The 115,343-nt window shown below is 42.9% G+C and carries 109 protein-coding genes, 1 tRNA gene, 1 pseudogene and 1 riboswitch (1 of these 112 running past the window's edge); of the genes and pseudogenes, 93 read left to right on the top strand and 18 right to left on the bottom strand.

Annotation, left to right across the window (positions count from 1 at the left end):
• From O3642_RS03840 to O3642_RS03820, 5 genes and pseudogenes are all read left to right on the top strand, one after another.
• On the top strand, nt 1–592 hold the 3' portion of the coding sequence (locus tag O3642_RS03840) for a phosphatase PAP2 family protein (RefSeq protein ID WP_003013200.1). It extends 59 nt beyond the left edge of the window; 592 of the gene's 651 nt are visible here — the last part of the coding sequence; its start codon lies beyond the left edge, outside the window; its stop codon occupies nt 590–592.
• A 57-nt stretch (nt 593–649) separates the two neighbouring features.
• Entirely contained in the window at nt 650–1,609 is a 960-nt protein-coding gene (locus tag O3642_RS03835) for a TIGR01212 family radical SAM protein (RefSeq protein WP_141561991.1), read from the top strand.
• A complete protein-coding gene (locus O3642_RS03830) occupies nt 1,593–2,150 on the top strand; it encodes a class I SAM-dependent methyltransferase (protein WP_371605440.1) in 558 nt (185 codons plus the stop codon). The genes O3642_RS03835 and O3642_RS03830 overlap by 17 nt, the downstream gene beginning before the upstream one ends.
• Nucleotides 2,143–2,397, top strand: a complete 255-nt coding sequence (locus tag O3642_RS03825) for a hypothetical protein (protein ID WP_023918874.1) — start codon at nt 2,143–2,145, stop codon at nt 2,395–2,397. The genes O3642_RS03830 and O3642_RS03825 overlap by 8 nt, the downstream gene beginning before the upstream one ends.
• A gap of 12 nt (nt 2,398–2,409) precedes the next feature.
• Nucleotides 2,410–4,464: pseudogene (locus O3642_RS03820) on the top strand (cation:proton antiporter).
• Nucleotides 4,465–4,803: 339 nt separating this feature from the next.
• On the opposite strand, the gene O3642_RS03815 reads toward O3642_RS03820, so the two are convergent.
• On the bottom strand, nt 4,804–5,595 hold the full coding sequence (locus tag O3642_RS03815; protein WP_371605439.1) for an ABC transporter ATP-binding protein: 792 nt from the start codon (nt 5,593–5,595) through the stop codon (nt 4,804–4,806).
• A 74-nt stretch (nt 5,596–5,669) separates the two neighbouring features.
• Between O3642_RS03815 and O3642_RS03810 the strand changes: the two genes are divergently transcribed.
• From O3642_RS03810 to O3642_RS03765, 10 genes are all read left to right on the top strand, one after another.
• The gene (locus O3642_RS03810) at nt 5,670–6,797 is read left to right on the top strand and encodes an AI-2E family transporter (protein ID WP_061454999.1); all 1,128 of its coding nucleotides are present in this window, start codon (nt 5,670–5,672) and stop codon (nt 6,795–6,797) included.
• 126 nt (nt 6,798–6,923) lie between these two features.
• Nucleotides 6,924–8,405, top strand: a complete 1,482-nt coding sequence (locus tag O3642_RS03805; RefSeq protein WP_003005647.1) for a M protein trans-acting positive regulator PRD domain-containing protein — start codon at nt 6,924–6,926, stop codon at nt 8,403–8,405.
• Between the two features lie 115 nt (nt 8,406–8,520).
• Nucleotides 8,521–9,870, top strand: a complete 1,350-nt coding sequence (locus O3642_RS03800) for a hemolysin family protein (RefSeq protein WP_003005271.1) — start codon at nt 8,521–8,523, stop codon at nt 9,868–9,870.
• 405 nt (nt 9,871–10,275) lie between these two features.
• Entirely contained in the window at nt 10,276–11,253 is a 978-nt protein-coding gene (locus tag O3642_RS03795) for an ABC transporter substrate-binding protein (protein ID WP_003005177.1), read from the top strand.
• A gap of 10 nt (nt 11,254–11,263) precedes the next feature.
• Complete coding sequence (locus tag O3642_RS03790; RefSeq protein ID WP_003005682.1) at nt 11,264–12,157, top strand: ABC transporter permease; 894 nt, start codon at nt 11,264–11,266, stop codon at nt 12,155–12,157.
• 9 nt (nt 12,158–12,166) lie between these two features.
• A complete protein-coding gene (locus O3642_RS03785) occupies nt 12,167–12,970 on the top strand; it encodes an ABC transporter ATP-binding protein (RefSeq protein WP_003005034.1) in 804 nt (267 codons plus the stop codon).
• A 743-nt stretch (nt 12,971–13,713) separates the two neighbouring features.
• Nucleotides 13,714–14,508 (top strand): pyruvate formate-lyase-activating protein, encoded by a 795-nt coding sequence (gene pflA / locus O3642_RS03780; protein WP_003005017.1) that lies wholly within the window; start codon nt 13,714–13,716, stop codon nt 14,506–14,508.
• 124 nt (nt 14,509–14,632) lie between these two features.
• Entirely contained in the window at nt 14,633–15,568 is a 936-nt protein-coding gene (locus tag O3642_RS03775) for a manganese-dependent inorganic pyrophosphatase (protein WP_371605438.1), read from the top strand.
• 62 nt (nt 15,569–15,630) lie between these two features.
• Nucleotides 15,631–16,143 (top strand): YiiX/YebB-like N1pC/P60 family cysteine hydrolase, encoded by a 513-nt coding sequence (locus O3642_RS03770; protein ID WP_371605437.1) that lies wholly within the window; start codon nt 15,631–15,633, stop codon nt 16,141–16,143.
• Nucleotides 16,127–16,777, top strand: a complete 651-nt coding sequence (locus O3642_RS03765) for a DUF1803 domain-containing protein (RefSeq protein ID WP_371605436.1) — start codon at nt 16,127–16,129, stop codon at nt 16,775–16,777. The genes O3642_RS03770 and O3642_RS03765 overlap by 17 nt, the downstream gene beginning before the upstream one ends.
• 34 nt (nt 16,778–16,811) lie before the next feature.
• On the opposite strand, the gene O3642_RS03760 is transcribed toward O3642_RS03765, so the two are convergent.
• The gene (locus tag O3642_RS03760; RefSeq protein WP_371605435.1) at nt 16,812–18,257 is read right to left on the bottom strand and encodes a UDP-N-acetylmuramoyl-L-alanyl-D-glutamate--L-lysine ligase; all 1,446 of its coding nucleotides are present in this window, start codon (nt 18,255–18,257) and stop codon (nt 16,812–16,814) included.
• Nucleotides 18,258–18,344: 87 nt separating this feature from the next.
• Here O3642_RS03760 and O3642_RS03755 point away from each other — a divergent pair, with 87 nt between their 5' ends.
• The 13 genes from O3642_RS03755 to O3642_RS03695 all read left to right on the top strand — a co-directional run bounded on the left by O3642_RS03755 (nt 18,345) and on the right by O3642_RS03695 (nt 33,185).
• Nucleotides 18,345–19,973, top strand: a complete 1,629-nt coding sequence (locus O3642_RS03755; RefSeq protein ID WP_371605434.1) for an oligosaccharide flippase family protein — start codon at nt 18,345–18,347, stop codon at nt 19,971–19,973.
• Nucleotides 19,974–20,264: 291 nt separating this feature from the next.
• Nucleotides 20,265–21,362 (top strand): cystathionine gamma-synthase, encoded by a 1,098-nt coding sequence (locus O3642_RS03750; RefSeq protein WP_101770953.1) that lies wholly within the window; start codon nt 20,265–20,267, stop codon nt 21,360–21,362.
• A 1-nt stretch (nt 21,363) separates the two neighbouring features.
• Complete coding sequence (locus tag O3642_RS03745) at nt 21,364–22,527, top strand: MalY/PatB family protein (protein ID WP_270299314.1); 1,164 nt, start codon at nt 21,364–21,366, stop codon at nt 22,525–22,527.
• Between the two features lie 35 nt (nt 22,528–22,562).
• A riboswitch (M-box (ykoK) riboswitch) is annotated at nt 22,563–22,720 on the top strand.
• Between the two features lie 207 nt (nt 22,721–22,927).
• Nucleotides 22,928–25,588, top strand: a complete 2,661-nt coding sequence (gene mgtA, locus O3642_RS03740; RefSeq protein WP_371605433.1) for a magnesium-translocating P-type ATPase — start codon at nt 22,928–22,930, stop codon at nt 25,586–25,588.
• 220 nt (nt 25,589–25,808) lie between these two features.
• The gene (upp, locus tag O3642_RS03735) at nt 25,809–26,438 is read left to right on the top strand and encodes a uracil phosphoribosyltransferase (RefSeq protein ID WP_003005574.1); all 630 of its coding nucleotides are present in this window, start codon (nt 25,809–25,811) and stop codon (nt 26,436–26,438) included.
• Nucleotides 26,439–26,565: 127 nt separating this feature from the next.
• Entirely contained in the window at nt 26,566–27,156 is a 591-nt protein-coding gene (gene clpP, locus O3642_RS03730; protein WP_151378659.1) for an ATP-dependent Clp protease proteolytic subunit ClpP, read from the top strand.
• Nucleotides 27,157–27,433: 277 nt separating this feature from the next.
• Nucleotides 27,434–27,712, top strand: a complete 279-nt coding sequence (locus O3642_RS03725) for a DUF2129 domain-containing protein (protein WP_151378658.1) — start codon at nt 27,434–27,436, stop codon at nt 27,710–27,712.
• A gap of 108 nt (nt 27,713–27,820) precedes the next feature.
• Nucleotides 27,821–28,978, top strand: coding sequence for an ABC transporter substrate-binding protein (locus O3642_RS03720; protein WP_371605432.1), 1,158 nt, complete (start codon nt 27,821–27,823; stop codon nt 28,976–28,978).
• 81 nt (nt 28,979–29,059) lie between these two features.
• On the top strand, nt 29,060–29,929 hold the full coding sequence (locus O3642_RS03715) for a branched-chain amino acid ABC transporter permease (RefSeq protein ID WP_021153669.1): 870 nt from the start codon (nt 29,060–29,062) through the stop codon (nt 29,927–29,929).
• Nucleotides 29,930–29,932: 3 nt separating this feature from the next.
• Complete coding sequence (locus O3642_RS03710; protein WP_003008278.1) at nt 29,933–30,880, top strand: branched-chain amino acid ABC transporter permease; 948 nt, start codon at nt 29,933–29,935, stop codon at nt 30,878–30,880.
• On the top strand, nt 30,880–31,644 hold the full coding sequence (locus tag O3642_RS03705) for an ABC transporter ATP-binding protein (protein WP_003005595.1): 765 nt from the start codon (nt 30,880–30,882) through the stop codon (nt 31,642–31,644). The genes O3642_RS03710 and O3642_RS03705 overlap by 1 nt, the downstream gene beginning before the upstream one ends.
• The gene (locus O3642_RS03700) at nt 31,644–32,354 is read left to right on the top strand and encodes an ABC transporter ATP-binding protein (RefSeq protein WP_371605431.1); all 711 of its coding nucleotides are present in this window, start codon (nt 31,644–31,646) and stop codon (nt 32,352–32,354) included. The genes O3642_RS03705 and O3642_RS03700 overlap by 1 nt, the downstream gene beginning before the upstream one ends.
• A 174-nt stretch (nt 32,355–32,528) precedes the next feature.
• Nucleotides 32,529–33,185 (top strand): CBS domain-containing protein, encoded by a 657-nt coding sequence (locus O3642_RS03695; protein ID WP_371605430.1) that lies wholly within the window; start codon nt 32,529–32,531, stop codon nt 33,183–33,185.
• A gap of 42 nt (nt 33,186–33,227) precedes the next feature.
• Here the strand turns inward: O3642_RS03695 and O3642_RS03690 are convergent, their stop codons facing one another.
• The gene (locus O3642_RS03690; protein ID WP_371605429.1) at nt 33,228–34,115 is read right to left on the bottom strand and encodes a YitT family protein; all 888 of its coding nucleotides are present in this window, start codon (nt 34,113–34,115) and stop codon (nt 33,228–33,230) included.
• Between the two features lie 149 nt (nt 34,116–34,264).
• Here O3642_RS03690 and tmk point away from each other — a divergent pair, with 149 nt between their 5' ends.
• The 8 genes from tmk to O3642_RS03650 all read left to right on the top strand — a co-directional run bounded on the left by tmk (nt 34,265) and on the right by O3642_RS03650 (nt 40,042).
• Nucleotides 34,265–34,903, top strand: a complete 639-nt coding sequence (tmk, locus tag O3642_RS03685) for a dTMP kinase (protein ID WP_371605428.1) — start codon at nt 34,265–34,267, stop codon at nt 34,901–34,903.
• Nucleotides 34,900–35,793, top strand: coding sequence for a DNA polymerase III subunit delta' (locus O3642_RS03680; protein WP_371605427.1), 894 nt, complete (start codon nt 34,900–34,902; stop codon nt 35,791–35,793). The genes tmk and O3642_RS03680 overlap by 4 nt, the downstream gene beginning before the upstream one ends.
• Nucleotides 35,794–35,802: 9 nt before the next feature.
• Nucleotides 35,803–36,123, top strand: coding sequence for a DNA replication initiation control protein YabA (gene yabA / locus O3642_RS03675; RefSeq protein WP_049497826.1), 321 nt, complete (start codon nt 35,803–35,805; stop codon nt 36,121–36,123).
• A 2-nt stretch (nt 36,124–36,125) separates the two neighbouring features.
• Complete coding sequence (rsmI, locus tag O3642_RS03670) at nt 36,126–36,983, top strand: 16S rRNA (cytidine(1402)-2'-O)-methyltransferase (RefSeq protein ID WP_371605426.1); 858 nt, start codon at nt 36,126–36,128, stop codon at nt 36,981–36,983.
• 17 nt (nt 36,984–37,000) lie between these two features.
• Nucleotides 37,001–37,582 (top strand): N-acetyltransferase family protein, encoded by a 582-nt coding sequence (locus O3642_RS03665; RefSeq protein ID WP_371605425.1) that lies wholly within the window; start codon nt 37,001–37,003, stop codon nt 37,580–37,582.
• Nucleotides 37,566–38,057 (top strand): methylated-DNA--[protein]-cysteine S-methyltransferase, encoded by a 492-nt coding sequence (locus tag O3642_RS03660; RefSeq protein ID WP_371605424.1) that lies wholly within the window; start codon nt 37,566–37,568, stop codon nt 38,055–38,057. The genes O3642_RS03665 and O3642_RS03660 overlap by 17 nt, the downstream gene beginning before the upstream one ends.
• A gap of 5 nt (nt 38,058–38,062) precedes the next feature.
• The gene (locus O3642_RS03655) at nt 38,063–38,416 is read left to right on the top strand and encodes an arsenate reductase family protein (protein WP_371605475.1); all 354 of its coding nucleotides are present in this window, start codon (nt 38,063–38,065) and stop codon (nt 38,414–38,416) included.
• Nucleotides 38,417–38,500: 84 nt separating this feature from the next.
• Complete coding sequence (locus O3642_RS03650) at nt 38,501–40,042, top strand: ABC-F family ATP-binding cassette domain-containing protein (RefSeq protein ID WP_003005197.1); 1,542 nt, start codon at nt 38,501–38,503, stop codon at nt 40,040–40,042.
• A 310-nt stretch (nt 40,043–40,352) separates the two neighbouring features.
• Here the strand turns inward: O3642_RS03650 and O3642_RS03645 are convergent, their stop codons facing one another.
• Nucleotides 40,353–41,198 (bottom strand): peptidylprolyl isomerase, encoded by an 846-nt coding sequence (locus O3642_RS03645; protein ID WP_371605423.1) that lies wholly within the window; start codon nt 41,196–41,198, stop codon nt 40,353–40,355.
• Between the two features lie 174 nt (nt 41,199–41,372).
• Between O3642_RS03645 and O3642_RS03640 the strand changes: the two genes are divergently transcribed.
• From O3642_RS03640 to O3642_RS03620, 5 genes are all read left to right on the top strand, one after another.
• The gene (locus O3642_RS03640) at nt 41,373–42,293 is read left to right on the top strand and encodes a multidrug resistance efflux transporter family protein (protein WP_371605422.1); all 921 of its coding nucleotides are present in this window, start codon (nt 41,373–41,375) and stop codon (nt 42,291–42,293) included.
• Between the two features lie 233 nt (nt 42,294–42,526).
• Nucleotides 42,527–43,072, top strand: a complete 546-nt coding sequence (locus tag O3642_RS03635; protein WP_371605421.1) for a hypothetical protein — start codon at nt 42,527–42,529, stop codon at nt 43,070–43,072.
• A 795-nt stretch (nt 43,073–43,867) separates the two neighbouring features.
• Nucleotides 43,868–46,225 carry a DNA translocase FtsK gene (locus O3642_RS03630; RefSeq protein WP_371605420.1) on the top strand — a complete coding sequence of 786 codons (2,358 nt, stop codon included), beginning with the start codon at nt 43,868–43,870 and terminating at the stop codon, nt 46,223–46,225.
• 67 nt (nt 46,226–46,292) lie between these two features.
• Nucleotides 46,293–46,679: a VOC family protein gene (locus O3642_RS03625; protein WP_371605419.1), complete on the top strand. Its 387-nt coding sequence runs from the start codon at nt 46,293–46,295 to the stop codon at nt 46,677–46,679.
• Between the two features lie 8 nt (nt 46,680–46,687).
• The gene (locus tag O3642_RS03620) at nt 46,688–49,003 is read left to right on the top strand and encodes an HAD-IC family P-type ATPase (protein ID WP_371605418.1); all 2,316 of its coding nucleotides are present in this window, start codon (nt 46,688–46,690) and stop codon (nt 49,001–49,003) included.
• Nucleotides 49,004–49,046: 43 nt separating this feature from the next.
• Here the strand turns inward: O3642_RS03620 and O3642_RS03615 are convergent, their stop codons facing one another.
• Entirely contained in the window at nt 49,047–49,391 is a 345-nt protein-coding gene (locus tag O3642_RS03615; protein ID WP_049474322.1) for a DUF3397 family protein, read from the bottom strand.
• Nucleotides 49,392–49,551: 160 nt separating this feature from the next.
• On the opposite strand from O3642_RS03615, the gene rplK reads away from it, so the two are divergent.
• From rplK to O3642_RS03580, 7 genes are all read left to right on the top strand, one after another.
• Nucleotides 49,552–49,977 (top strand): 50S ribosomal protein L11, encoded by a 426-nt coding sequence (gene rplK, locus O3642_RS03610; RefSeq protein ID WP_003005369.1) that lies wholly within the window; start codon nt 49,552–49,554, stop codon nt 49,975–49,977.
• A 97-nt stretch (nt 49,978–50,074) separates the two neighbouring features.
• The gene (rplA, locus tag O3642_RS03605) at nt 50,075–50,764 is read left to right on the top strand and encodes a 50S ribosomal protein L1 (RefSeq protein WP_003005355.1); all 690 of its coding nucleotides are present in this window, start codon (nt 50,075–50,077) and stop codon (nt 50,762–50,764) included.
• A 163-nt stretch (nt 50,765–50,927) separates the two neighbouring features.
• Nucleotides 50,928–51,659 (top strand): UMP kinase, encoded by a 732-nt coding sequence (gene pyrH / locus O3642_RS03600; RefSeq protein WP_003005706.1) that lies wholly within the window; start codon nt 50,928–50,930, stop codon nt 51,657–51,659.
• Between the two features lie 19 nt (nt 51,660–51,678).
• Nucleotides 51,679–52,236, top strand: a complete 558-nt coding sequence (frr, locus tag O3642_RS03595; protein WP_003005165.1) for a ribosome recycling factor — start codon at nt 51,679–51,681, stop codon at nt 52,234–52,236.
• Between the two features lie 99 nt (nt 52,237–52,335).
• Nucleotides 52,336–53,190, top strand: a complete 855-nt coding sequence (gene cvfB, locus O3642_RS03590) for an RNA-binding virulence regulatory protein CvfB (protein WP_049490840.1) — start codon at nt 52,336–52,338, stop codon at nt 53,188–53,190.
• A 10-nt stretch (nt 53,191–53,200) separates the two neighbouring features.
• Nucleotides 53,201–53,416: a YozE family protein gene (locus O3642_RS03585; protein ID WP_003005127.1), complete on the top strand. Its 216-nt coding sequence runs from the start codon at nt 53,201–53,203 to the stop codon at nt 53,414–53,416.
• Between the two features lie 79 nt (nt 53,417–53,495).
• Entirely contained in the window at nt 53,496–54,488 is a 993-nt protein-coding gene (locus tag O3642_RS03580; RefSeq protein ID WP_371605417.1) for a PhoH family protein, read from the top strand.
• 47 nt (nt 54,489–54,535) lie between these two features.
• Here the strand turns inward: O3642_RS03580 and ald are convergent, their stop codons facing one another.
• The gene (gene ald / locus O3642_RS03575; protein ID WP_371605415.1) at nt 54,536–55,648 is read right to left on the bottom strand and encodes an alanine dehydrogenase; all 1,113 of its coding nucleotides are present in this window, start codon (nt 55,646–55,648) and stop codon (nt 54,536–54,538) included.
• A gap of 200 nt (nt 55,649–55,848) precedes the next feature.
• Here ald and O3642_RS03570 point away from each other — a divergent pair, with 200 nt between their 5' ends.
• The 15 genes from O3642_RS03570 to tehB all read left to right on the top strand — a co-directional run bounded on the left by O3642_RS03570 (nt 55,849) and on the right by tehB (nt 69,273).
• Entirely contained in the window at nt 55,849–56,418 is a 570-nt protein-coding gene (locus tag O3642_RS03570) for a GNAT family N-acetyltransferase (RefSeq protein ID WP_371605414.1), read from the top strand.
• Between the two features lie 50 nt (nt 56,419–56,468).
• Nucleotides 56,469–56,541: transfer RNA gene (locus O3642_RS03565), tRNA-Thr, on the top strand.
• Between the two features lie 393 nt (nt 56,542–56,934).
• Nucleotides 56,935–58,659, top strand: a complete 1,725-nt coding sequence (gene tetA(46) / locus O3642_RS03560; protein WP_371605413.1) for a tetracycline efflux ABC transporter Tet(46) subunit A — start codon at nt 56,935–56,937, stop codon at nt 58,657–58,659.
• Nucleotide 58,660: 1 nt separating this feature from the next.
• Nucleotides 58,661–60,397: a tetracycline efflux ABC transporter Tet(46) subunit B gene (gene tetB(46) / locus O3642_RS03555; protein ID WP_371605412.1), complete on the top strand. Its 1,737-nt coding sequence runs from the start codon at nt 58,661–58,663 to the stop codon at nt 60,395–60,397.
• Nucleotides 60,398–60,493: 96 nt separating this feature from the next.
• Nucleotides 60,494–60,991, top strand: a complete 498-nt coding sequence (gene ybeY, locus O3642_RS03550; protein WP_371605411.1) for an rRNA maturation RNase YbeY — start codon at nt 60,494–60,496, stop codon at nt 60,989–60,991.
• The gene (locus tag O3642_RS03545; RefSeq protein ID WP_003008202.1) at nt 60,972–61,370 is read left to right on the top strand and encodes a diacylglycerol kinase family protein; all 399 of its coding nucleotides are present in this window, start codon (nt 60,972–60,974) and stop codon (nt 61,368–61,370) included. Before ybeY ends, O3642_RS03545 begins: the two co-directional genes overlap by 20 nt.
• Nucleotides 61,371–61,399: 29 nt before the next feature.
• Nucleotides 61,400–62,299 (top strand): GTPase Era, encoded by a 900-nt coding sequence (gene era, locus O3642_RS03540; RefSeq protein WP_003004993.1) that lies wholly within the window; start codon nt 61,400–61,402, stop codon nt 62,297–62,299.
• A gap of 46 nt (nt 62,300–62,345) precedes the next feature.
• On the top strand, nt 62,346–63,170 hold the full coding sequence (gene mutM, locus O3642_RS03535) for a DNA-formamidopyrimidine glycosylase (RefSeq protein WP_270299363.1): 825 nt from the start codon (nt 62,346–62,348) through the stop codon (nt 63,168–63,170).
• Entirely contained in the window at nt 63,171–63,767 is a 597-nt protein-coding gene (gene coaE / locus O3642_RS03530; RefSeq protein WP_155126769.1) for a dephospho-CoA kinase, read from the top strand.
• A gap of 16 nt (nt 63,768–63,783) precedes the next feature.
• Nucleotides 63,784–64,983, top strand: a complete 1,200-nt coding sequence (locus tag O3642_RS03525; RefSeq protein ID WP_303660010.1) for a multidrug efflux MFS transporter — start codon at nt 63,784–63,786, stop codon at nt 64,981–64,983.
• Complete coding sequence (gene rpmG / locus O3642_RS03520) at nt 64,973–65,122, top strand: 50S ribosomal protein L33 (protein ID WP_003013480.1); 150 nt, start codon at nt 64,973–64,975, stop codon at nt 65,120–65,122. Before O3642_RS03525 ends, rpmG begins: the two co-directional genes overlap by 11 nt.
• 41 nt (nt 65,123–65,163) lie before the next feature.
• Entirely contained in the window at nt 65,164–65,397 is a 234-nt protein-coding gene (gene secG, locus O3642_RS03515; RefSeq protein WP_003005710.1) for a preprotein translocase subunit SecG, read from the top strand.
• A gap of 96 nt (nt 65,398–65,493) precedes the next feature.
• On the top strand, nt 65,494–67,854 hold the full coding sequence (gene rnr / locus O3642_RS03510) for a ribonuclease R (protein ID WP_371605410.1): 2,361 nt from the start codon (nt 65,494–65,496) through the stop codon (nt 67,852–67,854).
• Entirely contained in the window at nt 67,817–68,284 is a 468-nt protein-coding gene (smpB, locus tag O3642_RS03505) for an SsrA-binding protein SmpB (RefSeq protein ID WP_003005443.1), read from the top strand. The genes rnr and smpB overlap by 38 nt, the downstream gene beginning before the upstream one ends.
• Before the next feature lie 128 nt (nt 68,285–68,412).
• Nucleotides 68,413–69,273, top strand: a complete 861-nt coding sequence (gene tehB / locus O3642_RS03500; protein ID WP_371605409.1) for an SAM-dependent methyltransferase TehB — start codon at nt 68,413–68,415, stop codon at nt 69,271–69,273.
• A gap of 418 nt (nt 69,274–69,691) precedes the next feature.
• Here tehB and O3642_RS03495 read toward each other — a convergent pair whose 3' ends face one another.
• On the bottom strand, nt 69,692–70,234 hold the full coding sequence (locus O3642_RS03495; RefSeq protein WP_371605408.1) for a TetR/AcrR family transcriptional regulator: 543 nt from the start codon (nt 70,232–70,234) through the stop codon (nt 69,692–69,694).
• Nucleotides 70,235–70,576: 342 nt separating this feature from the next.
• Nucleotides 70,577–71,923 carry an Nramp family divalent metal transporter gene (locus tag O3642_RS03490; protein WP_003005441.1) on the bottom strand — a complete coding sequence of 449 codons (1,347 nt, stop codon included), beginning with the start codon at nt 71,921–71,923 and terminating at the stop codon, nt 70,577–70,579.
• 167 nt (nt 71,924–72,090) lie between these two features.
• Between O3642_RS03490 and O3642_RS03485 the strand changes: the two genes are divergently transcribed.
• The 4 genes from O3642_RS03485 (at nt 72,091) to O3642_RS03470 (ending at nt 77,372) form a co-directional block, all read left to right on the top strand.
• Nucleotides 72,091–72,792, top strand: coding sequence for an ABC transporter ATP-binding protein (locus O3642_RS03485; RefSeq protein WP_371605407.1), 702 nt, complete (start codon nt 72,091–72,093; stop codon nt 72,790–72,792).
• 13 nt (nt 72,793–72,805) lie between these two features.
• Nucleotides 72,806–75,529 (top strand): FtsX-like permease family protein, encoded by a 2,724-nt coding sequence (locus O3642_RS03480; protein ID WP_371605406.1) that lies wholly within the window; start codon nt 72,806–72,808, stop codon nt 75,527–75,529.
• Between the two features lie 445 nt (nt 75,530–75,974).
• Nucleotides 75,975–76,817 carry a metallophosphoesterase gene (locus O3642_RS03475; protein ID WP_155172273.1) on the top strand — a complete coding sequence of 281 codons (843 nt, stop codon included), beginning with the start codon at nt 75,975–75,977 and terminating at the stop codon, nt 76,815–76,817.
• 111 nt (nt 76,818–76,928) lie between these two features.
• Nucleotides 76,929–77,372, top strand: coding sequence for an Rrf2 family transcriptional regulator (locus O3642_RS03470; RefSeq protein WP_371605405.1), 444 nt, complete (start codon nt 76,929–76,931; stop codon nt 77,370–77,372).
• A 126-nt stretch (nt 77,373–77,498) separates the two neighbouring features.
• On the opposite strand, the gene O3642_RS03465 is transcribed toward O3642_RS03470, so the two are convergent.
• Nucleotides 77,499–77,837, bottom strand: a complete 339-nt coding sequence (locus O3642_RS03465) for a hypothetical protein (protein ID WP_155172268.1) — start codon at nt 77,835–77,837, stop codon at nt 77,499–77,501.
• A 21-nt stretch (nt 77,838–77,858) separates the two neighbouring features.
• On the bottom strand, nt 77,859–78,941 hold the full coding sequence (locus O3642_RS03460) for a Xaa-Pro peptidase family protein (protein ID WP_155172265.1): 1,083 nt from the start codon (nt 78,939–78,941) through the stop codon (nt 77,859–77,861).
• A 160-nt stretch (nt 78,942–79,101) separates the two neighbouring features.
• On the opposite strand from O3642_RS03460, the gene ccpA reads away from it, so the two are divergent.
• From ccpA to thrS, 4 genes are all read left to right on the top strand, one after another.
• Nucleotides 79,102–80,106, top strand: coding sequence for a catabolite control protein A (ccpA, locus tag O3642_RS03455; protein WP_003005429.1), 1,005 nt, complete (start codon nt 79,102–79,104; stop codon nt 80,104–80,106).
• Nucleotides 80,107–80,247: 141 nt separating this feature from the next.
• Entirely contained in the window at nt 80,248–81,246 is a 999-nt protein-coding gene (locus O3642_RS03450; protein ID WP_155126792.1) for a glycosyltransferase family 4 protein, read from the top strand.
• Between the two features lies 1 nt (nt 81,247).
• Nucleotides 81,248–82,570, top strand: a complete 1,323-nt coding sequence (locus tag O3642_RS03445; RefSeq protein WP_125826745.1) for a glycosyltransferase family 4 protein — start codon at nt 81,248–81,250, stop codon at nt 82,568–82,570.
• A 353-nt stretch (nt 82,571–82,923) separates the two neighbouring features.
• Nucleotides 82,924–84,867: a threonine--tRNA ligase gene (gene thrS / locus O3642_RS03440; RefSeq protein ID WP_371605404.1), complete on the top strand. Its 1,944-nt coding sequence runs from the start codon at nt 82,924–82,926 to the stop codon at nt 84,865–84,867.
• Nucleotides 84,868–85,078: 211 nt separating this feature from the next.
• Here the strand turns inward: thrS and O3642_RS03435 are convergent, their stop codons facing one another.
• A complete protein-coding gene (locus O3642_RS03435) occupies nt 85,079–86,128 on the bottom strand; it encodes a DUF389 domain-containing protein (protein ID WP_003008156.1) in 1,050 nt (349 codons plus the stop codon).
• A 501-nt stretch (nt 86,129–86,629) separates the two neighbouring features.
• Here O3642_RS03435 and yycF point away from each other — a divergent pair.
• The 9 genes from yycF to ftsY all read left to right on the top strand — a co-directional run bounded on the left by yycF (nt 86,630) and on the right by ftsY (nt 98,206).
• A complete protein-coding gene (gene yycF, locus O3642_RS03430; protein ID WP_003005102.1) occupies nt 86,630–87,331 on the top strand; it encodes a response regulator YycF in 702 nt (233 codons plus the stop codon).
• Nucleotides 87,324–88,676, top strand: a complete 1,353-nt coding sequence (vicK, locus tag O3642_RS03425) for a cell wall metabolism sensor histidine kinase VicK (RefSeq protein WP_371605403.1) — start codon at nt 87,324–87,326, stop codon at nt 88,674–88,676. The genes yycF and vicK overlap by 8 nt, the downstream gene beginning before the upstream one ends.
• Before the next feature lie 7 nt (nt 88,677–88,683).
• Nucleotides 88,684–89,493, top strand: coding sequence for an MBL fold metallo-hydrolase (locus O3642_RS03420; RefSeq protein ID WP_023918725.1), 810 nt, complete (start codon nt 88,684–88,686; stop codon nt 89,491–89,493).
• A 722-nt stretch (nt 89,494–90,215) separates the two neighbouring features.
• Nucleotides 90,216–90,602 carry a YbaN family protein gene (locus O3642_RS03415; RefSeq protein ID WP_371605474.1) on the top strand — a complete coding sequence of 129 codons (387 nt, stop codon included), beginning with the start codon at nt 90,216–90,218 and terminating at the stop codon, nt 90,600–90,602.
• Nucleotides 90,603–90,701: 99 nt separating this feature from the next.
• The gene (gene rnc / locus O3642_RS03410; protein ID WP_371605402.1) at nt 90,702–91,403 is read left to right on the top strand and encodes a ribonuclease III; all 702 of its coding nucleotides are present in this window, start codon (nt 90,702–90,704) and stop codon (nt 91,401–91,403) included.
• On the top strand, nt 91,394–94,930 hold the full coding sequence (gene smc, locus O3642_RS03405; RefSeq protein ID WP_371605401.1) for a chromosome segregation protein SMC: 3,537 nt from the start codon (nt 91,394–91,396) through the stop codon (nt 94,928–94,930). Before rnc ends, smc begins: the two co-directional genes overlap by 10 nt.
• On the top strand, nt 94,920–95,726 hold the full coding sequence (locus O3642_RS03400) for a Cof-type HAD-IIB family hydrolase (protein WP_371605400.1): 807 nt from the start codon (nt 94,920–94,922) through the stop codon (nt 95,724–95,726). Before smc ends, O3642_RS03400 begins: the two co-directional genes overlap by 11 nt.
• A complete protein-coding gene (locus tag O3642_RS03395; RefSeq protein ID WP_003005452.1) occupies nt 95,723–96,544 on the top strand; it encodes a Cof-type HAD-IIB family hydrolase in 822 nt (273 codons plus the stop codon). The genes O3642_RS03400 and O3642_RS03395 overlap by 4 nt, the downstream gene beginning before the upstream one ends.
• Nucleotides 96,545–98,206, top strand: a complete 1,662-nt coding sequence (ftsY, locus tag O3642_RS03390) for a signal recognition particle-docking protein FtsY (RefSeq protein ID WP_371605399.1) — start codon at nt 96,545–96,547, stop codon at nt 98,204–98,206. It abuts the gene before it with no gap.
• Nucleotides 98,207–98,297: 91 nt separating this feature from the next.
• On the opposite strand, the gene zwf is transcribed toward ftsY, so the two are convergent.
• The 4 genes from zwf to O3642_RS03370 all read right to left on the bottom strand — a co-directional run bounded on the left by zwf (nt 98,298) and on the right by O3642_RS03370 (nt 101,835).
• A complete protein-coding gene (gene zwf, locus O3642_RS03385; RefSeq protein ID WP_320910533.1) occupies nt 98,298–99,764 on the bottom strand; it encodes a glucose-6-phosphate dehydrogenase in 1,467 nt (488 codons plus the stop codon).
• Between the two features lie 204 nt (nt 99,765–99,968).
• Nucleotides 99,969–100,784 (bottom strand): TIGR03943 family protein, encoded by an 816-nt coding sequence (locus O3642_RS03380; protein ID WP_371605398.1) that lies wholly within the window; start codon nt 100,782–100,784, stop codon nt 99,969–99,971.
• Nucleotides 100,781–101,686, bottom strand: a complete 906-nt coding sequence (locus O3642_RS03375; protein WP_003005412.1) for a permease — start codon at nt 101,684–101,686, stop codon at nt 100,781–100,783. The genes O3642_RS03380 and O3642_RS03375 overlap by 4 nt, the downstream gene beginning before the upstream one ends.
• Entirely contained in the window at nt 101,683–101,835 is a 153-nt protein-coding gene (locus O3642_RS03370) for an SPJ_0845 family protein (protein ID WP_003013213.1), read from the bottom strand. Before O3642_RS03370 ends, O3642_RS03375 begins: the two co-directional genes overlap by 4 nt.
• 147 nt (nt 101,836–101,982) lie before the next feature.
• On the opposite strand from O3642_RS03370, the gene O3642_RS03365 reads away from it, so the two are divergent.
• The 8 genes from O3642_RS03365 (at nt 101,983) to O3642_RS03330 (ending at nt 108,068) form a co-directional block, all read left to right on the top strand.
• Nucleotides 101,983–104,139 carry a Tex family protein gene (locus tag O3642_RS03365; protein ID WP_371605397.1) on the top strand — a complete coding sequence of 719 codons (2,157 nt, stop codon included), beginning with the start codon at nt 101,983–101,985 and terminating at the stop codon, nt 104,137–104,139.
• Nucleotides 104,126–104,581 carry a SprT family protein gene (locus O3642_RS03360; protein ID WP_371605396.1) on the top strand — a complete coding sequence of 152 codons (456 nt, stop codon included), beginning with the start codon at nt 104,126–104,128 and terminating at the stop codon, nt 104,579–104,581. The genes O3642_RS03365 and O3642_RS03360 overlap by 14 nt, the downstream gene beginning before the upstream one ends.
• A gap of 74 nt (nt 104,582–104,655) precedes the next feature.
• A complete protein-coding gene (locus tag O3642_RS03355; RefSeq protein ID WP_003005023.1) occupies nt 104,656–104,937 on the top strand; it encodes a PspC domain-containing protein in 282 nt (93 codons plus the stop codon).
• A 12-nt stretch (nt 104,938–104,949) separates the two neighbouring features.
• Entirely contained in the window at nt 104,950–105,324 is a 375-nt protein-coding gene (locus O3642_RS03350) for a hypothetical protein (protein ID WP_371605395.1), read from the top strand.
• Nucleotides 105,325–105,496: 172 nt separating this feature from the next.
• Entirely contained in the window at nt 105,497–106,429 is a 933-nt protein-coding gene (gene hprK, locus O3642_RS03345; RefSeq protein ID WP_003008114.1) for an HPr(Ser) kinase/phosphatase, read from the top strand.
• On the top strand, nt 106,426–107,208 hold the full coding sequence (lgt, locus tag O3642_RS03340; protein WP_003008112.1) for a prolipoprotein diacylglyceryl transferase: 783 nt from the start codon (nt 106,426–106,428) through the stop codon (nt 107,206–107,208). Before hprK ends, lgt begins: the two co-directional genes overlap by 4 nt.
• Nucleotides 107,209–107,211: 3 nt before the next feature.
• Complete coding sequence (locus O3642_RS03335) at nt 107,212–107,595, top strand: DUF948 domain-containing protein (RefSeq protein WP_049482777.1); 384 nt, start codon at nt 107,212–107,214, stop codon at nt 107,593–107,595.
• Nucleotides 107,596–107,609: 14 nt separating this feature from the next.
• Nucleotides 107,610–108,068 carry a YtxH domain-containing protein gene (locus O3642_RS03330; RefSeq protein WP_371605394.1) on the top strand — a complete coding sequence of 153 codons (459 nt, stop codon included), beginning with the start codon at nt 107,610–107,612 and terminating at the stop codon, nt 108,066–108,068.
• Between the two features lie 372 nt (nt 108,069–108,440).
• On the opposite strand, the gene O3642_RS03325 is transcribed toward O3642_RS03330, so the two are convergent.
• Nucleotides 108,441–108,734, bottom strand: coding sequence for a DUF3270 family protein (locus O3642_RS03325; RefSeq protein ID WP_003013511.1), 294 nt, complete (start codon nt 108,732–108,734; stop codon nt 108,441–108,443).
• A gap of 129 nt (nt 108,735–108,863) precedes the next feature.
• Between O3642_RS03325 and O3642_RS03320 the strand changes: the two genes are divergently transcribed.
• Together O3642_RS03320 and O3642_RS03315 are read left to right on the top strand one after the other, a co-directional pair.
• Complete coding sequence (locus O3642_RS03320; protein ID WP_371605393.1) at nt 108,864–109,793, top strand: peptidase U32 family protein; 930 nt, start codon at nt 108,864–108,866, stop codon at nt 109,791–109,793.
• Between the two features lie 96 nt (nt 109,794–109,889).
• On the top strand, nt 109,890–111,176 hold the full coding sequence (locus O3642_RS03315; protein ID WP_061604760.1) for a U32 family peptidase: 1,287 nt from the start codon (nt 109,890–109,892) through the stop codon (nt 111,174–111,176).
• A 15-nt stretch (nt 111,177–111,191) separates the two neighbouring features.
• Here the strand turns inward: O3642_RS03315 and O3642_RS03310 are convergent, their stop codons facing one another.
• Nucleotides 111,192–111,524 carry a hypothetical protein gene (locus tag O3642_RS03310; RefSeq protein ID WP_013903885.1) on the bottom strand — a complete coding sequence of 111 codons (333 nt, stop codon included), beginning with the start codon at nt 111,522–111,524 and terminating at the stop codon, nt 111,192–111,194.
• Nucleotides 111,525–111,614: 90 nt separating this feature from the next.
• Here O3642_RS03310 and O3642_RS03305 point away from each other — a divergent pair, with 90 nt between their 5' ends.
• The 3 genes from O3642_RS03305 (at nt 111,615) to O3642_RS03295 (ending at nt 113,874) form a co-directional block, all read left to right on the top strand.
• Entirely contained in the window at nt 111,615–111,827 is a 213-nt protein-coding gene (locus O3642_RS03305; RefSeq protein WP_041818320.1) for a YdbC family protein, read from the top strand.
• Between the two features lie 160 nt (nt 111,828–111,987).
• Nucleotides 111,988–113,130 (top strand): 5-methyltetrahydropteroyltriglutamate--homocysteine S-methyltransferase, encoded by a 1,143-nt coding sequence (locus tag O3642_RS03300; RefSeq protein ID WP_371605392.1) that lies wholly within the window; start codon nt 111,988–111,990, stop codon nt 113,128–113,130.
• A 12-nt stretch (nt 113,131–113,142) separates the two neighbouring features.
• A complete protein-coding gene (locus O3642_RS03295; protein WP_371605391.1) occupies nt 113,143–113,874 on the top strand; it encodes a cyclase family protein in 732 nt (243 codons plus the stop codon).
• A gap of 493 nt (nt 113,875–114,367) precedes the next feature.
• On the opposite strand, the gene O3642_RS03290 is transcribed toward O3642_RS03295, so the two are convergent.
• On the bottom strand, nt 114,368–115,343 hold a 976-nt coding region (locus tag O3642_RS03290; RefSeq protein ID WP_371605390.1), incomplete at its 5' end, for an LPXTG cell wall anchor domain-containing protein.

The raw sequence follows: 115,343 nt of genomic DNA, 5'->3' as shown, positions 1-115,343 counted from the left end.
TCTCGGGTATGTGATTCGCTTTTACCCGCAACAATTAACAGGCTTTGATGGTACGATTCAATCTGCTATTCGAGGCGATCTGCCTGCAACACTGACGGCCTTCTTTACCAAGGTGACCCATGTCATGGATACCAAGATCATTGTCATCTGGGTGGGCCTTCTGCTAGTGGTCTTTGCCTATAAGAAATGGTACAGTGAAGCTCTTTTTCTAGGGAGCAATCTGGTATTGACTGGTCTTTTGGTTCTTCTTCTAAAGAATATCTACCAGAGACCGAGACCAAGTATTCTTCATCTAGTAGAGGAAAAAGGCTTTTCTTTCCCGAGTGGTCATTCACTGGCGTCTACCCTTGTTTTGGGAAGTTTGATCATCATCATCGGCCAACATGTAAAAAATAAAACAGCCCGCTATTGCCTTCAAGGCATGCTGGTTCTGGGAATTGTAACCATTGTGGTTTCCCGTATTTATGTTGGGGTCCACTATCCATCAGACGTTCTCGGCAGTATGATTTTGGGCCTTGCTGTCTTACAGTTTGAGTATCCCTTGTATGATCGCTTGCGATTTCAATGGCGCTTTACAGGCAAGCAAAAATAAGCATCTAACAACTAGGAGTTGAACTCGCGTTTTGAGTTCGACTCTTTTTTTGCTATAATGAAGGGTATGAAATCCTACAATACCTTGAATGATTATTATCGAACCTTATTTGGAGAAAAGACCTTTAAAGTCCCTATTGATGCAGGCTTTGATTGTCCCAATCGAGACGGAACAGTCGCCCACGGTGGCTGTACTTTTTGTACGGTCTCGGGTTCAGGAGATGCCATTGTGGCCCCAGAAGCTCCGATTCGAGAACAGTTTTACAAAGAGATTGACTTTATGCATCGGAAATGGCCAGATGTGAAGAAATACCTGGTCTATTTTCAAAATTTCACCAATACCCACGATAAAGTAGAAGTCATTAGAGAGCGGTATGAACAGGCTATCAATGAACCAGGAGTGGTAGGAATCAACATTGGTACGCGTCCGGATTGTTTACCAGATGAGACCTTGTCCTACCTAGCAGAGCTGACAGAGCGCATGCATGTGACGATTGAGTTGGGTCTTCAGACGACTTATGAAACGACTTCTGAATTGATCAATCGGGCCCATAGTTATGATCTCTATGTTGAAACAGTCAAGCGTATTCGCAAACAGGTGCCCAAGGCAGAGATCGTCTCCCATTTGATCAATGGCCTTCCTGGGGAGACGCATGAGATGATGGTGGAAAATGTTCGCCGTTGTGTGACCGATAATGAAATTGATGGCATCAAGTTACACCTCTTGCATTTGATGACCAATACACGGATGCAACGGGACTATCATGGAGGACGACTTCAACTCATGAGCCAGGAGGAGTATGTCAAGGTCATCTGTGACCAGTTGGAGATCATCCCCAAACACATTGTCATCCACCGGATTACAGGGGACGCGCCAAGGGATATGTTGATTGGCCCTATGTGGAGCCTCAACAAATGGGAAGTCCTAAACGCTATTGAAACTGAAATGCGTCGGCGTGGAAGTACCCAAGGATGTAAGCTAGAAGAAAAGGAGACTGCTGATGCTTCGACCACTTGAAATGGCCCATCAATTTTTAGCAGAAGTCATCACCAAAGAAGATGTGGTGGTGGATGCGACCATGGGAAATGGACATGATACGGCCTTTTTAGCCCAACTAGCAGGCCAGGTCTATGCCTTTGATATTCAAGAGCAAGCACTTGTAAATACCCAAGAAAGATTGGAAAAGTTGGGACTTCAGCATGTCCGGTTGATCTTGGATGGCCACCAGCATGTGGACCAATATGTGGAGACCCTCAAAGCAGCTATTTTTAATCTGGGTTATCTGCCATCTGCGGATAAATCGGTCATTACTCTTCCAGCTACCACGATTGAAGCGATGGAGAAAATCTGTGCTCGCCTAGAAAAAGGTGGGCGAATGGCTATTATGATCTATTATGGTCATGAGGGAGGAGATATCGAGCGTGATGCAGTGCTGGACTTTGTTAGTCAGCTCCCTCAAAAAGACTATACAGCGACCATCTACCGGACACTGAATCAAGTGAATCAGCCACCGTTTTTGATCATGATCGAAAAATTAGAAAGCTACCGTCATGGATAAAGAATATTTAAAGAATAAAATCGAAGGATTGAGACATCATTTTGTCGAATCAACCATCCACGAGCGTGCAATAGGTTTTTATGATGAAGCCCATATGACCAAAAAGATGCTCAAAATAAAAAAGAAATTGGTTTCGCTTGAGATGGAACGGTGCCAAAAGAAGATTGAGCACAAGGATGTTACCAAGACAGACCAAAAGATTGCGGAGTTAAAACAGCAATTTGAGACCTGTTGCCAAGAACGCTAAGGAGGGAGTGATATGGAACTACTCCTTTATGCAGTGATCTTTTCGATGATTTTGATCGTCTCAAATGCCACCAATAAACTTGTGCCGAGCCTTCCTCTGCCCTTGATTCAAATTTTACTAGGGATTGGCTGGGCCCTCTTTGTGCCAGAAGAAAATTTTCATCTGGATACCGAGCTCTTTCTGGCCTTGGTCATTGGTCCTCTTTTATTTCGAGAGGCAGAAGAAGCCGATATTACTTCTGTATTAAAGCACTGGCGGGTCATCCTCTATTTGATTTTCCCAGTGATTTTTATCTCCACCATTAGTTTGGGCTGGGCAGCTCACTCCTTGTGGCTGAGCCTTCCATTAGCAGCCTGTATGGCAGTGGGGGCAGCCCTTGGGCCTACAGACTTAGTAGCTTTTGCTTCCCTGTCTGAGCGCTTTAGCTTTCCAAAGCGGGTTTCGAATATCTTAAAAGGCGAAGGGTTACTAAATGATGCCTCAGGTCTAGTTGCCTTTCGAGTAGCCTTGGCAGCCCTTGCGACCGGAAGTTTCTCCCTTGGAGAGGCAGGGGTTTCCTTAGGAATCTCCATTATTGGGGGATTTGCGGTGGGGATCTTGACAGCCTTTGTGAACCGTTGGCTACAAACCTTGCTCTTGAGTGTTCACGCCAGTGATATTGCCAGTGAATTGTTATTAGAACTGAGTCTCCCTTTGTTGACCTTCTTTCTAGCAGAAGAACTCCATGTCTCTGGTATCATTGCAGTAGTTGTGTGAGGGATCCTAAAAGCCAGTCGCTTTAAGCACATTACCCTCCTTGAAGCGCGGGTAGATACTGTGAGTCATACTGTCTGGAATACGGTCAACTTTATCTTAAATGGGTCGGTCTTTGTCATCTTAGGAATGGAATTGGAAATGATCGCCAAGCCCATCTTAAGTAGTCCCATTTACAATAATCTTCTTTTAGTTCTTTCTGTCTTTTTGTTGACAGCCTTGCTCTTTTTGATTCGTTTTGTCATGGTTTACCTCTTTTATTGGTTCCGAACGGTTCGACTAAAAAAATCGTTGAGAAATTATCTAAAAGATGCCTTATTGCTGACCTTTTCGGGTGTGAAGGGGACGGTTTCGATTGCGACGATTCTTTTGATTCCAACCAAGATTGAAAAAGAATACCCTATCCTACTCTTTTTAGTGGCAGGAGTTACCCTTGTCAGCTTTATTGCTGGCTTAGTGGTACTTCCAAAATTATCAGAAGAAAAGGAAGAAACCAATGACTACCTGATGCAGATCGCGATTTTAAATGATGTCGTCATGGAATTAGAAGCAGACCTAAAGAATAGCAAGCACAAGGGTCCCTTGTACGCAGCGATTGATAACTACCATGGTCGCATAGAAAACTTGATTCTAGGCCAAGAAAACAGGCTCATTCAAAAGGACTGGGAACAGTTGAAGCTCCTGATTTTGAGTATTGAAAGTGACGGCTTGGAACAGGCTTATGAAGAAGGGAAGATTCGAGAGCGGGGCTACCGCGTCTACCAACGCTATCTTCGCAATATGGAGCAACGTGTCAATCGCAATCTTTCGTCTCGTCTAACCTATTACCTCTTGGTGTCTTTCCGACTTTTGCGTTTATTAGTTCATGAGATCTTAACTTTTGGGTCTGGCTTGCGAAACTGGTGGACCCGAGAAGACAATAAGTTAGAGGCCATTGATTATGACCAGATTGCGGCCCTTTATCTGGCCAATACGGAAATCATCATCGAAAGTTTGGAAGACCTCAAGGGGATTTATCGGAGCAGTTTGATCTCTTTCCTACAAGAATCTCGTCTGAGAGAGACAGCTATTATTACCAGTGGGGCCTTTGTGGAGCGGGTTATTAATCGCGTGAAACCAAATAATATCGATGAAATGTTGAGAGGCTATTATTTGGAGCGTAAGATTATTTTTGAATATGAAGCGCAACACTTGATTACTGCCAAGCAAGCGCGCCGTATGCGACAAAATGTCAATGAATTAGAAAGCTATTCCCTAAGAGAAAGTGCCAATACGCTTCCATACGATTTGATCGAGTATGCACGGAATCGATAAAAGTAAAAGTGCTAAGATGGATATCTTAGCACTTTTCAGATTGAGGACAAAATTATCTTAAAAACTTTCCTTAAGTGAGTACGGACGTCAGCGAACTTCTACGAAGTTCCATGACTAATTATTGAGCCTAAGGTCTCAATAATTCCGAGCGCCTGAAACTATTAAGTTTCAGGTACTTTTCTCACGGCGGAAAGTTTCAGTAGATGATTGAATAATTCTAACGAATAAATTTTTTTATTTTTATAGAATTTATTATATTTGTAAAGAAGAACTGTTTGTCTATACTCTAGAAGTGCTAAGATTCTCATCTTAGCACTTTTTGCTTTATTCATTTTCTTTTCAGTGTGTGATTTCTGGTTTGACAAAGAGTCGCTCATCACCAAGATCAATAAGGGATACTGGTGCTTCATAAAATTGGCTAAGGACATGAGGAGTTAGGATCTTTTCCTTTGGTCCTTGCTCGACCACTTGGCCATGTTTGAGTAAGAGGACATGGGTCATGTCTGTTGTAATTTCCTCGGCATGGTGGGTGACGTAAATCATGGTAGGCGCGTGATCCAGTTGTTTGATATGATGGATCTGACGGAGGAGTTTTTCTCTGGCAAAGAGATCCAGTCCACTAGAAGCTTCGTCAAAAATGATCAGATCTGGCTGGTCCATGAGGCTTCGTGCAATGAGAACGGTCTGCTTTTCTCCCTGGGAGAGCTCTCGGTATTTGCGGCCGATCAAAGAGCTAGCCCCAATTGAAGTCAGCATATCCCGTGCCCAATTTAGTTCTTCCTCTCCGTATGCAGCATATAAAATACTACTCTTGTAGTGACCGGTTAGGACAATTTGTTCTGCCAAAAGATGCTCTGGCAGTCTTTCTGAAATAAAAGAGCTTACGATTCCAATACGCTTCCGCAACTCAGGAATTCCTCCTTCTCCAAAGCGAGTTCCAAGGACTGTTACCTGGCCAGAACTAGCCCAGTATTCAGACATGAGCAGTTTGAGGAGGGTCGATTTTCCTGCTCCATTTAAGCCTAAAATCGCCCAACATTCATTTTCTTTTACTTGCCAGTTAATCTCTTTTAAAAGGGCTTTTCCATTGCGGATCAAATTGACGTCTTGTAGTTCAATCAAATTATTCATATCTTCATCCTTTTGATTAAAATCCCCTTTATTCTATCATAAAATATGGTAGAATAGAAAACAGGAGGTAAGGAATGTTTCGAAATAGTAAATTGTTATTCTGGACATGTGAGATCTTATTATTGACGGTGATTTTCTATATTTGGAAATCAATGGGGACTTTAATTTCTCCATTTGTATCTGTTCTGAATACCATCCTCTTACCATTTTTAATTGCAGGTTTTTTATATTACATTACCAATCCGATTGTTGAATTGTTGGAAAAACACTTAAAAATCAAGCGTGTGTTTGGGATTTTGATCACCTTAGTACTGTTATTTGGGCTCATTGGCTTAGGGATCTTTTATCTGCTTCCTATCTTAATCAATCAGTTAACCAGCTTGATCAATTCGACTCAAGGACTTTACTGGGAAGTTCAGAGTTTGGTTCGAAAACTCTCAACCAATCCTTTGTTCCAGAATGTGAATATCCAATCGACGATTCAGCAGTTGAATCTTTCTTATATGGATATCCTTCAAAATCTCTTGAATAGTGTGACTAACAGTTTAGGCAGTGTGGTTAACACCATTGTCAATACGGTCTTTATCTTGATCATGACACCGATCTTCTTGGTTTATTTCTTGATTGATGGGAAGAAGTTATTGCCGATGTTGGAGCGGACCATTTTACGCAATGACAAACTCCACATCTCAAGCCTCTTGGTTAGTTTGAATGAAACCGTCTCGCGCTATATTAGTGGGATTTCGATCGATGCCTTGATCATTGGGACCCTAGCCTACATTGGCTATAGTTTTATTGGATTGAAGTACGCTTTGGTCTTTGCCATTTTTTCTGGATTGGCCAATCTCATTCCATATGTAGGACCAACCATTGGTTTGATTCCGATGATCATCACCTATGCCTTCACAGATGTGGATATGATGATCAAAGCAGTCATTTACATGTTGATTATCCAGCAGATCGATGGGAATATTCTTTATCCGCGTATCGTTGGAGGCGTGATGAAGGTTCACCCGATTACCATTATGGTTCTCTTATTGCTCTCAAGTAATATCTATGGAATTATCGGGATGGTTGTCGCGATTCCAGTCTATTCGATTGGAAAAGAAATTGTAAAATTCTTGGTGAATCTTTATGATAACCACCGTGTTGCTAAGGAACAGAAGAAAAAAGAAGAATTTGGAATCATTAATAAATCCTAGACTCTAGTGCCTATAAGGGCCTTGGAGTCTTTTTTGTATATTTTTTGAAAAATAGTCAACAAGCTCAATAAAATATGTTAAAATATAAGAGATTTTGAATTAAAATATGAAATTAGGTAGGAAAAGATGAGACTGCTCTTATCCAAAAAACAGAGACGCCAATTGCAATTATTAGAAATCTTGATTAAGGAAAAAAGATGGTTCCACTTGAAAGAGTTGGCCAAGCGTTTGGATTGTACGGAACGTTCGTTAAAAGAAGATTTGTCTAATCTTCGTAGCACTTTTGATGACTTTATAATTGAATCATCTACCAATGGAATCAAACTTAGTTATGAGGATTCGGTTGGGCTTGAGGTAATTTACCATCACTTTTTTAAAGAATCACAAGCATTCGCATTGATTGAATATCTCTTTTTCCACAAGGATGTTTCCAATGAATATATTTGCAGGAAGTTTGATCTGAGTCACCAATCTTTCTACCGCTTGATTCGGACGATTAATCAGAAGCTTCAAACCAAATACAATATAAAGATTGATTTGAAACCCTTGAACCTTGTCGGAGATGAGATTGACGTTCGTTTCTTTTATGCCCAATATTTTGCAGAGCGTTATTACTATATGGAATGGCCTTTCCCAGAATTTAAGGAAGAGGCTGTGACCGACTTGATCACCTTCTTCTTCAAACTCTATGGCTATCCATTGACTTTCTCTGTCCTCAGGTCTTATAAAGTTCTTTTGACAGTCTACTTATCACGTATTAAGCAGGGCTATTTTATTGACATGCCAACGAACTATGATGTGTATAAGGACCAGTATCAAGGGGTGACCAATGTCGAGGAGATGTTGCGCTACTTTAGCTTGCAGCTGGGTGTCGAGTTGAATGGAAAAGTGCTGGAGCAGTTCTTCATTATCTTTATTCAAGAGAATTTCTATTTCAGCCCTGAAAGCCTGATTGAAGCTGCAGCAACAGACTCTTATGCAAAAAAATCGACAACTCTCATTAAAGACATGTTCAGGGAGCTATGTTATACCTATGATTTAGATATTGAAAATCTAGATGAGATGTTGATGCATGTCCATAATACGTCACATCTCGGTCGGAAAGAATTATTCTCCGAGTTCCTCTTATTTGATATCAAGACCAATACGAACGAAGATTTCAAGAGCATCTTCCCAGCCTTTTATGATGATTTGAGAAACTATTTAATCATCTATATGAAGACCATGAAGCATGATTTGAATGAGGAGATCCTCAAGCACATGATATATACGGTTTACACTCACTGGGAGCGTCTCTTACCGCAGTTATTGCGACGTCGGAAATCCATTAAGGTCTTAATTATTAGTCGTTTTGATGATCACCATGCCAAATCCATGATCGATTTTCTTAATTTTTACTGTACGGATAACTTTGAATTTACGCAGATGATCAAGTATAATCTAACAGTGGATGATATCGAGAATTCGGACGCAGATGTTGTGGTAGCTAACTTTATGATACCGAAATTAAAGAGAAAAACCTTTATCTGTACAAGTAGTCTCTCATTACTTGGGCTAGTCGAAAAACTCAACGCATTCTTTTATGATTTTACTAGTGCAGAACACTAAAATCAGGACCTGTTCCTGATTTTTTGATGGGAAAAAAAGAAATTGATATATAAGAATGCAGGCTCTCATATTTTGTGGTATAATATACAATATTATATACTGGAGGAAATTATCCATGGAAGACCCTGGCAGTCAGGAAATTTTACTGGAATTTATTTTATTGATTGTTTTGACATTGTTGAATGCCTTTTTCTCGGCAACTGAAATGTCAATGGTATCGTTGAATCGCTCTCGTGTTGAGCAAAAAGCTGAAGAAGGAGATAAAAAATACATTCGTCTTCTTAGCGTATTGGAACAACCCAACCATTTCTTATCTACCATTCAGGTGGGGATCACCTTGATTACTATTTTATCTGGGGCGAGTCTTGCAGATAGCCTTGGTCATGTCATTGCTAGATGGATGGGCAACACTAAAACAGCTCTTGCAGCTGGAAGCTTTTTATCTCTAGCATTTTTGACTTATATTTCGATCGTGTTTGGCGAACTCTATCCGAAACGAATTGCTATGAACTTAAAAGATGAATTAGCGGTTCGAACAGCTCCGATTGTCATTCTATTAGGAAAAATTGTCAGTCCCTTTGTTTGGTTGCTTTCAGCGTCGACCAATCTTTTGAGCCGTATCACGCCAATGGAATTCGATGATCCGGATGAAAAGATGACGCGGGATGAAATCGAGTATATGCTGACCAATAGTGAAGCAACACTAGATGCGGACGAGATTGAGATGCTTCAAGGGATCTTTTCATTAGATGAAATGGTAGCGCGTGAAGTCATGGTGCCACGGACAGATGCCTTCATGGTTGATATCAATGATGATACCAAAGAAATTATTGAAAGTATCCTTAAGCAAAACTTTTCACGGATTCCTGTCTATGATGATGACAAGGACAATGTCATCGGCCTCATCCATACCAAACGTCTCTTGAATGAAGGATTTATCAATGGCTTTGATAATATTGTCTTAAGAAAGATTTTACAAGAACCTTTGTTTGTTCCAGAAACCATTTTTGTGGATGATCTTTTGAAGGAATTGCGCAATACACAAAATCAAATGGCCATTCTGCTTGATGAATATGGTGGAATGTCTGGACTGGTCACTCTTGAAGACCTCTTGGAAGAAATCGTCGGTGAAATTGACGATGAGACTGACAAAGCGGAAATTGATGTCTTTGAAATTGCAGACAATACTTATTTTGTACAAGGAGCCATGTCTCTAAATGACTTTAACGAATATTTTGATGTTGAGTTGGAAAGTGATGATGTGGATACCATTGCAGGCTATTACCTGACAGAGGTTGGGCGAATTCCAACCTTGAAAGAGCGACTCAGCTGTGAAGTCGATAGTCAAAAGAAACACTTGATCTTGACTAATGACAAGGTGAAAAATGGTCGTGTGACCAAGGTAAAAGTTGAAATTTCTGAAATCGTCGAAGAAGATGAAGAAAGCAAATCAAAAGAAGATTAGAAAATAGAGGTTTGGACGTGTTCCAGCCTCTTTTTTTTCTTGTCAGGGCTAGTTGAATTTTCAAAAAATTTTAAAAATTTCTGAAATAGTCTTGACAGCCAAAAAAAATTAAGGTAAGATAATACCCATAAATAAAGAAAGCAGAAAATAAACATGAAGCAACAAGCCATTTCCATTCAAAAATTTTACTTTAGCTACTTTAGATAGTGTTTGTAGACATGATCTCATGGATGCAAACAACCCAAGCAATTTGTTTGTATCTATGTGGCTAAGATTTTTGATGATGGTCCATAGAGCTAGTATCTAAATGGACCGAGGTTTTGTAACTTGTTGGATAATTTCAGCATCCGTTTAGAGAATGGTCTAAGCGGATTTTTTGTTTATTTGCAGAAAAGGAGTCAAAAAATGAAAGTAGTGAAGAAATTACTAGCACCTGTCCTGGTTGTAGGACTTCTGTTAACATCATTGGTGACCTTACACCATCTGAAGGATGCTAAAAAGGACAATGTCTTTCGGATTGGGATTTCCCAGTACATCACCCATAAGTCACTCGATGCAACAAGAAAAGGCTTTATCGAAGAGTTGAAGAAAGAGGGCTATGTGGATGGGAAAAATATCCAAATTGATTTTCAAAATGCTCAAGGGGAGCAACGAAATCTGAAAAACATTTCCAAACAATTGGCGGAAGAAAGTGATCTAGTCTTTGCGATTGCAACACCTTCGGCTCAAAGTGTGGCCAATACGACGAAAACAACGCCGGTTGTCTTCTCAGCTGTGACCGACCCATTGGCAGCGAAATTGGTGAAAAACTTGAAAGAGCCTGGTGGCAATATCACAGGGACAAGTGACCAGTCAGACGATGCGATCTCTACACAGGTGGATATGATTAAGCAAGTACTTCCAACGGCGAAAACAGTTGGGATCCTCTATACGCAAAGTGAGCCTAACTCAGTTGTCCAAAAAGACAATGCGAAGAAGATCCTTGAAGCTAAAGGCTATCAAGTGGTTGAAAAAACCATCCTCGATAGTAACAATGTGAAAGCTGCAGCAGACAGTATCATGTCAGAAGCAGATATCGTCTTTGTTCCGACAGACAATATTATCTCTTCTACAATGGACACTGTAAAACAGGTCTCCATCAGTCATAAGGTGCCCGTTTTTGGTGGATCTGCTGAAATGGTAGCTACTGGTGGCTTGTACAACTTTGGTACTGATTATGAGGAATTGGGAAGACAAGCTGCTCGGATGGCCATTCGCATCATGAAGGGTGAGAAACCCGGCAAAGTCGCAGTTGAAACACCTGAAAAATTAGAATTGCATACCAATAAAGAGATGGCTAAAGAGCTTGGAATTGATATTAGCTCGTTGAAGGTAGAAAAATAGGAGGTTTGAGATGAATTTCGTTTTATCAAGTTTATCAGAAGGTTTATTGTGGTCGATCATGGCGATCGGTGTTTACTTAACATTTCGAATTTTAGATATTGCCGACATGACGGCAGAAGGAGCCTTTCCACTTGGTGCAGCAGTTGTAGCCTCCCAAATTCAAGCAGGAAGAAACCCTTGGCTTGCAACCTTGTTGGGCTTCCTGGCAGGGATGATAGCAGGATTGGTTTCTGGGATTCTCCATACAAAAATGAAAATTCCAGCCCTTTTGACAGGGATTGTCACTTTGACCGGTCTCTACTCTATCAATATTAAAATCATGGGGGGAGTACCCAACCTCTCTATTGGCGATGCCAGTACCATTTTCAAAAGTGTCATGAAATTGGGCTTGTCCAATGAAGAAGCTGTCTTTTTGATTAGTATTTCTTGCTTGATCATCGTCTGTATCTTATTGACCCTCTTAATGAAGACGCAACTTGGCTTGGTTTTGCGCTCGACTGGTGATAACATTCCAATGAGTGAGGCCAATGGGGTCAATGTAGATAACATGAAGATGTTGGGCTACATGATTTCCAATGGTTTGATTGCCCTTTGTGGAGCCATGTTTGCACAAAATGATGGTTTCTCAGATGTGACTTCTGGTACAGGGACGATCGTAGTTGGTTTGAGTGCTGTGATTATCGCTGAAGTTTTGATCCACGAATTGACCATTGGTTGGCGCTTGCTTTCCATCGGGGTTGGAGCCATTGTTTACCGTTTGATTATCTTAAATATTTACGAGATCCCAAATCTCGATCAAAATATGGTTCGTCTCTTCAATGCGATCTTGCTCGCGATTGTCTTGTTCGCTCCTGAGGCGCAAAAACGTCTTCGTGTTCGTGGATTGAAGTTAGGAAATAAGTAGGAGAAAAGTATGGCAACATTATTATCAATTGAAGGTATTCATAAGACATTTGAAGCAGGAACAGTCAATGAAAACCATGTCTTAAAAGGCTTGGATCTCCAAGTAGAAGAAGGGGACTTCATTTCGGTCATCGGTGGAAATGGAGCTGGGAAATCAACCTTGATGAACATCTTGGCAGGAAATCTGGTCGTAGATGAAGGAGATATCTTGCTAGAAGGTAACTCCATCAAAAATACGAGTGTTCGTAAGCGTGCGAAAGATATTGCGCGTGTCTTCCAAGATCCCAAGATGGGGACAGCTTCTCGTTTGACCATTGAAGAAAATATGGCCATTGCCCAACGTCGGGGGAAATCTCGTGGTTTGAGCTGGGGAGTTCGAGAGAAAGATCGCGAATTATTCCGTGAAGCCTTGAAGGAACTGAATATCGGTTTAGAAAACCGTCTCAAGGTGGATACCCAATATTTGTCTGGTGGGCAACGTCAAGCCTTGACCTTGGTCATGGCAGCCTTGGTCAAACCGAAACTCTTGCTTCTGGATGAACATACCGCAGCGCTCGATCCTAAGACTAGTGAAATGGTCATGGAATTGACACAAAAGATCGTGGAAAGCCATGATTTGACAACCTTGATGATTACGCATGATATGAACCATGCGATTGAATACGGCAACCGCTTGATCATGCTCTACCAAGGCAAGATCGTTGTCGACGTCAAAGGAGAAGAAAAGAAAAACCTAACGGTTGAAGATTTAATGCGCCTCTTCCAACAAAACAGTGGTGAAACCCTGGTTAGTGATGAATTGGTATTAGGATAAAATAAAAGGAGTTTTCGCTAAACTCCCTTTGTTTCAGTAATTCCGTCTCCATAAGCTATTAAAATGTTCATGGAGACCTCTTTGACCAAGACATCCTGGACCCACAAAGAAATATCAATGTCATGCGCATTCGAAATAGACTTTCAATTAGAAAATTTTTTCCCATAATCAAAAGTGATCGACTTAAAGAGGTGTCTAGGAACTTTAGACAACCATTGATCAGTGGAGGCCTCAAAATCATTTGCTTTCCGTCCATTGGTTTTCAGTGTGATGATGGCATTTGAAAAGCATTCTAGTAAGAAATGACTAGACTTTTGTCTTTTTCTCCTGCAATTGTAACCCCTTCTAGATGACCGAATTCTTTCTAAAAATCGGGATAAATATCTGCTTTCTCACGTAACTCTCTATGAAAAGCTTGTTTTACACGCGTTTCTTTCTGCCTATTTGGCCTTCGTTTTCTTCTCCAAGTAAGGTCCATCTTGTCGAAAACACTAATATCAGCTAAACGATAGAGTGTTCTCATGGAGCAAGAAATCTTATCTGGATAAGACCCTTAATGACATCAAGGCCGTAAATTTTTTCCATAATACAGGACAGATAGTCCCATATTGGAAACTGTACTAGGACAATGAAAACTACTGAAAAAAACAGATTCTTTTCAAAAAGAAGCTTAAACTCTTTAAAATAGATGGAATCGTGTTATAATAAAACCATAAAACGTTTTCAAGAGAAGAGGTTCCTCAATGGAAAATGAAACAGTTGACTATGGAAAAGTAACAGGAATGGTACACTCAACAGAAAGTTTTGGGGCAGTAGACGGGCCTGGGATCCGCTTTATTGTCTTCCTTCAAGGCTGTCAAATGCGGTGTCAATACTGCCACAATCCAGATACTTGGGCAATGGAAACCAACAAGTCCCGTGAACGGACAGTGGATGATGTCCTAGAAGAAGCCCTCCGTTATCGTGGATTTTGGGGCGAAAAAGGGGGAATCACTGTCAGTGGAGGAGAAGCCCTCTTGCAGATTGACTTCTTGATTGCTCTTTTCACTAAGGCTCAAGAGTTGGGCATTCATTGTACCTTGGACACCTGTGCTCTTCCTTTCCGGAATACGCCTCGTTATTTGGAAAAATTTGACCGCTTGATGGCAGTGACTGACTTGGTGCTTCTGGATATCAAGGAAATCAATGATGAACGGCACAAAATTGTGACCAGCCATACCAATAAAACGATTCTAGCTTGTGCCAAGTATCTATCTGATATTGGAAAACCAGTCTGGATTCGTCACGTTTTGGTGCCAGGTTTGACAGACCGAGATGACGACTTGATCGAGCTTGGAAAATTTGTTAAAACCCTTAAAAATGTTGATAAATTTGAAATTCTGCCCTACCATACTATGGGGGAATTCAAATGGCGTGAATTGGGAATTCCTTACAAATTGGAGGGTGTGAAACCACCGACAAAAGAACGGGTCCAAAATGCAAAAGATTTGATGGAAACAGAAAGTTACCAAGATTACCTGAAACGGGTCAAAGGATAAAAAGTATAGACAGTTGGTCACTCCAGCTGTCTTTTCTATTGAAATGCACAACTATTCCCTTTCTTTAAATGGCAAAACGTGCTAAAATAGAGTGAATCTATAAATGAAATAAAGAGGTAGAAACATGTCAAAAATTCTCGTTTTTGGTCACCAAAATCCTGACTCAGATGCTATTGGCTCATCTGTAGCTTTTGCTTATCTTGCAAAAGAAGCTTATGGTTTGGATACAGAAGCAGTGGCTCTTGGAACTCCAAATGAAGAAACAGCTTTCGTGTTGGACTATTTTGGTGTGGAAGCACCACGCGTCATCACATCAGCTAAAGCAGAAGGTGCAGAACAAGTCATCTTGACGGACCACAATGAATTCCAACAATCTGTTTCAGATATCGCTGAAGTAGAAGTATATGGTGTAGTGGATCACCACCGTGTGGCTAACTTTGAAACTGCCAGCCCACTTTACATGCGTTTGGAACCAGTTGGATCAGCATCTTCTATCGTTTACCGCATGTTCAAAGAACATGGTGTAGCAGTGCCAAAAGAATTGGCAGGTTTGATGCTTTCAGGTTTGATTTCAGATACCCTTCTTTTGAAATCTCCAACAACACACCCATCTGATAAAGTGATTGCGCCAGAATTGGCTGAATTGGCTGGTGTCAACTTGGAAGAATATGGTCTTGCAATGCTCAAGGCTGGTACTAACTTGGCAAGCAAATCAGCAGAAGAATTGATCGACATCGATGCCAAGACTTTTGAATTGAACGGAAATAACGTTCGTGTGGCTCAAGTGAACACAGTTGATATTGCGGAAGTTTTGGAACGCCAAGCTGAAATCGAAGCAGCTATCCAAGCTGCCAATGCAGCTAACGGCTACTCTGACTTTGTTTTGATGATTACAGACATCGTCAACTCAAACTCAGAAATCTTGGCTCTTGGTGCTAATATGGATAAGGTAGAAGTAGCTTTCAACTTCAAACTTGAAAACAACCACGCTTTCCTTCCAGGTGCCGTTTCACGTAAGAAACAAGTGGTACCACAATTGACTGAGAGCTTTAATGCATAATGATAGGTGGGAAAACCATCGTTAAAAAGGAGTTTCGGCTCCTTTTTTGCTAGGAGAAGATCATGTTAGAAACGGGCGATTTGATTTTTGTCAGTGAAAATACAGAAATGGGGCAGGCCATCCAGGCATCAACTGGCAACTATAGCCATGTGGCCATCTTTTTGGACGGATTCATTTATCATGCCACGGTAGAAGGTGGCGTCCTTGCCCAATCCCCTGAAGATTTCTTTGAAGCTGGAAAAGTCTATGACCTTTATCGCTATGTGCAGATTGATTGTCCAGAGGTCAAAAAGCGGGCAGAAAACCTTTTAGGGTCTCCCTACAATGCTTCCTTTTATCCGGATGGAGATGGTTTCTATTGTTCCCAGTTCATCGCTGAACTACTTCCTATTTTTGAAACCATTCCCATGAAGTTTGGAGATGAGGAAGAGGAGATTAGTCCGTTCTGGCTTGATTACTACAAGGAGCTTGGTCTAGCGGTTCCTTTAAATCAGCCTGGGACCAATCCTAGTCAGTTAGCCCAATCACCACAGCTACAGTTTAAAGAAAGGTATATGGATGATTACAATCATTAATCCCACACGTTTGACACGTCAGCCATTTTTCAAGGACTTGATCAACTATTTGGATCAGCACGACGATGTTATCCTGCGGCAAATCAAGACCCAATTTCCAGATCAACCAGTGGATAAGCTGATGGAGGAGTATATCCAAGCGGGCTTCATCCTTCGAGAAAATAAACGCTACACCCTCAACCTGCCCTTCTTGAAGTCAGCTGATCTTGTTGACTTGGATCAGGAGGTCTTTGTTCGAGAGGACAGTGCAGTTTATCAAGAATTAAAAGCCAAGGTCTTCCAAACGGAACTCCGCAACACGACCAATGAAGCGATTCTCATAGAGGAGACGGACTTTGCACGAAATGCACAGACCCTTTCCAATTACTTCTACAAGGTTGCTCACCAATATCCATTGACAGAGGAGCAAGAAAAGCTCTATGCTATTTTGGGCGATGTCAATCCTGAGTATGCTCTCAAGTATATGACTAGCTTTTTGCTCAAATTTCTCAAAAAAGAAGTAGTCCAGCAAAAGCGCAAGGACATCTTTGTCGATAGTTTAGTTTTATTGGGCTACATCATTCAAAATGAAGATGGAAAGTATGAGTTAGCTGTCGAATTTGATAAAGAACGATTCATTTTTATAAAAAAATAAAGGCTAGGAATTTTCCTAGCCTTCTTTCATTTGATTATAGATAACGTTCAGCGATGGCGGCATCACCTGGATATTCTTCTTTTACGCCATTGACGATTTGGTAGCAGTCCGCTCCTTTTCCGGCGATAATGACGGCATCTTCAGGCTTGCTGGTTGTTGCCATAGCCAGCTGAATAGCTTGTTCGCGATCTGCGATTTTCTCAACAGGGCGCGTGATGAAGCTGCTAATCTCTTCAGCGATAGCCAAAGGATCTTCATAGTTGGGATCATCCGCTGTGAGGAAGACTTGTATTTCAGGATGGTCTTCTAAGAGTATGCCAAAGTCCTTGCGGCGGCTCTCTCCTTTATTCCCAGTTGATCCGAGAACTAGTGAAATGGTCCCCGTTTGATGGGTTTCGACAACAGAGAGTAGTTTTTTCAAGCTATCACCATTATGGGCGTAGTCGATGAAGACCTTAGCGCCGTTTTGCTGAGTCAAGACTTCCATTCGGCCTGGAACGCGCGTCTTAGCAATCCCTTTTTGGATATCCTCGAGGCTCGCACCTAGGCGAAGGCAGGCAAGACCTGCAGCCACAGCATTTTCTTGGTTGAAGTGGCCAATCAGTTGGATTTCATAGTTTCCAGCTAATTTACCAGTGGCTGAGAAGCTGAAGGCCTTAGAGTTTTCAATTTGATTCTCAGACTTGCTTCCATAAAAATCGTGGTCTTGGTTCGCGACTTGGTCCGCTAAAACTTGGAAATGATCCATATCACTATTGATGACAACGGCTTGGCTGTTCTTCATGAGGAGACGTTTGTGGTAGAAATAATCCTCAAAAGTTGGGTGTTCAATCGGTCCAATATGGTCAGGACTGATGTTGAGAAAAACACCAACGTCAAAGGTCAGACCGTAAACCCGTTTCACTAGATAAGCTTGACTGGAAACTTCCATAATCAGGTGGGTCCGATCATTGGCTACTGCCTCAGCCATCATGGCAAAAAGATCCAAGCTCTCTGGCGTTGTCAGGGTCGATTTAAAGAAGTTTTTACCATCCAGTGTAGTATTCATGGTCGACAGCATAGCTGGTCGGTGACTTTGTTCCAAAATATGGTAAGCAAAATAGGCCGCTGTTGTCTTTCCCTTAGTCCCTGTGAAGGCCAATAGTTTTAATTGTTTCTCAGGGTGCCCATAAAACTCCATAGCAATTAAGCTCATGGCCTGCTTGATATCATTGACGAGAATGGCAGGAATACCAACTTCATAATCTTTTTCAGAGACATAAAAGCCGAGTCCATTAGAAATAGCCTGTTCCAGGTATTCTTTTTTGAAACTCGCCCCTTTAACAAAAAAGAGGGTACTAGCAGAAACCTTACGGCTATCATAGCTAATGGCATCAAAACTTGTTCCTTCTAGATGGTAGTAGTATTCACCATTTACTAGAACTTCTCGGAAATTTTGGTCATGTTTTAAAATGTTGAGGGTTTGTTCAATTGTAATCATAAAACTATTGTAAACCGAAAGTCTGAATTTTACAAGTAACATGGAAAAGTTTATAATGAAGAGAAGAAGAAACGAAAGAGGACGTTTATGAGTCACGAACAAAATGACCAGCAAGCTCAGATGCTACGCGGGACTGCCTGGATGACAGCCAGCAACTTTATCAGCCGTTTGCTAGGAGCCGCTTATATTATTCCTTGGTATATTTGGATGGGGAAATATGGGCCACAAGCCAATGGTCTTTTTACAATGGGCTACAATATCTATGCTTGGTTTCTCTTGATTTCGACAGCCGGAGTACCCGTAGCTGTTGCTAAGCAAGTAGCCAAATACAATACCCGGGACCAAGCGGATCATAGCTTTGCTTTGATTCGGGGCTTCTTGAAATTTATGGGAATTCTAGGCCTTGGATTTGCCATTCTCATGTATCTTTTGTCTCCTGTCTTTGCGAGTCTTTCAGGTGGGGGAAAAGAGTTGATTCCGATCATGCAGAGCCTTTCTTGGGCTGTCTTGATCTTTCCTTCGATGAGTGTCATTCGGGGATTTTTCCAAGGTTTTAACAACATGAAGCCTTACGCCATTAGCCAGATCGCTGAACAAGTGATCCGGGTCATCTGGATGTTGCTCACGACCTTCTTCATTATGAAGATTGGCTCAGGAGACTATGTGCAGGCTGTGACGCAGTCGACCTTTGCGGCCTTTATCGGTATGGGAGCGAGCCTTCTGGTGCTCTTTTATTACCTTGCAAAGACAGGCTTGCTCTCTTCTATTTTTAGAAAGCAAGAGGGAAGTGAAGGGATTGATACTCGGGCTCTCTTGATTGATACGATTCGTGAGGCCATTCCTTTTATTATCACTGGTTCCGCCATTCAGCTCTTCCAAATTGTTGACCAGATGACCTTTATCAATGTCATGTCTTGGTTCACAGATTATAGTCAAAAGCAGCTCTTGGTCATGTTTAGTTATTTCTCTGCTAATCCAAACAAAATCACCATGATCTTGATTGCGGTAGCGACTTCGATTGGGGGAGTAGGGATTCCTCTGTTGACAGAGAATTATGTTAAAGGGGATCTAAAAGCGGCTGGCAAGCTCGTACAGGATAACTTGACCATGTTGCTAGCATTCTTGCTTCCAGCTACCTTTGGTGCAGTAGCAGTCGCAAAACCACTTTATACAGTATTTTATGGGCAACCAGATGGCTTGGCTTTGGGACTCTTTATCGTAGCGATGTTGCAGACGGTGATTTTGGGTCTTTACACAGTCTTGTCCCCAATGATTCAAGCTCTCTTCCAAAACCGCAAAGCTATTCGCTACTTCCTCTATGGAGTAGTGGTTAAATTAGTCCTCCAAATTCCATTTATTCTGGTCTTTCGTTCTTATGGGCCGCTTTTGTCAACGACCATTGCGTTAATGGTACCAATTGTTCTCATGTATCGGGAGATCCAAAGCATTACTCAGTTTAATCGGACCATCGTCTTCAAGCGCACATTACTTGGCTCAATTCTAACGGTGGTGATGCTACTTGGAGTCTTGATCGCCGGCTTGATTTTGGGCTGGATTTTCCCACCAAATGGCCGTGTATCGAGCATGATTTATATCATCGTCATTGGCGGATTAGGAGTTGTTATTTATGGAGCCTTAGGATTATGGCTACGGTATTTTGACCGCTTTATCGGAGGTCAAGCTGCACGTCTCAGACAAAAATTCCGGATTAAATAAACCTGTGAGGCTGGGACAAAAGTCCTAGCCTCTTAATTGTTTTTGGATTGTCGAGCAAGACGCAGTGGTTGAGTGGGCTCTACTACGCTGATTTCATCAGCTTTTACAGCCCTACTCAACTGTGCGGAGGTGGGACGACGAAATCGAATTCTAACGAATTACCGATTTCTGTCCCACTCTCTTTTCTTATAGTTTGAAACTATAGCTGGGTCTTGAAAATGGGAAAACCGCTCTCCTCATAATAGTGATAAAATAGTAATCAGTTAGATTGAATGTTTATCGGAGGGCAATATGAGTAAAAAACGCAATATCAATACTATTTTGGCACAGGCAGGAATCAAGTCGGATAAAGCAACGGGAGCTTTGACGACTCCTTTGCATTTCTCTACGACTTACCAACACCCAGAATTTGGTCAGTCTACAGGTTTTGACTATACCCGTACGAAAAATCCAACACGCGCAACAGCTGAGAAGACTTTGGCAGCTATCGAAAGTGCAGACTATGCTTTGGCGACAAGCTCTGGAATGTCAGCCATTGTGCTTGCTTTTAGCATTTTCCCAGTTGGTTCAAAAGTCTTGGCCGTTCGTGACCTTTATGGAGGTTCTTTCCGCTGGTTTAACCAACAAGAGCAAGAGGGTCGTTTCTCTTTCACCTATTCCAATACAGAAGAAGAATTGATCCACCATCTAGATAATGATCCGGTGGATGTCCTCTATATTGAAACACCAACCAATCCATTGATGTTGGAATTTGATATTGCTCATTTAGCCAAATTGGCCCATGCAAAAGGTGCCAAAGTCGTGGTGGACAATACCTTCTATAGCCCGATCTATCAACGCCCAATTGAAGAGGGAGCTGATATTGTCCTACATTCAGCAACCAAGTACCTGGCTGGTCACAACGATGTCTTGGCTGGTGTTGTCGTGACAAATGATGCAGACTTGTATGACAAACTCTTTTACAATTTGAACACGACAGGTGCTGTTCTTTCCCCATTTGACAGCTATCTCTTGATCCGTGGTCTCAAGACACTCTCTATCCGGATGGAGCGCTCCACTAAGAATGCCCGCAAGGTAGTCGAGTTTTTGAAAACCTCCCCTCAGGTCAAAGAAGTCCTCTACACTGGAAAAGGTGGAATGGTCTCCTTTAAAATTCAAGATGAGAAAAAAATTCCAAACTTGTTGAATTCCCTTCAAGTCTTTACCTTTGCAGAAAGTCTTGGCGGAGTTGAAAGCTTGATCACTTATCCTACCACTCAGACCCATGCGGACATTCCTGCAAAAGTTCGCCATTCATACGGTTTGACAGATGATCTTCTTCGTTTGTCCATCGGAATCGAAGATGCGGATGATTTGATTGAAGATTTGAAACAAGCATTGGAGGCTTAAGATGACCAAATATGATTTCACGACTTTACCGAATCGCTTGACCCACCATACCTACAAGTGGAAAGAAACTGAGACAGATCCAGAAATCATCCCAGCTTGGATCGCGGACATGGATTTTAATGTCATTCCAGAAGTACGAGAAGCTGTTATCAGCTATGCAGACCAAATGGTTTATGGCTACACCTATGCATCGGAGAGCCTCTACCAGTCTATCCTTGATTGGGAAAAAGAAGAGCATGGCTATTCCTTTGACAAGGAAGCTGTCGTCTTTATCGAAGGTGTTGTTCCAGCCATTTCAACAGCTATTCAAGCCTTTACTAAGGAAGGGGATGCTGTCTTAATCAATACGCCGGTCTATCCTCCATTTGCCAGAAGTGTCAAGCTCAATCGTCGAAAATTGATCGAAAATTCATTAGTTGAAAAGGACGGTCTTTTCCAAATTGATTTTGATCAGCTGGAAAAAGACATTGTAGAGCAAGAGGTGAAACTCTATGTTTTGTGTAATCCGCACAATCCTGGAGGCCGTGTATGGGATCGTGAAGTCTTGGAAAAAATCGGCCACCTCTGTCAAAAACATGGTGTCCTTCTCGTTTCAGATGAGATCCACCAAGATTTGGCCTTGTTTGGCCACCGTCATACCAGCTTTAACACAGTTGATCCAAGCTTTAAAGATTTCAGCTTGATCTTAACCAGTGCAACCAAGACTTTCAATATTGCAGGAACAAAAAATTCCTATGTGGTCATTGAAAATCCAAAGCTTCGTACGGCTTTTAAACAACGGCAATTGGCCAATAATCAACATGAAATCTCAGGCTTGGGCTATATTGCAACAGAAGCGGCTTATCGCCATGGTAAACCTTGGTTGACGGAGCTCAAACAAGTCTTTGAAAAACACATCGACTATGTGGTAGATGAATTGCATGAAAAGACACAAATCCGTGTCATGAAGCCCCAAGGAACCTATCTTCTTTGGTTGGACTTTTCAGCCTATCCTTATACCGATGATGAGCTGCATGCTAAAATTCATGACCAAGCCAAATTGATTTTGAACCGTGGAACAGATTTTGGAAAAGAAGGAAACTTGCATGCCCGCCTCAATGTGGCAGCTCCCTTCACCCTCATTGAAGAAATTACCAAACGTTTAGTTGATACTTTTCACAAATAAGTGTTGACTTTCTGTAAGTGAAGGAGTACAATAAACTCGAAATACGGTAGGTGAGGCTACCACAAGGATACGGATGACTACCGCAAAGCAGTGGAGACACTACTCGTTGGTTAACAGTCCTGATCGCAAAGGTCAAGACTAAGCTCATTTCATTGCCTTGCGGAGCTAAAGCTTGGACGGTCAGTTTTTTGAGAGTTTTGATTGAAAAATAAATGACGAGTTTCATGAGTCCTACCGATCGAGGGTAGGACTCTTTTTGATGCCTTACCAAGAAAAGAGAAAGGAGAGAGCTATGATACAAATCGACGATCATCCCGAACCGCACCGAACCAGCCAATCGCTGATTTGTGTCGTAGGGACTCCAAAAGTGATTGGCTCCTGATTGAAAAAGGAGATACCAATGCAAACAAATAAAGAAAGACTCATTGCTGCTCTTCAAGAACAACTTGAAAGCACCTTTGCCACCTACAAAACCAGTGCCCTTGGTTTGGTTGACGATCAAGTAGAAGAAAACCGCGATATTTATGGCGAAAATGTCATCACAAAAGGTCAAGAAGATTCTATGATCAAAAAGATCTACGAATCGATCATCAATCCTTTTACAGTGATTTTGTTGGTCATTGCGCTGGTTTCCTTCATCACCAATGTCTGGCTAGCAAAACCAGGTGAACAGGATCCAACGACCTCCATCATCATTGTGACCTTGGTCTTGATCTCTGGTGGTATCCGCTTCATTCAAGAATTGCGGAGCGACAAAGCAGCTAGCAACTTATCACGTATGATTGTCAATACAGCGACCGTTCTGCGTGATGGATCAGAACAAGAAATTCCGATCGATGAAATCGTCGTAGGAGATGTGATCAAACTAAGTGCCGGCGATATGATTCCAGCAGATGTGGTCTTGATCGATTCCCGTGACTTCTTTGTCCAACAATCGGGTCTCACAGGGGAAAGTGATGCTGTTGAAAAGGTTTGTCTCAGAAAAGCCGACAGTCAAAATCTAGAGAGTCTCTTGGAGAGTGAGAGCTTGGCCTTTATGGGAACCAATGTCATCTCCGGACGGGCGACAGCCTTGGTCTTGGTCGTGGGGGATGAAACCATGATGGGAGCTATTGAGCAAACCATCAACACCTATGACGAACCAACCTCATTTGAGAGAGAAATGAATACCATCTCTTGGCTCTTGATTCGGCTCATGTTAGTGATGGTGCCCGTTGTCTTTGTGATCAATGGCCTCACAGATGGTGACTGGTTAGAAGCGGGTGTCTTTGCCCTCAGCGTTGGGGTTGGTTTGACTCCTGAAATGTTGCCGATGATTATTACAGCGAGTCTAGCTAAGGGCTCCATCATCATGGCCAAGGAAAAAGTCGTTATCAAAAAACTCAATGCCATCCAAGACCTTGGGGCTATTGATATTTTGTGTACAGATAAGACAGGTACCTTGACCCAAGATGAAATCGTTTTGGAGTATCCGCTTGATATCCATGGCGAATTGGATCTATCAGTTCTTCGTCGGGCTTACTTGAATTCCTATTTCCAAACCGGGCTAAAAAATTTGATGGACCGGGCGATTATCAATCGAACCCAGAAAGAAGCCAAGAAACATGAGATTGTTCGCGATCTGGATCAAACCTTCCATAAGATTGATGAATTGCCCTTTGATTTTGAACGTCGTCGCATGAGTGTCATTGTCAAAGACGAAGACGGTGTGGTCAGCATGGTGACCAAGGGTGCCTTGGAAGAAATGCTTTCTGTATCGACTTATGTTGAGTACAAGGGAGAGATTAAACGCCTGACAGATGGAGTCCGTCAAGAGGTCCTCGCTGAAGTTGCTCAATTAAATGAACAAGGTCTTCGTGTTTTGGGCGTCAGCTACAAAACCGACTTGGACGAAAATGACATCTTTAGTGTTGAAGATGAAGGAGACATGATCCTAACCGGTTACCTTGCCTTTCTTGATCCACCAAAACCTTCTGCAGCTCCAGCGATCAAAGCCCTTGCAGAATATGGGGTAACCACCAAGATCTTAACTGGGGACAATGAAAAGGTCACCCAAGCTGTCTGTGAAAAAGTAGGACTAGATGTCGAGCGGATTCTTTTGGGAAGCGAAATCGATACGATGACTGACCAAGAGTTAGCACAAGTTGTGGAAACAACAACGGTCTTTGCCAAATTATCACCAGATCAAAAAGCGCGGATCATCCTAAGCCTCAAGAACAATGGCCACAAGGTTGGTTACATGGGAGATGGGATTAACGATGCTCCATCTATGAAGGTCTCAGACGTTGGGATCTCCGTGGATACAGCTGTTGATATTGCCAAAGAAACGGCAGATGTCATCCTTCTAGATAAGGACTTGATGGTCCTTGAAAAAGGTTTGGTTGAAGGCCGCAAGGTCTATGCCAATATGACCAAGTACATCAAGATGACGGTCTCTTCTAACTTCGGGAACATCTTTTCTCTTCTCTTTGCCAGCATCTTTTTGCCTTTCCTTCCGATGGCTCCTGTTCATTTAATTGTGCTCAATCTTATCTATGATCTTTCTTGTATCGCCCTTCCTTTTGATAATGTCGACAAGGAATTCCTCAAGAAACCTCGTATCTGGGAAGCAAACTCTATCATGCGTTTTATGGCCTGGATCGGTCCCATTTCATCTGTATTTGATATTATTACCTACATGCTTCTTTACTTCCTTGTTGTTCCTATGATTTTAGGTCATGGCTACAACCATGGAGCAGCAGATGCAGCAGCCTTTATCATGGTGTTCCAAACTGGATGGTTTATCGAATCTATGTGGTCTCAAACCATGGTTATCCATATGTTGCGTTCACCAAAACTGCCATTTATCCAAAGTCGTCCAGCCTTCTCAGTCGTGGTGACGACTCTAGCAGCGGCCTTCTTTGTAACCTCCCTTCCATATAGTCCTTTGGCTTCTATCTTGAAGTTGAGCCAACTAAATGGATTGTACTTTGTTCTATTGTTTGCGATTATCGTCCTCTATATGCTGAGTGTGACGGTTGTCAAACGTATCTATATTAAGAAATACAAAGAATGGTTATAATTGATTGATAGAAAGAGTGAGTCCGAACTTCAAAAATTAAGTGTAAGGGCTCTCTTTTTTTTGTAAAATTTGGTATAATAAGACGAATGTAAAGTTGGAAATGAAGATTTCCATGTGCTGTGAGTATCAAAGAGGGACTGAAAGAAAGAGTAGAGCTTGACTCCACTTTTATCATAGCTCTTTTTTGAATAATAACAGCTTAGAAAGAAGGATCTCAAAAATGGGAAAACTAGAAGTTATTACACATCCACTGATTCAACACAAATTATCTATTCTTCGTCGTACAGATACCTCTACAAAGGCCTTTCGTGAATTGGTAGATGAGATTGCTATGTTGATGGGCTACGAAGTTTTGCGGGAATTGCCTCTTGAGGATGTTGAAATTGAAACTCCTATTACCAAAACCGTTCAAAAGCAAATCGCAGGGAAGAAATTGGCCATTGTCCCAATTCTTCGTGCAGGGATTGGGATGGTTGATGGTCTCTTGAGTTTGGTACCAGCTGCTAAGGTTGGCCATATCGGGATGTACCGTGATGAAGAAACCTTGAAACCAGTTGAATACTTGGTGAAATTGCCAGAAGATATTGATCAACGTCGTATCTTTGTAGTAGACCCTATGCTTGCTACAGGTGGATCCGCTATTCTAGCGATTGATTCCTTGAAAAAACGTGGCGCTAGCCATATCAAATTTGTCTGCTTGGTATCAGCGCCAGAAGGGGTGAAAGCTCTTCAAGAAGCTCACCCAGATGTTGATATCTTTACAGCAGCCCTCGATGATCATTTGAATGAACATGGCTATATTGTTCCTGGTCTTGGTGATGCAGGTGACCGTTTATTCGGTACCAAATAAGAAACATTCATGATTCGTCCGAAAGGTGCTTAAGATTTGACCTTTTTTGACCATTGGTTTATAATAGCACATATACTTTGAACCTCACGAATCGTGAGAATGAATGGATACTAAAGGAGAAGAATAGATGATTCCAGTAGTTATTGAACAAACCAGTCGTGGAGAACGTTCTTACGATATTTATTCCCGACTGTTGAAAGATCGAATTATCATGGTAACAGGACCAGTTGAGGACCAAATGGCTAACTCCATTATCGCTCAATTGCTCTTCTTGGATGCCCAAGATAATACAAAAGATATCTATATGTATATCAATACACCAGGGGGATCTGTCTCTGCAGGTCTCGCTATCGTGGATACCATGAACTTTATCAAGTCAGATGTCCAAACTATTGTCATGGGGATGGCAGCTTCTATGGGAACTGTCATTGCTTCAAGCGGTGCGAAGGGCAAACGCTTCATGTTGCCAAACGCCGAGTATATGATTCACCAACCAATGGGTGGTACTGGTGGCGGTACCCAACAAACCGACATGGCGATTGCAGCAGAACATTTGCTCAAAACACGGAATAACTTGGAAAAAATCCTTGCGGAGAATTCAGGTCAATCCATTAAAAAAGTGCATGCAGATGCTGAACGTGACAATTGGATGAGTGCGCAAGAAACACTTGAATATGGCTTTATTGATGAAATCATGGCCAATAATAAATTGGGCTAAACCATCCTGTGGGAAGGTCCGTCAAGAGGCTGGGACAAAAGTCCTAGCCTCTCAATTATTTTTGGATTGTCGAGCAAAACGCAGTGGTTGAGTGGGCTCTACTACGCTGATTTCATCAGCTTTTACAGCCCTACTCAACTGTGCGGAGGTGGGACGACGAAATCGAATTCTAACGAATGACCGATTTCTGTCCCACTCTCTTTTTTGCTCTCATAAAAGAGTAGTTCTTTTTTTTGAAATTTGATATACTAGTAACAGAACGAGAAAGGGATTGACCATGTTTGAGAAACAAGAAAGAACAGGCTTGATTGTTAAATTGTATTACAATCGAGACGGGAAAAAATTACAATCTGTCGGAGATGTTTTGTACCATTCTAAGAAATGCCGTTATGTCCAATTGTATGTGGACAGTGACAAGGCCGATCAAGTCATGGAAGACTTAAAGAAAGAACGTTATGTCAAAAAGGTCTTGCCTTGCCATCTTAAAGATTTAGATACAGATTTTGTGGGGAGTTTGCAACGATTGGAGATCCCATCTTTGGTCACAGAAGGTTAGAAAACGCAATCATTTGATGGATTGCGCTTTTTTTATTGACAATTGTCAGATAATTCGGTATATTCTTAATGTATTTATTTTAAGATTCATTTAAGGAGATCATTACTAATGAAGAAAAAATTTGCTCTTTCATTTTTAACCATTGCAAGTGTCGCTCTTCTTGCTGCTTGTGGTGAAGTTTCTACTTCAGGTTCAAACACAACTGGTAACGAAATCGGCAAGGAACTAAAAGTCGGTTTTAACTTTGAAAAAACTGGTGAAGTAGCAGCCTACGGTAGTGCTGAACAAAAAGGTGCTCAATTGGCCGTTGATGAAATCAACGCTAAGGGTGGAGCTGACGGTAAGAAGATTGTTGTCACAGATAAAGATAACAAATCTGAAACAGCTGAAGCAGCTACAGTCACTACAAACCTTGTCACTCAATCAAAAGTGAACGCTCTTGTAGGACCTGCAACTTCAGGTGCTACTGCAGCAGCCGTTGCCAATGCTGGTAAAGCAGGTGTTCCATTGGTTACACCATCTGCAACTCAAGATGATTTGACAAAAGGTCAAGATTACCTCTTCCGTGCAACCTTCATCGATAGTTTCCAAGGAAAAATCATTGCTAAATATACAACGGATAACTTGAAAGCGAAGAAAGTCGTTCTTTACTACGATAACTCATCTGACTATGCGAAAGGGATTGCTGAAGCCTTCAAGAAATCTTACAAAGGTGAAATCGTAGCAACAGAAACATTCCAATCTAAGGATACAGACTTCCAAGCTGCTCTTACAAAAATCAAAGACAAAGACTTCGATGCGATTGTCCTTCCAGGGTACTACACTGAAACTGGTAAAATCGTAAACCAAGCACGTGGTATGGGAATCAAACAACCAATCATTGGTGGGGATGGATTTAGCGATGCTAAATTCGTTGAACAAGCAACACCTGCTGCAGCTACTGATATCTACTACGTAGCTGGATTCTCTACTGAAGGTGAAATGACTGATAAAGCTAAGAAATTCGTAGAAGCATACAAAGCGAAATACGACGAAGAACCTTCAATGTTCGCAGCTTTGGCGTATGATTCAGTTTACATGGTTGCTGAAGCATCTAAAGGTGCTAAGAACTCTGTCGAATTGAAAGATAACCTTGCGAAGTTGAAAGACTTGGAAGGTGTGACTGGTACAATGTCAATCGACAAGAACCACAACCCGGTTAAATCAGCTCTGATGATTGGCTTGAAAGAAGGTAAAGTCAAATCTGTAGAGTCTGTTAAACCATAATTATCATTTGTTGTTTGTACAAGAGGCTGGGAGAATGAAAATTCCTGGCCTCGCTCTTTATTGTTAGAAAGGATGGTTCAAATGCTCCAGCAATTAGTGAACGGTCTAATCTTGGGAAGCGTCTATGCACTCTTGGCCCTCGGTTATACCATGGTGTATGGAATTATCAAATTGATCAACTTTGCCCATGGGGATATCTACATGGTAGGTGCCTTTATGGGATATTTCTTATTGAACTCATGGAAAGTGAACTTCTTTGTAGCTTTGCTTCTAGCCATGGTTGGAACAGCTATTTTAGGGGTTGTAATTGAATACCTGGCTTATCGTCCGCTTCGTCATTCGACTCGGATTGCAGCCTTGATCACAGCGATTGGGGTTTCTTTCTTACTCGAATATGGGATGGTCTTCTTCGTAGGTGCCAATACCCGGTCCTTCCCGCAAGTGATTAAAACGGTTCGTTACAACTTCGGTCCGATTTCAATCTCCAATATTCAGTTGATGATCTTGGGAGTGTCTGTTTTCTTGATGGTCGCTCTTCAATTTATTATTCAAAAGACAAAGATGGGGAAAGCCATGCGGGCTGTATCTGTCGATAGTGATGCCGCTCAATTGATGGGGATTAACGTAAACCGTACGATCAGCTTTACCTTTGCTTTGGGATCAGCCTTGGCAGGTGCTGGTGGTGTTTTGATCGGTTTGTATTACAACTCGATCGAGCCTTTGATGGGGATGACACCAGGGATCAAAGCCTTTGTCGCAGCCGTTCTTGGAGGGATCGGAATCATTCCAGGTGCTGCCCTAGGTGGATTTGTCATCGGTTTGTTGGAAACCTTCGCTACAGCGATCGGTCTTTCAGACTTCCGTGATGCCATTGTGTATGCCATCTTGATTGTGATCTTGCTCATCCGTCCAGCAGGTATCCTCGGTAAAAATGTGAAAGAGAAGGTGTAAGCCATGAAACAAAATTTAAAAGTGAATTTAGTCTGGCTTGGTCTTTTGGTCGCAGGTTTTGCCTTGATCCAAGTCTTGGTTGCAGCGGGTGTGCTCAATCTCTTCTATATCCAAATTTTGGAACAAATCGGGATTAACATTATCCTAGCAGTTGGCTTGAACCTCATTGTTGGTTTCTCAGGTCAATTCTCACTCGGGCATGCCGGATTTATGGCAATTGGTGCCTACTCAGCAGCCATTCTCGGTTCCAAATCACCAACCTACGGGGCCTTCTTTGGTGCGATGGTTTTAGGTGCTTTGATTGCTGGTGTCGTTGCCTTGATCGTTGGGGTTCCAACCCTTCGTTTGAAAGGGGACTACCTCGCGATTGCGACACTTGGGGTTTCTGAAATCATCCGGATCTTGATCGTCAATGGTGGTACTCTAACAAATGGTGCCGCTGGGATCCTTGGTTTGCCGGCCTTTACAACTTGGCAATTGGTTTACCTCTTTGTTGTAATTACAACGATCTTTACGATTAACTTCTTACGCAGTCCAATTGGACGCTCTACCCTTTCTGTTCGTGAAGATGAAATCGCGGCAGAATCTGTTGGGATCAATACGACCAAGGTCAAAGTCATCGCCTTTGTATTTGGTGCGATCACAGCGGCGATTGCTGGATCTCTCCAAGCCGGCTTTATTGGCTCTGTTGTTCCTAAAGATTACTCTTTCACCAATACCATTAATGTCTTGATCATTGTCGTGTTTGGTGGTTTAGGATCAATGTCAGGAACAGTTGTAGCAGCCATCGTCTTGGGTATCTTGAACATGGTGCTTCAAGACTTCTCAAGTGTCCGTATGATCATTTACTCATTGGCTTTGATTCTCGTGATGATCTTCCGTCCAGGTGGTCTTCTTGGAACATGGGAATTCAGCTTGAAAAAACTACTCTCAAAAAAGGAGGCTAACTAATGGCACTTCTTGAAGTAAAAAATTTAACAAAAAACTTTGGTGGTTTGACAGCCGTTGGGGATGTGACCATGGAACTCAATGAAGGGGAATTGGTTGGGTTGATCGGACCCAACGGTGCCGGTAAAACAACCCTCTTCAACCTCCTAACAGGGGTATATGAACCAAGTGAAGGGACCATTACCTTAGATGGTCAGCTCCTAAATGGTAAAGCACCTTATAAAATCGCTGCAGGTGGTCTGGGACGTACTTTCCAAAATATTCGTCTCTTTAAAGATTTGAGCGTTTTGGACAATGTCTTGATTGCCTTTGCTAATCACCATAAACCACATGTCTTTGCGAGTCTTTTCCGCTTGCCAAGCTATTACAAGAATGAAGAAGCTTTGAAAGCGAAAGCCCTTGAATTGTTAGCGATTTTTGGTTTGGAAAAGGAAGCAGATACCTTGGCCAAAAACTTAGCATACGGACAACAACGTCACTTGGAGATCGTTCGTGCCCTTGCTACAGAGCCAAAAATCCTCTTCTTGGATGAACCTGCTGCAGGGATGAACCCTCAAGAAACAGCAGAATTGACCCAATTGATCCGTCGCATTCAAAAAGAATTTAATATTACGATCATGCTGATTGAGCACGATATGAGCTTGGTCATGGAAGTAACAGAACGGATTTATGTATTGGAATATGGTCGCTTGATTGCCCATGGGACGCCAGATGAAATCAAGACCAACAAACGCGTAATCGAAGCCTATCTAGGAGGTGAAGCCTAATGTCTATGTTAAAAGTTGAAAATCTTTCTATACACTATGGCATGATCCAGGCTGTCCGTGATGTCAGTTTCGAGGTAAACGAAGGGGAAGTTGTTTCTCTTATCGGTGCTAACGGTGCTGGGAAAACATCTATTCTTCGTACCATTTCAGGTTTGGTGCGTCCAAGTGCTGGGAAAATCGAGTTTTTGGGACAGGAGATTCAAAAGGTTCCTGCTCAAAAGATTGTAGCAGCCGGACTCTCTCAAGTTCCAGAAGGCCGCCACGTCTTTCCAGGCTTAACTGTTATGGAAAACTTGGAGATGGGAGCTTTCTTGAAGAAAGATCGAGAAGAAAATCAAGCTAACTTGAAGAAAGTCTTCTCCCGTTTCCCACGTTTGGAAGAACGGAAGAACCAAGATGCAGCAACCCTATCTGGTGGGGAACAACAAATGCTAGCAATGGGTCGTGCACTTATGTCAACGCCAAAACTCTTGCTTCTGGATGAACCTTCTATGGGATTGGCTCCAATCTTTATCCAAGAAATCTTTGATATCATCCAAGATATCCAAAAACAAGGAACAACTGTTCTCTTGATCGAGCAAAATGCCAATAAGGCCCTTGCTATCGCAGACCGCGGTTATGTTTTGGAAACAGGGAAAGTCGTTCTTACCGGAACAGGAAAAGAACTCTTAGCCTCAGAAGAAGTCCGCAAGGCCTACCTTGGTGGATAAGATTTCTAAAGTTCACTAGAATATTAAAAAGAAAGGTCCTGAAGACCTTTCTTTTTTCATCCCTCTTGTTTGATTTTTCTAAATTTTGAAAACAAGAGAAAACTGCTGAAAGCGTTTGAAATCATTCTTAAAATCAAGTATAATAAAACTAGTAAAAGCATAGGAGAACTTGTTATGGCTGTTAAAGATTTTATGACACGTAAAGTAGTTTACATTAGTCCAGATACTACAATTGCCCACGCGGCAGATTTGATGCGCGAACAAGGTTTGCACCGTTTGCCAGTCATTGAAAATGATCAATTAGTTGGCTTGGTGACAGAAGGTACGATTGCAGAAGCAAGTCCATCTAAAGCAACAAGCTTATCGATTTATGAAATGAACTATCTGTTGAACAAAACCAAGGTCAAAGATGTGATGCTTCGCGATGTCATTACCGTCTCAAAATTTGCAAGCTTAGAAGATGCGACCTACCTCATGTATAAGAACAAGGTGGGAATTCTTCCAGTCGTGGACAATGAGCAAGTATCCGGTGTCATCACGGATCGTGATATTTTCCGTGCCTTCCTTGAAGTGTCCGGTTATGGAGAAGAAGGAGTCCGTGTACGCTTCGTGACGGAAGATAAGGTTGGCGTTCTAGAACAAATCATTCACTTGATTGTTGAAGAAGGGTATAACATCGCAAATACAGTCAATATCCCAACCAAAGACGATCGTGTCGTCATCGAAGTTCAAATTGATGGGGTGACAGATCTAGAAGGAATCCGTACTAAATTTGAAGCCAACGGTTTGAAAGTCGATGAAATCACTCGAACTAGCGCAAAAGCTATTTAATAAAAAATCAGGCTAGATGAAAATCTAGCCTGATTTTTTCTATTAACGGTTAATGGGTTGTTTTTCTTTATCTAAAGTAAAGCCTTCGCCGAGAATTTCATGGGCTTCAGAAATGGTGATGAAGGCGAATGGATCAATCTGATTGATGATGTCTTTCATTTGTTTCATCTCATTCCGTGAAACGACACAGTAGACAATATCCAGGTCCTTACGGCTGTAATAGCCCATCCCGCGGATAAAGGTAATCCCGCGACCCAGATCGTCGGATACTTTTTTTGCAATTTCTTCTGGTTTAGATGTAACGATGAGGAAGCCTTTTCCAGCAAAACCACCTTCTCCAATCAAGTCGATCACAAGGGTGTCAATCAGGATGAAGAAGAGGGTATACATGGCGGTACGGACATCTTGGAAGACTACGACAACAGTTGTCAGAACAATGGCATCTACAATCAACATGAGTTTTCCCATACTGAGGGAAGTGTATTTATTAAAGGTGCGAGCGAGGATATCTGTTCCTCCAGTAGTTCCACCGGCATTGAAGATGATCCCTAGACCTAAACCAAGGACAACCCCTGAGGCAATACAGGCAAGCAGAATATCTCCTTTAAAGGCTGTAAAAATAAAGTGATGGTAGTGGTGGCTGAGGGGCATGGCCTCAAAAATTGCCATCCATGCCGAAACTGAAAAGGTCCCCAGTAAGCTCAGATAAAGAGATTTCTTGCCCAGCAGCTTCCAAGCCAAAACGAAGAGAGGGATATTGATCAGCAAGTTCATGATGGATACAGGAATTTTGAAGAGGTAATAGGTGATCAAGGTAATCCCTGTCGCTCCTCCTTCATAGAAGTGAAAGGGAATGACCAAAAAATAGATCCCAAACGAAAAAATGCCGGCCCCAAAAATGATAGCCAGAATATCTTTAAATTTAAACATGATAGGTTGTCTCCTAAAACTTTATAAGAACATTGTAACAAAAAAGTGAAAAAATGAAAATGACTTTGAAAAATTTTCTCTCCTAAAATACAAGATTTTTACCCTTATTTTTGGTAAAATAAAGAGAAGAAAACTAGAAAGAGGATACTATGGTAAACGGTACATTAATTTCATTTGAAGGTCCAGAAGGAGCGGGAAAATCATCGGTCCTAGAAGCCATTTTGCCTCTACTTGAAGAAAAAGGAATTCCTTTTATTACAACCCGTGAACCAGGTGGTGTCGACATTGCCGAAAAGATCCGCCAAGTCATTTTGGATCCAGGCCATACTAGTATGGATGCCAAGACCGAGTTGTTGCTCTATATTGCTAGTCGCCGGCAGCATTTGGTGGAACGTGTCTTGCCAGCCCTTGCAGCTGGGAAGGTTGTCTTGATGGACCGCTTTATTGACAGCTCGGTGGCTTATCAAGGGTATGGTCGCGGTCTGAGTGTGGAAGACATCGAGTGGCTCAATCAATTCGCGACAGATGGTCTTAAGCCAGACCTCACCCTTTACTTTGATCTGGATGTCGAAGAAGGGCTCGCACGAATTGCGAAAAACCAAGAGCGGGAAGTCAATCGTTTGGATTTGGAAGGATTGGAGCTTCACCAAAAAGTCAGACAAGGTTATTTGGCCTTGTATGAAAAGGAACCAGAGCGCATCGTGAAAATCGATGCCAGTCAATCCTTTGAAGCAGTCTTTGCGGATGTTTTGGCTGTTTTAGAAAATCGCTTGGGGACATTGAAATGAAGCTAGAAGAGATCCAACAGCTCCAGCCAGAACTGGTGGAGCGCTTCACCCAGATCCTAGAACATAAACAGCTCAGTCATGCTTATCTCTTTACAGGTTCGTTTGCCAGTTTTGAGATGGCCCTCTTGCTAGCTCAGAGTCAGTTTTGCGAAGACTTGCAAGGAGTCTGGCCTTGTGGCAAATGCCGATCCTGTCGCTTGATTGCTGAAGAAGAATTCTCAGATGTGAAGATCGTGCGTCCAGTCAACCAGATCATAAAGACTGATCGTATTCGCTCGCTCGTTCAAGACTTTTCTCAATCCGGATTTGAAGGAAGTCGGCAGGTCTTTATCGTCCAAGATGCGGACAAGATGCACACCAATGCAGCAAATTCTCTCTTAAAGGTTATGGAAGAGCCCCAGAGTGAGATCTATCTCTTCTTGTTGACATCCGATGAAAACTTGATTTTACCGACCATCAAGAGTCGGGCCCAGCAGGTCCATTTTCCAAAAAAGCAAGCCTACCTTACCGAACGTCTAGAAAAAGAAGGTTTGATTAAATCGCAGGCAAGTCTAGTAGCTCGATTTAGTTTTAGTCTTGAAGAGGCAGAGCAGCAAAAAAAGAATGCTACTTTTTTTGAGTTGGCTAAAGTTTGTAATCAGTTCATCGAACGTTGTCACTCCAATTTGAATCGCGCCTATTTGGAAGTGACCCGATTGGTGAGCTTAGCAGATGATAAGGAAAAACAAAGTCAGGCTTTTCGTTTGATGGAGTTGGCTTTAGAAGAGCAGTTGTGTTTGAGTAAATCCCAGCAGCAGCTGGAAAAATTGAGTCTTGCTCGCACCATGTGGAAGGCCAATGTTTCTTTTCAAAATGCTCTAGAATATATGGTTTTGAGCTTAGAAAGTTAAGGAGTCAGAATGAATAAAAAAGAATTATTTGATGCTTTAGACGGCTTTTCTCAGAATTTGTTGGTCACCTTGGCTGAAGTCGAAGCCATCAAGAAAAATTTGAAACAAGTCATCGAAGAAAATACAGCTCTTCGCTTAGAAAATGATAAATTGAGAGAGCGTTTGGGGGAAGTCGAGAAGACCTCCTCCACAAAGTCCCAACACCATGGCCGTGAAAATTTGCAACGCATTTACAATGATGGTTTTCACATTTGCACCTATTCCTATGGTCAACGCCGTGAGAACGATGAAGAGTGTATGTTTTGTGACGAGTTGTTATTTAGGGAGTAAGCATGCAGATCCAACGAAGTTTTAAAGGGGAAAAGAAGACAGGGGTCCTCTACCTGGTCCCAACACCGATCGGTAACCGCGAGGATATGAGTTACCGCATGGTCCAGACCTTAAAGGATGTGGACTTGATCGCAGCTGAGGATACCAGAAATACAGGCCTCTTGCTCAAGCATTTTGAGATTAGGACTCCCCAGACTAGCTTTCATGAGCATAATGCCCAGGAGAAAATTCCAGATCTGATCGCCCATTTAGAATCTGGAAAAGATTTGGCGCAGGTCTCAGATGCAGGACTCCCAAGTATCTCTGATCCTGGTCATGATTTGGTTAAGGCAGCGATTGAACGCGAGATTCCTGTCGTAGCTGTTCCTGGTCCAAGTGCAGGGATTACTGGCTTGATTGCCAGTGGCCTAGCACCTCAACCTCATATTTTTTACGGATTTCTACCTCGCAAAGAGGGGCAACAAAAGGCCTTTTTCCAAGAAAAAGTGGCCTATCCGGAGACACAGATATTTTATGAGTCGCCCCATCGGGTGAAGGTGACCTTAGAGAATATGTTGGCTGTCTATGGGGATCGTCCGGTTGTCTTGGTTCGTGAATTGACCAAGATCTACGAAGAATATACTCGCGGCAGCATTTCAGAGTTAGTCGCATTTCTTGAAGAAAATCCCCTCAAAGGGGAGTGCCTCTTAATCGTCGAAGGAGCCAAAGAAGAAGAGTTAGACCTAGAAGAGGTCGACTTGATCCAAGAGATCGATACCTTGGTCCAAGAGGGGATGAAGAAGAATCAAGCAATCAAACAGGTCGCTAAACAATACGGCCTGCAAAAAAGTGAGCTCTATGCTCGTTACCATCAAGAGTAGGAAAGGTTGGAAGCAGGATGGAAATTAGAATGGCTTATCCAAATGAGATCCAGCGAATTATGGAAATCATCCAAGATGCTAAGGAAAGCCTGGCTCAAAGACAGGTCAATCAGTGGCAGGATGGTTATCCAGATGAAGAGATCATTTTTGAGGATATTCTAGAAAGTCGTGGTTATGTGGCCGTTGAAGATCAGGAAATCGTCGCTTATGCAGCCGTCCACAAGGGAAATGAAGTGGCCTATAATGAGATTTACGATGGCAAGTGGGAGCATGACAACTATATGTATGTTACCTTTCATCGTGTCGCTGTGGCTAAAGAAGCTGCTGGCAAAGGGGTGGCTCAGACCTTCCTTCAAGGTTTGATCGAAGGAGAAAAAGGGCCTGATTTCCGTTGCGATACCCACCCAGATAATCTGGTCATGCAACATTTGCTTGAAAAATTAGGCTACCATTATTGTGGAAAGGTCCCAATTGATGGCGTCCGTCTGGCTTATCAAAAGATCAAACGAAAAGCAGAAACCAGTTTGTTCCAAGTGGTCTCAGAAGAGGACCGCTGGGACCAAAGAGCAGAAGCGGCCTACAATGACACTCTATCTTAAACAATTCTATGAGAGCCCTATGGGACTCCTTTCGATCATTGTCAGTAAGGAAGGCCTTGTAGAGCTTGATTTTTATGATCCGAAAGAAGATGCGTCTGATCCTTTTGGGGCGCTGGAGCAGTTCCATCCCTACCATGAGAAGGTGAAGGAGTGGTTGGACCATTATTTTGCTGGGGCCCCAATTGCGATCAGCTTTCCACTAGCGCCGCAGGGAACAGCCTTTCAAGAGCGGGTATGGCAGTTGTTGCGAGAGATCCCCTATGGTGAGACCAAGACCTATGGGCAGCTTGCCCAGGATCTTTCTTGTGGTTCTGCTCAGGCCGTGGGACAAGCTGTTGGGCGCAATCCCTTGACAATTCTAGTCCCTTGTCACCGCGTGATGGGAAAAAATGGAGAATTGACAGGCTATGCGTCTGGACTCGATCGTAAACGCTGGCTCTTACAACACGAAGGAATTACCTGGAAGGAGAAATGAAATCGATGTATACCTTTATTGAATACCCAAAATGTTCGACTTGTCGAAAGGCTAAATCAGAATTGGACGGTCTCCAATGTGAGTTTCAGAGCCAAAATATTGTAACCGAAACACCGACTAGTCAAGAATTGCAAGACTGGATGGCAGCATCTGGCCTACCAATCAAGTCTTTCTTTAATACTAGTGGGATGAAATACCGGGAACTCGGCTTGAAAGATAAGGTGGATCAACTGACAATAGAAGAAGCAGCGGATCTTTTGGCTAACGACGGTATGCTGATCAAGCGCCCCCTACTTGTCAAAGACGGAAAAGTGGTTCAAGTGGGCTACCGGAAACCATACGCAGACTTAGATTTGTAAAAGAAAAGGGAGTTGGGCTCCCTTTTCATTTTGAGTTGAAGATGATATAATCATACGAGTGAAATCTACGAAAGAGAGTCAAGCATGAGTATTTTAGAAGTGAAAAATTTGAGTCACGGTTTTGGGGACCGTGCGATTTTTGAGGATGTGTCCTTCCGTTTGCTAAAGGGAGAACATATTGGTCTGGTCGGGGCCAATGGTGAGGGAAAATCGACCTTCATGAGCATCGTGACCGGTAAAATGCAACCTGACGAAGGAAAGGTCGAGTGGTCTAAGTATGTGACGGCAGGTTACCTGGACCAGCATTCGGTCTTAGAAGAAGGACAAACGGTTCGCGATGTTTTACGGACCGCTTTTGATGAGTTGTTCACAGCAGAAGCTCGCATCAATGACCTCTATATGGCCATGGCGGAAGAGGGGGCCGATGTCGATGCTTTGATGGAAGAGGTAGGAGAACTCCAAGAGCGTCTAGAAAGTCGTGATTTTTATACCTTGGATGCCAAGATCGATGAAGTGGCGCGTGCTCTTGGGGTCATGGACTTTGGCATGGACACAGATGTGACTTCCTTATCAGGTGGGCAGCGGACCAAGGTCCTTTTGGCTAAATTGCTCCTTGAAAAACCAGATATCCTTCTCTTGGACGAGCCGACCAACTACTTGGATGCAGAGCATATTGATTGGCTCAAGCGCTATTTGCAAAATTATGAAAATGCCTTTGTCCTCATTTCCCACGATATTCCCTTCTTGAACGATGTAATCAATATCGTCTACCATGTGGAAAATCAGCAGTTAACCCGCTATTCAGGAGATTACTACCAATTCCTTGAAGTCTATGAAATGAAGAAATCACAATTGGAAGCGGCTTATGAGCGTCAGCAAAAAGAGATTGCTGATTTGAAAGATTTCGTAGCCCGCAATAAGGCGCGTGTGGCTACACGGAATATGGCCATGTCTCGTCAGAAGAAGCTGGACAAGATGGAACTCATTGAGTTGCAAAGTGAGAAACCAAAGCCATCCTTTGAATTTAAAAATGCCCGTACTCCTGGACGCTTTATCTTCCAGGCCAAGGATCTCCAGATTGGCTATGACCGTCCTTTGACCAAGCCTCTGAACCTAACCTTTGAACGCAATCAAAAGGTAGCCATCATCGGGGCCAACGGGATCGGGAAAACCACTCTCTTGAAGAGCTTGCTAGGAATCATCCCACCGATTGCTGGAGAAGTAGAGCGGGGAGATTACCTCGAACTTGGCTACTTTGAGCAAGAGGTCGAAGGGGGCAATCGTCAGACACCGCTTGAGGCAGTCTGGAATGCCTTTCCGGCTCTCAACCAAGCAGAAGTTCGTGCCGCCCTTGCCCGCTGTGGTTTGACCACCAAACATATCGAGAGCCAAATCCAGGTGTTATCCGGTGGAGAGCAAGCCAAGGTACGCTTCTGTCTCTTGATGAACCGTGAAAACAATGTCTTGGTACTAGACGAGCCGACCAACCACTTGGATGTGGATGCCAAAGAAGAATTGAAACGAGCTCTGAAAGAGTACAAGGGATCGATCCTCATGGTTTGCCACGAGCCAGACTTCTATGAAGGCTGGATGGACCAAATCTGGGACTTTAATGAATTAACTTGATAATAAAAGAGAACCTCACGGTTCTCTTTTCAGATTGAAGTTAAAGACTTCTTAGAAACTTTCCTTAGGTGAGAGCGGACGTCAGCGAACTTCTGCGAAGTTCCATGACTAATTATTGAGCCTAAGGTCTCAATAATTCCGTGTGCCTGAAACAAATCTGTTTCAGTCACTTTTCTCACAGCGGAAAGCTTCAGTAGATGAATGTCTTAAATAATTAGAATTCATTTTTTTTACCAATGAATCTATTAGCTAATTTTATGTAAATTGTTTATCAATATCTTAAAAAGAGAACCTCGCGGTTCTCTTTTCATTATTTCTTGAAATCATAGTCTTTTAAAATCTCGATTTTTTCAATCTTGATATCTGTTTTTGGTTTGTCCTTATCATTGGTTTCGGCAGAGGCGATTTTATCGACCACATCCATGCCATCGATCACTTGGCCAAAGACAGTGTAGTTACCACCATCGAGGGTTGGATTTCCACCATTTTTATAAGCATCGATGATCTTAGCTGGGAAGCGGTCAGTTGGGAGTTTACTTGAAATATCATCCTTATTTTGGTTGATATAGAATTGACTACCATTGGTATTTGGACCAGAATTGGCCATGGCAAGGGCTCCACGAAGGTTGTAAAGGTATGGAGAATACTCATTCTCAAAACCAGTACCTGAATCTTTGGATTTGTCTTTGTCCTTCCAGATAGATTCGCCACCCGTACCGTCTCCTTTAGGATCCCCAGTTTGGATCATAAAGTTGTTAATAACACGGTGGAAAAGCAAGCCATTGTAATAGCCTTCTTTTGCGTGGGTCAAGAAGTTTTCAACTGCAAGTGGGGCATATTTAGGGAAGAGCTTCACAGTGATGTCGCCTTCAGTTGTCGTGATTTTAACCTCTGCTTCATCTTCAGCCACTTCATTTGAGAGTTGTGGGAAGACGGCATTTTCATTGGTCATGGCATCGTTAAAATCTTTGCGCAGTTGTTCTAATTTCTTTTGTTCTTCTTCAATTTTCTTTTGATCTTTTTCACTAGAGCTAGAAGTTGCTGTCTGCTCTGTCTTTTCTTTGCTTGAACTTGAAGAGTTAGCGTCAGTCTTATTAGACGAACAAGCTGTCAAAGCCAAGCCGGAAAATAATAGTAGTGCGATTAATTTTTTCATATTCTTCCTTTCCAACATAGTTGTCTTTCTCTATTGTACCTTAATTTTGCGATACTTTCAAATCTGGATAAAATTTAAGTCGAAAACACTATTCTGAAAAATTGCAGAAAACAGATGAAAGCATTTCCGAATTCCTGTATAATAGGATAACTACAGGAGAACGATCATCAAAAAATGAAATCATCACATTTTGCGAGAGCCCTTTGGTTTGGTATCCTAGGTGCTCTCTTTTTTGCATTTACCTTTATTTTTAATCGAAGTATGAACCTGGCAGGTGGTTCCTGGATGTGGAGTGCTAGTTTGCGCTACCTTTTTAGTTTGCCTATGATGGCTGTTTTAGTCTGGCAGAAAGGCGAATTAAAGGGTGTCTTGTCAGCGATTGCACGAGCCCCGTGGACTTGGTTGCTCTGGAGTACGCTCGGCTTTGGCCTCTTTTATGCGCCCTTATCGATGGCTTCTATCTATGGAGAATCATGGTTTGTGGCTGCGACCTGGCAGATTACGATATTAGCAGGTCTCCTTCTGACCCCACTTTTTGGCCAAAAGATTCCAGGAAAACAGTTTGGAATGACTTTGCTGATTTTGTTAGGAATCGTATTGATTCAAATTCCATATTTTGGACGAGGTCTCGGAGAAGGTGTGGTGAGAGCTAGTATCTTAATTTTGATCGCTGCTTTTTCCTGTCCATTGGGAAATCGCAAGATGCTAGTTCATTGTAAAGAAGAACAATTATCAACGACCCAACGGGTCTTTGGGATGACCTTAATGAGTGTTCCCTTTTGGTTGCTCTTAGCCGTCTTTGCAGGAGTAGATGCAGGCTTACCATCAGGTGGGCAAATGCTCCAATCCTTGATCGTAGCTGTATTTTCAGGAGTTATCGCGGCCATGCTCTTCTTTGAAGCAACCAACTTGGTGAAACACAATCATCAGCAATTAGCTGTTGTTGAAGCTACCCAGGCCGGCGAGGTCCTCTTCACCCTATTTGGAGGCTGTCTTTTTCTAGGAGATCAGATCCCAACCCCACTAGGATTTTTAGGGGTCTTCATTGTGATCATTGGTATAGTGGGAAATAGTCTGATGACTTCTTCAGACTAGATAGTGCTAGAAGAGTAGAACTTAAAAGATGATATTGCGGTTCAGTCTATCAATGCTAACGCCCACAAGGGTGTTTTCTTTTTGGACTAAATCACTAATTAAGAAGAAAGTTGCGTAGAGATGGAAAATTCGGTATGATGGGAGATAGGTTGATTTGGTGGGATATGAACGAATTCCCTCAAAAATCGTATCATGAATGGGGAGCCCCAGATGAACATTAAGAGAGGTATAAAATGGAAAGAAATAAGAGTTTGATCTATATGATGCGTTTTGCTGGTAAAGAGTATTACCTAGATAAGATAAGAATGAGACTTTATGTGAACCATCAAAAAAAGCCTGTCCGATTTGATCGGTGGACTTTTGGTCTAGCAGCTATCATTGGCTTTTTCATTCTATTTCCCCATTGGGTCCATTCCATTTCTGTAGTTTACAAAACTATCTTGCTTGGAGTGGGCTGGTTGTTGGTTGCTACACTGATCAGACGTATGATGACCATGGAGCAAGATCCAAATTTTGAAGAGTTTCATATTGAGACGCTGGACAAGCGAGCGGAGTTTCTTTTAAGAATGAAATCAAAGCTATATCGTAAACTGTGGATTGGGCTGGCCTTTCTGTATGCCAGCATCTTTCATGCAGTTTATTACATCATGGCCAATCTTCCAGGAAGCTATGGTATGAGTCTGATGATGTTCTATGGAGTCTATCTCTGCTTAGGTCAATCCCATATTCTATCTCAGATGAAGATCTTTAAAGAGCTAACAAAACAATTGCGTAGATAAGGACCAGATTTGTACTTAAGATGTGCTGACTTCATATGAATTAAAGAGTGGGAAAGATTTAGTTTTTACTTGTTAAAGGGGAGAAGGCTGACACTTTATCAATCAGCAAGAATCAAGGATGATGAACCAGAGATGAATAAAAGCATAATCTTTCAAGAAGCGAAAATTTAATTGTTCTAATGAATTAGAAGCCGTTTCAAATAAATATTTCTGATTCTAAGGTTGCTAAATTATATCCTGAAGTAGAAAAGATATAAACTATTTAAATCAAATTTGTTTCCGTCCAAACAATACAATGAACGCAAATGGTGTGATAAAATCACACATTAGTTTGCGCTGAAAAGTCAAGAAAATATGGAACTTTATGTTACAGACGAAACAAGAGGGGATAAAACACAAATTTATTCTTATGACGAGTTTGTAGAGTGGATAAAGTTCCATCGGAAGAATGAATCATCAGCTAAACAAAGTAAAGTTTTTATAGATCAATCAGATACTGGGGAATTGGCAGAGCTTCCTCACGATAGTCTTTATTTTCTTGCTCGTCATTCGGTTTAAAAGACGTTCGTAGACTTACCATAAGCATTTTTCAAACAGCTAGGGTGTTTATCTTTTGGAAATCATTCTGGGTCTATTTGCTTCATTAAAAACTTTCCCGATCTTCGCTTACAATACCTACCGATCAAAATGGGGCTAGGACCGGTTTCTAGCTTCATTTTTTTCAGTTTTACTCTGCACGTGTTTGGAAATGATTTTACTAGAGAACTGGCCTGGAAATGTGATATAATAAAAGTTATGGCAAACAATAATCAATCAAAAAAAACACGGTCGACGAGACGACTGTCCAAAGCAGAATTAGAAAGAAAAAAAGCGATTCATCGCATGATTGTGACCATTCTGATTAGTCTGGTTTTAGTCTTTGCGGCTTTGAAATTGGGGGCAGTAGGGGTCTTGGCCTACAACTTAATCCGACTGTTTGTTGGGAGTTTGGCCTATTTGGCTATTTTAGCGACTTTTTTCTACCTCTATGCCTTTAAATGGCTGGACAAACACGAAGGGGTTATTTCAGGATTCCTAAGCTTCTTTGCTGGGGTTCTCTTGATGTTTCAGGCCTTCTTTGTATCCTCCCTTCATTTAGACAATAATGGAATCAAGGTCACCTTTTCAAGAATCATGGCAGACTTGATTCATCTGCGAGTGGAGAGTTTTGCCGGTGGTGGTATGATCGGTGCCCTTCTTTATGCTCCGATTTCCTTCCTGTTTTCAAATATTGGCTCTTATTTTATTGGCCTTCTCTTTATCGGATTGGGGATCCTCTTGATGAGTCCTTACTCCATCTATGATTTGTTTGAAAAGGGATCGGAAGCCTTCCACGCTTCTATGGAAAAACGCAAAGAACGTCGCGAGCAGAAGTTCCTTGAAAAGGAAGTGAGAGTTGCTGAGGAAGCTGCGGCAGCTGAAAGAGAGCAAGAAGAAGCAAGTGCAGTTCTTCCAATTCCCCTTTCAATGGAAGGGCATCCTGTAGATCCTGAAACAGGAGAAGTGTTGGCGGAGGAGCCGTTCACAGAGCCCTTCCCAGAAGCCGAAATTGTCGCACCAACAACACCAGAGATCTACCTGCCAGATGAAGAGTGGCCTGAAGAGCCTGAAGCATACGAAGAGCTTCCAGTAGCCGAAGAATTCGAGGACGATGGGGAAGAGGTTCAAGTGGATTTCACACCGAAGGAACTCCTCCAGTACAAGCTTCCAACCATTGATCTCTTCGCGCCTGACAAGCCGAAAAATCAATCCAAAGAGAAAAACATCGTTCGCCAGAACATCCGCATTTTGGAAGAAACCTTTGCAAGCTTTAACATCAAGGCGACAGTGGAGCGGGCGGAAATCGGTCCTTCTGTTACCAAATATGAAGTCAAGCCAGCTGTCGGTGTGCGGGTCAATCGCATCTCCAATCTAGCAGATGATTTGGCCTTGGCCCTAGCAGCAAAGGATGTGCGGATTGAAGCGCCGATTCCAGGGAAATCTCTGGTCGGGATTGAAGTGCCCAACTCAGAGATTGCGACCGTTTCCTTCCGTGAATTGTGGGAGCAGTCTAAAACAGATCCGGCTAAACTCCTTGAGATTCCTCTTGGAAAGGCCGTAGATGGTTCAGCTCGAACCTTTGATTTGGCTCGGATGCCCCACCTCTTGGTAGCGGGGTCTACCGGATCTGGTAAGTCAGTAGCGGTCAATGGCATTATTTCGAGTATCTTGATGAAGGCCCGTCCGGACGAAGTCAAGTTTATGATGGTCGATCCAAAGATGGTGGAGCTTTCTGTCTACAATGATATTCCTCACCTCTTGATTCCAGTGGTGACCAACCCACGTAAGGCCAGTCGGGCCCTGCAAAAGGTTGTCGATGAGATGGAAAATCGCTACGAGCTCTTCTCGAAAGTGGGTGCTCGCAATATTGCTGGCTTTAATGCCAAGGTGGCTGAGTACAATGCCCAGTCTGAGATGAAGCAAGTGCCCCTCCCATTGATCGTGGTCATTGTTGACGAGTTGGCAGACTTGATGATGGTCGCAAGTAAAGAAGTGGAAGATGCCATTATTCGCCTTGGACAGAAGGCGCGTGCAGCGGGGATCCACATGATCTTGGCGACCCAACGGCCATCGGTTGATGTTATCTCAGGTTTGATCAAGGCCAATGTGCCTTCCCGTGTCGCTTTTGCGGTATCATCTGGGACCGATTCACGGACCATCTTGGATGAAAATGGGGCAGAGAAACTGCTCGGTCGTGGGGACATGCTCTTTAAACCGATCGATGAAAACCACCCAATCCGTCTACAAGGATCCTTTATCTCAGATGACGATGTGGAGCGGATTGTCAACTTTGTCAAAGAGCAGGCAGAAGCCGATTATGATGATGCCTTTGATCCAGGCGAAGTATCGGAGTCGGACTTTGATGGAGGCATGGGTAGCTCCGACGAGGGTGATCCTCTCTTTGAAGAGGCCAAGGCACTCGTCATCGAGACCCAAAAAGCCAGTGCTTCGATGATCCAGCGCCGCTTATCGGTTGGTTTTAACCGGGCGACTCGCCTCATGGAAGAGTTGGAAGCAGCGGGTGTAATTGGACCAGCTGAAGGGACCAAGCCTCGAAAAGTATTGCAACAATAAGTCTAGGGGGAAGAGGGCACTTGCCCCACTCCCTTTTCTTTTTATAGAAAATAGAAAGTAGGACCAGATGAAGTTAGATACGATTCATCATATTGCCATCATTGGACGGGATCGCGACGCCATGTTGCACTTTTATGTGGACCTGTTGGGATTTGCGATTGTCAGTGAGTATGACCGTCCCGAACGCGGAGATATCTTGATCAATCTCCGCCAGGGCCAGCTGACTTTAGAACTCTTTATCAAACCGACGGCCCCAGAACGGCCTAAGCTTCCCCTGCCCGAGCATGCGGGACTACGACATCTGGCCTTTAAAGTGGAAGATGTAGAGGAGTATCTAGCTAGATTGGATCAGCTAGGTATTGAGAATACAGGCCTTCGCTATGATGATTTTGATGGTAAGAAGATGGCATTTTTCTTCGATCCAGAAGGATTGCCCTTGGAAATACATGAGTGAGGAAAGCAATGGATAGATTAGAAGGACTCAGTCAGGAAGAAGTAGCCAAAAAGATCCAAGAGGGCAAGCAAAATAAGGTCACGATTAAGACAGAAAAAAGTATTGGGCAGATCATTCGAGACAATGTCTTTACCTACTTTAATCTGATATTTTTGATTTTGGCTATTTTGCTGGTAGCAGTGAAGTCTTGGAACAATCTCTTGTTTGTCCCGATTGTCGTGGCCAACTCCTTAGTTGGAATTGTGCAGGAAGTCCGCTCTAGACGTATCTTGCGTCAGATGCAATTTCTACATATGAGTGAGGCGATCGCTCTTCGTGAAGGAAAAGAAGTCGCTTTACCTATCGATCAGCTGGTGGAGGGCGATCTGGTCCGCTTTCAAGCTGGAGATCAGATCTATGCGGATGGGGTCTTACTAGAGGGAGAGCTAAAAGTCGATGAGTCGCAATTGACGGGTGAAGCTGATGAGGTCAAAAAAGGAGCACAAGACTCACTCATGTCAGGTAGCTTTGTGATCGCTGGTCAAGGTTTAGCGCGATTGGAAAAAGTTGGGAACGACTCCTACATCAACCAATTGAGCCTGGAAGCCAAGCAGGTTAAGTCTCATGAGGAGTCCGATATGGTCCATGCGGTCAATCGAATTGTGGGGATCATTGGTCTTCTTATCATTCCGCTAGGTTCCCTCCTTTTTCTTCGTAGCTATATCAGCCTAGGCGATAGTCTCAAGCTCAGTGTGACTTCAACAGTCGGGGCCTTGATCGGGATGATTCCAGAAGGCTTGTATCTATTGATGACCTTGGCACTGGCTCTTGGTGCTGTCAGATTGGCCAAGGAAAAGGTTCTGCTCAATAGCATGAAGGGGATTGAGACCTTATCGCGGGTGGATGTCCTTTGTGTCGATAAGACAGGGACCATTACAGAGCCAGGTATGGAAGTAACAGAGATTCGTCCAGTTAAAGACGCTCAAGACTTGGAAGCTCTAGCTCAGTATGTCAAGGCTAGTATGGATCAAAATGACACCATGGATGCCATCCGAAAATTTCACAAGACACCAGTCAGCCAGCCTTGGAAGGCTCTCGACAATCAGCCCTTTACGTCTAAGAAAAAGTATGGGGCAATTGCCTTTGGATCTGGGATCTATGTATTAGGCGCACCAGAATTTGTCTTACGAGAGGGCTTCTCTGAGCTTGAACCAGAGATAGCTCCTGCTACTCAGGCAGGCAATCGTGTCTTGGCCTTTGGGAAATATCGGGGAGATCACCTGGGAGAGACTTTAGAGGCTCCTGTAGACTTGGTGGCCTGGATTATTCTCTCCAATCCGTTGAGAAAAAATGCCAAAGAAACCTTCGCCTACTTTAAACAACAAGGAGTGACCATTAAGGTCATTTCAGGGGACAACCCAGCTACAGTCTCAGCTATTGCACAAAAAGCAGGCATTAAAGGAGCAGAAGATCTAATCGATGCCAGAACCTTACTGACGGAAGAAGACTTGCACCAGGCGGCGAGCCAATATACGGTCTTTGGTCGAGTGACACCAGAGCAAAAGAAAAGCCTTTTAGAAGGCTTGCAGGCAAAGGGGCATAAAGTCGCCATGACTGGAGATGGCGTCAACGATATTCTGGCTCTCAAAACAGCGGATTGTAGTATTGCGATGGAATCTGGAAATGATGCGACCAAAAAGATGGCGCAAGTGGTTTTACTGGATTCTGACTTTGGGAAGATGCCGTCCATCGTGGCAGAAGGGCGACGGGTGGTCAATAATATTCAACGATCAGCCAGTCTCTTTTTGATCAAGAATATCTTTTCCATTTTGTTGGCCATCTCAGTGACGCTTTTAGCCTTTACCTATCCCATCATGCCGTCGCAGATGTCTTTGATCAGTGGTTTTACGATTGGGATTCCAGGATTCTTCCTAGCGCTTGAGCCCAATAGCGAGCGCATCAAAGGGCGCTTTATCGAAACGGTCTTTAAAAATGCGCTACCTGCTGCCTTGACGGATTTTATACTGATTTTTAGTCTGGTCTTGCTGTCTTCTACATTTGGCATGAGGTCGGAAGAGCTCTCGAGTGCAGCCATCTGCTTGATGGCCTTCGTTGGTTTTACCATCATCTACCAAGAATCCCAGCCTCTCAATCACTACAAGAGACTGGTTCTTCTAGGAAATATCCTAGCTTTTCTGGTTTCAAGTAGTATCTTAGGTAGATTCTTTAACATGAGCCCCTTGAGGATCCAAACACTGCTTATCTGCGCTGTCATGGCCGTTCTTGCTCTCATCTTGATCCAAGTCTTCAAGAAGTTGGTGGGCTGGTTCTTTCATCGGAAGTAATAAAAGAAAAGGCAACTCTTAAAAATAGAGTTGTCTTTTGGTATTAAATAAACAAACTAGCTGTTAAGATCAGATAGAGCAAGAAGGTGACTAGAAATCCAGCACGCCAGAAGTATTTGATAAATCTAGGGTAATAAAAACACTTTTTCTTTTTTAAGAAATAAATCGTTAGCCCCAAGGCTAAAAGCGAAAGGCTTAAAGCTAGCAGCGGTAAGAGGCTGTGATAAAAGGCGCTGTCTGAGATCAGGTAGTACTCTAGGGCAAATAAAGGAAAGGCAATATCGGTGGATCGCCATCCTCTTTTTTGGAGTTTAAAGAGGTGAACAATGATGCCGCTCAGAATCAGCGTTAAAAAAATAAATAATACAGAAGCAACTTTGATTAACATAGCTTCATTCTATCATAAAACGAAAAAAAAGTTTACTATATTTTAATTTTTTCTTGCAAAAAAAGAGAAATCGTGTATAATAGAAAGGTATGCACAAAGCATACTTGTGGGAGGTAAAAATCTATAATTACCGCCAAAACCACAAAGGAGGATTTAAGAAATGGCTAAAAAAGTCGAAAAACTTGTAAAATTGCAAATCCCTGCTGGTAAAGCTACTCCAGCTCCACCGGTTGGTCCAGCGCTTGGTCAAGCAGGTATCAACATCATGGGATTCACTAAAGAGTTTAACGCTCGTACAGCTGATCAAGCTGGTATGATCATCCCAGTTGTTATCACTGTTTATGAAGATAAATCATTCGATTTCGTTACAAAAACACCACCAGCTGCTGTTCTTTTGAAAAAAGCTGCAGGTGTTGAAAAAGGTTCAGGTACACCGAACAAAACGAAAGTTGCAACTGTAACTCGTGCACAAGTACAACAAATCGCTGAAACTAAGATGCCAGATTTGAACGCTGCAAACATTGAGTCTGCAATGCGTATGATCGAAGGTACTGCTCGTTCTATGGGATTCACTGTTACTGACTAATTGTAACAATCCTATTTGCCCGCAATACACTTGATCAAATGACGAGTGACGTGGGAGATGAAAATCGATATGACCACATTACAAGGAGAAAGATAAAATGGCTAAAAAAAGCAAACAACTTCGTGCTGCTCTTGAAAAAATCGACAGCACAAAAGTCTACAGCGTAGAAGAAGCTGTAGCTCTTGCAAAAGAAACTAACTTTGCAAAATTTGACGCAACTGTAGAAGTTGCTTACAACTTGAACATCGACGTGAAAAAAGCTGACCAACAAATCCGTGGTGCAATGGTATTGCCAAACGGAACTGGTAAAACAGCTCGCGTACTTGTATTTGCACGTGGTGCAAAAGCTGAAGAAGCAAAAGCTGCTGGTGCAGACTTCGTAGGTGAAGATGACCTTGTTGCGAAAATCAACGATGGTTGGTTGGACTTCGACGTTGTTATCGCTACACCTGACATGATGGCTCTTGTTGGACGTCTTGGACGTGTCCTTGGACCACGTAACTTGATGCCAAACCCTAAAACTGGTACTGTAACTATGGATGTTGCGAAAGCAGTTGAAGAGTCTAAAGGTGGTAAAATCACTTACCGTGCTGATAAAGCAGGTATCGTTCAAGCGATCATCGGTAAAGTTTCATTCGATGATACTAAATTGGTTGAAAACTTTAAAGCTTTCAACGACACAATCCAAAAAGCAAAACCAGCTACAGCTAAAGGTACTTACGTAACTAGCTTGACTTTGACTACAACTCAAGGTCCTGGTATCAAAGTGGATGTTAACTCACTTTAATTGAAATAAAAAGCTGCCTTCGGGTAGCTTTTTTTGTACTCCATTTTTATTTGCTACAGTTGGTAAAACTAATCGGATGGAAAAAAGAAAATTTTGATAGATATGACTATATAAAAAACGTAATTTATGGTAAAATAATACAGATTAAAAAAGGAGAGAGAAAATGGTAGAACCTAAGTATAAACGTATCTTAATCAAGCTATCTGGTGAGGCTCTTGCCGGCGAACGTGGTGTCGGAATCGATATCAAAACTGTCCAAAATATGGCCCAAGAAATCAAGGAAGTTCATGAACTTGGAATTGAAATTGCCTTGGTGATCGGAGGGGGAAACCTTTGGCGTGGAGAACCTGCTGCTGAAGCAGGAATGGATCGTGTCCAAGCAGACTACACAGGGATGCTTGGTACTGTCATGAACGCTCTTGTGATGGCTGATTCGCTTCAACAAGTTGGCGTGGATACCCGTGTTCAAACAGCGATTGCCATGCAACAAGTTGCAGAACCATATATCCGTGGTCGTGCCCTTCGTCACCTTGAAAAAGATCGGATCGTGATCTTTGGTGCAGGGATCGGTTCTCCTTACTTCTCAACAGATACAACCGCAGCCCTTCGTGCAGCTGAGATTGAAGCAGATGCCATTCTCATGGCTAAAAATGGGGTCGATGGTGTTTACAATGCCGATCCGAAAAAAGATGCTTCAGCTGTGAAATTTGAGGAATTGACTCACCGTGATGTCATCAACAAAGGTCTTCGCATCATGGACTCAACAGCTTCCACTCTCTCCATGGACAACGATATTGACTTGGTTGTCTTTAATATGAATGAACCAGGCAATATCAAACGGGTTGTCTTTGGTGAAAATATCGGTACAACTGTATCAAATAACGTAGAAAAATAATAGAAAATAGAGGAAGATTATGGCAAACCCAATCGTAGAAAAAGCAAAAGAAAGAATGACTCAGTCTCATCAAAGTTTGGGACGTGAATTTGGTAGCATCCGTGCTGGACGTGCAAATGCAAGTCTTTTGGATCGTATTTTCGTAGAATACTACGGAGTAGAGACTCCTTTGAACCAATTGGCATCTATCACTATTCCAGAAGCGCGTGTCTTGTTGATCACACCATTTGATAAATCATCTTTGAAAGACATCGAGCACAGCATCAATGCTTCTGACCTTGGCATCACTCCAGCCAACGATGGATCTGTTATCCGCTTGGTTATCCCAGCTTTGACAGAAGAAACTCGTCGTGACTTAGCAAAAGAAGTGAAAAAAGTGGGTGAAAATGCTAAAGTAGCGATCCGTAACATCCGTCGTGATGCTATGGATGAAGCGAAGAAACAAGAAAAAGCAAAAGAAATCACAGAAGATGAATTGAAAGGTCTTGAAAAAGAGATCCAAAAAGTTACGGATGATGCTGTCAAACATGTGGATGAAATGACAGCTCACAAAGAAAAAGAATTGATGGAAGTTTAATCCATCCCAACCATTACAGGAAAGAAAGACTCAGTTGGCACTGCTGGCTGGGTTTTATTTCCATTATTCTTGTGAAGAGGCAAGAGGAAAGAAGGAAACATGAATACGAATCTAGCAAGCTACATCATGGGAATGGTCATCGATGAAAATGATCACTTCTATTTTGTTCAAAAAGATGGCCAGACATACGCACTTGATAAAGCAGAAGGCCCACACAAAGTCGGAGAAAGTGTCAAGGGCTTTGCCTATACAGATATGAAGCAAAAGCTCCGACTCACGACACTTGAAGTCACTGCAACTCAAGAAAGCTTTGGCTGGGGAACGGTTACGGAGGTGCGCAAGGATTTGGGAGTCTTCGTGGATACAGGACTTCCAGATAAGCAGATTGTTGTCTCACTAGATATCCTACCGGAGATCAAAGATCTATGGCCTAAAAAGGGCGATCGTCTCTATATTCGCTTAGAAGTCGATAAGAAAGATCGGATTTGGGGGATCTTAGCCTACCAGGAAGATTTCCAGCGTTTAGCTCGTCCAGCCTATAACAATATGCAAAACCAAAACTGGCCAGCCATTGTCTACCGCTTGAAATTGTCTGGAACCTTTGTTTACCTTCCAGAGAACAATATGCTGGGCTTTATCCACCCAAGTGAGCGCTATGCAGAACCACGTTTGGGAGAGGTCTTAAATGCTCGTGTTATTGGTTTTCGTGAGGTGGACCGGACCTTGAATCTATCTTTGAAGCCACGCTCCTTTGAAATGTTGGAAAATGATGCCCAAATGATTTTGACCTATTTGGAAGCCAATGGAGGCTTTATGACCTTGAATGATAAGTCCTCTCCAGAAGAGATCAAAGCAACTTTTGGGATTTCAAAAGGCCAGTTCAAAAAGGCTTTAGGTGGTTTGATGAAGGCCAAAAAAATCAAGCAAGACCAGTTTGGAACAGAGTTGATCTAAGAGGAGGCTTATGCGAAAATCATTTTATACTTGGCTGATGACGGAGCGCAATCCTAAAAGCAATGCTCCTAAGGCCATTCTAGCAGATCTTGCTTTTCACGAGTCTGCTTTTCCCAAGCATACAGATGACTTCGATGAAGTCAGTCGCTATCTAGAAGAGCATGCCAGCTTTTCCTTTAATCTTGGCGATTTTGATGCGATTTGGGAAGAATACCAAGCCCACTAGAGAAGGATAGGTCGAGGATGGTTTTTTCTCGGCCTCTTTGTTATAATAATAGAAAAACACAGGTAGAGAGGTTCTTTATTTGCAAGAACATTCAGTTGAAATTACATTAACGCATCCAGACGATCTCTTTCATTTGTTTGGATCTAACGAACGCCATCTCCGTTTGATGGAGCAAGAATTTGGGGTAACTATTCATGCCCGGACAGAAATCGTCCAAATCATTGGAGAAGAAGAAAGCTGCGAGCAGGTTCGTCAAGTCATGCAGGCTCTTTTGGTCCTCGTTAATCGTGGCATGACCATTGGGACGCCGGATGTGGTGACCGCCATTACCATGGTGAGAAATGGTGAATTGGATAAGTTCATCGCTCTCTATGAAGAAGAGATTATCAAGGATAGTTACGGCAAGCCCATTCGAGTTAAAACGCTTGGTCAAAAGATCTATGTCGATAGTGTCAAGAACCATGATGTCACTTTTGGGATTGGACCAGCGGGGACTGGGAAAACATTCCTAGCGGTGACCTTGGCCGTGACTGCCCTCAAGCGTGGTCAAGTCAAACGGATCATTTTGACGCGTCCTGCTGTAGAAGCTGGAGAGAGCCTTGGTTTCCTACCAGGAGATCTCAAAGAAAAAGTGGACCCTTATCTACGACCGGTCTATGATGCTCTTTACCAGATTTTAGGGAAAGACCAAACCACTCGGATGATGGAGCGGGAGATTATCGAGATTGCGCCTTTGGCTTATATGCGGGGGCGGACCTTGGACGATGCCTTTGTCATCCTCGATGAAGCGCAAAATACCACCATCATGCAGATGAAGATGTTTTTGACCCGTCTTGGTTTTAACTCTAAGATGATTGTCAATGGAGATACCAGCCAGATTGACCTTCCTCGAAATGTTAAATCCGGCTTGATTGATGCCCAGGAGAAATTGAAGAACATTTCTCAGATTGACTTTGTGCATTTCTCTGCCAAGGATGTTGTTCGCCATCCTGTAGTAGCAGAAATTATCCGGGCCTACGAGCCCATTCCGAATCCAGTTGTCAAAGAAAAACTGGATGTGGAAGAAGAATAAAAGAAAAGGCAAAGATCATCGGATCTTTGCCTTTTTTATGTTAGAAATTAAATCAATTCGTCGATTGGTGTGAAATCACGCTCTAAACCAGTAGCAACTGGTTGGCTTGTGATGCGACCTTGGTAAGTGGTGACCCCTTGGCGCAGGCCTTCGTCGATGGCGATGGCCTTGTGGAAGCCATTGTCAGCTAGGGATTCGACATAAGGAAGGGTCACATTGGTAAGGGCGATAGTAGAGGTACGAGCGACAGCCCCTGGGATATTGGTAACGGCATAGTGGAGCACACCATGTTTTTCGTAAACTGGCTCCGTATGCGTTGTGACACGGTCTGCTGTTTCAATAACCCCACCTTGGTCAACGGCCACATCGACGATGACTGAACCGGGACGCATCTGTTTAACCATATCGTCTGTCACTAATTTAGGAGCTTTAGCACCAGGAATCAAGACAGCACCGATGACAACATCGGCATCACGGACGCTGGCCTCAATGTTAAATGGATTGGACATAAGGGTTTGGATTTGGTGACCAAAGACATCTTCCAGAACAGCCAAACGTTTAGCACTGATATCTAAGATGGTCACTTGGGCACCAAGTCCAAGGGCGATACGAGCCGCGTGGGTTCCAACGACACCGCCTCCGATGATGGTGACTTTTCCTTTGGGAACACCTGGTACCCCACCTAGGAGGACTCCTGATCCACCTTCTTGTTTGGTCAGGAAGTGAGCACCGATTTGCACGGCCATCCGTCCAGCAACCTCACTCATTGGCACCAAGAGTGGCAATTGTCCATCAAGGTCACGCACCGTTTCGTAGGCCACCCCTGTTGTTTTAGCTGAGACCATAGCGTCCGCTAATTCTGGAGCGGCAGCCATATGCAAGTAGGTGAAGAGCAAGAGGTCTTCACGAAGGAAGTCATATTCTTCAGCGAGAGGTTCTTTGACTTTGACCACCATCTCAGCGGCCCAAGCTTCTGCTGCAGTCGCAACGATGGTTGCCCCTTGCTTCGTGTAATCTTCATCCGCAAAACCAGAACCTAGTCCTGCATTTGTTTCCACCAAAACGTGATGACCTTTCTTCACCAAGCTTTGTACACCTGCAGGTGTCAAACCGACCCGATTTTCGTTGTTTTTAATTTCTTTAGGAATTCCAATGAGCATTCTTGCCTCCTTGCTCAGATTTAGGTGTAAAAAGGCCATTGGTGTGAGATTGCTCTCTTGACTCAATGACCTTTTCACTCCTTATCTGATTGTTTTGATTGATTTTATTGTATAGAAAAGTGGGTTAAAAAGCAAGAAAAATTTGAGCTTGCCTTCCTTTATTTTATTTGCTAAACTAATCCCTAAAGAAGGAGTGTCAAATGGAAAATTTATATGTGAAGTTAGCGGCTTATCGTGAAGTGGAGACAGAGCGTTTGCACTTGCGTCCGGTCACTCTTGAAGATGCACCGGCTATGTTTGAGTATGCTTCTGATGAGACAGTTACACGCTATACGTTTCCAACCAATCAAAGTCTAGAAGAGACGCGTAATAATATTGCCCTCTTTTACCTAGCGAGCCCACTTGGAAAATGGGGGATCGAGCTCAAAGAAAATGGAAAATTTATCGGGACGATTGATTTACTGGATTTGGATCTTTGTCTGAAGAAGGGGAGTATCGGCTATGTTCTGAATAAAGACTATTGGAACCAAGGTCTTGCGACAGAGGCTACCAAGGCAGTCATTGCCTTGGCTTTTGAACAGTTAGGGATGAACAAGCTCATTGCTGTTCATGATCAGGACAACCCAGCTTCTGGACGGGTGATGGCCAAATCAGGGATGAAATATTCTCACGAGGAGCCCTACGCGATGCTAGACCTGCATGAAGAAGGGAGAATGGTGACAAGAGTCCACTATGTCCTCACTAAGGAAGAATATTTGTCAGAAAAATGAGTCAGGATATTGACAAAAGGCCTATCTCCATGATATAGTAGATAGGTACTGCTGGTTTAGCTCAGTCGGTAGAGCGCATCCATGGTAAGGATGAGGTCGCCGGTTCAATCCCGGCAACTAGCATAGAAGAAGAGGGAAGCTTAGAGAGGATCTAGGCTTCTTTTTTTGCGAGTCCATCTTAAAAATTTTGCTTTTTTCAACAATTTTCAAAAAAGCGTTGACAAGCACAAAAATACGTGGTAAAGTTAGAACAACAAAGAGAAAGGAGAAAACCATCATGAACAAAGTAGCATTCTTGATGACACAATTGAATACACAACTTCTCCAATCTCAGTTGAGTTCGATGTAAACCATAAATGGAACCCAAGATGGAGGAGTCTGTCTTGGGTTTTTTGTATGCATTTTTACCTGCCTTAACTGAATTGGTGAGAGGCATCAGAAGGCCCAAGTGTGGACTGAGCACGTACTCAGCTCCTTGCTTGGGTTTTTTCTGTGCCATTTTGAAAAGGAGAATATATGATCAGAGCTATTTGGGAGTATATCAGGGAGCGCAAGTGGCGATATGTGAAGATCGCTATGGTCCTGATTCTTTATGATTACACCTTATTGATCCCGACGCAAGTCATCCAGCGCTTAGTGGATCATTTGAGTCAGCGGACGCTGACTCAATCCAACTTTGTATGGGATATGGCCCTCTTGGTAGGGTCAGCCATCCTTAATTATTTGACGGCTTTTTATTGGCAGTTGCGCCTCTTTCAGTCGTCAGTCCATTTCAAGGCGACCCTTCAGGGACAAGCTTTTCGTAAACTAGTAGCTATGCGGCGCCCGTTTTTTGAAAAATTTCGCTCAGGAGATCTCTTGACGCGGTTTACGACAGATGTGGATGGGATGGCCGATATGGCTGGTTACGGGATGATGGTGCTCCTGTTTGGCGGTGGCTTGTTTGCCTTTATTATTCCGACCATGTTTTTCATTTCTTGGCAATTAACCTTGATTTCCTTTATTCTTATGATCTTCCTCGTCGTCTCTACCTATTTTTTGAGTAGAAAGCAGGAGGAGTATGTTGAGCAAAACCGGGAAGCGGTCGCTCAGTTGAACGATGAAGTCTTGGAGTCCATCGAAGGAATTCGGGTCATGCGGGCCTATAGTAGACGGGACCAGCAGGTCAAACAGTTTCAGAAGAAAACAGCCAGTCTATCCAAAACAGGGGATAAAATTGCCTCTATCCAGTATTCTTTTGGACCTTTAGCCCTGTTGTTTATTGGATTCTCGACGGTCTTGCTCCTACTATTTGGAGGCCAGTCCCTGGCAAGCGGGCAGTTGAGCCTTGGCAAGTTATTGGCTTTACAGCTGTATTTGGTCTTTTTAATTGAGCCTATGTGGATGATGGCGGACTTGATCTTGGTCTACCAGACAGGGCAAATGTCCTATAAAAAATTAAAAGAAGTGATTGATGAAACGGATGATCTGGAGCCAGATGGTTCTCATTACCTAGAGCAGATTGATTTGGTGCAGTTTAAGGACTATTCTTTCAGCTATCCTGGTGCTGAGCGAAAGAGCCTATCAGGCATTGATTGGACTATTCAGAAAGGACAGACGGTTGGGATTGTTGGTCGTACCGGTGCAGGAAAGACTACCCTGGTTCGACAATTCTTGCGGCAGTACCCAGTTGGTGAGGGAGAATTCTTGGTCAACCAGCAACCGATCGTGGACTACAATCGACACTCCATCGAAGAAAAAATTGGCTATGTTTCCCAAGAACATATTTTATTTTCCAAGTCTATCCGTGAGAATATAGCGCTTGGTAAAAAAGGAGCCAGCCAAGAGGACTTGGTGGAAGCAGTAGCCCAAGCTGCTTTTGTGGATGATCTTGAGCGGATGTCTCAGGGAATGGACACCCTGATCGGTGAGAAAGGGGTCTCTGTATCAGGAGGTCAAAAACAACGGATCTCTTTGGCGCGTGCCTTCTTAAGAGATGCTGAGCTCTTGCTGTTAGATGATTCCCTTTCGGCGGTGGATGCGAAGACTGAACAGGCTATTATTGACACGATTCAAAAAGAACGAAAAGACAAGACGACCATCATTGTTTCCCATCGCTTGTCTGCTGTTCATCAGGCGGATTGGATCATTGTCTTGGATCAAGGGCGTATTGTAGAAGAAGGCAGGGCTAGTGATTTATTAGCTCAAGAGGGCTGGTATTATGAACAATACCAACGGCAACAAAAACAGGAAGGAGAATAAGATGAAAGTTTTGAAACGATTATTATCGAGGATCACGCTTTATCCAACTGTCTTTCTTGCTGGCTTTATTTGCCTCTTGCTAGCTACCATTTTTTCTGAATTGTCACCCTTTCTTCTCCAAAAGATGATCGATGGGCCTTTGACTGCACTGACCCACGGTGGCGGGCGAGGGGACTTGCTTCAGATGGGAGGCTTTTATCTCTTGGTCTTGAGCCTGGGGCAGCTGATTAGCTACATGGGCAATCGGATCTTGCTACATGGAAGTAATCAAGTAACCGCTAGTCTGAGAGACAAAGCCTTTCAAGTCATGCAAGGGCTGCCTATTTCTTATTTTGATGATAAGCCGGCTGGGAAGATCGCGACAAGAATTGTCAATGATACGGAGACCTTGCGGACCCAGTTTTATAACTCTTGTATGATTTTAGTCATCTACTTGGTGCGTTTCCTCTTTATCCTAGGGATTCTCTTTTACCTGAGTCCTATGATGGGCCTTCTCTTGTGTTTGGTCTTTCCGATTTTCTATGGGATCCAGTATCTCTACAAGGTCATGACGGACCAGCCTATGAAGGATTTCTTTGATGCGCGAAGCGAGGTCAATACCCAGGTCAATGAACTCTTGCACGGTGCCAGTATGATTCAACTCTATCATCAAGAGCCTGGTGTGGTGGATGAGTTTGAAGCCACTACCCAGAAGATGTTAGGAGCTAATGATCGAATCCTCCTGGCTGATTCTATCGCTTCTTGGACCTTGACGGAATTGCTCAAGTTTTTAGTGATTGCGGGCATTTTGACCATCGCTGGGATTTCTTTCCTACAAGGCAATATCGGTGTGACTGCTGGTTTCTTATTTATCAATATTAACTATGTGATTAATCTATTTGATCTCATGGCCAATCTTAGTCGTCAATTCCCAAATATTCGGCGATCCTTAGAAACGGGGAGCCGCGTCCTTGCTTTCTTAGACCAACCGTTAGAGGCCGATGGTGCATCGGAACTGAAGATAGAAAAAGCTCAAGTCGTGTTTGACGACGTTCAATTTGCCTATGAAGAAGGCAAGCCAGTTCTGCGGGATATTGCCTTTCAGGCTAGTCCAGGTCAAACCATCGCTCTTGTGGGCCATACTGGATCGGGTAAGTCTTCGATTATGAACCTGCTCTATCGTTTTTATGATCCTCAAGAAGGAGCGATTTTGATCGATGGTCAAGATATTCGCCAAGTTTCTCGTGAGAGCCTGCGAAGACACATGGGGATTGTTCTGCAGGATCCTTATCTATTTACAGGGACTATTGCTAGTAATGTGGCCATGAGTCAGGATCACATTGATCGGAATGCGGTCAAAGATGCCTTGAAAAAAGTCGGAGCTTGGCCCTTTGTAGAGCGCCTTGAAAAGGGGATAGACCATCCAGTCGTAGAAAAAGGATCTGCCTTTTCAAGTGGTGAGCGCCAATTGATTTCCTTTGCGCGGACGCTCTATATGAATCCGCAAATTCTGATTTTGGATGAGGCAACCTCTCACATCGATACGGAAACAGAAGAAATCATCCAGAAGGCTATGGCAGTCCTGCAAAAGGGCCGGACCACCTTTATCATTGCCCATCGCTTGTCCACTATCCAAGATGCGGATCAGATCTTAGTCTTATCTGAAGGACGCATTGTGGAGCGTGGTAGACACGAGGAACTGGTTGCACAAGGCGGGATCTATGCCCAGATGAATGCCATCCAACAAACAGTGGTGTAAGATTGTCGTGTAAAGAAAAAGATTGAAAACCAGCCTGTATCTAGTATATAGGCTGGTTTTATGCTATAATGAAGTGATAATAGTGAGGTGATCCAGATGTATATTGAAATGGTAGATGAGACTGGTCAAGTCTCTGACGAAATTTTAAAACAAACGCAAGAAATTTTAGAATTTGCTGCTCAAAAAATTGGGGAAGAAGACAAGGAAATGGCTGTGACTTTTGTAACCAATGAACGCAGTCATGAACTAAATCTTGAATACCGTGATACGAATCGTCCGACGGATGTCATCAGTTTAGAATACAAGCCAGAGATGGAGATTTCTTTTGATGAGGAAGACCTTGCAGAAAATCCAGAATTGGCAGAGATGATGGCTGAATTCGATACCTATATTGGTGAGCTCTTTATTTCAATTGACAAGGCGCGCGAGCAAGCCGAAGAATATGGCCACAGCTTTGAGCGCGAAATGGGATTTTTAGCAGTGCATGGTTTTCTTCACATCAATGGCTATGATCACTATACGCCGGAGGAAGAAAAGGAAATGTTTGGCTTACAGGAAGAGATTTTGACAGCCTATGGACTCACAAGACAATAAGCGAAAATGGAAAAATCGGGACTTCACTTCAAGCCTGGAGTTTGCGATAACAGGAATTTTCACGGCGATCAAAGAAGAACGCAATATGCGCAAGCACGCCTTATCAGCCCTTGTAGCAATTCTTGCTGGTTTGGTATTTAGGATTTCTGCGACAGAATGGCTCTTTTTATTGCTCAGCATCACCTTGGTGATTGCTTTTGAAATTATGAATTCAGCCATTGAAAATGTGGTGGATTTAGCTAGTAACTACCATTTCTCCATGTTGGCAAAGAATGCCAAAGACATGGCAGCTGGAGCAGTCCTCGTCGTATCAGGCTTTGCCCTACTAACAGGACTGGTGATTTTTGTGCCCAAATTCTGGGCCTTGGTATTTGGATAAGAGGGAGTATGCCCTCGTGAAAGGATAATATGACATTTAAATCAGGTTTTGTAGCCATTTTAGGACGTCCCAATGTTGGGAAGTCAACTTTTTTGAACCACGTTATGGGGCAAAAAATTGCCATCATGAGTGACAAAGCGCAGACAACGCGCAATAAGATTATGGGGATTTATACGACAGATAAGGAACAGATCGTCTTTATCGATACCCCAGGGATTCACAAACCCAAGACAGCGCTTGGAGACTTCATGGTGGAGTCGGCCTATAGCACCCTTCGAGAAGTGGATACGGTTCTCTTTATGGTGCCAGCAGATGAACCGCGTGGTAAGGGCGATGACATGATTATCGAACGCCTCAAGGCTGCTAAGGTGCCGGTTATTCTTGTGGTCAATAAGATCGACAAGGTGCACCCAGACCAACTCTTGGCGCAAATCGATGATTTCCGTAGTCAGATGGATTTCAAGGAAATCGTGCCGATTTCAGCCCTCCAAGGAAACAATGTTTCGCGTTTGATTGATATTTTGAGCGAAAACTTAGAAGAAGGTTTCCAATATTTCCCTGCTGACCAAATCACTGACCACCCAGAGCGTTTCTTGGTTTCTGAAATGATCCGCGAGAAGGTCTTGCACTTAACGCGGGAAGAAATTCCCCACTCTGTTGCAGTAGTTGTGGATTCTATGAAGCGGGATGAAGAGACAGATAAGGTCCATATCCGAGCAACCATCATGGTCGAGCGCGATAGCCAAAAAGGTATTGTCATCGGAAAAGGCGGCGCCATGCTCAAGAAGATCGGAACCCTTGCGCGTAAGGATATTGAGCTCATGCTAGGGGACAAGGTCTTCCTAGAAACATGGGTCAAGGTCAAGAAAAATTGGCGGGATAAGAAATTGGATCTTGCCGATTTCGGATACAACGAAAAAGAATATTAAGAAGAGGTGGGCAGAAGGCCTGCTTCTTGTTTTTGAAAGGAGTTCTATGCCTGAATTACCAGAAGTAGAGACCGTTCGACGAGGTCTTGAGAAATTAATTCTTGGGAAAACCATCCAGTCAGTGGAAGTAAAGTATCCAAAGATGATTCAGACAGATCTGGATGCTTTTCGACAAGATCTCCCAGGTCAAGAAATTCGGACCATGGGGCGCCGTGGGAAATATCTCTTGTTTTATCTGACGGATCTGGTTCTCATCTCGCATTTGCGGATGGAAGGTAAGTATTTCTTTTATCCAGACGAAGTCCCTCTTCGCAAGCACGCCCATGTCTTCTTTCATTTTACAGATGGTAGCACCCTGGTCTATGAGGATGTCCGCAAGTTTGGGACCATGGAAGTCTTAGTACCTGTGCTTGTCGACAGCTATTTTTTGGCGAAAAAGATTGGTCCAGAGCCGACAGAAGTGGATTTTAAAGAACCGGCCTTCCAAGCAGCTCTTAAAAAATCAAAGAAACCCATTAAATCAGCTCTTTTAGACCAAAAATTAGTGGCTGGTCTGGGCAATATCTATGTGGATGAGGTCCTTTATCGAGCCAAGGTTCATCCAGCTCGTTTGGGTCAAAGCTTGACTGCTAGAGAAGCTAAAGCAATCCGCAAAGAAACGATTGCTGTGCTTGCTCAAGCTGTTAAAAAGGGTGGCTCCACCATTCGCTCCTACAGCAATGCTTTTGGTGAGGATGGCACCATGCAGGAAGAACACCAGGTCTATGGGAAAACCGGCCAGCCTTGTTTGCGCTGCGGGACACCGATCGAGAAAATCCAGCTGGGGGGACGCGGAACCCATTTTTGCCCCCACTGTCAAAAGGAGAACTAGATGGCAAGAATCATCGGATTAACAGGAGGGATTGCTTCAGGAAAGTCCACTGTCACCTCCTATTTGAGAGAAAAAGGGTATCCTGTCATTGATGCTGATCAAGTGGTCCATGACTTGCAGGCGCCAGGTGGAGAACTCTACCGTGTCTTAGTGGATCATTTTGGGAGAGAGATCCTTACCAAAGAAGGAGAGCTGGATCGCGTCGCTTTGGGTCAGCGGATCTTTTCAGACCCTAGTGAACGAGACTGGTCCAATCGCATCCAAGGCAGGCTCATTCGTGAGGCTCTAGCTAAGGTAAGAGATAGACAAGCTGCACAATCCGATCTCTTTTTTATGGATATTCCTCTCTTAATCGAGCAAGGCTATGAAGGGTGGTTTGAATCTGTCTGGTTGGTAGCTGCATCAAAAGAAATCCAGCTCAAGCGCCTGATGGAACGCAACCACTTATCGGAACAGCAGGCCCAGGAACGCATCGCATCTCAAATGCCACTAGATGAAAAAAGAGCCCATGCAGATCTGGTTCTAGACAATAATGACGATCTTGCTGCCCTCTATGCCCAATTAGATGCAGCCCTACAACAATTAGAAAGAAGATGATTTTATCACAAGAGAAATCAATTGGCGTAAAAATCTATATATTGCCTGGATCGGGTGCTTTTTCATCGGAGCCAGCCTTTCTTTAGTCGTCCCTTTTATGGCCCTCTTTGTGGAAGAGTTGGGTGTTACGGGCAAGGCTGTTCCCTTTTATGCTGGCATTGCCGTCGCAAGTTCTTCTGTAACCTCTGCGATCATGTCCCCCATCTGGGGGAGCTTGGCCGACCGCTATGGTCGAAAACCCATGATGCTTAGAGCTTCCATTGCCATGACGCTGACCATGGGAGGCATTGCCTTTGTCCCTTCCGTCTTTTGGCTCTTGGTCCTACGCTTGCTCAATGGGGTCTTTTCAGGCTTTGTCCCCAATAGTACAGCCCTGATTGCCAGTCAAGTTCCCAAGGACCAATCTGGCTATGCTCTAGGGACTTTATCGACTGGTGTCGTGGCTGGAACCTTGATGGGGCCTTTGATTGGGGGACTCATTGCTGAAAATCTAGGCATGCGCAATGTTTTTCTCTTGGTCGGCTTCTTCTTATTTTTGGTTTCCCTCTTAACCTTCTGGGGCATTGAGGAAGACTATGAGCCCCTTCCAAAAGAAGAACAAAAATCCAGTTGGGAGTTGCTCAAATCTATTCAGCAAAAAGATATCCTCTTAGGCCTCTTTTTGACCAGCATGACCATTCAAATGATCGCTCAATCTATTTCTCCGATCCTGCCTCTTTATGTGCGGGCTTTGGGACAAAGAGATAACCTGATCTTTGTATCGGGGATGATTGTTTCAGCTATGGGAGTCTCCAGTATGCTTTTTTCAGGTTGGATGGGAAAACTCGGAGACCGAATCGGGAATCACCGGCTCTTATTAATCGCCCTTCTTTATAGTGGCTGTCTCTATATCCTTTGTGCCCAAGCGCAAACACCCCTGCAATTAGGGATTTTACGCTTCCTCTTTGGGATCGGGACAGGAGCCCTACTACCTGGAGTTTCTGCATTATTGAATCGTTTAACCCCTCCTGAAGGGATTTCTCGGATCTTTAGCTACAACCAGCTCTTTTATTACTTAGGTGGCGTGTTAGGGCCAATGATGGGATCGAGTATTTTCATGCATTTTGGCTATCATTGGGTATTTTACGGTACAGCCCTTTTGGCTTTTACCGATTTGATGTTCCTCTTGTTCTTATTTAGAAAGTATTTGAAAGTGAGAGACGTACGTGCGAATTAAAGTTCAATTGACTTGCACCAGCTGTGGGAGTCAGAATTATTTGACCAGTAAGAATACCAAAACCCATCCTGAAAAGATCCAGGTCTTGAAGTATTGTCCCAAGGAAAGAAAAGTAATCTTACATATTGAATCAAAATGATTTTCATGATATAATAGTTTAGATTTTAAGGAGTTTTAATTATGAGCGGAGCATTAACAACTATTTTACTAGTATTATCAGTATTGATTATTATTGCAATCTTTATGCAACCAACGAAAAACCAATCGAGCAACGTCTTTGACGCAAGCTCAAATGACTTATTTGAACGATCAAAAGCGCGCGGGTTTGAAGCCGTGATGCAACGCTTAACAGCTGTTATGATCTTCTTTTGGTTATTGATTGCGATGATTTTAATGGTACTTTCTAGTAGATAAGATAGGCTCAGACAATGTCTTTGCCTATTTTTATTTTGCAAAACGATATCCCAACCAGATAGAAAAAAGGAGGCTGGATAACCAGCAAATACATTCATGAAAACAAGTATTAAAGAATATTTACAAGAGCATGACAAAGTCCAGATCAATGATCTGGCAGCGGCTCTAGGAAAAGAAGGGTCTAAGGATTTCCGTGACTTGGTCAAAACCATCTCTCTGATGGAACGCCGTCATGAGTTGAAATTCGAAGATGATGGCTTTCTTCGTTTGGCTCAAAAGAAGGCCCCAGCCATTACTCTCAAGGGGATTTTTCATGCCCATAAAAATGGCTTTGGCTTTGTCAGTTTAGAGGGCGAAGAAGAGGACCTCTTTGTTGGCCGAAATGATGTCAACCACGCTATCGATGGCGACACCGTTGAGATCGTCATTACCAAGGTAGCAGACCGAAACAAGGGAACGGCAGCAGAAGCTAAGATTATTGATGTCTTGGAACATAGCATCAAAACGGTAGTTGGACAAATTGTCCTGGATGAGGAAAAACCTAAATATGCCGGCTACATTCGTTCGAAAAATCAAAAAATCAGCCAGCTGATCTATGTGAAGAAGCCAGCCATCCAATTGGAAGGGACCGAAATCCTCAAGGTCGAAATTGATCAATACCCGAGCCGCAAGCACAATTATTTTGTAGCGACGGTACGGGATGTGGTCGGTCATGTGACAGATCCAGGAATCGATGTCTTGGAAGTGTTAGAATCCATGGACATCGTCTCAGAATTTCCAGAAGAAGTGCTGAAAGAGGCTGCGCAGGTTCCAGATGCACCGTCTGCTATGGATTTAGAGGGACGCTTGGATCTGCGAGATGAGATCACCTTTACCATTGATGGGGCAGATGCCAAAGACTTGGACGATGCGGTCCATATCAAGCTACTCAAGAACGGCAACTTTGAGCTGGGTGTTCATATCGCAGATGTTTCTTATTATGTTACAGAAGGTTCAGCACTTGACAAGGAAGCTCTGAATCGGGCAACCTCTGTCTATGTGACTGACCGAGTAGTGCCCATGTTGCCAGAGCGTCTCTCCAATGGGATTTGTTCTTTAAATCCGAATGTGGATCGCCTGACCCAGTCTGCCATCATGGAGATTGATCCTCATGGCAAGGTTGTCAAGCATACCATTACCCAAACAGTGATCAAGACAACCTTCCGAATGACCTATAGCGACGTCAATGATATCTTAGCAGGAGACGAAGAAAAGGCTCAAATCTTTAAGAAAATTGTCCCAAGTATTCATCAAATGGCCACCTTGCACGGCATTTTAGAGAGTATGCGGATTCGCCGCGGAGCCCTTAATTTTGATACCAATGAGGCTAAAATTATGGTCAATAAAGAAGGAAAACCGGTCGATATCGTCCTTCGTCAAAGAGGAATTGCCGAGCGGATGATTGAGTCCTTTATGCTGATTGCTAATGAGACAGTGGCGGAGCACTTTACACGACTGAAACTGCCGTTCATCTACCGGATCCACGAAGATCCAAAAGCAGAAAAAGTACAGAAGTTTATCGATTATGCTTCTAGCTTTGGGATCCAAATCTACGGAACGGCTAGTGAGATGAGCCAAGAAGCCCTGCAAGAAATTATGCGCAAGGTTGAAGGAGAACCTTATGCAGATGTCCTTTCGATGATGTTGTTGCGCTCGATGCAACAGGCCCGTTACTCAGAGCACAACCATGGCCACTATGGGCTTGCTGCTGAGTATTATACCCACTTTACCAGTCCCATTCGTCGGTATCCGGACCTGATGGTTCATCGAATGGTGCGCGAATATGGAAAATCCCAAGAAGTAGCAGAGCACTTTGAACAAGTCCTTCCAGACATTGCCAGCCAATCCTCTAGTCGGGAACGCCGAGCTATTGATGCGGAGCGCGAAGTAGAAGCCATGAAGAAGGCTGAATACATGGAAGACTATGTTGGGGAAGAGTACGATGCCGTGGTTTCCAGTGTGGTGAAATTTGGCCTCTTTGTAGAGTTGCCAAATACGGTCGAAGGCTTGATCCATATTACCAATCTCCCTGAATTCTACCATTTTAATGAACGAGATCTCAGCCTTAGGGGAGAAAAATCCGGAGTGACCTTCCGTGTCGGTCAGCAAATCCGGATCAAGGTAGAACGAGCTGACAAGATGACAGGAGAGATTGATTTCTCTTATATTCCAAGTGAATGGGATGTCGTCGAAAAAGGGCTCAAGGCCAAAGGGCGTGACAGAGATGGCAATCGTAGGGATCGCAGACGCAAGGAGAAAAAGATTTCGAAGGGCTCATCTAGTAGAAAAGATGACAAACGGAAAGATTCTTCATCAAAATCTAAAAAGAAAAAAGGGAAGAAACCATTTTACAAGGAAGTAGCAAAGAAAGGAGCCAAACATGGCAAAGGGCGAAGGAAAGGTAGTCGCGCAAAATAAAAAGGCGAGACATGACTACACCATCGTGGATACAATAGAAGCAGGGATGGTGCTGACGGGGACAGAGATCAAAAGTGTCCGTGCAGCACGCATTAACTTGAAAGATGGCTTTGCACAAGTAAAAAATGGCGAAGTTTGGCTTAGCAATGTCCACATTGCCCCTTACGAGGAAGGCAATATTTGGAACCAAGATCCAGACCGTCGTCGCAAGCTCCTGCTTCATAAAAAGCAAATCCAAAAACTGGACCAAGACACCAAAGGGACCGGAATGACCTTGGTGCCTTTGAAGGTATATCTCAAGGATGGCTATGCCAAATTGCTTTTGGGGCTCGCTAAAGGGAAACATGATTATGACAAGCGTGAATCCATCAAGCGTCGGGAACAAAACCGGGACATCGCACGGGTCATGAAACAATACAATACACGTTAAAGAAAAAGGCAGTTTTGAAACTTGTTTCAGATCTGTCTTTTTGTGGTAACGGGTTCTCCTTTTTCCAACTTGTAAAAAGGGGCTTTTTTATGTATGATAAGGGTAGTGAAAGAAAAAGGAGAAGCAGCATGACACAAAAATTGATTGCTTACAAGCGCATGCCTATCTGGACCAAGGATACCATGCCAGAAGCTCTTCAAAGAAAGCACAATACCAAGGTAGGAACCTGGGGAAAGATTACAGTTTTAAAGGGTCAGTTACGATTTATTGAATTGACCGAAGAGGGGGAAGAAATCGCAAGCCACCTCTTTGAAGCAGGAGCAGAGAACCCCATGGCCGAGCCCCAGGCCTGGCATCGTGTCGAAGCGGCGACTGACGATGTGGAGTGGTACCTAGAATTTTACTGTGAGCCAAAAGACTATTTCCCCAAAAAATACAACACCAATCCTGTCCATTCAGAAGTGCTAGAAGCAGTGGGAATTGTCCCCGCTGGAAAGGCGCTGGATCTAGGATGTGGGCAAGGACGCAATGCTCTCTTTTTGGCCCAACATGGCTTTGATGTGACAGCAGTAGATCAAAATGAATTGGCTCTTGAGATCTTACAAAGTATTGTCGCTGAGGAAGATATGGACATGCCAGTAGGACTTTATGATATCAATGCTGCTGCACTCACACAAAACTATGATTTCATCGTGTCAACTGTGGTCCTCATGTTTTTAGAGGCAGAGCGGATCCCAGCGATCATTCGCAATATGCAAGAGCATACCAACCCAGGTGGCTACCATCTCATTGTCTGTGCCATGGATACAGAAGATTATCCTTGTCAGATGCCCTTCTCGTTTACCTTTAAAGAAGGAGAATTGGCGGAGTATTACAAGGATTGGGAATTGGTCAAATACAATGAAAATCCTGGCCACCTCCATCGTCGAGATGAGAATGGAAATCGAATTCAACTTCGATTTGCAACCATGTTGGCAAAGAAAAAATAAAGAAAAAGCAGGATGTTAGGATCCTGCCTTCAGATTGAAGACAAAGTCATATAAAAAACTTTCCTTAGGTGAGTACGGACGTCAGCGAACTTCTTCGAAGTTCCAAGACTTAGTTTTGAGCCTAGGGTCTCAAAACTCCCGAGTGCCTGAAACGTTATTGTTTCAGGCACTTTTCTCACAGCGGAAAGTTTCGGTATTTTCTTGAATCGATTTAAAAATTGGAATTCATTTTTATTTTTTTTTTTGCAAAATCGCTTAACTTATTTTACTTTAAAGTAGTTTGTCTACATTCTAAAAGCAGGATGTTAGGATCCTGCCTTTTTGCTTTCTTACAAACAAGTTGAACAAGGTGATCAGATCTTTTTTCATTTGCCAAAAGAAAAACATTCTCCAGAAGGGTAGGAAAAGGTTGGGGGATTTAGTTCCAGCTAGCAAAGTCGCAGACACTGAGAATGATCGTTCCAATTTCAATGGGGTCCTCTTTTGCACCCGATTCTAACCAGGTAACAATTACAGATTCGATTGTAGCGATGAAAATTTCTAGACCATACTTGTATGGAACTTGAAAGTCCGAAATGATGTGTTCTTTAGCGTGGGGAGTATCGTCCAGTGCATGTAGGGTAAAACTTCTTACCAATTTACGGAAGTCCGAGCAACAGGATTGTGACAATGCATAAATAAAATCATAATTCTCTTTAATAGCAGTCAAGACATTGAGAAAGTTCACCTTGACAGGGCTTCCTTCAACGAAGAGGCTATCTAATTCTTGCATCATGTCCAATTTCATTTGCTCAAACATGTCGTATTTATCGACATAGTGCAAGTAGAAGGTCCCGCGGTTAATTCCAGCGGTTTCGGTTAATTGTCGAATAGTGATGCTTTCAAAAGGTTGTTGCAAGAGGAGTTTTGAGAGCGCATTTCGTAAGTCTGACTTGGTTGTTGTTTGTCTTTGGCGTACCATATGTTCCTTTCTGTAGTTGTATCAATCTGTTTATTTTTATTTGACGTTAAAATAATTTATCTGTTAAATAATTTTACGGCACTAACAATTAGCATTATACTCCAAAAGAATAAATTAGACAACAATTCTCATTTTTGTACAGATGACGGAAAGTGTACAAAAATTTTACAAGTTTATGAATGACGGGCACTGACAAGATTTTGTGAAAACCTCACAACAATTAGTGATTTAAAATAATTCCCTCCTAAAAAAATGGTCAGGAAATTTTTAGGAAATGGAGGAGCAAGATGGAAAAGGGAGTGTAATAAACCAAAAACCAGCACCGTTGAAGTGCTGGTTACTTTATTTGATAAAAGTTGTCACGATCAAATTGAAATTTAAGATGGTTAAGACAATCGCAACGAGATAGCCTAAGAAAGTATTCCATTTCGCATTGACATGTTCTCCCATGATTTCCTTGTTGGAGGTGAAATAAACCAGAGGGAAGATGGAGAATGGAAGAGCCGCTGATAGGAAGACTTGAGAATAAACCAGAAGGTCGTCAAGGACATGTTCCTGATCTCCAAATAAGATCGCAACGACGATGACAGGAAGAAGGGCAATGATCCGAGTCATGAGACGAACGACCCATTGTGGCAGGCGGAATCTCAAGAAACCTTCCATAACGATTTGACCGGTTAGGGTCCCAGTAATGGTTGAATTTTGACCACTGGCTAACAAAGCGATAGCAAAGAGGGTGGACAAGAAGGGACTGGCGATAGCACCGGCAATGTGATTATCCTTGAGGGCGTTGTACATGCTAGAGAAAGCACCGATCTTATCTCCGTGACCAAAGAAGAGGGCTGCTCCAAGAATCAAGAGGAGGGAGTTGACGACGAAAGCCAAACTCAATTCAATATTTGAATCCCAGGTCATAAAGCGCACTGCCCGTTTGATATCTGCTGGATCCTTGTAATCGACTTTTCGTGTTTGCGAAATGGAAGAGTGGAGATAGAGGTTGTGAGGCATTACGGTTGCACCGATGATCCCAAGCGCCAAGGTTAAGGCTTCATTTCCTTTTGGAAGTCCAATTCCCAGCACCTCTTTTTGAGGGAGGAAGCCAGCGAAGATTCCTCCGATATCTGGTTTCGATAGGAAAACCAGATAGCCAAAAATTGCAAGGATCGTGAGGATCAAAGTTGATACGATGGCCTCGATCTTTCGAAATCCTAGGTGCATGAGCCCCAGTAATAGAAAGACATCAAAGATAGTGATCAGGATAGAAAAAAGCAAGGGCCAGCCAAAAAGAAGGTGGAGGGCAATCCCTGATCCGATGACTTCTGCTAAATCTGTCGCCATCAAGGCAAGCTCGATCACAATCCAAAGAGTATAGCGAAGCCATTTGGGTAAATGATGGGCAGTTGTTTGGGCCAGATCCTTACGATGGACAATCCCTAGTTTACCAGCCATTTGTTGCAACTGCATGGCGATTAAAGAGGAGAGAAGAACCACTGATAAGAGGAGGTAACGGTATTGGGCCCCTCCGACGACACTAGTAATCCAGTTTCCCGGATCCATATAGCCGACAGCTACTAGACTTCCTGGTCCTGAAAAGAGCAGGAGGGTCTTCCAAAAAGGGATGCCTTTTGGTACGTCAATAGATTGGTTGATTTCTTGAAGTGATTTCCTTTCAAACTGTTGTAAACTCATGATGAGCCTTCTTTCTAAGAATAAATCAAATTTGTCTCTAATTATAGCATTAAATTTATAATAGTTCATGATTTGGGATTACCTTGTTTTCTACTGCCTCGATTTCTTTGTAATCTATACGAAAAGGACTATAATATAGATAGGAAATAGGAGGGAGGAGAGAAAAAATGGCCTACATCGAAATGCAGCACTGTTACAAGCGATACACTAGTGGAGAAACGGAGATTCTCGCTAATCAGGATGTTTCTTTTGAGATTGAAAAAGGCGAATTGGTCATTATTTTAGGGGCGTCAGGAGCTGGAAAATCAACAGTTCTCAATATCTTAGGAGGGATGGACACGAATGACGAAGGACAGGTCCTGATTGATGGGGTGGATATTTCTAAGCTCAATTCCCATCAACGAACGGATTATCGACGAGATGACGTTGGCTTTGTCTTTCAATTTTATAATTTAGTAGCCAATCTGACAGCCAAGGAAAATGTCGAATTGGCTTCAGAAATCGTCTCTGATGCCTTGGATCTGGAAGCCGTTTTAAGAGAAGTAGGACTTGGCAATCGTCTTGATAATTTTCCTGCCCAATTGTCAGGTGGAGAGCAACAACGGGTGGCGATTGCTCGGGCAGTGGCGAAAAACCCTAAAATTCTCCTTTGCGATGAGCCTACAGGAGCCTTAGACTACCAGACAGGTAAGCAAGTATTGGGGATTTTACAGGCCATGTCTCGTAAAAAGGGAGCGACGGTCATCATCGTAACCCATAATGCTGCTTTAGCCCCGATTGCAGACCGTGTGATTCGCATGCATGATGCCAAGGTCAAGTCGGTAGAAATCAATGAGCTTCCTCAAGATATTGCTACACTAGAGTATTAGAAGAGGTGCTAGCATGAAACGAAAAGTCTATTGGAAGGATCTGTTTGGTTCTTTTACACATTCAAAAGGACGTTTTCTCTCCATCTTAACCTTGATGTTGTTGGGAAGCTTGGCCTTGGTAGGCTTAAAGGTGACTACTCCAAATATGCATCGAACGGCTAACCAGTTTATTCAGCAACAAAAGATGCTAGATCTTGCTGTCATGGGGGACTTGGGATTAGACCAGGTAGACCAAGAGGAGCTTTTAGGACTCAAAGGGACGCGTGTCGAATTTGGTTCACTGCTGGATCTGACGTTGAAAGGAACAGGAAAGGCAATCCGACTTTTTTCTCCCCCAAAGAGTCTCTCTTCTTTTCGTGTGACCAAGGGGCGTCTGCCTCAAAAAGAAGGGGAATTGGCCCTAGCGAGTTTTTGGGAGGATCGTTATCGATTAGGGGATACCCTCACACTTGAAGAAAAGGCGGGAACTAGGTCTAGTTTAAAGCAAAAGCAATTCACCATTGTTGGCTTTGTTCAATCCTCTGAGATGTGGTCTCAAAAGAATTTAGGCACTGCCATGAGTGGCAGTGGGAATCTGGATGCCTATGCTCTGGTTTCAAAAGAGGTCTTTACGACTAAACTCCCTGTGATGGCGCGGATCCAGTTTGATGATCTGAGATCTTTGGATTCTTTTTCGCAAGCCTACCAAAAACGGCTCGAAGCTCACCAAGAAGAGTTAGAAAAACTTCTGAAAGACAATGGAAAGGCTCGCTATCAAAGACTCAAGAAGGAGGCGGATGGGCAGATCCAAAAAGGCCAGAAAGAACTCAGTCGTGCCAAGGAAACATTACAGTCAGCCAAGAATCAGATCGATCAGGCTCAAAAGCAATTAGACTTGCAGGAGACGCAGCTCAGTAAACTAGCTCCATTTCTGCCAGCTAAAGAGCGAGTAGCCAGTCAAGAAAAAATCCATCAAGCTAAAGAACAACTGGATCAGAAAAAGAAGGACTGGACTGCAGGTGAAAAGGAACTTGCAAAAAAAGAGGAGGAGCTAAAAAAAGCCAAAACCGAGCGAGATCAGCTGGAAATTCCAACTTATCATGTTTATGATCGCAAGACCATGCCAGGCGGACAAGGTTACCTGATGTATAGCAATGCTAGTAGCAGTATCTCTGCTATCGGAAATATTTTTCCGGTCGTTCTTTATCTGGTAGCAGCCATGGTGACCTTCACCACGATGACGCGCTTTGTCGATGAAGAGCGGACCAATGCAGGCGTTTTTAAGGCGTTGGGCTATCGAACCAAGGACATCATTCTCAAATTTGTCCTCTATGGATTCTTTGCTGGTACGATTGGAACCCTTCTAGGAAGCTTGTTGGGGCATTATTTCCTATCGGGAATCATCTCCAACATTATTACGCAAGGGATGGTTATAGGAGAGAGCAGAGAGTATTTTTATAGGGATATTACTCTGATTGCTCTTGGACTGTCTTTCGTCGCGAGTGTGCTTCCAGCTTACTGGGTTGCTCGTAAGGAATTAAAAGAAGAAGCCAATCTTTTATTACTGCCCAAACCACCAGTATCCGGTTCGAAAATTTTTCTGGAGCGTGTCCATTTTATTTGGAAGCGTCTGAATTTCACGCACAAGGTTACTGCTCGCAATCTCTTTCGTTACAAACAAAGGATGCTGATGACCATTTTTGGAGTGGCGGGTTCTGTTGCTCTTCTCTTTGCAGGGCTAGGGATTCAATCTTCTGTAGGAAGTGTTTCCAAACGCCAATTTCAAGAGATCCTATCTTATGAGTTGATTGTAGCCAAAAAAACGAATGCCTCCTACCAAGAAAGCAAAGAACTAACCAATCGTCTGGCAAAATCAGACATCAAGGATTATCGAGCTATCTATAGTAAGGTCATTGAAGCTTCTTTAAAAAATGGACACGACAAGCAGACCGTTACGATGTTGGTTACGGATTGTGCAGATTTTTCTCCCTTTGTCAGCCTGCGTTCTTTCAAGCAAGGGGAATCTTTGTCTCTAAAGAAAGGGGTTATCATCAGTAGCAAACTAGCACAACTAGCCCAGGTTACAGTTGGGGATCGACTGACCCTAGATGGTCACTCTTTTAAGGTGGCAGGAATCACTGAAAATTATATCGGCCATTTTATCTATATGGATCAGGCAAGTTACCAAAAAATCTACGGAGAGCGGACTTCAGAAAACAGCTATTTGGTACAGCTGCGAAATTCATCCACACAACAAGTGCAAGCAGTTAGTCGGGACATGATGGCTCTTGCAGCTGTGAAGGCAGTCAGTCAAAATGCTTCGATGATTTCCCTCTTTAACTCAGTTGCCAAATCCTTGGACACCACCATGATGATTCTAGTAGTTGTATCGGTTTTGTTAGCTATCGTGATCTTGTATAATTTAACCAATATCAATGTGGCAGAACGGATCCGTGAATTATCGACCATCAAGGTCTTGGGATTCCATAATAAGGAAGTGACACTCTATATTTACCGCGAAACCATCTTATTGTCTATCATAGGGATCCTCATGGGGTTAGTGGGTGGCTATTATCTTCATCAATTTCTTATTGCCATGATTGCACCAGATGCCATTCTCTTTTACCCCAAAGTAGGACTTGGTGTTTTCCTCTTCCCTGTAGGAGGACTGATCCTTCTTTTGGTCCTGTTAGGAATTTATGTTGACCATTATCTCCGAAAAGTAGATATGCTCGAAGCCCTCAAATCAGTAGATTAAGATACAAAGCCGTTAAGCAACTCAAAGGAAAATAGGGAGCAGGACAGAAGCACTGTTGTATAGAATGCTTCGTTGTCCTGCCCCCACAAGGCTGATTAGGATTTTTCCGAGCTCTTAAAGCGAGAGAAAAATCCAATCAGCTACTGTGCCTTTGAAGTTAGTACTATTACAGTTTGCGTTTTTCACCCAGCATTTAGGGCGTGTTCAATTCGTGTAACGGCAAGCACTATGGTGGCTTGCCTACACGAATTACTAACTCTTCGGGAGGATAGTATCGATCCTCTCTCATCCTGGCGCAATTCACTAAGATACAAAGCCTGTAGCTGATAGCGACAGGCCCTCTAGCCTTATTTTTCATTTCTAGCAGCATGGAATGTTCATAAAACTTTCACCTTTGGGTGGAAGTTTTTCTTCTCTTTGTTATAATGGAGAGAAGGAGAAGATCATGACTAAAATTGCTTTACTTTCAGATATTCATGGAAATACGACAGCATTGGAAGCTGTCCTAGAGGATAGTCGAAAAGCCAAGATGGATGAATATTGGCTCTTAGGAGATAGTTTGATGCCTGGAACAGGGAGACGGGCCCTCTTGGAGCTGTTAGAGGAGTTACCTATTACGGTCAAAGTCCTTGGAAACTGGGAAGATAGTCTTTGGCGGGCTATGAGGGGGATGTTGGATGAGACTAGATCCAGTCATCGCTACCTCATGCGCCAGTGTCAATATATTCTGGAAGAAATCACGCCCCAGGAAATTGAAGACATGCAGAAAATGCCCATGCAAGTCCATAGAGAAATCGCAGGTTTAAAGATCGGCATTACCCACCACTTACCTGATAAGAATTGGGGTCGCGAATTGATCCATATTGGTGAGCAGAAGGATTTTGATCGTTTGGTGACAAACCCGTCTTGTGATATTGCAGTCTACGGACACATTCACCAGCAGTTTTTCCGCTATGGGACAGGAGGAGAACTGATTATCAATCCTGGCTCGATCGGTCAACCTTTCTTTTTAGAAAAGAATCTTCGCAAGGACCTTCGGGCCATGTATGCTATTCTTGAATTTGATCAAATGGGGTTAAAAGATGTAGATTTTAGACGGGTGGACTATGATGTCCAAAAAGAACTGCAACTTGCAAAAGACCTCCATCTTCCTTATTACCAAGTGTATTATGAAAGTTTGGTCAATGGCATTCATCATACCCACAATCATGAGCTCCTTCATGAAATTGAGCAGAGAGAAGGTCATGATCGAGAAATCGATGCTTGGCTAGAGGACTTCTTTCAATAGTGTAACTGTTGACATTACAACTAAAAAGAGTATAATAGGAATAACGAAAGTCGTCTCTTGACGGTTGTTCAATAGACTCTACCTTCAAAACGGGTAGAAAGGAGTGAAGTTATGCAAATTTCGAGTCGCTTTACCATTGGGACTCATGTCTTGATCATGATTGCTCTACAAGGAGAAAAAACAAAAGTAACCAGTGATTTTTTGGCAGGAAGTGTCGGCGTGAACCCTGTTATTATTCGAAAGACCTTGTCTCAGTTGAAGAAATCCGGATTAATCCATGTAGCGCGTGGGACAGGCGGAGCTGAGCTCGCAAAAGCAGCCGATGAGATCAGCCTGCTGGATATCTATCAAGCGGTAGAATGCTTAGGTTCGACAGGTCAATTATTTGGCTTCCATGAACATCCAAATCCTGCTTGTCCAATTGGAAATAGCATCCATGACGTTCTAGATGGGAAGCTGGAAGAGATTCAGCTGGCCATGGAAAAAGAAATGGCACAAATAAGTCTAGAGCAAGTAGTGAAAGAAGCTAAAATGAAGATGGAAGTAGCCTCTTAGTCCAATAAACAGAAGCTATCAATCTCTGGTAAGCAAGAGAGAAAGTTACCGATAGGAACTTGCTGATTCATTGATAGATACGTTAAAATAAAAAATTTCAGTACCTTAGATACTGAAATTTTTTTATTAATTGATGAAGGACACTAATAATGGAATGAGGGATAAACCTAAGAAGATCCAGGTCCAATAGCGATTGGGAATAAACATGAAAGAAGAAGAATCACGGTAAGCGATTCGTTGCCCTGTCTCTTCATCAATAAGATAACGAACTTCATCTGAAACAAATCTTTTTGTTAATAAATAATTTGTGGCTGCTGTAAATAGGCTAAACATGATCCCCATCAGAAAGCCATGAACTCGATTAGCGACATTAAAATGAAGGACATAAATAGCAAGGTTGGAGACAGCTCCTCCAATAAATAAAGCAAGTACAACGAGCAAGCCTTTACCACGCCAAACAATCATAAAACAATCTCCTTTTCTATCTTAATCAAAATATAGCAAATCTTTGCTAGTTTCTGTAAAGAGTCCAAAGCCATTTTTTGTCACATAGCCACAGTCTTCGATACGGACACCGACTTTACCTGGGATATAGATTCCTGGTTCGACTGAGAAGCACATTCCTTCTTCGATAACCATGTCATTTCCTTCCATAATAGAAGGGAATTCATGCACATCCATTCCGATCCCGTGTCCGAGGCGGTGGTTGAAGTATTCACCATAGCCAGCTTTTTCGATGACGCTGCGTGCAGCACGATCGACGTCGTGAGCTGTTACACCTGGTTTGATCATGTCAATGGCTGCTTGTTGAGCTTCTAAAGTCAAGTGGTAGATTTCTTTTTTGAAATCATCTGGTTTCCCAACCGCAACAGTACGAGTCATATCTGACGCATAACCATTGACCATACAGCCAAGGTCAAAGAGCAAGAGAGCATCATTTTCGACTTTGTTGCTTCCTGGAATTCCGTGTGGGTTAGCTGCATTATTTCCAGTCAAGACCATGGTTTCAAAGCTCATTTCATAACCCAATCGTTTGATACCAAAGTCGATTTCTGCTACGATATCAGTTTCTGTTTTATCCAGTGAGATGGCGTCGAATCCCATATTGACAGCCTTATCTGCATATTGACCAGCCACCAACATTTTTTGGATCTCATCAGCAGATTTGATCAAGCGCATCCGGTTAATCCGTGGTGTCAAGTTGGTAAATGTTGCTTTTTCAAAGACAGTACGCAAGCCATTGTATTTGGTAAGGATCAAGTTATCATATTCAAGTGCAACGGTTTTAGCATCTGGTTTTGCGATAGCCCCTTTAATCTTTTCCCATGGATTTTCAGAATCCACATAGCCAACCACTTGGAAATCGACAACTGCAGTCGCCCGTTCCACTTCAAGTGCAGGAACGAAGAGAAGTGGTTCATGGTCAGTGTAAACGAACAAGAAGAGTTGACGTTCGTGGGGATCACTGTAAAAACCAGTCAAGTAATTGATGGTGACAGGATCGGATACAACAGCGACATCTGTTTTTTCAGTTTCAAGAAAATCGACGATTTGATCTAATTTAGACATAATGCTACCTTCTTTCTATGGATCTATTTTGTCAAATTTTCCCCAAAAAAGCAAGAGTTTACAAAATTTTACCAAAATACTTGAAAGTGTTTACAATCCATGATAAAATAGGATTAATTAGAGAGTGAAAACGAAATTTTCAATAATGAAAGGAAATCTTATGAATACAGACGATACAGTAACGATTTATGATGTCGCCCGTGAAGCAGGGGTTTCAATGGCAACCGTTAGTCGTGTAGTGAATGGAAATAAGAACGTTAAAGAAAATACACGTAAAAAAGTATTAGAAGTGATCGAACGCTTGGATTACCGTCCAAATGCTGTTGCGCGTGGTCTTGCTAGTAAGAAAACAACAACAGTAGGTGTCGTGATTCCAAACATCACGAATAGTTATTTCTCTACATTGGCTAAGGGGATCGATGACATTGCTGAAATGTACAAGTACAATATTGTTCTTGCAAATAGCGATGAAGACGATGACAAAGAAGTTTCAGTGGTGAACAACCTCTTTTCAAAACAAGTGGATGGGATCATTTTCATGGGCTATCATTTGACAGAAAAGATTCGCTCAGAATTTTCACGCTCTCGGACGCCAGTTGTCCTTGCTGGGACAGTGGATGTTGAACACCAATTACCAAGTGTCAATATTGACTACAAGCAAGCGACCGTTGATGCTGTTACACAGTTGGCAAAACACAACAAGAAAATTGCTTTTGTAAGCGGCCCATTGGTGGATGATATCAATGGAAAAATTCGTTTGACAGGCTACAAAGAAGCCTTGAAAGCGAAAAAATTGAGCTATAGCGAAGGACTTGTGTTTGAATCCAAGTACCGTTACGATGAAGGGTATAACTTGGCAGAACGCATCATTGCATCCAAAGCAACAGCTGCCTTTGTAACAGGGGATGAATTGGCTGCAGGTCTCTTGAACGGCTTGTCTGATAAGGGGATCAAGGTACCAGAAGACTTTGAAATTATCACCAGTGATGATTCACAAGTAACTCGTTATACGCGTCCAAATCTATCAACGATTGGCCAACCTTTGTATGACCTTGGTGCGATCAGTATGCGCATGTTGACCAAGATCATGCACAAAGAAGAGTTGGAAGAACGCGAAGTACTGTTGTCTCATACGATCAACCAACGTGGAACGACCAAAAAATAAGGATTAGTAGACTAGAGTCTCGACTTGGGAAGACGTGTCTACTAGTCTGAGAGGCTAGAACAGAACTGTTCTAGCCTCTTTTTTATACTGCAAACAGGTAGAGACTTGCTGGGCACTCTTTATTTCGGTATAATAGAAGGTATGAAAGTTTTACTGTATTTAGAAGGAAAATCCGTATTACAAAAATCAGGAATTGGTCGAGCCTTGCAGCATCAAATGCATGCGCTTGATTTGGCTGGGATTCCGTATACGACAGATATTTTAGGAGATTATGATGTGGTGCATATCAATACCTATGGCCCACGGAGTTTCCTTTTGCTCCATGCAGCAAAGCGTCGTGGAAAGAAAGTCATCATGCATGGCCATTCAACCCGTGAGGATTTTGAAAATTCCTTTATCGGGTCTAACTTTTTTGCGCCCTTGTTTGGGAAGTATTTGGCTCACATGTACCAAAAGGCAGACTATGTGATCACGCCATCTGAGTATTCCAAACACCTGATTCAGTCTTATGGGGTGACTACACCGATTATCGCGGTCTCCAATGGGATTGATTTGGAAAAATACAAGAAGGATCCGAAAAAAGAAGAAGTCTTTCGCAAGCATTTTAATATCCAAGAAGGTCAAAAGGTTGTCATCTGTGCAGGGCTTTATTTTAAACGCAAAGGGATTGAAGATTTCGTAGAAGTGGCCCGTCGCATGCCGGATGTGCGCTTTATTTGGCTAGGTTCTATCAACAAATGGATCATTCCGCGTAAGATTCGTCGTATCGTGGAAAAGGATCATCCGAGTAATGTGGAATTCCCTGGCTACTTCAAGGGAGCGGTCTTCCAAGGGGCAATGACGGGTTCAGACGCTTTCTTCTTCCCATCTTATGAAGAAACAGAAGGAATCGTTGTTTTGGAAGCCTTGGCCAGTCATCAGCACACGGTCTTGCGGGATATTCCAGTATACAATGGCTGGATTGACGAGACGTCATCTGAATTGTGCCACAATGTAGACGAATTTGTGGATTCCTTGAATAAGGTCTTGAACGGACAAGTAGACAAGCGAGAGGCGGGCTACAAGGTCGCTGAAAGTCGTTCGATCGACTTAGTGGCACATCAATTGGTCGAAGCCTATCAAACAGTTTTGGAGATGTAAGATGCGTGTAGGGTTATTTACAGATACCTATTTCCCGCAAGTTTCGGGAGTGGCGACCAGTATTAGGACGCTCAAAACAGAATTAGAAAAATTGGGTCACACGGTCTTTATCTTTACGACAACGGATAAAGATGTCAACCGCTATGAAGATTGGCAGATTATTCGAATTCCAAGTGTGCCTTTCTTCGCCTTTAAGGACCGTCGGGTCGCTTATCGTGGCTTCTCAAAGGCGCTTGCCATTGCCAAGCAATACCAGCTGGATATTATCCATACCCAGACTGAGTTTTCACTGGGACTTTTAGGAGTATGGATTGGACGTGAGTTGAGGATTCCTGTCATTCATACCTACCATACCCAGTATGAGGATTATGTCCGCTATATTGCGAGAGGCATGGTCATTCGCCCAAGTATGGTCAAATACATTGTGAGAAGCTATATGAATGATTTGGACGGAGTGATCTGTCCAAGCGAGATCGTCTATGACTTGCTCCAAAAGTACAAGGTTAAGGCAGAAAAACGCATTATTCCGACAGGGATTGATTTGGCCAAGTTTGACCGACCGGAAATTACTCCGACAGAGACAGCAGCTCTTCGTGAAAAATATGAAGTAGCAGAAGATGAAACGCTTCTATTGAGCCTTTCGCGGGTTTCTTATGAAAAGAATATTCAGGCTGTTATTGCGGCCCTTCCAGACGTCTTAAAGGTCAATCAAAAAGTTAAGTTGATTGTCGCTGGAGATGGTCCTTATTTGGATGATTTGAAAAAACAGGCAGCGAAACTGGGGATTTCAGATGCGGTTGTCTTTACAGGGATGATCCCACCCAATGAAACAGCTCTCTACTATAAGGCGGCTGACTTCTTTATTTCAGCTTCAACGAGTGAGACGCAAGGTTTGACCTATTTAGAGAGTATTGCTAGTGGTACCCCGATTATTGCTCATGGCAATCCTTATCTCGAACATGTGATTGATGACCCTATGTTTGGAAAGCTCTTTTATGAGGAGAGCGATCTGGCCCAAGCAATTCTTGAAGCGATTGACGAGATGCCTGCAATTGATGAAACCAAGTGGGCGGAAAAGATCGATGATATTTCTGCAGCAACCTTTGGCCGTCGGGTCTACGAATTTTACCTGGATAAAATCATCTCTAAAGACTTCTCAAATGATTTGAATCCTGAACAAAGTCGGGTCAAGCGGATGTCTAAGACCATTGTGAAAATCCCGACCAAGGTGATTGCTCTTCCGGTCAATGGATCTGTGAAAATGATGAAGGCTTCGGTCAAACAAGTGAAGAAAATCCGTAAAATCACACATTTCTTTGATTGAAAATGAAACTTTTTCTTGCAAAATTTTTCAATCGTGCTATAATAACTGACAGAGACATATCAAATCTAGGAAATCTGATAGAGAGCGCGTGGGGCTGGAAATCGCGTAGAGGATAGGTTTGGGACTACTCGTGATTCTTTTATGCAAACATAAAACGGTGGCTACGTTAGAGCCAATCAGAGGTGTCCCTCTTTTTTGAGGAACATAAATGAAGGTGGAACCACGTTGCGACGTCCTTTCGAGGAGGTCGCTTTTTTGATTTTTTAATGAGGAAATCAAAAGGAGTGACGATTCCAATGTTCAAAGACACCTCCCACCCATTTAGCTACTAAAAACTTTATAAGGAGAAAATCATGATTAAGATTACTTTCCCAGATGGCGCTGTTCGTGAATTCGAATCTGGCGTTACTACTTTTGAAATTGCTCAATCTATCAGCAATTCTTTGGCTAAAAAAGCCCTTGCTGGTAAATTCAACGGCAAATTGATTGACACAACTCGTGCCATTACTGAAGATGGAAGCATTGAAATCGTGACACCTGATCACGAAGATGCTCTTCCAATCTTGCGTCACTCAGCGGCACACTTGTTTGCACAAGCAGCTCGTCGCCTCTTCCCAGATATTCACTTGGGTGTTGGTCCAGCGATCGAAGATGGTTTCTACTACGATACAGATAACCAAGCGGGTCAAATCTCTAACGAAGACCTTCCTCGTATCGAAGAAGAAATGAAGAAAATCGTGAAGGAAAACTTCCCATCAATCCGTGAAGAAGTGACTAAAGACCAAGCGCGTGAAATCTTCAAAAATGATCCATACAAATTGGAATTGATTGAAGAACACTCAGATGACGAAGGTGGTTTGACCATCTATCGTCAAGGTGAATACGTTGACCTTTGCCGTGGGCCACACGTCCCATCAACTGGTCGCATCCAAATCTTCCACCTTCTCAATGTAGCAGGTGCTTACTGGCGTGGAAATAGCGACAACGCGATGATGCAACGGATCTATGGTACTGCTTGGTTTGACAAGAAAGACTTGAAGAACTATCTCCAAATGCGTGAAGAAGCTAAAGAACGTGACCACCGTAAGCTTGGTAAAGAATTGGATCTCTTCATGATTTCTCAAGAAGTTGGTCAAGGTCTTCCATTCTGGTTGCCAAATGGTGCGACCATCCGTCGTGAGTTGGAACGCTACATCGTTGATAAAGAAGTAGCAGCAGGCTACCAACACGTCTACACTCCACCAATTGCTTCTGTAGAACTTTATAAAACTTCAGGTCACTGGGATCACTACCGCGAAGACATGTTCCCACCAATGGATATGGGGGATGGAGAAGAGTTTGTTCTTCGTCCAATGAACTGCCCTCACCACATTGAAGTCTACAAACACCATGTGCACTCTTACCGTGAATTGCCAATCCGTATCGCTGAAATCGGTATGATGCACCGTTATGAAAAATCTGGTGCTTTGACTGGTCTTCAACGTGTGCGTGAAATGTCTCTGAATGATGGTCATACCTTTGTAGCTCCAGAACAAATCGAGGAAGAATTCAAGAAGATCCTTCAATTGATCATCGATGTGTATGAAGACTTTAACTTGACAGATTACCGTTTCCGCTTGTCTTACCGTGATCCTGAAGACAAACACAAATACTTTGACAACGATGAAATGTGGGAAAATGCTCAACGCATGTTGAAAGCCGCTGTTGATGATATGGGTGTTGAGTACTATGAAGCTGAAGGGGAAGCAGCCTTCTACGGACCAAAATTGGATATCCAAGTGAAAACAGCTCTTGGTAAAGAAGAAACCCTTTCTACCATCCAATTGGACTTCTTGCTTCCAGAACGCTTTGATCTTCATTACATTGGAGCAGATGGAGAAGAACACCGTCCAGTTATGATCCACCGTGGGGTTATCTCAACGATGGAACGCTTTACTGCGATCTTGATTGAAAACTACAAGGGAGCTTTCCCAACCTGGCTTGCTCCTCACCAAGTAACCCTTATCCCAGTATCGAACGAAAAACACGTGGACTATGCTTGGGAAGTGGCTAAGAAACTTCGTGACCGTGGTGTTCGTGCAGATGTGGATGAACGCAATGAAAAAATGCAGTTCAAGATCCGTGCTTCACAAACTCAAAAAATTCCTTACCAATTGATTGTTGGGGACAAGGAAATGGAAGACAAGGCTGTAAACGTGCGTCGTTATGGCCAAAAAGAAACAGAAACCATGTCAGTGGATGCATTTGTAGAATTAATTCTTACAGATATTGCCAATAAATCTCGTGTTGAGAAATAAACCATTTAACCTAGAACAAAATCTCAGCCACCTAAAAAGCAACAACTGAAATAGTTGTTGCTTTTTTACATTTTGATTAAGCTGAGCTAGTAGTGATCGGTCAAACCACCACAAATAGTATCCTCATCAACAATCCTTTCTATCCATGAACTTTTGGATATAGGATATCCTCCCAAGATTTGCTTCCATGAGTTAGATAAGTTGACTATCCTCAATCCTTGTCTGCTTCATTTTCTTTTACGAGATCGTTTTGTGAATCTTTTTCAGAGAGTTTTTGATCGATATACTTGTCAATGTTTTCGTAAAATTCCTTGGTCGTCTCACTATCTAATTTTGTCGAATTATGGACTTGATTGACTTTCAATTGAACAGATTGAATACCGTAAGAGTCTTGTTTTTGGCGAATGGTTTCTAATTCTTCTTCTGAAATCGGATCTCCAACAACTGTCAAGACCAATTCATTGCTACTTGACTTGTAGACTTGATTAATGATCGTATGATTGGCAAACTCTTTTCCTACAAACTGTTTGATCCCTTCTTTTCGTGCTTGATCCATCGTCAGAGTGACTGCTGAATAGCTGGCTGGAAGAACCAATAATACAATCAAGGAGATCAACCCAATTCTCATTTTCATGTTTAGCTCTTTAAATGAACTTAAGGGAGATTGTCTCATCATAATTCTTGTTCCAACAATATTGATTAGCATGATAAAGACACAGTTGATCAAGAAAAGATAGAGAGCCCCAAATAAAAATCGTACATTTCCATTAGCTAAACCATAGCCTGCAGTGCAGATAGGTGGCATCAGAGCTGTTGCAATAGCTACTCCTGGCACGATATTGTTTGCTTCTTTTTTTCTTGAACCAATGACACCTGCTATCCCACCCGCAATAGCAATGAGAACATCCCAAATGGTTGGAGAGGTTCGTGCAATCAATTCGCTACTTGCATAAGATAAGGGAGAAATCCAGAAATATAGAGTCGAGACAAGCAAACTGACCAATACTTGAGTAAATAAAACCCCTAGAGATTGCTTGATTAAACGCGTATCAAAAATAGCTAAACCAAACCCCAGTCCAATAATCGGTGTCATAAGAGGGGAAATCAGCATGGCTCCAATAATGACAGCTGTTGAATTCATATTTAGACCTATAGAGGCAATAAAAATCGAACACATCAAAATCACTGTATCTCTTAATCGAACATGAAGGTCATCATATAGTTTCTCGCGGAATTCACGTGTTGAATAGTTTCCGGACATTGGTTACTCCTTTTATTTCATATAATCTTGTTTCTGCATGGATGATGGTAGAGAGACTTCTGTCCAAACTGACATGTTTTTAATTCTTACCTGTGATTCTTTTGAACATTATCTTTTAAATATCCATCAGTCCATCCTTGACATTATATCAAAAATTTTACAGTCTTTCTCTGAAGAAATCAATTGATTTAAAAGATAGTGAAGGCAGAAATTTTTGTATCCTTATCCGAAGAAGAAAAACGATATCTCCTCTGAAAGTAGATACCGTTTTAATGTTTAAACATGATGAGTATGTAGCAGCAATCCTAGCTGATATCTCCAACAAATCACGTGTTGAGAAATAATGAAAAAATAAAAAGATTGAGATGTAACGATCTCAGTCTTTTTGCTTTTTCTTCCTGGAAAGTCCAGCAATTGAGACTCCACATTTCTTCATAAGTTTGATATAATAAGAAGATAGAGATTGATAAGGAAAAGTTGCATTAGAAACAGGTATGTAAGATGAAAAGAATATTAGTAGTTGATGATGAAAAACCAATTTCAGATATTATCAAATTTAACATGGCAAAAGAGGGATATGAAGTTTTAACGGCCTTTGATGGGCGGGAAGCTTTAGAAGTCTTTTCAGCTGAAAACCCAGATGTTATTATTCTAGATTTGATGTTGCCAGAGATTGATGGCTTGGAAGTGGCGCGGACGATTCGTAAGACCAGCAATGTGCCGATCATTGTCCTATCTGCTAAGGATACGGAATTTGATAAGGTCATCGGGCTTGAAATCGGGGCGGATGACTATGTGACCAAACCTTTCTCTAATCGGGAATTACAAGCGCGTGTGAAAGCCTTGTTGCGTCGTTCGGAGTTTGCGGCTGATCCTCAGTTTGAAAAAGATGCCGATACAGAAATTGTCATTGGCGATCTTCACATTCTTCCAGACGCTTTCTTGGTTCGAAAAGGCAACAAAGAATTGGACTTGACTCATCGCGAGTTTGAGTTGCTCTATCACCTTGCGACCCATGTCGGTCAAGTGATGACCCGTGAACATCTTCTTGAGACGGTGTGGGGCTATGATTACTTTGGTGATGTTCGGACAGTGGACGTGACGGTTCGTCGTTTGCGTGAAAAAATCGAGGACACACCGGGACGTCCAGAATATATTTTGACCCGCCGTGGTGTCGGATATTATATGAGAAACAATGATTGATCAACTAAAACAATTTGTCATGTCGTCGAACTTTGTCTTTGTTCTGATTACGCTTGGGTTTATCATTGTGGTTGCCTTGCTTCTCCTAGAAAACCGTAGGGACAATATCAAACTCAGACAATTAAACGCCAAAATTAAAGATCTGATTGCAGGGGACTATTCTGAAGTGGTCGATATGCAAGGAAGTCCAGAGCTGACAGATATGACCAATAGTATCAATGATCTGTCGGAGGTTATTCGCCTGACGCATGAAAACTTGGAACAAGAAACCAAGCGTTTGACCAGTATCCTTTCTTACATGACAGACGGGGTGCTTGCGACCAACAGACGTGGTCAGATCATCATGGTCAATGAAATGGCCGCCAAGCAATTGAATGTCAATCCAGATGAGGTGCTCAATACCAGTATTCTGGATTTGCTTTCGCTTGGAGACGAGTATGATCTGCGCAGCTTGATTACAGAAGTACCGGAGTTGACCATCGATTCCCAGGATGAAAATGGGGAATACTTAAGTCTTCGTGTGCGCTTTGCCTTGATTCGTCGCGAGTCAGGTTTCATCTCTGGTCTAGTAGCTGTCTTGCATGATACGACGGAGCAGGACAAGGAAGAGCGGGAGCGTCGCCTCTTTGTTTCCAATGTGAGTCATGAATTACGGACTCCTTTGACCAGTGTGAAATCCTATCTGGAAGCCCTAGACGATGGTGCTTTGTCAGAGCCAGTAGCACCAGATTTTGTCAAGGTTTCACTCAATGAAACCAACCGCATGATGCGTATGGTCACAGATCTATTGAGCTTGTCACGAATTGATAATGAAACCAGTCAGTTGGACATCGAGTTGACCAACTTTACGGCCTTTATCACCTTTATTTTAAACCGGTTTGATAAGATCAAGAGTCAATCGCAAGAAGATACAAAGAAGTATGAACTGATCCGGGAATACCCGATCACACCGATCTGGGTTGAAATTGATACGGATAAAATGACCCAGGTGATCGACAATATCTTGAACAATGCCATCAAGTACTCACCTGATGGTGGAAAGATCAAGGTAGGGATGAGAACAACAGATGCCCAGTTGATTATCTCTATCTCAGATGAGGGCTTGGGAATTCCCAAGAAAGACTTGCCTCGCATTTTTGATCGCTTTTACCGAGTGGATAAGGCGCGTAGCCGGGCCCAAGGAGGGACTGGTCTAGGCCTAGCCATTGCTAAGGAGATCATTAAGCAACACAAAGGATTTATTTGGGCCAAGAGTGAATATGGCAAGGGATCTACCTTTACCATTGTCTTGCCGTACGACAAAGACGCTATTAAAGACGACTGGGATACAGAAGAGGAAGAATAAGGAGTCAATGACAGAAGAGGGATTTAAGTACAGTATTTTAGCTTCAGGTTCTAGTGGGAATTCTTTCTACCTTGAGACGCCAAAGAAAAAACTGCTTATTGATGCAGGGTTATCAGGGAAAAAGATTACGGGACTATTGGCTGAAATTGATCGCAAACCAGAAGACTTAGATGCCATTTTGATTACGCACGAACACTCAGACCATATCCATGGTGTGGGTGTTTTAGCGCGGAAATACGGCATGGATCTATATGCTAATGAAGCAACTTGGAAGGCTATGGAAGGCACCAAGTATCTAGGCAAGGTCGATGATGCTCAAAAGCACATCTTTGAAATGGGGAAGACCAAGACATTTGGCGATATCGATATCGAAAGTTTTGGGGTCAGTCACGATGCTGCAGCCCCTCAATTCTATCGCTTTATGAAGGATGGCAAGAGCTTCGTCATGCTGACGGATACGGGCTATGTGAGTGATCGCTTGGCAGGCATCGTCGCGGATGCTGATGGCTATCTGATTGAGTCCAACCATGATGTAGAGATCCTTCGAGCAGGTTCTTATGCTTGGCGCTTGAAGCAGCGGATCTTGTCAGACCTAGGCCACCTTTCTAACGAAGATGGTGCCGATGCCATGATCCGAACCTTGGGAAATCGCACCAAGAAGATTTATCTGGGGCATTTGTCAAAAGAGAACAATATTAAAGAATTGGCTCATATGACCATGGAGAATCAACTGGCTCGAGCAGATCTAGCTGTTGGCCATGATTTTGAGGTACTAGATACCTCGCCAGATACCGCAACCCCTTTGACGAAGATATAAGATGGAAAACCACCTGCGGGTGGTTTTTTATATGCCTATTTGAGGAAATCTACATCTAGTAATGAATTTGCTCTTTAGCCAAAATTCGTGTATGATAGAAGTACTTTATCTCAAGAATAAATTGACGGAGAAATGTTAACTGTGAAAACATATATCGGTTATTTGGATTCGAAATAGATTTATTTTGATGAAGAAAACGAAGTATTTCAATATAATGATCAAAAAAATACTTCCAATTGGATAATGGTTGCTGCTCCACTTACAGTCTTTTTTTAAAAGGAATTGCAAGTGTTTTAAATTCAGCCTTTGGGACGTTACCGTATACGATTAATATCAGTATTGCAATGATTGGAACTCTGGTAGTTTTCGGAATACTGATGATAGCGAAGACGAGAAAAAAAGATCCGAGAACTGGTTGGAAAACAGTTGTTCTGAAGGAAAAAGAGCGCAAAACACTCAGAGCAAAGGTGCTTGCGATTTTTATTATGAAGATTCTTTTTGCTTTTTTAGGGATTTTTTTCTTGGTTACTTTTATTAGAGAAACTGATTTTTTGTGTCTGATGATCTATCTACTGGCTTTTGCTTGTGTGATGCATTTTCATCAGGAAATTAAGACCAGAAAGATTATTAAAATATTGAAAAATCAACAAGAATATCCTTCAACTATCCGATATGATGCTTGTGGAATGATAACAAAAAGGAATCATACAAAGGAGAAGAAAATGCGCCTTGTTTATCTTACGGTTGGTTTTATATCATTGGGACTAGGAATTATTGGAATTCCTTTGCCTATTTTACCGACAACCCCCTTTTTACTCTTATCTATGGCTTGCTTTGCCAAAAGTTCCAAACGCTTTGAAACTTGGCTTTACCAAACCAAGCTTTATCAGACCTATGTAGCGGATTACCGAGAGACCAAATCGATTGCCAAAGAACGGAAGAAATGGATCCTTCTTCAGATCTACATTCTGATGGGGATTTCGATCTATCTGGCTCCGATTATTTGGGTGAAGCTTGCTTTAAGTGCTTTGACGATTTTTATCACCTTTTATCTCTTAAAAGTGATCCCTAATAAGCCTGAAAATCCAACAGACGAAGATCCTGATTAAAAATGGAGAAATCAGGCCCTAGAACTAGGAAAAGAAGTGCGTTCGTGCTTCTTTTTTGGTATACTTAAGAGTATAAATTTATTAGAAAGTAGGCTTTCCATGGAGAAATTACAAGCCCTGTTATCGGAACGGTTTCAGATCGTTTTTTCAGATAGCAGTTTATTAGATACCGCTTTTACGCACACCTCTTATGCCAATGAGCACCGCCTCTTAAAAATTTCACATAACGAACGTTTGGAATTTTTAGGAGACGCTGTTCTTCAATTAGTTATTTCCGAATATTTGTATAAGGAACACCCCAACAGACCGGAGGGAGATTTGTCCAAATTCCGTTCTATGATTGTCCGTGAAGAGAGTTTGGCTGGCTTTTCTCGGGATTGCCAATTTGACCATTTCATCAAACTGGGCAAGGGCGAAGAAAAATCTGGTGGTCGGGACCGTGATACGATTCTTGGAGACTTATTTGAAGCTTTTTTAGGTGCTCTTTTACTGGATCAAGGAGTGGAAGCAGTCAAACGCTTCATCTATCAGGTCATGATTCCAAAGGTTGAAACGGGTCAATTTTCTCAGGTCATTGACTACAAGACCCGCCTGCAAGAACTGTTACAGGTTCACGGAGATGTGGAGATCCAATACCAAGTGGTTAGCGAGTCCGGTCCTGCACATGCGAAAGAGTTTGAAGTAGAAGTGTTCGTGAACGGTCAAACGATGGGATGTGGTCATGGTCGTTCCAAGAAGTTAGCGGAGCAGGAAGCAGCCCGCAATGCAGTTGAAACGAGGTATGATGGCCCATGTATCTAAAAGAGATTGAAATCCAAGGCTTTAAATCTTTTGCGGATAAGACAAAAGTCGTATTTGACAAAGGGGTCACTGCCGTTGTAGGGCCTAATGGATCTGGAAAATCAAATATCACGGAGAGCTTGCGCTGGGCCCTAGGGGAATCCAGTGTCAAGAGTCTACGTGGGGGCAAGATGCCCGATGTCATTTTTGCAGGGACAGAATCGCGAAAACCGCTGAATTATGCCTGTGTCACAGTTGTCTTAGATAACCAGGATGGTTTTATCCAACAGGCAGGTAAAGAAATTCGTGTCGAACGGCATATTTATCGTTCAGGAGACAGCGAGTACAAGATCGACGGCAAGAAAGTACGTCTCAGAGATGTTCATGATTTGTTCATGGATACGGGATTGGGACGTGATTCCTTCTCCATTATCTCCCAAGGTCGGGTAGAGGAGATCTTTAACTCCAAACCGGAAGAACGCCGGGCTATCTTTGAAGAAGCTGCTGGTGTCTTGAAATTTAAGACGCGGCGCAAGGAAACGGAGACTAAGCTTAATCAGACCCAGGAGAATTTGGACCGTCTGGAAGACATCCTCTATGAATTAGAAGGACAGATCCAACCTCTTGAAAAGCAAGCAACGGTCGCTCGCCGTTTCTTGGAATTAGACCAAGAACGGCAGGTTCTCTTGCTGGATGTTTTGGTCGCTCAAGTCGATCTGACAAAAGAGCTCTACGAAAAGGCTGATCAAGAAGAAAAAGCTATTCAAGAACAGTTGGCCTCTTATTACCAACGTCGTCAGGTCTTAGAAGAAGAGAATGTACGCATCAAGAAAGCCCGTCATCAGTTGGATGAGAGCTTAGCTGAGGACCAGGCGAGCTTGCTTGAGGTCACTCGTTTGATCAGTGATTTAGAAAAGCAAATTGAAGTAGCTAAGTTGCAATCGAGTCAAGCAGCCCATAGTCGCAGGGAAAATCTTGAGCGGTTGGATGCTGTTTTGGCCCGTCTGGAAGAAGCGAAACAAGAGCTGGCTCAAAAACAAGAGACGCTAGCTGTGCTTCAACAAAGACTGACAGAGAACCGTCAGCTACAAGAAGAGTTGGAAAAAGAATTAGCCAACTACGAAGAAGATCCGGAACAAGTCATTGAGCATCTACGCGAGCAGTATGTCGCGCTCTTGCAGACGGAGGCTGAAAAATCGAATGAGCGGACAGCGATTGAGAGTCGGATCCAGGCACTCCTGCAAGAATCTAGCCATCGTCAAGAGGATTTGACCAAGGCACAAACAAACTTTGAAACTGCCAAGGAAAAAGAAGTCCGACAATTAGAGGAGTTGGATCAGGCACAAGCGACGGTCAAAGGCCTATTAGCAGAATACCAAAATCAATTGGTAAAAGTGGAGCAAGCCAAAGCTGCCTACCAAGAGGCTCAAACGGCCATGTTTGACTTGATGGATGAGAGCAAGAATAAGCGGGCGCGGATCAATAGTTTGGAAGCCATTCAGAAGAACCATAGTAACTTCTATGCAGGCGTCAAGAGTGTCTTACAAGAAGCAGAACGGTTAGGAGGCATCTGTGGGGCTGTTAGTGAGAATTTGAGTTTCTCAAAAGACTACCAGACGGCGCTTGAAATTGCTCTGGGAGCTAGCAGCCAACAGATCATTGTCGAGGATGAAAAGGCTGCAACTCGAGCGATCGATTTCTTGAAACGCAATCGCTTGGGACGGGCAACCTTCCTTCCGCTCACGACGATCAAAGCCCGTCAACTATCCCCTCGGAATCTGGAATTGATTCAAGCAAGTGCAGGATTTCTAGGAATTGCGAGTGACTTAGTGACCTATGAGCATCGTTTTGAACAGATTTTCCAAAACCTGCTTGGAGTAACGGCCATCTTTGACACGACGGAGCATGCGCGTGAGGCGGCTCGTAAAGTCAACTATCAAGTTCGGATGGTGACCTTGGATGGGACCGAATTGCGGACCGGAGGATCGTATGCCGGTGGTGCCAATCGTTCCCAAAATACGGTCTTTGTCAAACCAGAATTGGATAGTTTGAAGCAGGAAATGCAAGCTCTGGATGCTCGTTTGAGAGAAGCAGAGCAGGAGGTCGAGACCAAGGACAATCTGCTCAGGCAGGCGCAAGAATACCTGGCCTCTATTCAAAATCAGGGTGAACAAGCGCGTCTGGAGCAACAGCGGGCCCAATTGGCTTACCAACAAAGTCAAGAGCAACTGAAAGAAATTCAGGAACTCTTAGAAGCTTTGAAGTCAGAATTGGCAACAGATGCAACCCAGTCTCTCCAAGAAGAGCTGGAGTCCCTTACTGAGCAATTGGCAGAAATTGAGCTTCAAAAAGAAAACTTGAACCGCGATATTGAAAACATGAAGTCGGACAAAGATGTCTTGCAACAAAAGGTACAAAACCTGCAAGAGCAATTGGCAGACCTGCGACTTCAACAGACGGAATGTAAGAGCCAACAAAGCTATGAGCAAACAGATGCTCGTCGCTTGGAAGAAACGATCTCCCAGTTGGAAGTAGAAGAGCATCAGTTGCAATTGCTGATTGAACAAGGCGAGGCTCAAGTTCAGACAGTGGATGTGGAGCAGCTAGCCAATCAATTGGCACAGGCCCAAGCCAAGAAAATGGACTTGGAACAAGGAGTCATTCGGAAACGCTTTGAGCTGGATGATTTGGAAGGCCAGACCGAAGATGTTGCAGAACAGATGGAACAAGCTCGTAAGAAAAACGAAGAGTGGATTCGTCAACAAGCCAAGGCTGAAGCGACACGTGAAAAGCATGCGGATCGTTTAAACAAGCTCTTAACGCAAATTACTGATGAATTCATGCAAAGCTTTGACCAAGCCAAAGAGCAGGCTCAACCTGTTGAAAATCTTGCGGCAGCTGAAAACCAGCTCAAGAGCATCGAAAAAGATATTAAGGCACTTGGTCCAGTCAATGTGGATGCGATCGAGCAGTATGACGAGGTGAAGGGGCGCTTTGATTTCCTTTCAAGCCAGCGTGAGGATGTCTTGGCTGCGAAAAACATGCTTCTGTCTACCATCAACGACATGAATGACGAAGTCAAGGAACGCTTTAAATCGACTTTTGAAGCCATTCGTGAATCCTTTAAAGTCACTTTCCGTCAAATGTTTGGTGGGGGTTCTGCTGATTTGATTCTGACAGAGCCAGATCTTCTGACAGCTGGTGTTGAGATTTCTGTGCATCCACCTGGTAAAAAGATCCAATCCTTAAACCTCATGAGTGGTGGAGAAAAGGCCTTGTCTGCCTTGGCTCTCTTGTTCTCGATTATTCGTGTCAAGACTATTCCATTTGTCATTCTGGATGAGGTAGAGGCTGCCCTAGATGAGGCTAATGTCAAACGCTTTGGGGATTATTTGAACCGCTTTGATAAGGAAAGCCAATTTATTGTCGTGACGCACCGGAAGGGAACCATGTCAGCTGCAGATTCCATCTATGGTGTGACCATGCAAGAATCTGGGGTTTCTAAAATCGTCTCAGTAAAATTGAAAGACTTAGAAAATGAAGAATAATGATATTAAATTGATCGCTACGGATATGGATGGAACCTTTTTAAATGACCAACATCAGTACGATCAAGACCTTTTACGCAAGGTATTAGCAAGCTGCAAAGAAAAAGGCATCTATTTTGCTGCTGCAAGTGGCCGTGCCCTTCTTTCTCTCAAATCCCTCTTTAAAGGATTTGAGGACCAGATGATTTTCATTGCTGAAAATGGTAGTGTGGTAGAATTTCATGGAGAAGATCTCTACGAAGCGACCATGTCCAAAGACTTTTATTTGGGTGTTTTTGAAGCTTTGAAATCCTCCCCTTATGCAGACCCTAATAAACTGCTTTTGACTGGGAAAAAAGGAAGCTATGTCTTAGAAACAGTAGATCCCGACTATCTGGCCTTGAGTCAAAACTACAATGAAAATATTCAAAAAGTGAAAAGCCTAGTGGATATTCAGGATGAAATTTTCAAATTGACCACCAACTTTGATGCAGATCTTGTACTTGAAGGTGAACAATGGGTCACTGAGAATATCCCCGGTGTCAAAGCGATGACGACAGGTTTTGAATCGATTGATATTGTCCTCGATTATGTCGATAAGGGAGTGGCCATTACCGCCTTAGCGGATAAACTAGGGATCTCGATGGATCAGGTGATGGCTTTTGGAGATAACCTAAATGACCTCCATATGATGCAAGTCGTGGGCCATCCTGTAGCGCCAGAAAATGCACGTCCTGAAATCTTAGCGATTGCTGAAAAAGTCATCGGCCACCATGCGACGGGTTCTGTCCTCCGCTACATGGAGGAAATTGTATGAGTCAGATTTCCTTGATTGCGCTGGATTTAGATGGGACCCTTCTCAATTCAGAAAAAAAGATCTCCCCTCGCAATAGAGCAGCCCTCGCTGCTGCACAGGCTCAAGGTGTCAAGGTGGTTCTAACCACAGGTCGCCCCTTGAAAGCCATGGATTTTCTTTTGGAAGAATTGGGAACAGCAGGCCTCAAAGAAGAGTATACGATTACCTTCAACGGTGGTCTAGTGCAGCGAAATAATGGAGAAATCCTCTCAAAAGTTGTCTTGGCACCAGAAGATGTCGCAATCATTCATGATGAAACCGCCCGTCTAGGCCTTCCGCTGGATGCTATCAGTGAGGGAACGGTTTATGAGATTCATGCAGATCGAAAGTCTCTCTATTCCCTTTACAATCCCTACCTGAACTTTATTGAGACAGATTTAAAAGACCTACCATCCACGATTTCCTACAACAAGTGTGTGACAGCTGTCGATCAAGACTTTTTAGATGTAGCGATCAAGCAGATCAAGCCAGAGTTATTTCAAGACTATGAAATTTTTAAATCTCGGGAAATGTTGCTGGAATGGTGTCCTAAAAATGTTCACAAGGCGACAGGTTTAGAGGCACTGGCAGCTATTTTGGGTCTTAAGGCAGATCAAGTCATGGCCTGTGGAGATGAAGCCAATGACCTGTCTATGATCCAGTGGGCTGGACTGGGGGTTGCCATGGGCAATGCGATTCCAGCAGTGAAGGAAGTTGCAGCGCTTGTGGCCCCTGTGACCAATGACCAGGATGCCGTCGCATGGGCAATTGAAAATTATGTGCTAAAGGAGAGTGAATAAATGGGATTATTTGATCGTTTATTTGGAAAAAAAGAAGAAACTGAAAAAGTACTTCCGTCTTCTGAAGAAGTGACGGACAGTACGAAGGTTGAAGAAACTGTCAAAGAGGAGCCGGCGGCTACCTTAAATGACAAGGAAGAGCAAAAAATCGCTGATATGGAGGCTTACTACCAAGAGCTTAAAGCGCGAATTGCAGCCACTCATCAACCTGTTTTAACCGTCGCTCAAGAAGAGCCGGCAGAGGAACCTCTTGTAGAAGAAAAAGTGACATCAGAGACTAATGAAGACCAAGTACCAGTAGAGGAGTCTCCAGTGGTCTTTGAACCTGCTCAAACAGAAGCAAGTCCTGAAGAAGTTTCACCACTAGCTGATGACACGGAGGAGACTAAGCCTCTTGAAGAAGTGAAAATGGAAGCGGAAGAAACTGAAAATGGTGAGGAAGCAGATGGGGCTAATGGTTCAGAAATGGAAGAAGAGTCACCAATTGCCTTTCCATCATCTGAAGCTGAGCTAGTAGAAGGGAGCACGACAGAAGAGGAGTCTCCAGAACTAGTAGAAGCTCAGGATGAGGTTTCAGAACCTGAAGTATCAGAAGCGATTGCTCAAGTGGAGGAAACTTCAGAAGTGGCAGAAGCCGAGTCTAGACTTCCTCAAGGAGAAGCTGCATCAGCAGTTGAAGAAAGAACTGTTGAAGAGGCAGAAGAGCCAATTCCAGACGAGGTTGAGTCAGAGCAAGAAACCATTCAGGAAAAATACGATCGTAGCTTGAAAAAGACACGGACTGGATTTGGAGCACGTCTCAATGCCTTCTTTGCTAATTTCCGTTCAGTTGATGAAGAATTCTTTGAAGAATTGGAAGAACTCTTGATCATGAGTGACGTTGGGGTTCAAGTGGCCTCTAATTTAACCGAAGAGTTGCGTTATGAAGCCCGTTTGGAAAATGCCAAAAAACCAGATGCTCTCAAGCGCGTGATCATCGAAAAATTAGTGGACTTGTATGAAAAGGATGGCCAATTTAATGAAGCCATTCGTTTTCAAGATGGTCTCACGGTCATGCTCTTTGTTGGGGTCAATGGAGTTGGTAAAACAACCTCTATCGGGAAGTTAGCCCACCGCTACAAACAAGAAGGCAAGAAAGTCATGTTGGTTGCAGCAGATACTTTCCGTGCAGGAGCAGTGGCTCAACTGGCAGAATGGGGACGCCGCGTAGATGTTCCAGTTGTAACAGGTCCTGAAAAATCAGATCCTGCTAGCGTCGTCTTTGATGGAATGGAACGCGCGATCGCTGAAAACATCGATGTTCTGATGATTGATACAGCTGGTCGTCTGCAAAACAAGGACAACCTCATGGCAGAGCTTGAAAAAATCGGCCGGATTATCAAGCGTGTGGTACCTGATGCACCGCATGAAACCTTACTGGCCCTTGATGCATCAACCGGTCAAAATGCCTTGGTGCAAGCAAAAGAATTTTCAAAAATTACACCTGTGACAGGAATTGTATTGACCAAGATCGATGGAACAGCTCGAGGTGGGGTCGTCCTTGCGATCCGTGAAGAGTTGGACATTCCAGTGAAGTTGATTGGATTCGGAGAAAAGATTGATGATATCGGACCATTCCACTCAGAAAACTTCATTAGAGGTCTCTTGGAAGGCTTGATTTAAGAGTCAAATAGAAAAAGACAAATTGTTGGAAGAACAATTTGTCTTTTTGTTTCCTTGCGCTATCAAAAAAACCACCCGAAGGTGGCCTTCCTTAATTCTTAGGTTCAGGTTTCCAAACCCACTCGGTTCCGTAGTCTGCAAGGAGATCATCGGATGCAGTTGGTCCCATGGATCCTGACTTGTATTCATAGAGCGGTGCTCCATTTTCGGCCCATAGTTTTTCAATCCGGTCAATCAATTGCCATGAAGCACGGACTTCGTGCCAGTGGCTGTAATTGGTTGAGTCATTGTTTAAAACGTCGAAAATTAATTTTTCATAAGGCTCTGGTGAAGCCCCAGTTGCGGTCGCATCTGTTTCGTAGTCAAAGGAAATCGGTGCGATACTGAATTTTTCTCCGACCTCTTTTCCGTTGATGCTCAATGAGAAACCTTCGTTTGGTTGGATATAAATGGTCAAGACATTTGGTTGCAAACTATGTCCAAAGATGGAATCGGTTTGCTTGAAGACCACATTGACCATGGTTCCTTTTTGGGTCAAGCGTTTTCCGGTACGGAAGAAGAAAGGCACACCGCGGAAGCGCTCACTATCAACAAAGAACGCACCAGAAGCATAGGTCTCCGTAGTAGATTCAGGGTCGACATTTGGCTCACTGCGATAAGAGATATCTTTTTTCCCTTCGATCGTACCTGAATGGTATTGACCACGAATAAAGAATTTCTTTAATTCGTCATCTGTTGGATTGTGCAATTGCTCAAAAACTTTAACCTTTTCTGCCCGAATCGCATCCTTAGTAAAGGTAGCTGGTTTATCCATGGCAAGCAATGACAAAAGCTGAAGGGTATGATTTTGCACCATGTCCCGAAGGGCCCCTGAGTGATCATAGTAGCCACCGCGTTCTTCAACCCCCAAGCGTTCAGCAAAGGTAATTTGGATATTGTCAATAAAATCTCGGTTCCAAAGATTATCAAAAATAAGATTTCCAAAACGAATGGCAAAGATATTTTGGATCATTTCTTTTCCAAGATAATGGTCGATCCGGAAGATTTGTTCTTCATCAAAGGTTTCTTCCAATTCCTTGTTGAGCTGACTAGCTGTTTCCAGGTCTGTACCGAAAGGTTTTTCAACGATCAAGCGCTCAAAGCCTTGTCCATCCACAATGCCTTCTGATTTAAGGTGTTTGGCAATGGTTCCAAAAAATTGAGGAGCCATGGACAAGAAGAAGACCTTGTTGTGTTCCGTTTGGTATTTTTCATCCAAGCTATTTTGCAATTCACGCAGGGCGATATAATGTTCGGTATCATTGACATCGTGGCTTTGGTAGTAGAAATGGCTAGCGAATTCTTGAGCTTGTTGAGGGCTATCTGCCAGATCTGTGATGGATTCTACCACGACTGATTCAAAGTATTCCTTGCTCCATGGTCTGCGGGCTGTTCCGATAACCGCAAAGTTTTCAGATAGATTTCCTGATTTATAGAGTCTAAAAAGGGATGGGTAGAGTTTGCGCTTGGCTAAATCTCCACTAGCCCCGAAAATGGTTACAATAACTTTTGAAGACATTTAAGTACCTATTTCCTATTTTATTAACCATATTTTACCATAAAATCTACAAGATTTCTTTGATGGAATCGTTGTTCCGAATATTTTCCGCTTGGATTAGAGGATTTGAGAGGAAAGCATAGTAAAAGCTAGAACCAATGTGGATTCTAGCTTCAATTGCTATAAGCTGTTTGGATCGATTACCGAAGAAACTTGGTGACTCCATCAGAATACGCGGTAGACATAAGGATTATCTGGTTGTGTAATGGTTTGACAATCCGTAATGTGGAGGACAGGCAAGCTTTGCTTGAGCTGCTTGTGGTATTCAATAGACAAGGTTCCTTTCGCATGGATCCAGGTATTGTTTTCGAAATGCTGCGGAGCACCAGTCGTTAAGAGACCGTAGACTCCGGAATCTGCGATACAGTGGATGATCCCAAAACGAAAGAGAAATTGGCTGTCCTTGTTATTGGGGTCATTGTATACGAAGCCGGTCAACTCGATCGTCTTTCCTGCAAATTGGTCAGGATAATCATAAATCACTTCCATGACTTCCATGTAATTCTCAGTGGTCACCTGGATCACTTTTTTATCAACATATTTCTTTGCCGCCTGCTTCATTTCTGACTCATAGGCAGATCTGGTAAAATAGCTACTAGTATCTGGTTTGAGATACTGGGTTGTTGTCCCTTCGTCCTGCTGGATTTCCTTGGAAGAACCGGCCGCAACCGGGAAGTGGTAGCCTTTGGCAGAGACTGTTTGGGAATCCAGTGTCACTGTAGGGAAAAATAGCCCGACAAACAAAGGAATACAGAGCAAGAAGATACTCGCCACTTTTGCCCAGAAGCCAGAGAGATGACTGTGGATCTTCATCTGTTTGACCCAGATGATCAGCTGTACAAGAGCTAAAACAAAGGACAAGAACATGGAAATATAAGCCAAGTAAGAATAGTGTAAGTTGATGTATTGATTGAGCTTACCAGATAATTGCAGGTACATGGTAAGCTCAAAATAGCCAGCTAATATCAAAAAACGAATCATAGCACTACCCCCACAAACCAAGCATAAAGGAGCACAACTCCACTCACAATACCGATAAATTGCCAGATGAAACGGGTCTTGAGATAATTTTTCATCATGAGGAGATTTTTGACATCAAGCATAGGCCCAATCACCAAAAAGGCAAGAACAGGCGCTACTCCAAAACTCGTCAGAAGAGAGGATCCAACAAAGGCGTCCGCCTCGCTACAAAGTGAGAGGAGAAAGGACAAGACCATGAGAAGGAGAATAGCAATTACCGGTGTCGCACTGATCGAAGTGAGGATCCGTGTTGGGACATAGACTTGGACGAGGCTGGCAAAGAGGCAACCAAATACCAGGTAACGTCCCGTATCAAAGAATTCATCAATGGCTTGCACCAAGACTTGGAAGAGCTTCTGACCTTTGCTCAAGTTCCTAAAATCATGTTCATGTACAGCCTTACGATGTTCTTTTTGGATCGAATCTGTTTGAATAAAACCAAGAAAGATCCCTAGCACCGTTGCGACCAGTAGGGAACCAAGGGCTCGGTAGAGGGCCATCTTGACAGAATTCCCAAAGGCTGAGTAGGTCGCAAAGAGAACGATGGGATTGATGACAGGTGCTGTCACCAAAAAGGGGACAGCAGTATAACTTGGAACTTTCTTTTCTAGAAAGCGATTGATAATGGGAACAATCCCACATTCACAGGAAGGAAAGATAAAGCCGATAAAGGTCCCAAAGAAGATCCTCCCAAATTTATTCTTGGGAAGAAAGCGGTAGACCCTCTCGGGGGTGATATAGACCTCAATAATCCCTGAAATGATACTTCCGATTAGGACAAACGGTAGGGCTTCGATAATAATCGAGAGAAAAATAGCCCCAGCCTGCAAGACGCTAGAGGGAAGGTGTTGAAAGAATGTCATTCCTCAGCCTTCTTTGCTTCTTTAGTTGTAGCAGTTTCTGCCTTCTTTCTCTCTTCAGGAAATTCTACTTTCTTTTCTACATCCGGAAAACTCGCAAAATTTTCAAACATTTTATCAAGATCATCTGTTTTTGAGAATTTAATAGCCATTATTGGGCCTCCTTTTTATTTTCTTTCATTATAACAAAAAGGAAGGAGCAAGGGGGAAATGGAGCATAAAAGGAAAGATCAATAGGGTCAAAATTATCTATGAAAAATCCCTGAAACAGAGACCAGAACAGGCGATCTCACCCCTTGATGGCAGTAAAATATGCTATAATAGAAGCTATGGATAAATATGAAAAAATAGCCCAAGAATTGGGTGTTAGCTTAAAACAAATCGATACCGTATTGAGTCTGACCGCAGAAGGCTCAACCATTCCTTTCATTGCCCGCTATCGAAAAGATATGACGGGAAATTTAGATGAAGTTGCGATCAAGGCCATTATTGACCGGGACAAATCGTTAACGGCTCTAGCCGAACGAAAGGAAACCGTCCTTGCTAAGATTGAGGAACAAGGCAAACTGACAGAGGCGCTCAAGCAGGCAATTGAGGCTGCTGAAAAATTAGCGGATGTCGAAGAGCTCTATCTTCCATATAAGGAAAAACGTCGGACCAAGGCGACGATTGCCCGAGAAGCAGGACTTTTCCCCTTGGCACGTCTCATTTTGCAAAATAGTCCAGACTTGGAAGCAGAGGCTCAGAAATTTACCTGTGAGGCCTTCCCAACTGAAACCGCGGCTTTAGCTGGTGCAGTGGATATTCTGGTAGAAGCTATTTCAGAGGATACCCAATTACGGGCCCTCACCTATCAAGAAATTCATGGACATTCCCTCATGACGTCAACCTTGAAGGATGAAAGCTTAGATCCTAAGAGAACCTTTGAAATCTACTATGATTTTTCTGAGAAGATCAAGAATATGCAAGGCTACCGGACCCTAGCTCTCAATCGTGGGGAAAAATTGGGCGTTCTCAAAGTTGGATTTGAGCACCAACTGGATCGGATCATTCGTATTTTTGAGGCTCGTTTTAAAACTAAAAATGCCTATGTCGATGAGGTTATTCAACAAGCGGTTAAGAAAAAAATCGTTCCCGCGATTGAACGTCGGATTCGGACAGAGTTGACGGAGGTGGCAGAAGACGGAGCCATTCAATTGTTCTCTGAGAATCTACGGAATCTATTGCTCATTCCTCCATTAAAAGGGCACGTGGTCCTTGGATTTGACCCAGCCTTTCGGACTGGTGCTAAACTAGCCGTTGTCGATGAAACAGGAAAGATGCTTGCCACCCATGTCATCTATCCAGTTGCTCCTGCAAAACCAGCTCAGATCGAGCAAGCTAAAAAGGAACTGTCTTCCTTGATCAAGGAGTTCGGAGTAGAAATTATTGCGATTGGAAATGGAACAGCCAGCCGTGAAAGTGAGGCCTTTGTCGCAGAGGTGCTTCATGACCATCCAGGAGTTCGCTATGTTATTGTCAATGAAAGCGGAGCCTCTGTCTACTCAGCTAGTGAGTTGGCCCGTCATGAGTTCCCAGAGCTAACCGTTGAAAAACGCTCGGCCATCTCCATTGCCCGCCGCTTGCAAGATCCGCTAGCAGAATTGGTGAAAATCGATGCCAAATCCATCGGTGTGGGTCAATACCAGCACGATGTCAATCAGAAAAAACTGACAGAAAGCTTGGATTTCGTGGTAGATACTGTGGTCAACCAAGTTGGGGTCAATATCAATACGGCTAGTCCCTCTCTCTTAGCGCATGTAGCAGGACTCAATAAAACCATCTCTGAAAATATTGTGAAATACAGGGAAGAAGAAGGAATGATTCTTTCACGAGCACAGATTAAAAAAGTCCCTCGCCTCGGTGCCAAGGCTTTCGAGCAGGCTGCTGGATTCTTACGCATCCCTGAAAGTAAAAACATCTTGGACAATACCGGCGTTCACCCTGAAAGTTACAAGGAAGTTGAAAAACTTTTTCAGCTTCTTGAAATTACCGAACTCGATGCATCAGCTCAGGAAAAATTAAAAGCTGTGAACATAAAGGAGATGTCTACTCAGCTGGATCTGGGACCAGAAACCCTGAAAGATATCATTGCGGATCTTCTAAAACCAGGTCGCGATTTGCGGGATTCCTTTGATGCACCCGTGCTCCGTCAGGATGTCTTGGATATTAAAGACCTGCATATTGGCCAAAAATTAGAAGGGGTTGTGCGCAATGTGGTTGACTTTGGAGCCTTTGTCGATATTGGCATTCACGAAGATGGCTTGATTCATATCTCCCATATGAGTAAGCAGTTTATTAAGCATCCAAGCCAGGTCGTCTCAGTAGGTGATTTGGTAACCGTTTGGGTGAAGAAGATTGATGTGGAACGCGAAAAAGTCAATCTCAGTTTGGTAGCTCCGAATGAATCTGACTGAGTATGTACGCCAAGTATCCCTAGAAGATTTTGGGAGAGAATTCCGTCATCGGGCAGAGTGGAATTCACGTCTTCAAACCACTGGGGGTCGTTTCTTTCCCAAGGATCGACACCTTGATTTCAACCCGAAAATATACCAAGCTTTTGGGTTAGAGGTCTTTCGCAAAATCGTCCGCCACGAGCTCTGCCATTACCATCTTTACGATCAAGGTAAAGGCTATCGCCACAAAGATCTAGCCTTTAAGCAACTCCTCCAGCAAGTGAACGGTCTTCGTTTCACACCTCCTCTACCAGATAGAACTGGGCGAGTCAAGCGGATCTATCTCTATCAATGTCCCCATTGTGGCCAAGAGTATAGAAGAAAGCGAAAAATCGATCTGAAGAAATATGCTTGCGGTCGCTGTCGCAGTCGCTTGCAATTTCTTGAAATGAGACAAGAGTAAGAATCGGTCTTTAGGCGGATCTCTTTCCAGTTCGACTCTGCTAAAATAGGTCTAACTAGAAAGAGGAAAATCAAATGACATCATCATTTTACAAATTAAAACGACATCGCCTGGTTTCAGGTGTGCTAGCTGGCTTAGCTGATAAATTTGGTCTGAGTGTAACTCTCCTACGCTTCTTGTTTATTCTTTTCACGGTTTCTCATGCCTTTATCGGTGTGATTATCTATTTACTGTTAGATACGACCTTACCTTATAAGGACGAGGAGGAGCAGGAAATGTTTGATTATGGCCCTCGACCTCGTCGAAGAAAAGAGGCTGAACCCATCCATGATCAGAATGATAGTCCATTTTTCTAAAAGGAGATCCGAGTGAAGCAGAAGTTCTATTCCCTTGCTTTTATTCTATATCTCTTCTTCAGTTTTATAGGACAGTTTTTCATTTTAAATCGTGTTTTTGGGGAAGGAGTTGGAACAGTTTTGATCGGAATGCTCCTTTTTCCACTGGGCATTTGGAATAGTCTCTTCTACCTCTTGTTTCTGCCAACAGAAATGGCTAGAAAGCCACAAATTTATCGGTTTTCGATTTTATTTCTGCCGGTTTTGTATTTGGTTTTCTCCTTGTTGGGGGGAGGACCTTCCGCTTTTATGCTTGGCTTGATCGCATTTCCTTCAAATGCGGTGGTCTATGCAGTCTCTACCGGAATCAAATCTATGATTACAGATTTCTTGCAAGGCCAAGGCTAGAGCATTCTTCATATGTTCCCATCATTTCCTAGAGGTTGGAGACCTTTGTCCTCGCCTCTTTTTGCTTGCCTTAAAAAGGAGTTGAAAATGGATCTTTCAAATGACACTTCAGGCTCTCGTCTGAAGAGAAAATCTGCTATAATAGAAAGAGAATTTGAAAAGGGAGAATGATATGGCAGTTACTGTTCGCGATATACAGGAAAAGCTTCGTCTATCGGTTGTTTATGGGGATGATAGCCTCTTAAGCAAGGAAATTACGACTGCGGACATTTCACGTCCAGGTCTTGAAATGACAGGCTATTTCGACTATTACACACCTGAGCGGATTCAGCTTGTAGGAATGAAAGAATGGTCCTACCTGGTGAAGATGAGCTCTCACAACCGTCATCAGGTCCTGCGCAAGATGTTCCAGCCAGAGACACCTGTCATCATTGTCGCGCGGAATTTAGAAATTCCAGAAGAAATGTTGCGAGCTGCGGAAGAGAAGCAATTAGCCATTTTGAAGAGCAATGTTGCAACCAGTCGTTTGTCTGGAGAGCTTTCTAGCTATTTGGATAGTCGGCTAGCAGAACGTACGAGTGTACACGGTGTCTTGATGGATATTTATGGGATGGGTGTCTTGATCCAAGGAGATAGCGGAATCGGAAAAAGCGAGACAGGTCTGGAACTTGTCAAGCGGGGTCACCGTCTCGTAGCAGATGACCGAGTTGATATCTATGCGAGAGACGAGATGACCCTTTGGGGAGAGCCAGCTGAAATTCTACGCCACTTACTAGAGATCCGTGGTGTCGGGATTATCGATGTCATGAGTCTCTATGGTGCCAGTGCTGTAAAGGATTCTTCACAAGTCCAAATTGCCGTTTACTTGGAAAATTATGCTAAGGATCAAGTTTATGATCGTCTTGGTAATAATGCAGAAGAGTTGGAAATCGGTGGCGTGACTATACCTCGTATACGCATCCCTGTGAAGACTGGTCGGAACATTTCGGTCGTGATCGAAGCGGCAGCTATGAATGTTCGGGCTAAAGAAATGGGCTATGATGCCACCAAAACCTTTGAAGAACGTTTGTCCCAGTTGATTAGTCAAAATGAGGTGAAGGAATGAATCCAGTAGCCCTTCAATTAGGTCCGATCAGTATTCGTTGGTACGCAATTTGTATTGTCTCTGGCTTGATTCTAGCCGTTTATCTTTCTATGAAAGAAGCGCCCCGTAAAAAAATTGATCCAGATGCCATCATTGATTTCATTTTGATCGCCTTTCCGCTTGCGATTGTGGGAGCCAGACTCTATTACGTTATTTTCGAATGGGGCTATTATAGCCAGCACCTGGGTGAGATTTTTGCCATCTGGAACGGAGGAATCGCGATTTATGGTGGCCTCTTGACAGGTGCCCTTGTCCTCTATCTATTCTCTCGCAGACGCTTGATTGAACCGATCGACTTTTTAGATATTGCGGCCCCAAGCGTCATGATTGCACAGAGTATTGGTCGCTGGGGAAACTTCTTTAACCAGGAAGCTTATGGAGCTGCTGTTAAAAGTCTCAACTACCTGCCCTCTTTTATTCGAGACCAAATGTATATAGATGGCAGTTACCGTCAGCCAACGTTCTTATATGAATCCAGTTGGAATCTGTTAGGATTTCTCTTGATCTTGATTCTTCGTAGGAAGCCCCAATTTTTGCGACAAGGTGAGATCACAGCCTTTTACCTTATCTGGTATGGTTTTGGTCGGATGATCATCGAAGGAATGCGGACAGATAGCCTGATGTTTGCGGGCTTACGTGTTTCCCAGTGGTTGTCGATGATCCTGATTCTAGTTGGACTCGCCATCATCATCTACCAACGTCGCAAAAAAGCCCCTTATTATGTAGAAGCAAAGGAGTAATATATGTTTATTGAAATTGCCTACGGCCTCTTAGGCCTTGCCTTAGTAGCACTTGTCATTTATATGATTTTTTTCCTCTCAAAGATTGGAAAAGTTGTAGATGAGACGCAAAAAACCATCCAAGTTTTGACATCAGATGTCAATGTCACCTTGCATCAGACCAATGATCTATTGGCAAAAGTCAATGTTTTAACGGATGATTTGAATCAAAAAGTTGCAACGATTGACCCACTCTTTACAGCCGTAGCGGATCTTTCAGAGTCTGTTTCAGATTTGAATGATCAAGCCCGTCAATTAGGTTCCAAAGCTGTATCAGCTGGTGAAAAAACAGTGAAAGCCTCTATCGGATTAAAAGCGATTAAGATGGCTTCAAAATTATTTAAATAGAATCGAGGAAGAATATGGGACGTTTATCTAGTTTATTAATTGGTGTCATTTCAGGTGCTTCAGCAGCCTACTATTTATCAACTGAGCAAGGAAAGAAAGTCACTAAAAAAGTGGTGCGCTTCGTAAAAGATTATCAAGAAGATCCTCAAGAAGTACATGAATCGGTGAAACAAACTGCTAAGGATGTTTCAAGACAAGCAGCAGAAGTGATCCAACAAACCAAAGAAAAAGTTGGTTCTGGAGAAATTACGACAGGTACTGTTTTAGAGTCAGTCAAAGAAAAGACGCAAGATGTGGTTGGAAAATCTCAAGAAGTCTATCACTCATTTAAGGATAAACTTCAAAAAGAAAATCTAAGTGGCAATGACTTGGTTCAATCCATTCGCAAACAAACAGAATCAGAAGATATCGTGTTAGAGTTGGATGAAAAAGATTCTGAAGAAGCAGCCGAAGAAGAAACAAAAGAAGCATAAAAAAAAATGAGGCTCAGTGAGCTCATTTCAGATTGAAGACAAAATCATCTTAGAAACTTTCCTCAAGTGAGTACGGACGTCAGCGAACTTCAAAGAAGTTCCATGACTTAGTTTTGAACCTAAAGTTTCAAAACTCCCGAGTGCCTGAAACATAATTGTTTCAGGCACTTTTCTCACGGCGGAAAGTTTCGATAGATGATTGAATAACTTTAACTCATAATAAGTTTTTATTCTTATAGAATTTCTAGGAAGTCTTTGAATTATCAAACACCATACCAAGTTTTTCTGAGTTACATGAAAAGTCTAACTTAATTTGACAACTTAGGAATTAAAAAAATTCGAGTAAATAAAAAAATCAGGTGAACCTGATTTTTATTTTTTTCGTTTATTGTAGTAAATTCGGAACCCTTGAATACTAGCAAAGCTAGAACCAATCGCTAAAGCAAACGCAAAGAAGGTATTCATTTTTGTTGCTAAAAAGATAAAACTAAATACAACCGTCAACACACAGAAAATAGCGATATTCAAAAAATATAGCAATTCACTTAATTGAGGCGCGGGTTCAACTTCAGGAGCATAGTCCTGAATAGGGGTTTCTTGGGTTTGTTTGGTTAATTCGATATAATCGAATTCTTCTTCATAGTGTCTTAAATTTCTTACGGGCATTTTCTCTCTCCTAACAGTACTCTATTATTCTATCATGAATTCAGGTATATAAATGTTACAAAAATGTTACAAATTTTACAAAATGAATAAATTTTTCTAGAATATCGGAATTTTTGTTATAATGGTTCTATGAAAAATATTATTATTACAGCAACAGCAGAGAGTGTTGAGCAAGCGAAAGCCCTGATTGATGCAGGGGTTGACCGAATCTATGTTGGTGAAAAAGATTACGGATTACGATTGCCTCAAACTTTAAGCTATGACGAAATAAATCGAATTGCCCAACTGGTCCATGCTGCTGGCAAAGAATTGACAGTAGCTGTAAATGCACTGATGCACCAATCGATGATGGATTCAATCAAGCCTTTCCTAGATTTTCTAAAGGAAATTCAGGCTGATTATATTACTGTCGGAGATGCGGGCGTTTTTTATGTCTTGAAACGAGATGGCTATCCATTCAAAACGATTTACGATGCCTCAACCATGGTCACTTCGAGCCGCCAGATCAACTTCTGGGGAAAACAAGCAGGTGCTTCTGAGGCTGTTTTGGCTCGTGAGATTCCATCTGCCGAATTATTCGTAATGGCTGAGAATCTTCAGATTCCAGCAGAAGTCTTGGTCTATGGTGCTAGCATTATTCACCATTCGAAACGACCGCTACTTCAGAATTATTACAACTTTATCAAGACAGAAGAGTCTGTGACCAAAGATCGGGATCTGTTCTTGGCCGAGCCAGGAGATCCCAATTCTCATTATTCGGTCTACGAGGACAAACATGGAACCCATATCTTCTCAAATAATGACTTGAATATGATGACCAAATTGTCTGAGTTGGTTGAACATGGCTTTGATCATTGGAAACTCGATGGTGTCTACTGTCCGGGTGAAAACTTTGTCAAAATTACAGAGCACTTTGTCAAGGCCCGTGATTTGATTCAAAAAGGAACATTTACACAGGGTCAAGCCTATCTGTTTGATGAAGAAATCCGCAAATTGCACCCAGCTAATCGTGGTTTGGATACTGGTTTCTATGATTATGAATCAGATCGTGTAAAATAACAAATAATACTAGGGCTTCTTCGTTTGTGAGTTTTCCTTTTTCAGGGAACGAAGAGGCTATTCATCATATCGACAATCTTGTAAATTGGAGAAAACATGACAAATACAAAAAAACGTCCAGAGGTTTTGGTACCTGCTGGAACATTAGAAAAGTTAAAAGTTGCCGTTAATTATGGGGCAGACGCTGTGTTCGTTGGTGGACAAGCCTATGGTTTGCGTAGCCGTGCCGGAAACTTCACCATGGATGAGCTTCGTGAAGGAATTGAGTATGCTCATGCACGTGGCGTAGATGTACACGTGGCTTCGAACATGGTAACCCATGAGGGAAATGAACAAGGGGCTGGTGAGTGGTTCCGTGAATTACGAGATATGGGCCTTGACGCCGTGATCGTCTCAGACCCGGCCTTGATTGAAATCTGTGCAACCTATGCACCTGGACTCAATATTCACTTGTCTACGCAAGCTTCTGCAACCAACGTGGAGACCTTCCATTTCTGGAAAGAGTATGGCTTGACCCGTGTCGTCTTGGCCCGTGAGGTATCCATGGAAGAGTTGGCAGAGATCCGTAAGCGTACCGATCTTGAGATCGAAGCCTTCGTTCATGGAGCCATGTGTATTTCCTATTCCGGACGTTGTACCCTTTCTAACCACATGTCTGACCGGGATGCCAATCGTGGTGGTTGTTCTCAATCTTGTCGTTGGAAATACGATCTCTACGATATGCCATTTGGCCAAGAACGCAAGAGTATCAAAGGACAAGTCCCAGAAGAATACTCTATGTCAGCCGTGGACATGTGTATGATCGAAAATATTCCAGACATGATTGACAATGGAGTTGATAGCTTGAAGATCGAAGGTCGGATGAAATCTGTCCATTACGTATCAACAGTAGCCAACTGTTACAAGGCAGCTTGTGATGCCTATATGGAAAGTCCAGAAGCCTTTTATGCCATCAAGGATGATTTGATCAATGAATTGTGGAAAGTCGCTCAACGTGAATTAGCAACTGGATTCTACTACCAAACACCGACTGAAAATGAACAATTGTTTGGGGCGCGTCGTAAAATTCCTCAATACAAATTTGTAGGAGAAGTGGTGGACTTTGATCCATCTACCATGACAGCGACGATTCGCCAACGGAATGTCATCAATGAAGGCGATCAAGTGGAATTCTACGGACCAGGCTTCCGTCATTTTGAATGCCAGATCCAAGACTTGCATGATAAGGATGGAGTGAAGATTGATCGCGCACCAAATCCGATGGAGCTTCTCACGATCACGGTTCCACAAGAAGTCAAGTCAGGAGATATGATTCGTTCTTGCCAGGAAGGTTTAATCAATCTCTACTCAAAAGATGGGGCAAGTAAAACTGTTCGAGTATAACAAAAAAAGAGAGGGTTAAACCTCTCCTTTTTGTTGGGCGATGCGAATATTATTGGGGACCAAACTGATTTTCTGGATCTCAGAAATCCGAATAATCGTGGACATACTCTTCTTGAAATTTTTCACGATCAGTTGTCGGCGTTCTTGGTCATACTTGACAATATCGCCTGTAAAACTCTTATTTGAAAAAATAACATGTACCCCTTGTTTTTTTCGCAATGCTTGTTGAATGATTTCAATAATTCTCTCATCTTCTAATGGGGCAGGGGTACTGACTTTTCCATTGAAAAATTCATTTGCTCGGTCTTTAACGATCTCGAGAAATTTTTTCATAGCTAAATTCTCCATAACTTGATACAATATATTATAGATAATTTCAATGATTTTGTAAATAATTTACGAATATTAGAGATGAGAAGGCAAGAAAGGAGTCGTGAAATGGCAGAATTTTCATTCCAAATCGAAGAACATTTGCTGGTCTTGTCAGAAAATGACAAGGGTTGGACCAAAGAATTGAACCGTGTGAGTTTTAACGGTGCTCCTGCTAAGTATGATATCCGGACCTGGAGTCCCGACCATACAAAGATGGGAAAAGGTATTACACTCACGAACGAAGAGTTCCAAGTCATGCTCAATGCATTTAAAAATTAAGAAAAGGGGTCCTTCAAGGACTTCTTTTTTGCTATAGTTTAAGACTATATAGATATCAAAGATATTAGATTATCCCAATCCCTTGTTTATCAAGTGTTGGACTGTTATAATGGTTGCATTGATGAATTAATGTAAAACTTATAGGAAAGAGGAAATCATATTGACACATACACATGCACCTTATCACGTAGACCATGTTGGTTCGTTCCTTCGTCCAGCCACTTTGGTTCAGGCTCGTGAAGATTTCGCAACTGGAAAAATCAGTCAAGCTGACTTAACAAAAGTAGAAGATCAGGCGATTCGTGACCTCGTTGAAAAAGAAATTGCTGCTGGTTTGAAGTCAGTAACAGATGGAGAATTCCGCCGAGCTTATTGGCATTTGGATTTCTTCTGGGGCTTTGGTGGCATTGATCATGTCCAAGCTGCTCAAGGCTATCAATTCCATGATGAAACAACCAAGGCGGACTCAGCACTTGTCGTTGGAAAAATCACAGGAGCCAATCATCCATTTGTAGAGCATTACAAGTTCTTGCGGGATCTTGTGGCGGATGTAGATGGTGTAGAGACTAAATATACCATTCCAGCACCTGCGCAATTCTATTTTGAATTGATCCGTGATGCAGAACATGTAGAACAATTGAATACCATCTATCCTGATTTTGCGGCTGTTCGTGAAGACATCAAGCAAGCCTATCTTCAAGTGATTCAAGATTTGTATGATGCAGGACTTCGGACCCTTCAAGTAGATGACTGTACGTGGGGTGTCTTGGTAGATGATAATTTTTTGACGGCTTGGGGAGCAGCTCAAGGCAAGTCAAAAGATGAGGTTCGCCGAGAACTCGCTGATCTCTTCTTGACCTTTAACAACGATGTCTACCAACATGTTCCAGCTGGTTTGACCGTCAATACGCACGTTTGTCGTGGGAACTTCCATTCCACTTGGGCTTCATCAGGTGGTTATGCTCCGATTGCCAAAGAACTCCTTGGAGAAGAAGTCGTCAATGCTTACTTCCTAGAGTTTGATACCGATCGGGCTGGTGGTTTTGAACCACTTGCAGAAGTAACCCCTGGTAAAGGAGTGGTGTTAGGCCTCTTGACATCTAAGAGTGGTCAACTGGAGAACAAGGACGAAGTGATTGCTCGTATTAAAGAAGCGAGTCAGTATGTTCCGTTGGAAAATCTTTACCTATCTACTCAGTGTGGCTTTGCTTCGACAGAAGAAGGAAACATTTTGACAGAAGAAGACCAATGGAAAAAAATCGGTTTGATTAAAGAAATTGTCGCTGAAGTTTGGGGCGAATAAGGAGGAAGAAACATGTCAGATTTACTAAGTATTTATAAAGAATTGCAAGCTAAAAAATGGGTAGACTTGAGTCACCAAATCAATGCGGAAAGTCCACACTTCCCAGCCCTTCCTGCTTTGCAACAAGAAGATCTTTTCACATTAAAAGATGGTTTCCATGTTCAAAAATTTACAGTGGTTGGTCAATACGGAACGCATATCGATGCACCGATTCACTTTGTAGAAGGGGGTCGTTGGTTGGATGAGATTGACCTCAAAGATCTCCTTTTGCCACTTTATGTTATCGACAAGTCTAAAGAAGTTGCTGCCAATCCAAACTTTATCTTGAGCAAACAAGATATCTTAGACTTTGAGGCAGAGCATGGACAAATTGCTGAGGGTGCTTTTGTTGCCTTCCGCAGTGATTGGTCAAAACGTTGGCCAGATCAAGATGCTATGCGCAATCTTGATGAAAATGGGGTTCAACAAAGTCCAGGATGGAGCCGTGAAGCCTTGGAATTCTTGATTCATGAACGCCATGTCAAGGCCGTGGGTCATGAAACCTTCGATACCGATGCGGGTATTCCAGCAGCAGAACATGGCTTGGTTAACGAATACTACCTCTTGGAACAAAACATTTATCAGGTAGAAGTCTTGAATCAATTGGATCAAGTTCCAGCTGTAGGTGCCTTGATTTCGATTGCTTTCCCTCACTGGGACAAGGCAACTGGTTCACCTGTCCGTTCCATTGCCATCTTACCATAAACAAAGAAAAAAGCTTGAAGACAGACGTTACATTTGGACGTTTGTCTTTTTGTATTTTCGAAACTATTTTCGTTATCATCTGATATTTCATCCAAAAACCTGATTTAGCGAAAATAAAAAGGGATATTCGCTAAGCATTTCGCCAATATTTTGAGATGTAGACGAACCGATGTAAGCCAAATCCTTATAGGGCTTACACAAAGAAAAGAGAGTGGGACAGAAATCGGTAATTCGTTAGAATTCGATTTCGTCGTCCCACCTCCGCACAGTTGAGTAGGGCTGTAAAAGCTGATGAAATCAGCGTAGTAGAGCCCACTCAACCACTGCGTCTTGCTCGACAATCCAAAAATAATTGAGAGGCTAGGACTTTTGTCCCAGCCTCTTTTTATCAATCAGAGAGAGCCAAAAGGTTCTCTCTTTGTTAGTTGAACTATTTGTTAAGATGCATTGAAAATCTATTTCGTTAGAAAATTGACTATTTTTAATTAATAAATTATTGACGAGTCAATTTCCATTTGATTCCAACAGCACCTGCTAAGACAAGAATTCCTGAGAAGACGAGTCCAGATGCAACAACTTCACCTGTATTAGGAAGAAGTGTTTTGTGACCTCCACCATTGTTTTCACCATTGGAAGCTGGCGCACTTGGTGTCGTTGTAGTACCAGAATGTTCAGGTTTATTTGGATTTTCGGGTGTAGTCTTAGGTTCTACAGTAGTAGTTGTTGTATCTTCTTCACTACTATTGTGGTTTTCTGGTTCTTCTGGTGTTGTAGTCGCTTCGGTAGTCTTAGGTTCATCGGTAGTTGTTACCGTAGTCTTAGGCTCTTCAGAAGTAGTCGTAGGTTCATCAGTAGTTGCTACCGTAGTCTTAGGCTCATCAGTTGTAGTTGTGGGCTCTTGAGTCGTAGTAGTTGTAGTTGTGGTCTCTTGAGTAGTAGTAGTTGTGGTTGTAGGCTCTTGAGTCGTAGTGGTTGTGGTTGTAGGCTCTTGAGTCGTAGTGGTTGTGGTTGTAGGCTCTTGAGTCGTAGTGGTTGTGGTAGTTGGCTCTTGAGTCGTAGTAGTTGAGGTAGTTTGCTCTTGAGTCGTAGTAGTTGTAGTTGTAGGCTCTTGAGTCGTAGTGGTTGTAGTAGTCTGCTCTTGAGTCGTAGTAGTTGTAGTTGTAGGCTCTTGAGTCGTTATGGTAGTTTGCTCTTGAGTCGTAGTAGTTGTAGTTGTGGTCTCTTGAGTAGTAGTAGTTGTGGTAGTCTGCTCTTGAGTCGTAGTAGTTGTGGTAGTCTGCTCTTGAGTTGTAGTAGTTGTAGTTGTAGGCTCTTGAGTCGTAGTAGTTGTAGTTGTAGGCTCTTGAGTCGTTGTGGTTGTAGTCTGCTCTTGAGTAGTAGTAGTTGTAGTTGTAGGCTCTTGAGTCGTTGTGGTTGTAGTCTGCTCTTGAGTCGTTGTGGTTGTAGTCTGCTCTTGAGTTGTAGTAGTT

It is taken from the genome of Streptococcus sp. 27098_8_66, from assembly GCF_041431945.1.
GTDB classification, from domain to species: Bacteria; Bacillota; Bacilli; order Lactobacillales; family Streptococcaceae; genus Streptococcus; species Streptococcus dentalis.
Note: the sequence above shows the minus strand (reverse complement) of the source record. Positions and strands in the feature narration are given on the sequence as shown.

Coding starts and splice junctions, on each gene's coding strand:
- O3642_RS03625 (WP_371605419.1), top strand. CDS start 46,293: ATGAAGTTAGATACGATTCATCATATTGCCATCATTGGACGGGATCGC.
- O3642_RS03785 (WP_003005034.1), top strand. CDS start 12,167: ATGGCAACATTATTATCAATTGAAGGTATTCATAAGACATTTGAAGCA.
- ftsY (WP_371605399.1), top strand. CDS start 96,545: ATGGGATTATTTGATCGTTTATTTGGAAAAAAAGAAGAAACTGAAAAA.
- O3642_RS03415 (WP_371605474.1), top strand. CDS start 90,216: ATGCGCCTTGTTTATCTTACGGTTGGTTTTATATCATTGGGACTAGGA.
- O3642_RS03790 (WP_003005682.1), top strand. CDS start 11,264: ATGAATTTCGTTTTATCAAGTTTATCAGAAGGTTTATTGTGGTCGATC.
- O3642_RS03815 (WP_371605439.1), bottom strand. CDS start 5,595: ATGAATAATTTGATTGAACTACAAGACGTCAATTTGATCCGCAATGGA.
- yycF (WP_003005102.1), top strand. CDS start 86,630: ATGAAAAGAATATTAGTAGTTGATGATGAAAAACCAATTTCAGATATT.
- O3642_RS03690 (WP_371605429.1), bottom strand. CDS start 34,115: ATGTTTAAATTTAAAGATATTCTGGCTATCATTTTTGGGGCCGGCATT.
- O3642_RS03745 (WP_270299314.1), top strand. CDS start 21,364: ATGACCAAATATGATTTCACGACTTTACCGAATCGCTTGACCCACCAT.
- upp (WP_003005574.1), top strand. CDS start 25,809: ATGGGAAAACTAGAAGTTATTACACATCCACTGATTCAACACAAATTA.
- O3642_RS03705 (WP_003005595.1), top strand. CDS start 30,880: ATGGCACTTCTTGAAGTAAAAAATTTAACAAAAAACTTTGGTGGTTTG.
- O3642_RS03470 (WP_371605405.1), top strand. CDS start 76,929: ATGCAAATTTCGAGTCGCTTTACCATTGGGACTCATGTCTTGATCATG.
- smc (WP_371605401.1), top strand. CDS start 91,394: ATGTATCTAAAAGAGATTGAAATCCAAGGCTTTAAATCTTTTGCGGAT.
- O3642_RS03330 (WP_371605394.1), top strand. CDS start 107,610: ATGGGACGTTTATCTAGTTTATTAATTGGTGTCATTTCAGGTGCTTCA.
- yabA (WP_049497826.1), top strand. CDS start 35,803: ATGAATAAAAAAGAATTATTTGATGCTTTAGACGGCTTTTCTCAGAAT.
- O3642_RS03380 (WP_371605398.1), bottom strand. CDS start 100,784: ATGATTCGTTTTTTGATATTAGCTGGCTATTTTGAGCTTACCATGTAC.
- O3642_RS03335 (WP_049482777.1), top strand. CDS start 107,212: ATGTTTATTGAAATTGCCTACGGCCTCTTAGGCCTTGCCTTAGTAGCA.
- O3642_RS03570 (WP_371605414.1), top strand. CDS start 55,849: ATGGAAAATTTATATGTGAAGTTAGCGGCTTATCGTGAAGTGGAGACA.
- O3642_RS03615 (WP_049474322.1), bottom strand. CDS start 49,391: ATGTTAATCAAAGTTGCTTCTGTATTATTTATTTTTTTAACGCTGATT.
- ccpA (WP_003005429.1), top strand. CDS start 79,102: ATGAATACAGACGATACAGTAACGATTTATGATGTCGCCCGTGAAGCA.
- O3642_RS03640 (WP_371605422.1), top strand. CDS start 41,373: ATGAAATCATCACATTTTGCGAGAGCCCTTTGGTTTGGTATCCTAGGT.
- ald (WP_371605415.1), bottom strand. CDS start 55,648: ATGCTCATTGGAATTCCTAAAGAAATTAAAAACAACGAAAATCGGGTC.
- O3642_RS03490 (WP_003005441.1), bottom strand. CDS start 71,923: ATGAGTTTACAACAGTTTGAAAGGAAATCACTTCAAGAAATCAACCAA.
- frr (WP_003005165.1), top strand. CDS start 51,679: ATGGCAAACCCAATCGTAGAAAAAGCAAAAGAAAGAATGACTCAGTCT.
- O3642_RS03810 (WP_061454999.1), top strand. CDS start 5,670: ATGTTTCGAAATAGTAAATTGTTATTCTGGACATGTGAGATCTTATTA.
- O3642_RS03630 (WP_371605420.1), top strand. CDS start 43,868: ATGGCAAACAATAATCAATCAAAAAAAACACGGTCGACGAGACGACTG.
- O3642_RS03485 (WP_371605407.1), top strand. CDS start 72,091: ATGGCCTACATCGAAATGCAGCACTGTTACAAGCGATACACTAGTGGA.
- O3642_RS03325 (WP_003013511.1), bottom strand. CDS start 108,734: ATGCCCGTAAGAAATTTAAGACACTATGAAGAAGAATTCGATTATATC.
- coaE (WP_155126769.1), top strand. CDS start 63,171: ATGGCAAGAATCATCGGATTAACAGGAGGGATTGCTTCAGGAAAGTCC.
- vicK (WP_371605403.1), top strand. CDS start 87,324: ATGATTGATCAACTAAAACAATTTGTCATGTCGTCGAACTTTGTCTTT.
- O3642_RS03665 (WP_371605425.1), top strand. CDS start 37,001: ATGGAAATTAGAATGGCTTATCCAAATGAGATCCAGCGAATTATGGAA.
- zwf (WP_320910533.1), bottom strand. CDS start 99,764: ATGTCTTCAAAAGTTATTGTAACCATTTTCGGGGCTAGTGGAGATTTA.
- O3642_RS03310 (WP_013903885.1), bottom strand. CDS start 111,524: ATGGAGAATTTAGCTATGAAAAAATTTCTCGAGATCGTTAAAGACCGA.
- O3642_RS03375 (WP_003005412.1), bottom strand. CDS start 101,686: ATGACATTCTTTCAACACCTTCCCTCTAGCGTCTTGCAGGCTGGGGCT.
- O3642_RS03450 (WP_155126792.1), top strand. CDS start 80,248: ATGAAAGTTTTACTGTATTTAGAAGGAAAATCCGTATTACAAAAATCA.
- secG (WP_003005710.1), top strand. CDS start 65,164: ATGAGCGGAGCATTAACAACTATTTTACTAGTATTATCAGTATTGATT.
- rplK (WP_003005369.1), top strand. CDS start 49,552: ATGGCTAAAAAAGTCGAAAAACTTGTAAAATTGCAAATCCCTGCTGGT.
- O3642_RS03715 (WP_021153669.1), top strand. CDS start 29,060: ATGCTCCAGCAATTAGTGAACGGTCTAATCTTGGGAAGCGTCTATGCA.
- O3642_RS03495 (WP_371605408.1), bottom strand. CDS start 70,234: ATGGTACGCCAAAGACAAACAACAACCAAGTCAGACTTACGAAATGCG.
- ybeY (WP_371605411.1), top strand. CDS start 60,494: ATGTATATTGAAATGGTAGATGAGACTGGTCAAGTCTCTGACGAAATT.
- O3642_RS03660 (WP_371605424.1), top strand. CDS start 37,566: ATGACACTCTATCTTAAACAATTCTATGAGAGCCCTATGGGACTCCTT.
- O3642_RS03395 (WP_003005452.1), top strand. CDS start 95,723: ATGAGTCAGATTTCCTTGATTGCGCTGGATTTAGATGGGACCCTTCTC.
- tmk (WP_371605428.1), top strand. CDS start 34,265: ATGGTAAACGGTACATTAATTTCATTTGAAGGTCCAGAAGGAGCGGGA.
- O3642_RS03480 (WP_371605406.1), top strand. CDS start 72,806: ATGAAACGAAAAGTCTATTGGAAGGATCTGTTTGGTTCTTTTACACAT.
- O3642_RS03365 (WP_371605397.1), top strand. CDS start 101,983: ATGGCAGTAAAATATGCTATAATAGAAGCTATGGATAAATATGAAAAA.
- thrS (WP_371605404.1), top strand. CDS start 82,924: ATGATTAAGATTACTTTCCCAGATGGCGCTGTTCGTGAATTCGAATCT.
- O3642_RS03360 (WP_371605396.1), top strand. CDS start 104,126: ATGAATCTGACTGAGTATGTACGCCAAGTATCCCTAGAAGATTTTGGG.
- O3642_RS03700 (WP_371605431.1), top strand. CDS start 31,644: ATGTCTATGTTAAAAGTTGAAAATCTTTCTATACACTATGGCATGATC.
- O3642_RS03770 (WP_371605437.1), top strand. CDS start 15,631: ATGTTAGAAACGGGCGATTTGATTTTTGTCAGTGAAAATACAGAAATG.
- O3642_RS03825 (WP_023918874.1), top strand. CDS start 2,143: ATGGATAAAGAATATTTAAAGAATAAAATCGAAGGATTGAGACATCAT.
- era (WP_003004993.1), top strand. CDS start 61,400: ATGACATTTAAATCAGGTTTTGTAGCCATTTTAGGACGTCCCAATGTT.
- O3642_RS03805 (WP_003005647.1), top strand. CDS start 6,924: ATGAGACTGCTCTTATCCAAAAAACAGAGACGCCAATTGCAATTATTA.
- O3642_RS03305 (WP_041818320.1), top strand. CDS start 111,615: ATGGCAGAATTTTCATTCCAAATCGAAGAACATTTGCTGGTCTTGTCA.
- O3642_RS03635 (WP_371605421.1), top strand. CDS start 42,527: ATGGAAAGAAATAAGAGTTTGATCTATATGATGCGTTTTGCTGGTAAA.
- O3642_RS03620 (WP_371605418.1), top strand. CDS start 46,688: ATGGATAGATTAGAAGGACTCAGTCAGGAAGAAGTAGCCAAAAAGATC.
- O3642_RS03650 (WP_003005197.1), top strand. CDS start 38,501: ATGAGTATTTTAGAAGTGAAAAATTTGAGTCACGGTTTTGGGGACCGT.
- O3642_RS03645 (WP_371605423.1), bottom strand. CDS start 41,198: ATGAAAAAATTAATCGCACTACTATTATTTTCCGGCTTGGCTTTGACA.
- lgt (WP_003008112.1), top strand. CDS start 106,426: ATGAATCCAGTAGCCCTTCAATTAGGTCCGATCAGTATTCGTTGGTAC.
- O3642_RS03315 (WP_061604760.1), top strand. CDS start 109,890: ATGACAAATACAAAAAAACGTCCAGAGGTTTTGGTACCTGCTGGAACA.
- O3642_RS03765 (WP_371605436.1), top strand. CDS start 16,127: ATGATTACAATCATTAATCCCACACGTTTGACACGTCAGCCATTTTTC.
- O3642_RS03435 (WP_003008156.1), bottom strand. CDS start 86,128: ATGTCCGGAAACTATTCAACACGTGAATTCCGCGAGAAACTATATGAT.
- O3642_RS03800 (WP_003005271.1), top strand. CDS start 8,521: ATGGAAGACCCTGGCAGTCAGGAAATTTTACTGGAATTTATTTTATTG.
- tehB (WP_371605409.1), top strand. CDS start 68,413: ATGACACAAAAATTGATTGCTTACAAGCGCATGCCTATCTGGACCAAG.
- O3642_RS03710 (WP_003008278.1), top strand. CDS start 29,933: ATGAAACAAAATTTAAAAGTGAATTTAGTCTGGCTTGGTCTTTTGGTC.
- O3642_RS03830 (WP_371605440.1), top strand. CDS start 1,593: ATGCTTCGACCACTTGAAATGGCCCATCAATTTTTAGCAGAAGTCATC.
- O3642_RS03420 (WP_023918725.1), top strand. CDS start 88,684: ATGACAGAAGAGGGATTTAAGTACAGTATTTTAGCTTCAGGTTCTAGT.
- clpP (WP_151378659.1), top strand. CDS start 26,566: ATGATTCCAGTAGTTATTGAACAAACCAGTCGTGGAGAACGTTCTTAC.
- mutM (WP_270299363.1), top strand. CDS start 62,346: ATGCCTGAATTACCAGAAGTAGAGACCGTTCGACGAGGTCTTGAGAAA.
- O3642_RS03370 (WP_003013213.1), bottom strand. CDS start 101,835: ATGGCTATTAAATTCTCAAAAACAGATGATCTTGATAAAATGTTTGAA.
- cvfB (WP_049490840.1), top strand. CDS start 52,336: ATGAATACGAATCTAGCAAGCTACATCATGGGAATGGTCATCGATGAA.
- rsmI (WP_371605426.1), top strand. CDS start 36,126: ATGCAGATCCAACGAAGTTTTAAAGGGGAAAAGAAGACAGGGGTCCTC.
- O3642_RS03655 (WP_371605475.1), top strand. CDS start 38,063: ATGTATACCTTTATTGAATACCCAAAATGTTCGACTTGTCGAAAGGCT.
- O3642_RS03720 (WP_371605432.1), top strand. CDS start 27,821: ATGAAGAAAAAATTTGCTCTTTCATTTTTAACCATTGCAAGTGTCGCT.
- pflA (WP_003005017.1), top strand. CDS start 13,714: ATGGAAAATGAAACAGTTGACTATGGAAAAGTAACAGGAATGGTACAC.
- smpB (WP_003005443.1), top strand. CDS start 67,817: ATGGCAAAGGGCGAAGGAAAGGTAGTCGCGCAAAATAAAAAGGCGAGA.
- O3642_RS03460 (WP_155172265.1), bottom strand. CDS start 78,941: ATGTCTAAATTAGATCAAATCGTCGATTTTCTTGAAACTGAAAAAACA.
- O3642_RS03585 (WP_003005127.1), top strand. CDS start 53,201: ATGCGAAAATCATTTTATACTTGGCTGATGACGGAGCGCAATCCTAAA.
- pyrH (WP_003005706.1), top strand. CDS start 50,928: ATGGTAGAACCTAAGTATAAACGTATCTTAATCAAGCTATCTGGTGAG.
- O3642_RS03755 (WP_371605434.1), top strand. CDS start 18,345: ATGAGTCACGAACAAAATGACCAGCAAGCTCAGATGCTACGCGGGACT.
- mgtA (WP_371605433.1), top strand. CDS start 22,928: ATGCAAACAAATAAAGAAAGACTCATTGCTGCTCTTCAAGAACAACTT.
- O3642_RS03680 (WP_371605427.1), top strand. CDS start 34,900: ATGAAGCTAGAAGAGATCCAACAGCTCCAGCCAGAACTGGTGGAGCGC.
- O3642_RS03835 (WP_141561991.1), top strand. CDS start 650: ATGAAGGGTATGAAATCCTACAATACCTTGAATGATTATTATCGAACC.
- O3642_RS03795 (WP_003005177.1), top strand. CDS start 10,276: ATGAAAGTAGTGAAGAAATTACTAGCACCTGTCCTGGTTGTAGGACTT.
- O3642_RS03355 (WP_003005023.1), top strand. CDS start 104,656: ATGACATCATCATTTTACAAATTAAAACGACATCGCCTGGTTTCAGGT.
- O3642_RS03295 (WP_371605391.1), top strand. CDS start 113,143: ATGTCAGATTTACTAAGTATTTATAAAGAATTGCAAGCTAAAAAATGG.
- O3642_RS03320 (WP_371605393.1), top strand. CDS start 108,864: ATGAAAAATATTATTATTACAGCAACAGCAGAGAGTGTTGAGCAAGCG.
- O3642_RS03725 (WP_151378658.1), top strand. CDS start 27,434: ATGTTTGAGAAACAAGAAAGAACAGGCTTGATTGTTAAATTGTATTAC.
- O3642_RS03545 (WP_003008202.1), top strand. CDS start 60,972: ATGGACTCACAAGACAATAAGCGAAAATGGAAAAATCGGGACTTCACT.
- O3642_RS03760 (WP_371605435.1), bottom strand. CDS start 18,257: ATGATTACAATTGAACAAACCCTCAACATTTTAAAACATGACCAAAAT.
- O3642_RS03750 (WP_101770953.1), top strand. CDS start 20,265: ATGAGTAAAAAACGCAATATCAATACTATTTTGGCACAGGCAGGAATC.
- rplA (WP_003005355.1), top strand. CDS start 50,075: ATGGCTAAAAAAAGCAAACAACTTCGTGCTGCTCTTGAAAAAATCGAC.
- O3642_RS03475 (WP_155172273.1), top strand. CDS start 75,975: ATGACTAAAATTGCTTTACTTTCAGATATTCATGGAAATACGACAGCA.
- hprK (WP_003008114.1), top strand. CDS start 105,497: ATGGCAGTTACTGTTCGCGATATACAGGAAAAGCTTCGTCTATCGGTT.
- rnr (WP_371605410.1), top strand. CDS start 65,494: ATGAAAACAAGTATTAAAGAATATTTACAAGAGCATGACAAAGTCCAG.
- O3642_RS03400 (WP_371605400.1), top strand. CDS start 94,920: ATGAAGAATAATGATATTAAATTGATCGCTACGGATATGGATGGAACC.
- O3642_RS03445 (WP_125826745.1), top strand. CDS start 81,248: ATGCGTGTAGGGTTATTTACAGATACCTATTTCCCGCAAGTTTCGGGA.
- rnc (WP_371605402.1), top strand. CDS start 90,702: ATGGAGAAATTACAAGCCCTGTTATCGGAACGGTTTCAGATCGTTTTT.
- O3642_RS03695 (WP_371605430.1), top strand. CDS start 32,529: ATGGCTGTTAAAGATTTTATGACACGTAAAGTAGTTTACATTAGTCCA.
- O3642_RS03775 (WP_371605438.1), top strand. CDS start 14,633: ATGTCAAAAATTCTCGTTTTTGGTCACCAAAATCCTGACTCAGATGCT.
- O3642_RS03465 (WP_155172268.1), bottom strand. CDS start 77,837: ATGATTGTTTGGCGTGGTAAAGGCTTGCTCGTTGTACTTGCTTTATTT.